Raw genomic sequence first — 113,615 nt, 5'->3', positions numbered from 1 at the left:
CATCGAGCTGCCTAAAACACTGTCTTCCGACAGTCTCACGGCGATGCTTGGGCTGACCGCCGCCGGGCTTGGGGTGACCTACCTTCCACTGGAATGCTTCAAGCCCCTGGTCGAGGAGGGCAAGCTGACCGTCATCCAGACAGACCCGGCGTTACCGCCGGTGCCGTACATGGCGATGTACCGGAATGATCGCCCCTTCGCATTCGTCGAGCAGGTGGCCGCCCGTGCCGTGGAGCTGTGCGACTTTTCCCGCCAACTGCAAAGCTGAACACATCAGGTTGCCGGGGTAAAAGTCGTCCGCCTCTTACGCTCCGGTCTCCACCGCATCGGCAGGCTCGGCGATTGTGAGCACGAACAGCAACGCGCCCAGCGAGCAGGCCCCGAGGAAAAGGAAAACCATCGTCCAACTGTAGGCATCGAGCAGCAAGCCAGTAATCAGTGGCGCCATTGCGCCGCCGGCCTGGCCTGCACTGTTCACCAGCGACGCAGCGACCGGATAGGTAGTGCGATTGGTAAGACCCATGGAGTAAACCGAGAACGATGAATAACCGATGTTCAGCAAAAAGCCCGTTCCAAACAGCAAGAGGCTTACCCATAGCAGGTCATTCGGCGCGTAAACCAAGGCGACCATCATCAGGCAGGTGGCCACAGCACTGATCACCATCGTGGGTTTTCTTCGCCGGGCCAGTACCTTGTCCGACAGCCAGCCACCAACGATATTGCCCAGCACACCCCCTGCGAACGGCAAGGCCGCCACGAACCCAATCTGCATCAGCTCAAAGTGCTTCACTTCTCCGAGGTATTTTGGAAGCCATGCCAGCAGCACATTGACGACCCCGGTCATCAGCAAGTAACCCAGCCCACAACCCCAAACATTCCATGAGCCGAACACGGCACGGGACGTCGACAACGGTTGGATGTGACGGTAACGCAGGGCCTTGTCCAACACCCCAAAGCTTTTCTGCGGTATGCCCGAGGTCTGCTGTGCCTCACTGGCATGCTCGATATAAGTGGCTTCAGCCTCATTCACCCGGGTGCTGGCGCGGGGGTCGTTGGGCACTAACCACCACCAAAGCAGAGCCAATAGCACACCAGGTATGGCAAAGGCGATGAACATGGTTCGCCAGCCGTCCAGCAAGATCAGCGCAGCGCCGATCGGGGGGGCTATCACAGCCCCCATCTTGGCTGCGGATAGAAACGCTCCGGTGGCCAAGCCTTTTTCGCTGGGAGGAAACCACCGATTGATGGTGCTGAGCATCGCCAGCGGCAGCGCTGCCTCGGCTATCCCGAGGGCCGAGCGGTAAAGCTTGAGCATGCCGAAGTTATGGGCGGTTCCGATGAGCAAGGTCACTGCCGACGTCAGCCCGATGGAGACAGGTGCCACCACGCGAACACTGATTTTGCTCAACAGAAAGCCTGCAGGGATTTGGCCCAGTGAGTAGAACAAAAAGAAGGCGCTGACGATCAGGCCCGCCTGCGCATTGCTGGCACCGAACTCCTTCTGAATGTACGGAAGCGCAATCCCGATATTGGCGCGATCGGCTGCGGCAAGCATGTACACGATCACAATGACCGTTAGCACCACCCACCTGTATCGGCTTCTGACTACCTTGGCAATCGTGTCCGAAAGGGCAACGACAGTCATAGGGCACTCCTTTTCTTATGTTTGTTGGATGCCTTCATAGTCAGCATTCACCGCCGATAGAAAAAGCGATAAATACGCAACTCAGTACATTCTTTCGAGGAATGTCAAAATAGCAGGCGAAAAAAAGCCCGCTTTCGCGGGCTCTATTGCTTCGCTAATGCAGAATCAGAAATCCAGATTCGACACTGCCAATGCGTTGCTTTCGATGAAGTCACGCCGCGGTTCTACGGCATCACCCATGAGCGTATTGAAGATTTGGTCCGCCGCGATGGCGTCTTCGATCGTCACTCGAAGCATGCGCCGAGTTGCCGGGTCCATCGTGGTTTCCCACAGCTGGTCAGGGTTCATCTCGCCCAGCCCTTTGTACCGCTGGATCGTATGGCGCTTGGTGCTTTCGTTCATGAGCCATTCCAGCGCTTCCTTGAACTCGGTCACCGGCTTCTTGCGCTCACCGCGTTGAACATACGCGCCTTCATCGAAAAGGCTACTGAGCTGCGCACCGAGCGCCGTTACGGTTTTGTAGTCATTACTGCCGAAGAAGTCGCGGTTGAAGGTGACGTAACTAGACAGGCCATGGGAGGTAATTTCCACCTCTGGCAGCCATACATTACGCTCACGATCTTCGCGCAGCGTCGCTTTGTAGGTCAGGCCGGATTTCTCCGAACGCTGCAGGCGCGCAGCGAATTGCCCCAGCCACTCATTCATGTATGCCTGCTCGCCAAGTTGCTCCAGCGACACCGCAGGTACGTAGACGAAGTGCTCGGTAATCTCCTGCGGGTACAGCCGGGAGACCCGCTTGAGGGTTTTCATCACGGTACGGAAGTCGTTCACCAGGCGTTCGAGCTGTTCGCCACCGATACCAGGAGCGCCTTCTCCCAAATGCAAGCTGGCGTCTTCGAGGGCCGACTGGGTCATGTAATCCTCCATGGCCTCGTCGTCCTTGATGTACTGCTCGTGCTTGCCCCGCTTGACCTTGTACAGCGGGGGCTGCGCGATATACACATAGCCACGCTCGACCAACTCGGGCAGCTGGCGGAAGAAGAAGGTCAGCAGCAGCGTGCGGATGTGCGAACCGTCCACATCGGCATCGGTCATGATGATGATGTTGTGGTAACGCAGCTTGTCGATGTTGTACTCCTCGCGCCCAATGCCGCAGCCCAGCGCGGTGATCAGGGTGCCGACTTCCTGGGAGGAGATCATCTTGTCGAAGCGCGCTTTCTCTACGTTCAGGATCTTGCCCTTGAGGGGCAGGATAGCCTGGGTCTTGCGGTTGCGGCCTTGCTTCGCGGAGCCGCCGGCTGAGTCACCCTCCACCAGGTAAAGCTCGGACAGGGCAGGGTCCTTTTCCTGACAGTCGGCGAGCTTGCCGGGCAACCCTGCGATGTCCAGGGCGCCTTTACGCCGGGTCATCTCGCGTGCCTTGCGAGCGGCTTCGCGGGCGCGGGCTGCATCGATCATCTTGCCAACAACCGCCTTGGCCTCGTTCGGGTTTTCCAGCAGGAAGTCGGAGAAGTATTTACCCATCTCCTGTTCGACAGCCGTTTTTACTTCGGAAGAAACGAGCTTGTCCTTCGTTTGCGAGCTGAATTTCGGGTCTGGAACCTTGACCGAAATGATTGCGGTCAGGCCTTCACGGGCATCGTCGCCCGTGGTCGATACCTTGTTCTTCTTCGCCAGGCCTTCCTGCTCGATGTAGGTGTTCAGGTTGCGAGTCAGTGCCGAGCGGAACCCCACCAAGTGTGTGCCACCGTCCCTTTGAGGGATGTTGTTGGTAAAGCACAACAGGTTTTCATTGAAACCGTCGTTCCACTGCAAGGCGATTTCGACGCCTACGCCGTCTTCACGCTGAACATTGAAATGGAATACTTGCTGATTGATCGAAGTCTTGTTCGTGTTCAAGTATTCCACGAATGCCCGCAGCCCGCCCTCGTAACGGAAGGTTTCTTCCTTACCGGACCGCTCATCCCTCAATACAATACCGACACCCGAGTTCAGGAACGACAGCTCGCGAATCCGCTTGGCAAGGATGTCCCAGCTGAAGTGGATATTTTTGAAGGTTTCAGCAGACGGCTTGAAGTGAATCTCGGTACCGCTGGTTTCGCTTTCCCCTACTGCTTCAATCGGTGCCTGTGGAACACCATGAACGTAGTGCTGTTCCCAGATCTTGCCGGCGCGGCGCACGGTCAGCCGCAGCGACTCGGAAAGGGCATTCACTACCGATACGCCTACACCGTGGAGGCCGCCCGACACCTTGTAGGAGTTGTCGTCGAATTTACCGCCAGCATGCAACACAGTCATGATGACTTCAGCGGCGGACACACCTTCTTCCTTGTGGATATCCACAGGAATGCCACGGCCGTTGTCGCGTACCGAAATCGACTCATCGGTGTGAATAGTTACGGTGATATCGTCACAGTGACCCGCCAACGCCTCGTCGATGGAGTTATCCACCACTTCGAAGACCATGTGGTGCAAGCCCGTGCCATCGTCGGTGTCCCCGATGTACATGCCAGGCCGTTTACGTACGGCATCAAGGCCTTTGAGAACCTTGATACTTGAGGAATCGTACGTTTGATTTTCGCTCATGCCTTACTCCCGAGGGTCGAGGTGCTGGGTGATCTCACCGTGTTCCACGTGGAACATCGATACCGGCGTATCTGTGTGCCAGTCCCCACTCAACAATTCATGATGTACGCAGGTGATGAACACCTGACACTTCAATTCTTCCAATAACCGACACAGCGCCCTACGGTGACGTTCGTCCAGTTCTGATGGGAGATCGTCGACCAAGTAGACACACTGGCCACGGCGCACCTGGCTGACCAGATGCCCCTGTGCAATTTTCAATGCGCATACCACCAGCTTCTGCTGGCCTCTCGACAATATGTCCGCCGCGTTATGCGCGCCTATCTTAAGGCGGAGGTCGGCCCTCTGTGGGCCAGCATGCGTATGACCGAGTTGCTGATCGCGGTGCAGCCCCGCGGCAAGCACCTCATTCAGTGAACGGTCCTTGTCCCAACCGCGGTAGTAGCTCAGGGTTAGCCCCTTCAGCTCTACCAGTTGAGCCAGAACCTCTTCAAATACAGGCTTCAATGCTTTGATGTAGGCACGCCTGAACTCATCGAGTTGGTCGCTCGCGCTACACAATTCGCGGTCCCAGGCCGCCTGAGAAATGGCATCAAGTGTACCATGGCGCAGCCATGAGTTCCGCTGCTTCAGCGCCTTCTGTAGACGTTGCCACGTGGCCATGAAGCGAGGTTCCACGTGGAACACTCCCCAGTCCAGAAACTGCCGACGCACTTTGGGTGCGCCTTCGAGCAGTCTGAAGCTGTCCGGGTTAATCAGCTGAAGGGGAAGGATCTCGGCCAACTGCGCAGTGCTTTTCGCATTCTGCCCATCGACCCTAATGGTGAAATCGCCTTGCCGTTCGCGCGAAACACCTAAGTTACTGAGCCGCCCTTCGCCGAGATCGACCTGGCCGAATACCGTGCAGGCATCTTGATCATGCTGGATGACCGGAAGCAGCCTAGCGCTGCGAAAGGATCGGGCCAGGCCGAGAACGTGCAGCGACTCGAGCAGGCTGGTCTTGCCACTGCCGTTTTCGCCGTAAAGAATGTTGATACGAGGGGAGGGGAGTAACGTCACCGCGCGCAAGTTGCGCAACGCGGTGACGGTGATGCGAGACAGTGCCATGTAGCAATCAAAGGCGCATAGGCATGACAACGTAAGCCGAGTCTTCGTTATCCGCTTCCTGAAGCAGCGCACTGCTGCTGGAATTGGACAGTACCAGGCGCACCTGCTCGGTGCCCATTACACCCAATACATCGAGAAGGTAGCTAACGTTGAAGCCAATCTCGAGCGAGTCGCCCTGATAGTCGACGCCGATTTCTTCTTCCGCTTCTTCCTGTTCCGGGTTGTTGGCCTGTATCTTCAGCAAACCGCTTTCCAGCAACAGCCGGATGCCGCGATACTTTTCATTGGACAGGATAGCGGTACGGCTGAAGGCTTCACGCAACGCCTGGCGGTCGCCTACCACGTGTTTGTCACCGCCCTTGGGCAGCACGCGTTCATAGTCTGGGAACTTGCCGTCAACAAGCTTGGAGGTGAATGTAAACTCACCTGTCGTCGCGCGAATATGGTGCTGGCCAAGTACGATGGCGACCTGGCCGTCGGGCTCGGTCAACAGCCGCGCCAGCTCCAGAATACCCTTACGCGGCACGATGACTTGATGCCGATCGGCCTGGCCAATATCCACGTGCATCGAGCACATCGCCAAACGATGGCCATCCGTAGCGACCGCACGGATCAGCCCTGCACTTACTTCGAGCAACATCCCGTTTAGGTAGTAACGGACGTCCTGCTGAGCCATCGCAAACCCAGTGCGATCGATCAGCCGCCGCAGCCGGCTCTGTTCCAGGGAACAGGTCAGCGAACCCGGCCCTTCTTCGACGGTTGGGAAATCCTTGGCGGGCAACGTCGACAGAGTGAAGCGGCTGCGGCCGGCTTTTACCAACAACTTCTGCTCATCAACGCGGACATCGATCAGGGCATCAGCAGGCAAGCTTTTGCAGATGTCCATCAGCTTGCGGGCAGGTACAGTGATCTCACCGGCTTCTGCAGGCTCGTCCAACTGCACGCGGCCTACCAGCTCGACTTCAAGGTCGGTGCCGGTCAAAGACAGCTGCTGGCCATCGACGATCAGCAGCACATTGGAAAGCACTGGGAGGGTCTGACGGCGCTCGACGACACCGGCAACCAGCTGCAGCGGCTTCAACAGGGCTTCGCGTTGAATAGTGAAATGCATGGTCTGGTCCTTGCCTTAAGGTTTTGCGTGCCGGGGCGTCATGTGGTCAACGTCCGCAGCAGGTTCTTGTAGTCCTCGCGAATGTCCGCGTCAGACTCTTTGAGCTCATTGATCTTTCTGCAGGCGTGCAGAACAGTGGTGTGATCCCGACCGCCAAATACGTCACCGATTTCAGGAAGGCTGTGGTTGGTCAGCTCCTTCGACAGCGCCATGGCAACCTGCCTGGGCCTGGCCACCGACCGCGACCGCCGCTTGGACAGCAAGTCGGAGATCTTGATCTTGTAATACTCGGCAACCGTACGCTGGATGTTATCCACACTCACCAACTTATCCTGGAGTGCCAGCAGGTCTTTCAGCGACTCACGAATCAGCTCGATCGTGATGTCTCGCCCCATGAAGTGAGAGTGCGCGATCACCCGCTTGAGAGCGCCTTCCAGCTCCCGCACATTGGACCTGATCCGCTGGGCGATGAAGAACGCTGCATCATGTGGCAAATCGACTTTTGCCTGGTCGGCCTTTTTCATCAGAATCGCCACGCGGGTCTCAAGCTCGGGGGGCTCCACCGCAACGGTGAGGCCCCAGCCAAAGCGAGATTTGAGACGTTCCTCAAGGCCTTCTATCTCCTTGGGGTAGCGGTCGCTGGTCAGGATGACCTGCTGCCCTCCCTCAAGCAGCGCATTGAAGGTGTGGAAAAACTCTTCCTGGGAGCGCTCTTTGCGGGCAAAAAACTGAATATCGTCGATAAGCAGCGCATCCACGGAACGGTAGAAGCGTTTGAACTCGTTGATCGCATTGAGCTGCAGGGCTTTGACCATGTCGGCGACAAAGCGCTCCGAATGCAGGTACACCACCTTGGCATTGGGATTTTTCTTGAGCAGGTGATTACCCACAGCGTGCATCAAGTGAGTTTTACCCAGGCCAACGCCACCATAGAGGAACAGCGGGTTGTATCCGTGCTTGGGATTGTCGGCGACCTGCCAGGCGGCGGCTCGCGCCAGCTGGTTGGATTTACCTTCGACGAAATTTTCGAAAGTGAAGGTGCGGTTCAGGTAACTGGTGTGCTTCAGCGCACCTTCTACCTGCACGTCACGTTTCTCAGCCTTGCTGGCCGGGGCCTCCTGAGCCTGCACCTCGGGTGGCTGTACAGCGGGCGCCACTTCGCGAGGCGCGGCCGGTTCAACCACAGGCGTAACCGCTGCCGGGGCAGGCGTTTGGGCGGGCACTGCAGCAGAGGCGGCGGGCAAGGGAGCACTGGGCGCCTGGCGGGCAGCCGGGCTGCGACGGCTGCCGATCAACAACGAAACCGCGGGTGCAGCGCCGCCGCTTTTGTCTGCCATTAATTCCAGCAGGCGGCCGAGGTATTTTTCATTCACCCAATCGAGCACGAAACGGTTGGGCGCGTAGACGCGCAGCTCGGCGCCTTCCATCTCCACCTGAAGCGGGCGGATCCAGGTATTGAACAATTGAGCAGGCAGTTCTTCGCGTAGCAGCTCTACGCACTGCTGCCAGATTTCCACTGACACGGACATCCCCTGAGAGAGAAACAGCGAGGGCAGGATCGACCGGCCATTGTACCGGGGTAGCACTCAGTTATCCACATCAGCACGCCGATCCTGCGAACAACGCCTAAAAGACAGCGACTGCCAGTGGAAAATATCCTTTGATAAGCTCTGTGCATAACTACCACCGAGCACAGGGGAGAAGTCCCCCTCGAACCCTGTGCATAAACCGGTCTGTGCATAAACCCTGTAGTTACTCACAGCTCTCACACCGTAAGCCCACCTTCTGGACACGGGTTGTGGGCAACTTTCCATTTCGCTCCAGCGCTCGTCAGCATTGACGTTGCGGGGTTTATCCACAGAAGGGTCGCTCACTAAGCTTAAAAACATCTTCTAAGAAGCTTTATATGCCTTTGTCTTTTTTTACTCATATCTTCGCTGGTCGACCGCCTGTCCGTATAAGGGCAAGGAGAAATTGGTCGGAAATTGACCTGCGTGCGGGCTTTCACTAGAATCGCCGGTCTCTTAAAAACAGGGGCCATCCCGGCCCTGGTTGACGAACCAGGTAACTACCCATGAAACGCACTTTCCAACCCAGCACCATCAAGCGCGCTCGCACCCACGGTTTCCGTGCCCGCATGGCCACCAAGAACGGCCGCACCGTTCTGTCGCGCCGCCGTGCCAAAGGCCGCAAGCGTCTGGCCATCTGATATAGCCGGCACAGGTAGGTGAGTCAGGACTTCAGCCGGGGCAAGCGACTGCTGGTACCCGGGCAATTCAAGGCGGTCTTTGACTCCCCGACCGGCAAGGTTCCGGGGAAGAACCTCCTGATCCTTGCGCGCGACAACGCGCTCGATCACCCACGCCTGGGTTTTGTGATCGGAAAGAAAAGCGTGAAGCTTTCAGTCCACCGCAATCGCCTGAAGCGTGTGATTCGCGAATCATTCCGCCATCACCAGCACCTGTTGGCCGGTTGGGATGTAGTCATCGTGGCCCGCAAAGGCCTGGGCGACACAGAAAACCCTGAGTTGCACCAGCACTTTGGCAAACTCTGGAAACGCCTGGCTCGGCTACGGGCAGCACAGCCTTGCGCTGAAACCGATTCAAAGGGGCAGCACAGTCAAGATGCGTAAACTGGTCCTGCTTCCGATCCAGTTTTACCGTTATGCCATTAGCCCGCTGATGGCCAGCCACTGTCGTTTCTACCCCTCTTGCTCAGCCTATGCCATTGAAGCCATCGAACAGCATGGCGTGTGGCGTGGTGGCTGGATGGCAACCCGACGCTTGTGCCGCTGCCACCCTTGGCATCCGGGCGGTGTCGATCCGGTTCCGCCTTCCTCTCCTTCTCGATCTTCTCCGATAGCCGAGTAATCATGGATATTAAACGCACAATCCTGATGGTCGCCCTGGCAGTCGTCGCCTATACCATGGTCCTGAAATGGAACCAGGATTACGGCCAGGCGCCACTGCCGGACGCCCAGGCCAACCATCAGGCCCAAGTGCCGAGCGATGTGCCACAAGTCCCGTCGGACAACACCACGGTGTCTGATGTCCCCAATACAGCACCTGCGGCGCCGGCCTCCGAACCCGCTTCGGCCACTGCTGCGCTGGTACATGTGCGCACCGATGTGCTGGACCTGGCCATCGACCCCAAAGGGGGTGATGTCGTGCAGCTCACGCTGCCTGAGTACCCACGCCAGCAAGGCCGCCCGGACGTACCATTCCAGTTGTTCGACAACGGCGGCGAGCGCCTCTACGTAGGCCAGAGCGGTCTGATCGGCGCTAATGGCCCTGACGCGCAGGCCTCCGGCCGCCCTCTGTACGCATCAGCGCAAAAGAGCTACCAGCTGGCCGACGGGCAAGAACAACTGACCGTCGACCTCACCTACAGCGCTGCCGGCGTGAACTACATCAAGCGCTTCACTCTCAAGCGCGGCGAATACGACGTGCACGTGAGCTACTTGATCGACAACCAGAGTGCACAGCCCTGGACGGGCAACCTGTTCGCTCAGCTCAAGCGCGACAGCAGTGCTGATCCATCTGCCAGTACCGCCACCAGCACCGCCACCTACCTGGGTGCAGCGGTATGGACTCCGTCGGAGCCCTACAAGAAAGTGGCGATGAAGGACATCGACAAGGGCAGCTTCAAGGAGACTGTTCAGGGAGGCTGGGTGGCCTGGCTGCAGCACTACTTCGTAACTGCCTGGATCCCCGCCAAGGATCAGAGCAACGTGGTGTCTACACGCAAGGACAGCCAAGGCAACTACATTGTCGGCTTCACCGGGTCCACCATTACTGCAGCACCGGGCGCAAAAGCCGAAGCTGACGTGACCCTGTACGCAGGCCCGAAGGTCCAGGACAAACTGAAGGCACTCTCGCCAGGCCTCGAACTGACGGTCGACTACGGTTTCCTCTGGTTCATCGCCCAACCGATCTTCTGGCTGCTTAAACATATCCACAGCCTGCTGGGCAACTGGGGCTGGTCGATCATCTGCCTGACCATTCTGATCAAGATGCTGTTCTTCCCACTCTCGGCAGCGAGCTATCGGTCGATGGCGCGCATGCGTGCCGTAGCGCCGCGCCTTGCTGCGTTGAAGGAACAGTTCGGCGACGACCGCCAGAAAATGTCCCAGGCCATGATGGAGCTCTACAAGAAAGAGCGTATCAACCCGTTAGGTGGCTGCCTGCCGATCGTAGTGCAGATGCCGGTATTCCTGGCTTTGTATTGGGTGCTGCTGGAAAGTGTCGAAGTCCGTCAGCAGCCCTGGATGTTCTGGATCAGTGACCTGTCGATCAAAGACCCGTTCTTCATTCTGCCGATCATCATGGGTGCCACCATGTTCATCCAGCAGCGGTTGAACCCGGCCCCGCCGGATCCGATGCAGGCCAAGGTCATGAAGCTGATGCCTATCATCTTCACTGCGTTCTTCCTGATGTTCCCGGCAGGCCTTGTGCTGTACTGGATCACCAACAACACGCTGTCGATTCTGCAGCAGTGGGTGATCACTCGTAACATCGAGGCGAAGAGCAAGAAAGCCGAAGCCTGATAGCGGCTGACGCTGTGGACAAAACGCCCCTTTACCCAGGGGCGTTTTGCTATCTGACATTTATTTTGTGGAGGTGCCGGCTGTGAATAAAGACACCATTGCCGCAGTCGCCACTGCCCAGGGCAGGGCGGGCGTTGGGATCGTGAGGGTCTCGGGGCCGTTGGCGCTGCAGGTCGCGCGCCTGGTTGCTCATTCTGACCCTAAGCCCCGCCATGCCCACTACGGCCCCCTCAAAGACGCGCAAGGCACTGTGATCGACCAAGGCCTGGCGCTTTATTTCCCGGGGCCGCATTCGTTTACAGGCGAGGATGTGCTGGAGTTGCAAGGGCACGGTGGCCCGGTAGTACTGGACCTGCTGCTCAATGCCTGCATTCGGGCAGGTTGCCGCCTGGCACGGCCAGGTGAGTTCAGTGAGCGTGCCTTTCTCAACGACAAGCTCGACCTGGCACAAGCCGAGGCAATCGCCGACCTGATCGAGGCGAGCTCGGAGCAAGCTGCGCGCAATGCGCTGCGTTCGCTCCAAGGTGAATTTTCGCGCCAGGTGCATGCATTGGTCGAAAAACTGATCGCGTTGCGCATCTACGTGGAGGCAGCGATAGATTTTCCAGAGGAGGAGATCGATTTTCTCGCCGATGGCCATGTGCTGAGCCAGCTTGAATCGGTTAGAGGCCAACTGGCACAAGTTGTACAGCAAGCGGCCCAAGGTGCATTACTGCGCGACGGCATGACCGTGGTGATCGCCGGGCGGCCCAACGCGGGGAAATCCAGCCTGCTCAACCTGTTGGCAGGCAAGGAAGCCGCCATCGTTACCGATATCGCCGGTACCACGCGAGACGTATTGCGCGAACATATCCACATCGACGGAATGCCGTTACATGTGATCGATACCGCCGGCCTGCGTGATACACAAGACCAGGTGGAGAAGATCGGCGTACAACGTGCGCTCGATGCCATCGCGGGAGCAGACCGTGTGTTGTTGGTCGTGGATTCCAGCGCGCCGGAAGCGGCCAACCCCTTTGCGCTCTGGCCTGAATTCCTGGACCAGGCTCCGCCCATGAGCAAGGTAACCCTCATACGTAACAAGGCGGACCTCTCCGGGGAGGCAGTACAGGCCGGCGTGGACGCCGATGGGCATACGACCCTCAGCCTAAGCGCCAATGGCCCCGGAGAAGGCCTACAGCTTCTCAGGGAACACCTCAAAGCCGTCATGGGTTATGAGCAGACCGCCGAAAGCGGCTTCAGCGCTCGCCGCCGTCACCTTGACGCATTGAACCGTGCGGGTGAGCAGCTTGAGCATGGCCATCGGCAACTCACTATCGCCGGTGCAGGCGAGCTGCTTGCCGAAGATTTGCGGCTCGCCCAGCAAGCGCTGGGGGAGATCACTGGCGCGTTCACCTCGGACGACCTCCTGGGGCGGATATTCACCAGCTTCTGCATCGGAAAATAACTCATCCCCACTTTTCAACAGCCGGCGTACTGCCGGCTTTTTTATGCCCGGTCTGGGCTAAGGTCTGTGGAAAACTCCACCTAAGGGGTATTGATAAGCACAGGGATAACCCTGAGGAAAACCCTGGCTGTGCGTAAGTGTCGATTTATGCACAGCCTATTCAAGGATGTCCAGAGGGCTCTGATGGGGATAAGCACAGTGTTTATTTTCTGTGTAACGCATACAAGTCGGTGCCTACAGAGATCTATCCACAGATAGGGGAGGCACTATACATAAACATAAAAACAAAGCTTTTATACATTTCTTCTTTTTATCTCTTTCTACTGATCGCCTGAAAACCGTTCGTCCACATCTGGCTATTTTTTGCTCAACAGCTTCATTCCGGAGGTCGCTTTCCCTATACTGCGCGGCTATCCCTATTTCCCATCTACTAACAGGCACGAGGTGCGTGGTGGATTTCCCTTCCCGTTTTGAAGTGATCGTCATCGGTGGCGGCCATGCCGGAACCGAGGCAGCACTGGCGTCGGCACGCATGGGCGCAAAAACCCTGTTGCTGACCCACAACGTGGAAACGCTTGGCCAGATGAGCTGCAATCCCGCAATTGGCGGGATCGGCAAAAGCCACTTGGTCAAGGAAATCGATGCGCTCGGTGGTGCAATGGCGTTGGCCACCGACAAGGGCGGCATCCAGTTTCGTGTTCTGAACAACCGAAAAGGGCCGGCAGTGCGCGCCACCCGTGCACAGGCGGATCGGATTCTCTACAAGGCTGCAGTACGCGAAATCCTGGAGAACCAGCCCAACCTGTGGATATTCCAGCAAGCATGCGATGACCTGATCGTCGAGCAGGACCAGGTCAAAGGCGTAGTGACGCAGATGGGCCTGCGCTTCCAGGCCGACGCGGTAGTCCTGACCACCGGTACGTTCCTTGGCGGGCTTATCCACATCGGAATGGAAAACTACTCTGGCGGTCGCGCCGGTGATCCGCCTTCGATCGCGCTGGCGCGCCGGCTTCGTGAATTACCGTTACGCGTAGGGCGGTTGAAAACCGGCACACCACCGCGGATCGACGGCAAGTCAGTGGATTTTTCGGTGATGACCGAACAACCCGGCGATACTCCGATCCCGGTCATGTCGTTCATGGGCAACGCGCAGATGCACCCACGGCAGGTGAGCTGCTGGATAACCCATACCAATGCGCGCACTCATGAAATCATCGCGGCAAACCTCGATCGTTCGCCTATGTATTCAGGCGTGATCGAGGGCGTAGGGCCGCGTTACTGCCCGTCGATCGAAGACAAGATCCACCGGTTCGCCGACAAGGAAAGCCATCAGGTATTCATCGAGCCGGAGGGGCTGACGACCCACGAGCTCTATCCCAACGGTATTTCCACCTCGTTACCTTTCGACGTGCAATTACAGGTAGTTCGTTCGATCCGCGGTATGGAAAATGCCCACATCATGCGGCCCGGCTACGCCATCGAGTACGACTACTTCGACCCGCGCGACCTGAAATACAGCTTGGAAACCAAAGTCATCGGCGGCCTTTTTTTCGCTGGCCAAATCAACGGCACCACTGGTTACGAAGAAGCCGGAGCGCAGGGTTTGCTTGCGGGTACCAATGCGGCCTTGCGCGCCAAGGGGCACGACAGCTGGTGCCCACGCCGGGACGAGGCCTACATCGGCGTATTGGTAGACGACCTGATAACACTCGGTACGCAAGAGCCCTATCGGATGTTCACCTCTCGCGCCGAGTACCGTTTGATCCTGCGCGAAGACAACGCTGATCTGCGCTTGACCGAACAAGGTCGCAAGCTGGGCCTGGTGGACGACGAACGCTGGGCGGCATTCAGCGCCAAGCGCGAAGCGATCGAGCTGGAGGAGCAGCGCCTGCGCAGCACCTGGGTTCGCCCCAATACCCCAGTGGGCGACGCGATCAGCGAGCGCTTCGGCACGCCGCTGGCTCACGAGTACAACCTGCTGGCATTGCTCACCCGGCCGGAAATTGACTACACCGCGCTGGCGCAGGTGACTCAAGGGCCTGAAATTGATCCACAGGTGGCCGAGCAGGTCGAAATCCGGACCAAATATGCTGGCTATATCGATCGCCAACAGGAAGAGATCGACCGTCTACGCGCCAGTGAAAATACGCGTTTGCCTGTGGATATCGATTATCTGACTATCTCCGGCCTTTCCCGGGAGATTCAGGGCAAGCTCGATAAGGCACGGCCTGAGACCTTGGGCCAAGCCTCGCGGATCCCGGGGGTGACACCGGCGGCCGTAAGCCTGTTGATGATTCACCTGAAAAAACGCGGCGCGGGCCGTGAGCTGGAGCACAGCGCGTGAGTGAAGTGGTGAATGGCAGGCACGCCGAAGAGTTGTCCACAGGTGCTCGGGCCTTGGGCATCGAGTTATCTGAAACCCAACGGGCCGGGCTGCTCGCCTACCTGGGGTTGCTGATCAAATGGAACAAGGCCTACAACCTGACTGCCGTGCGCGACCCGGACGAGATGGTGTCGCGGCATTTGCTCGACAGCTTGAGCATCCTGCCTTGGATTGACTCGCGCGCAGAGCGTTGGCTGGACGTAGGCAGCGGCGGCGGAATGCCTGGCATACCCCTGGCGATCATGTTTCCCGACAAGCAGATCACTACGCTCGACAGCAATGGCAAAAAGACCCGTTTTCAGACCCAGGTGAAGCTGGAGCTGGGCCTTGCCAACCTGCAGGTTGTCCACAGCCGTGTGGAGCAGCACCGCCCGGCCGAACCCTATCAGGGGATTGTCTCGCGCGCATTCAGCAGCCTGGCCGACTTCACGGGCTGGACTCGGCACTTGGGCGATATCCACACCCAGTGGCTTGCAATGAAAGGTCTGCATCCCGCCGATGAACTGGTAGCATTACCGCCGGATTTCGAAATGCAGAGCGAGCGGGCGCTGGCGGTCCCGGGTTGCCAGGGCCAACGCCATCTGCTGATACTGCGCCGCACGGCATGATTGGGAACACGGGCAACAATGGCTAAGGTATTCGCGATCGCGAACCAGAAAGGGGGTGTGGGTAAAACCACGACCTGCATCAACCTCGCAGCATCGCTGGTGGCGACCCGTCGCCGTGTGCTGTTGATCGACCTCGACCCCCAGGGTAATGCGACCATGGGCAGCGGTGTGGATAAGCACGCCCTCGAGCATTCGGTTTACGATGTGCTGATTGGCGAATGCGACCTCGCGCAGGCCATGCATTTCTCCGAGCACGGTGGTTACCAACTGTTGCCCGCCAACCGTGATCTCACCGCCGCCGAGGTGGTGTTGCTTGAAATGCAGATGAAAGAGAGCCGCCTGCGCACGGCGCTGGCACCGATCCGGGAAAACTACGATTACATCCTCATCGACTGCCCGCCGTCGCTTTCCATGCTTACGCTCAACGCGCTGGTGGCTTCCGACGGGGTGATTATCCCAATGCAGTGTGAGTATTACGCGCTGGAAGGCCTGAGCGACCTTGTGGATAACATCAAGCGCATCGGCACGTTGCTCAACCCTCAGTTGAAGATCGAAGGCCTGTTGAGGACCATGTATGATCCGCGCCTGAGCCTGATCAACGACGTATCGGCCCAGCTCCAGGAACATTTTGGCGATCAGTTGTACGACACGGTGATTCCTCGCAATGTGCGGCTGGCCGAGGCACCGAGCTTCGGTATGCCCGCACTGAGCTACGACAAACAGTCCCGCGGGGCGCAAGCCTATCTGGAACTGGCCAACGAACTGGTTCGCCGGCAGCGCCGCAAGGCCCGCGCCGCTACCGCCCTGTAAGGAATCACCATGGCTGTCAAGAAACGAGGGCTCGGCCGCGGGCTCGACGCACTGCTCAGTGGCCCCACCGCGACTGCGCTGGAGGAACAGGCGGCCTCCGTCGATCAGAACGAGCTGCAGCACCTGCCGCTGGACCTCATTCAGCGCGGCAAGTACCAGCCCCGCCGCGACATGGACCCGCAGGCCCTCGAGGAGCTCTCGCTGTCGATCAAGAGCCAAGGGGTGATGCAGCCCATCGTCGTGCGCCCGATTGGCCAGAACCGTTACGAGATCATTGCAGGGGAGCGGCGTTGGCGCGCCAGCCAGCAAGCTGGGCTGGACACCATCCCTGCAATGGTGCGCGAGGTGCCTGACGAGGCTGCCATCGCTATGGCGTTGATCGAGAACATTCAACGCGAAGACCTGAACCCCGTTGAGGAAGCCATCGCGCTGCAACGTCTACAACAAGAGTTTCAACTGACCCAGCAGCAGGTGGCCGATGCTGTGGGTAAGTCTCGAGTCAGTGTGGCGAATCTGATGCGCCTGATCGCATTGCCCGATGTCATCAAAACCATGCTTTCGCACGGCGACCTCGAAATGGGGCATGCCAGGGCGCTGCTCGGGCTGCCTGACGACCAGCAGGTCGAAGGGGCGCGACACGTTGTCGCACGGGGGCTGACCGTACGCCAGACCGAAGCCCTCGTTCGGCAGTGGCTCAATGGTAAGCCGGCCCCCGCGGAACCTGCCAAAGCCGACCCGGATATCGCGCGACTCGAACAGCGCCTGGCTGAGCGTTTAGGCTCTGCGGTGCAGATTCGCCATGGGCAGAAAGGCAAGGGCCAGTTGGTTATCCGTTACAACTCCCTGGATGAACTTCAGGGTGTTCTCGCGCACATTCGTTGAAACATATCTGATGCGGGCGCCCAGTCGGAAATGGCCCTGCGGCAGTTGAACGGGGGCTGAACCCCCCCTATACTCTGCGCGCATTTTGCCGGCACATTTTATGCCAAGTCCTTGATTCAGGGCACGCCGGCCAGGAGGAGCCAATTCGATGGAAACCCGCACGCCAAACCGCTTGCCTTTCCACCGTTGGCCAGTTTTCCCGGTTCTTCTTGCGCAAATGTTGGTTTCGTTGGCTGCCGCCGGTGTACTGTGGCGGGCCAACGGAGCGGTCAGCGGTTACTCCGGCCTGATTGGCGGCGTGATCGCTTGGCTACCGAATGTATATTTTGCTTATAAGGCGTTCAGGTATTCCGGCGCCAGGGCAGCCCAGGCCATCGTGCGGTCGTTCTACGCTGGCGAGGCGGGCAAATTGATTCTAACGGCAGTGCTGTTCGCACTGGCGTTCGCGGGGGTAAAGCCACTGGCGCCGTTGGCGCTGTTTGGCTGCTTTCTGCTGGCTCAGTCGGTCAGCTGGTTTGCGCCCCTGCTCATGAAAACAAGATTTTCGAGACCTTAGGGCGTTTGAGGCAACCATGGCAGCAGAAACCGCATCGGGCTATATACAGCACCACTTGCAGAACCTGACCTTCGGGAAACTTCCTGACGGCACCTGGGGCTTGGCGCATTCGGCCGCCGAAGCCAAGGCAATGGGCTTCTGGGCATTTCACGTCGACACCCTTGGCTGGTCGGTAGCACTGGGCCTGCTGTTCGTGCTGCTGTTTCGTATGGCTGCGCGCAAGGCGACTTCCGGCCAGCCGAGCGGCCTGCAGAATTTCGTTGAAGTGCTGGTCGAGTTCGTCGACACCAGCGTCAAGGACAGCTTCCATGGCCGCAGTGCCGTGATTGCCCCTCTGGCCCTGACGATCTTCGCCTGGGTATTCCTGATGAACGCCATCGACCTGATCCCGGTCGACTGGATTCCTCAGGTTGCCGCCAAGCTTTCCGGTAATCACGAAATCGCCTTCCGTGCCGTTTCCACCACCGACCCGAACGCCACTCTGGGCATGGCGCTGTCCGTGTTCGCCCTGATCATTTTCTACAGCATCAAGATCAAGGGTATCGGCGGCTTCCTGGGCGAGCTGACCCTTCACCCCTTCAGCAGCAAGAACATCGTGGTTCAGATCATCCTGATCCCGGTCAACTTCCTGCTCGAGTTCGTGACCCTGATCGCCAAGCCGGTTTCCCTGGCGCTGCGACTGTTCGGCAACATGTACGCCGGCGAGCTGGTGTTCATCCTCATTGCTGTGATGTTCGGCAGTGGCATCCTGTGGCTCAGCGGCCTGGGTATTGCACTGCAGTGGGCGTGGGCCGTGTTCCACATCCTGATCATCACGCTGCAAGCGTTCATCTTCATGATGCTGACCATCGTCTATCTGTCGATGGCTCACGAAGATAACCACTAAGGCTCGTCTGGCGCGTCTTATGTACCGCTTCCGCCTCCTGAGGTGGAAGCAGGGGCCGCGCCCCGGCATGGCCCTGTAACGACTTTGCTTTACCGTTAAAAACCTAAGAAACCTAACCAATACGACGTAAAAAGTCGGGAGGAAAGATGGAAACTGTAGTTGGTCTGACCGCTATCGCTGTTGCTCTGCTGATCGGCCTGGGCGCTCTGGGTACCGCTATCGGCTTCGGCCTGCTGGGCGGCAAGTTCCTGGAAGGCGCTGCTCGCCAACCGGAAATGGTCCCGATGCTGCAAGTCAAAATGTTCATCGTCGCCGGCCTGCTCGACGCCGTGACCATGATCGGTGTTGGTATCGCCCTGTTCTTCACCTTCGCAAACCCCTTCGTCGCTCAAGTCGCCGGCTAATCACTCGTTTTCGAGTGACCGGATGTGATGGACAAAGAACGAGCGAGGTGTTGGCGTGAACATTAATGCAACCCTGATAGGCCAGTCCGTTGCGTTCTTCATTTTTGTGTGGTTCTGCATGAAGTGCGTATGGCCTCCGGTCATCGCGGCATTGCAGGAACGCCAGAAGAAGATCGCCGATGGTCTGGATGCTGCCAGCCGTGCTGCTCGCGACCTGGAGCTGGCCCAAGATAAAGTGGGTCAGCAACTGCGCGAAGCGAAGGCTCAGGCTAGCGAAATCATCGAGCAGGCAAAGAAAAGCGGCAACCAGATCGTCGAGGAAGCTCGCGAGCAGGCTCGTGTCGAAGCCGACCGTCTGAAAGCTCAGGCGGCTGCTGAGATCGAGCAGGAGATCAACGGCGTCAAGGACGCCCTGCGTGCACAAGTTGGCAGCCTGGCTGTCGTTGGCGCGGAGAAGATCCTGGGTGCTTCGATCGATCAAAACGCACACGCGGATCTGGTCAATAAATTGGCCGCAGAGATCTAAGCGAGGGCGATCATGGCAGAACTGACCACGTTGGCCCGACCTTACGCTAAGGCAGCCTTTGAGCATGCCCAGGCCCACCAGCAGCTGGCCAATTGGTCAGCCATGCTCGGCCTGGCCGCTGCGGTGTCGAAAGACGACACCATCCAGCGCATGCTCAAGGCCCCGCGTCTGACGAACGACGAAAAGGCCGCCGCTTTCATTGAAGTGTGCGGCGACAAGTTTGACGCCCAGGCACAGAATTTCATTCATGTTGCCGCGGAAAACGAGCGCCTCCTGCTATTGCCGGAGATCTCGGCGCTGTTCGACCTGTACAAGGCCGAGCAGGAAAAATCCGTGGACGTGGAAGTCACTAGTGCTTTTGCGTTGAACCAAGAACAGCAAGACAAACTCGCCAAGGTTCTCAGTGCACGGCTCGGCCAGGAAGTTCGCCTGCACGCGTCGGAGGATGCCAGCCTGATCGGTGGCGTCGTTATCCGCGCCGGCGACCTGGTAATCGATGGCTCGGTTCGCGGCAAAATCGCGAAACTGGCCGAAGCATTGAAATCTTGAGTTTGAAGGGGCAGCAGAGCAATGCAGCAACTCAATCCTTCCGAAATTAGTGAAATCATCAAGGGGCGCATCGAGAAACTCGACGTGACCTCCCAAGCCCGCAACGAAGGTACCGTCGTCAGCGTTTCTGACGGTATCGTGCGGATCCACGGTCTGACCGACGTCATGTACGGCGAGATGATCGAATTCCCCGGCAGCGTTTTCGGCATGGCGCTGAACCTCGAGCAAGACTCGGTAGGTGCAGTGGTGCTGGGTGCCTACACCGACCTGGCCGAAGGCATGAGCGCCAAGTGCACCGGTCGCATTCTGGAAGTTCCGGTGGGCAAAGGCCTGCTGGGTCGTGTTGTCGACGCACTGGGTAACCCAGTCGACGGCAAGGGCCCGCTGACCACCACCGAAACCGACGCTGTCGAGAAAGTGGCCCCAGGCGTGATCTGGCGTAAGTCGGTCGACCAGCCTGTGCAAACCGGCTACAAGGCTGTCGACGCTATGATCCCGGTTGGCCGCGGCCAGCGTGAGCTGATCATCGGTGACCGTCAGATCGGCAAGACCGCTCTGGCCATCGACGCCATCATCAACCAGAAAGACAGCGGCATCTTCTGCGTCTACGTGGCCGTTGGCCAGAAGCAGTCGACCATTGCCAACGTCGTGCGCAAGCTTGAAGAAGCCGGCGCCCTGGCCAACACCATCATCGTTGCCGCCAGCGCATCGGAGTCGGCTGCACTGCAGTTCCTGGCCCCGTACTCCGGCTGCACCATGGGCGAATACTTCCGCGACCGCGGCGAAGACGCTCTGATCGTGTACGACGACCTGTCCAAACAGGCCGTTGCCTACCGCCAGATCTCGCTGCTGCTGCGCCGTCCACCGGGCCGTGAAGCCTACCCTGGCGACGTGTTCTATCTCCACTCCCGCCTGCTGGAGCGCGCTTCGCGTGTTTCGGAAGAGTACGTAGAGAAGTTCACCAATGGTCAAGTGACTGGCAAAACCGGTTCCCTGACCGCACTGCCGATCATCGAAACCCAGGCTGGTGACGTTTCCGCGTTCGTTCCGACCAACGTGATCTCGATCACCGACGGTCAGATCTTCCTGGAAACCGGCATGTTCAACTCGGGCATCCGCCCGGCTGTCAACGCCGGTGTGTCGGTATCCCGTGTAGGTGGTGCTGCCCAGACCAAGATCATCAAGAAGCTGTCCGGTGGTATTCGTACCGCTCTGGCTCAGTATCGTGAACTGGCTGCTTTCGCTCAGTTCGCTTCCGACCTCGACGAAGCGACCCGCAAGCAACTGGAGCACGGCCAGCGTGTTACCGAGCTGATGAAGCAGAAGCAATACGCGCCGATGTCCATCGCCGATATGTCCCTGTCGCTGTATGCCGCCGAGCGTGGCTTCCTGACCGACGTGGCCATCGACAAGGTGGGCAGCTTCGAGCAGGCCATGATTGCTTACTTCAAGCGTGATCACGCCGCACTGTTGGCGAAGATCAACGAGAAGGGTGACTTCAACGACGAAATCGACGCAGGCCTGAAAGCCGGTATCGAGAAGTTCAAGGCCACCCAGACCTGGTAAGCCGCAGCGGGGGCGCGAGCCCCCGCTTGCTAACCTGATAGGTGATACATGGCAGGCGCAAAAGAGATTCGCAGTAAGATTGCGAGCGTAAAAAGCACGCAAAAAATTACCAGCGCCATGGAAAAAGTGGCGGTCAGCAAGATGCGCAGGGCACAACTGCGCATGGCTGCCAGCCGTCCGTACGCGGAGCGTATCCGCCAGGTGATCGGTCATCTGGCCAACGCCAACCCGGAATACCGCCATCCCTTCATGATCGAGCGCGAAGTCAAGCGTGTCGGTTATGTAGTGGTGAGCAGTGACCGTGGCTTGTGCGGCGGCTTGAATACCAACCTGTTCAAGGCCCTGGTCAAGGACATGTCGGCCAACCGCGAGAAGGGTGTCGAGATCGACCTCTGCGTGGTGGGCAGCAAGGGCGCAGCCTTCTTCCGCAACTTCGGCGGCAACGTCGTAGCCGCGATCAGCCACCTGGGCGAAGAGCCGTCGATCAACGATCTGATCGGTAGCGTCAAGGTGATGCTCGATGCATATCTGGAAGGCCGTATCGACCGCCTGGCCGTGGTGTCCAACAAGTTCGTCAACACCATGGTGCAAAAGCCCACCATCGAGCAGTTGGTGCCGTTGGTTGCAACCCCGAATCAGGAACTCAAGCACCACTGGGACTACCTGTACGAACCCGACGCCAAGGAGCTGCTCGACGGCTTGATGGTGCGTTACGTGGAGTCGCAGGTTTACCAGGCGGTGGTCGAGAACAACGCGGCCGAGCAGGCTGCGCGGATGATCGCGATGAAAAACGCCACCGACAACGCAGGTTCCCTCATCAAGGAACTGCAGTTGGTCTACAACAAGGCGCGTCAGGCTGCGATCACCCAAGAGATCTCGGAAATCGTCGGCGGCGCTGCCGCGGTTTAACGGTTCAAATATTCAGAGGATCCAGCTATGAGTAGCGGACGTATCGTTCAAATCATCGGCGCCGTCATCGACGTGGAATTCCCGCGTGACAGCGTGCCGAACATCTACAACGCCCTGAAGGTCCAGGGCGCTGAAACCACCCTGGAAGTTCAGCAGCAGCTGGGCGACGGCGTGGTGCGTACCATTGCGATGGGTTCCACCGAGGGCCTCAAGCGTGGCCTGGACGTGGTCGACACCCAAGCCGCCATCGCCGTCCCGGTTGGCAAGGCCACCCTGGGCCGCATCATGGACGTCCTGGGCAACCCTATCGACGAAGCCGGCCCGATCGGTGAAGAAGAGCGCTGGGGCATTCACCGCCCTGCGCCTTCCTTCGCAGAACAAGCAGGCGGCAACGACCTCCTGGAAACCGGCATCAAGGTAATCGACCTGGTCTGCCCGTTCGCCAAGGGTGGTAAGGTCGGCCTGTTCGGTGGTGCCGGCGTCGGCAAGACCGTGAACATGATGGAGCTGATCCGTAACATCGCCATCGAGCACAGCGGTTATTCCGTGTTCGCAGGTGTGGGTGAGCGTACTCGTGAGGGTAACGACTTCTACCACGAGATGAAGGACTCCAACGTTCTCGACAAGGTTGCCCTGGTCTACGGCCAGATGAACGAGCCACCAGGAAACCGCCTGCGCGTGGCCCTGACCGGCCTGACCATGGCCGAGAAATTCCGTGACGAAGGTAACGACGTTCTGCTGTTCGTCGATAACATCTACCGTTACACCCTGGCCGGTACCGAAGTATCCGCACTGCTGGGCCGTATGCCTTCGGCAGTAGGTTACCAACCGACTCTGGCCGAAGAGATGGGCGTGCTGCAGGAGCGCATCACTTCGACCAAGCAAGGTTCGATCACTTCCATCCAGGCCGTTTACGTTCCTGCCGATGACTTGACCGACCCGTCGCCAGCGACCACCTTCGCCCACTTGGACGCAACCGTCGTACTGTCCCGTGACATCGCCTCGCTGGGTATCTACCCTGCGGTCGACCCACTGGATTCGACCTCGCGCCAGCTGGACCCACAAGTGGTTGGCCAGGAGCACTACGAAACCGCCCGTGGCGTTCAGTACGTGCTGCAGCGCTACAAAGAGCTGAAGGACATCATTGCGATCCTCGGTATGGACGAGCTGTCCGAAACCGACAAGCAGCTGGTATCCCGCGCTCGTAAGATCCAGCGCTTCCTGTCCCAGCCGTTCTTCGTGGCTGAAGTCTTCACCGGTGCTTCGGGCAAATACGTTTCGCTCAAGGACACCATCGCAGGCTTCAAAGGCATCCTCAACGGTGACTTCGATCACATGCCGGAACAAGCGTTCTACATGGTCGGTAGCATCGACGAAGCGATCGAGAAAGCCAAGAAACTGTAATCCCGGTGCCCCTTGTGGGCACCCCTCAGGTTGAGGCAAACAGATGGCTATGACTGTCCATTGCGATATCGTCAGTGCGGAAGGGGAGATCTTTTCCGGGCTGGTCGAAATGGTGATCGCGCACGGTAACCTGGGTGATCTCGGTATCGCTCCGGGCCACGCGCCCTTGCTGACCGACCTCAAGCCGGGCCCGATCCGTGTGATCAAGCAGGGTGGTGAAGCCGAGGTGTTCTACATCTCTGGCGGTTTCCTCGAGGTGCAGCCCAATATGGTGAAGGTTCTGGCCGACACCGTGCAGCGCGCTGCCGACCTGGATGAAGCTTCCGCTCAGGAGGCCGTGAAGGCCGCCGAGAAGGCGCTTAACGAGAAAGGTGCCGACTTCGACTACAGCGCAGCATCCGCGCGCTTGGCCGAAGCCGCTGCCCAGCTGCGTACCATCCAGCAGATCCGCAAGAAGTTCGGTGGTTGATTCCATCGGCGCCTTGCGTTGAGTAGAAAGGGTAGCTTCGGCTACCCTTTTTCTTTTTCTGACCGCCCGCGCCGTGGGGGGTCCAGCAGAAACGGATACTTCATCTCATGTCACTCGATATCGTCGTACTTGCCGCCGGCCAGGGCACCCGTATGCGCTCCGCCTTGCCCAAGGTTCTGCATCCGGTGGCCGGCCGCTCCATGCTGGGCCATGTTATCCACAGTGCTCGAGCACTTTCCCCTGTGGGTATTCATGTAGTGGTGGGCCACGGTGCGGACAAGGTCAGGGAGCAACTTCAGGCCCCTGACCTGGGTTTCGTTACTCAGGCCGAGCAGCTCGGCACGGGGCACGCGGTCGCGCAAGCGCTGCCCGTTCTGGCGGCTGATACCGTGCTCATCCTCTACGGCGATGTTCCCCTGATTCAAGTCGACACCTTGCAGCGCCTGCTCACTCGCGTAAGCGACACGCAGATTGCACTGCTCACGGTCACGTTGGACGACCCAACCGGCTATGGCCGGATAGTGCGCGATGACCAGGGCAAGGTCACCGCCATCGTCGAACAGAAAGATGCCAGTGTCGCGCAACAGGCGATTCGTGAAGGCAACACGGGCATTCTCGCGGTGCCGCGAGTGCGCTTGGCCCAGTGGCTGAGCCGCTTGTCCAACAACAATGCCCAGGGTGAGTACTACCTGACGGATGTCATCGCCATGGCTGTGGCCGATGGGCTTGTGGTCGCCACTGAACAACCCTTCGACGCGATGGAAGTACAAGGTGCGAACGATCGCCGCCAGCTCGCCGAACTGGAGCGCCACTTCCAACACCGTGAGGCGCTGCGCTTGATGGCCGCCGGGGTGACGCTGCGCGACCCCGCTCGGCTAGACGTCCGAGGCAGCGTGACGGCGGGCCGCGATGTGCTGATCGATGTAAACGTCATCTTCGAAGGTGAGGTTGTGATCGAAGACGATGTGCACATTGGCCCTCACTGCGTGATCAAGGACAGCACCTTGCGCAAGGGTGCGGTCATAAAAGCCTACAGCCATCTGGAAGGGGCGGTGGTAGGTGAGGGCGCTGACGCTGGGCCCTTCGCTCGCTTGCGGCCTGGCACCGAGCTTGGGCCGCGCGCCCATGTGGGTAACTTCGTCGAGCTGAAGAACGCCCATCTGGGCGAGGGCGCCAAGGCGGGGCACCTGAGCTATCTGGGCGACGCGCGGATAGGCGCCCGCACCAACATTGGCGCAGGCACGATCACCTGCAACTATGACGGTGCGAACAAACACCAAACGGTAATGGGCAACGACGTCTTCATTGGCTCCAACAGCGCGCTGGTGGCACCGGTAGCCCTGGGCGATGGTGCCACCACGGCAGCAGGCTCAACCATCACGCAGGACGTGCCTGCGGGGGAGCTGGGAGTTGCCCGGGGCCGCCAGCGCAACGTGCAAGGGTGGTCTCGGCCGGTCAAAAAGCCCAAGGCGTAGAGTTATACACAGGCCAGCAAAAAGCTGCGGGTGCTTGACCTGAGGCGCCATTTAGGTTTTGATTCGCCCACTTAACTTTCGAATCGAAACTTAATGGTCCCGAAACGTAACACGCCCCAACGCCGACACAGTATCCTCGCCCTGCTTGCCGAAGCGGGGGAGGTCTCTGTGGATGATTTGGCTCAACGTTTCCACACCTCCGAAGTTACGATCCGCAAAGACCTTGCCGCACTCGAAAGCAATGGGTTGTTGCTGCGTCGCTATGGCGGCGCGGTGCCAATGCCTCGCGAGCTGATCGACGAGCCTGTGCATAAGGTCTCTGCCCATAAGCAAGCCATCGCCCACGCCGCTGTGCAGCTGATTCGCGAACACGCTCGCATCATCCTCGACAGCGGCAGCACCACCGCTGCGATGATCCCGCAGCTGGGGCGCCAGCCGGGGCTGGTCGTGATGACCAACTCCCTGCAGGTCGCGACCTCCCTACGCGAGCTTGAACACGAGCCCGTACTGCTGATGACCGGCGGCACTTGGGACCCTCACTCCGAGTCGTTTCAGGGCCAGGTAGCCGAACAGGTACTGCGTTCCTACGATTTCGATCAGCTGTTCATCGGCGCCGATGGCATCGACCTGGCGCGTGGGACGACCACCTTCAACGAGTTGCTTGGGCTTAGCCGCGTGATGGCGCAGGTGTCCCGCGAGGTCATCGTGCTTGCCGAGTCAGACAAGATCGGCCGGCGCATACCTAATCTGGAGCTGCCGTGGAGCAGCATCCATGTCTTGATTACCGATGATCGCCTGGCGCCCGAAGCGCGCGATCATATCCAGGGGCTCGGCGTCACGCTGATCTGTGCCCCTCTCATCCAGGAGATTTGAGTCATGTGTGGAATCGTAGGTGCTGTCGCCGAACGCAATGTGATCCCGGTTCTGGTCGAAGGTCTCAAGCGCCTCGAGTACCGTGGCTACGACAGCGCGGGCGTGGCGCTGGTAACCCGCGAAGGCGAGCTGCAGCGCCGTCGCAGCACCGGCAAGGTCAGCGAACTGGCAGCCTCGCTTCAGGCGGCACCGCTCAATGGCGGGCTGGGGATTGCCCACACGCGCTGGGCCACCCACGGCGCACCTACCGAGGCTAACGCCCACCCACATTTCTCCAATGGCGAGCTGGCGGTGGTGCACAACGGCATCATCGAAAACCATGAGCAGCTGCGCGCCGAGCTGCAGGGGCTGGGCTATGTGTTCAGCTCGCAGACCGATACCGAGGTGATCGCTCACCTGCTGCACCACAAGCTCAAGGAGCAGGGCGAACTGGTCGCCGCGCTCAAGGCGACCGTCAAGCAGCTGCACGGTGCCTATGGCCTGGCCGCCATTCGCTTGAGCCAACCGGATCGGCTGGTAGCGGCGCGTAGCGGTAGCCCTCTGGTCATCGGCCTGGGCCTTGAAGAGAATTTCCTGGCTTCCGACCAGCTTGCCCTGCGGCAGGTAACCGACCGTTTCATGTACCTGGAAGAGGGCGACATCGCGCAGATCACCCGCGAATCGGTACAGATCTGGGCGGCCGATGGCCAGCCGGTTCACCGTGAAGTGGTGCAGTACCACGAAGGCGCGGAAGCCGCCGACAAGGGTGAGTACCGCCACTTCATGCTCAAGGAGATCCATGAGCAGCCCAGCGTGGTTCAGCGCACGCTCGAAGGCCGCCTGGGCCAGCAGCAGGTGCTGGTACCGTCCTTTGGCCCGCAGGCCCCTGCGCTGTTCGCCAAGGTCCGAAATGTGCAGATCGTGGCCTGTGGTACCAGCTACCACGCAGGCATGGTCGCGCGTTATTGGCTCGAAGGGCTGGCCGGTGTTCCCTGCCAGGTCGAAGTGGCTTCCGAATTCCGTTACCGCAAGGTGGTGGTACAACCCGGCACCTTGTTCGTCACCATCTCGCAATCGGGCGAAACGGCAGACACCCTCGCCGCGCTGCGCAATGCCAAGTCGCTGGGTTACCTGGGTAGCCTTGCGATCTGCAACGTCGGTATCAGCTCGCTGGTGCGCGAGTCCGACCTGACCCTGCTCACCCAGGCTGGCCCCGAAATCGGCGTGGCGTCGACCAAAGCGTTTACCACGCAGCTGGTGGCGCTGATGCTGTTGACCTTGGGCATCGGCCAGGTTCAGGGCACCCTGGCTCAGGGCGTGGAAGCCCACTTGGTCGAAGAGCTGCGCCGCTTGCCGGTGCGCCTTGGCGAAGCATTGGCCATGGACAGCACCGTCGAGCAGGTGGCCCAGCTGTTCGCCGAAAAACACCACACCCTGTTCCTGGGCCGCGGCGCGCAATTTCCTGTGGCGATGGAAGGGGCGCTCAAGCTCAAGGAAATCTCCTATATCCACGCCGAAGCCTACCCCGCAGGCGAGCTCAAGCACGGCCCGCTCGCGCTGGTGGATGCCGACATGCCAGTGGTAACGGTGGCGCCCAATAACGAGCTGCTGGAGAAGCTCAAGTCGAACCTGCAGGAAGTGCGCGCTCGTGGCGGCGAGCTGGTGGTATTCGCCGACGCCCAGGCCCAGCTGAGCAATGGCGAAGGCACTACCGTGGTGGCCATGCCCCACGTGGACGATGCGCTCGCGCCTATTCTCTACACCCTTCCGCTGCAGCTGCTTTCTTACTATGTCGCGGTGCTCAAGGGCACGGACGTTGACCAGCCGCGCAATCTGGCGAAGTCGGTGACGGTGGAGTAAGTCAGCTGGTGACAGCTCAAGCCGTGATCGTAAATATCAAAGTCGGTCTCTGAGTATTAAAGTCCGTCTTGCTTGGAGCCTTTGGGGGCTCCGAGCAGGAGGTCCCCTCTACGACCCCCTCTGGTGCCTCGAAATATGGGGTACTCCTCCTTGCTGCTCACCATCCAACCGCACGAGTCTCGCCGCTCCTTCGTCGACCCTGAACTGCCGCGCGAGGGGGTTGGGCGGTGCCACTGTTGGCTTTGCACCATAAACCCTGGGCGCCGCCGATAACCTGTTTGCAAACGCAGCCCCTCCGCCTGCATCAAGCGCCCGACTCGACTTCGCCGGCATGCCTCTCGTAGCTCACGTAGGTCATCGTGAATTTTGCGGTAGCCGTATACACCTGCGCTTTCCAGCCAAGCGTGTTTGATCAAGCCAAGCAGACGTTGATCTTCTTTCGGTCACTTGCTGACCGCTCCGATATTGAATTCTTCGGGGATTCATAGGACTGCTGCCGGTATAAAAGTTAACCAGCGCAACGATATATACGATCCGCACTATGTTGACGACCTCGGTCGTACTAATCTTCAAAGAATAAGAAAGGGTGAAGCCCCTATCGGCCAAGGCGGGTAAGAGGTTAACCTTCATCACCTTACCCGAGACGAGCCCGGGCCTAGGGCGGAGATCTTGAGCAGTTTCCACGCAAAACATGATAGGGTACTGCACATTTACTCTAATCAATGGGATAAGAGCTGGAGGGGGGTGATGGCTTGCGCAAGCCGTACAACAGCGCCCCTTAAAGCCTGAATCGAAATCCTTTGAATACTTGGAAGAGAGCTTACTGGAAGCTTCGTGCACTGGATTTTTAAGGAAATCGAAATGGCATACATTGATGAAATAGCTATAAAAATTAATGCTGCCGGTGAGGATCCTGCCTATGCAGGAGCTGCCGATGAGCAAACCATAAATGAATATGAAAAAGGTTTAGGAGTAAAATTTCCTAGCTCATACATATTGTTTCTGAAAAAATATGGAACGTTATCTTTCGCGGGAGACACCTACTACGGAATAACTAAGAGTGGTGTAAATGCAGTCGCTGTTCCAAATGTAGCCTTTGCGACGAAAAGTGCTAGGGCAGCTGGCGATGCCGATGAAAAAATGGTTGTCATAAAGGCTTCCGGGCATGGTCCAATATTTTCAATAGACACTTCTATTATTGGCGAGCGTGGCGAGGCTGTAGTAGTGGAGACAGAATTATCGTTTAAGCGAGATGGGGAGAAAAAAATTGCTTTCCAAAGTTTTGAGGATTTCTTTATTAGTACAATCCTGGAAGCAATAGAGGATATGTAGTTTGATATATGGCATCTATCGGTAGGAATGCAAAAACGGAGATTTGTACTGCTTAGGGGGGTGTCAGCTTCGGCTGAAGCGATCCTGACCAACCCCCGCACCGGCCCGCTTCAACCCCATCACGGTTCCCCTTTCGGCATCGTGCCTTCATGCCCCAGCGCGCTGGCGGCACGCCCTGGGTGGCCGATAAAGAAAAACACCGTAAAGGCCGACAACACAGTCAAGCCGCTCAGGATCAGCATCAAGGTGGCGAAGCCCTCCTGATACGCTGCCTGCAGCATCAAGGGATCGAGCCCCTGTACTTGGCTCAGATCGCCCATGACCAAGCGCTGCGCCAGCTCATGTGAGCGGTTCGGTGGAAAGGTGTGGGTTAGGCCAGCGCCCACTTGTGCAGTCAGCAGGGCAAGCGTGATCGCAAGGGCCACCCCTTCGCTGGCCACCCGGGTGGTATTGAAGATACCGGCGGCCATTCCCGCCTGTTCCTTGGCTATCACGCTAACGGCCAACCCGTCCATCAACCCCCAGGGCAAGCCGGTGCCGATGCCGATTATCAGCATCGCCAGCATCAGTTGCAGATGATCACCGATCGCGACGTGCGCAATGGCGTAGAGGCCTGCTGCCGCTACCAGGAAGCCGCCCGCTGAAAGGGTTGCGGCGCTGGCCCAGCGGTTCAGCCATGCGGCCAGAAGCGGTACTACCAGCATCGGCGCCGACAAGGCGAGCATGATCAAGCCGCTGTGCAGCGGCGTGGCGCCTTCCACACCGATCAAACGCAGCGGCAGCAGCACGATCAGCACGATGTAGCAGAAGCAGGTGCCGATGGGCAGTATCTGCACACCTACGAAGCGAGGGTACTTGAACAGGCTGAGCTCAAGCATGGGCTGCCGGCCCCGCCTGGATGCGCCCGCCTCGATGGCCACGAACGCCAGCAAGCTCAACAGGGCGCCAGCAAACAGCCCCAGCATCAAGGGTGATCGCCAGCCGGCGTGTGGCCCGAGGATGATCGCAGTGGTCAACAGCCCCAGCGTGGTCGAGAAGCTGAGCACACCGGGTAGGTCCAGGTACTGCGCCTGCGGGTTCCGGCTCTCGCTCATCCGCATGGCCGCGGCCAGCAATGAGACGGCAGCCAGTGCAGCGGTGCACAGGAAGATAGAGCGCCAACCGAAATGCTCTGTCAGCAGGCCACAGATCATCGGCCCGAATGCCAGGCCCAGGCCGAAGGTGGTGCCCAGCACGCTAAACGCCCGTGTGCGTGCGTGGCCTTCGAATGCCTGTGCCAAGGCTGCCGAACCGCTTGCCAGTACAGCGGCTGCGGCGACCCCTTGCACCGCGCGAAGCGCGTCGAGCCACGCGATGCTGCGAACGCTCGCCAGTAGCATGCTGGCGATGACCAACAGGACCAGGCCGAGCATAAACAGACGTTTGCGCCCATACAGGTCCGCTAGCGCCCCGGCTGCCATCAGCAAGCTGCCGAAACTGAGCATGAAGGCGTTGGTGATCCACGCCAGCGAAGAGGGGGCCGCGGCGAACGACGCTCCAATGGCCGGCGTGGCCACAGCGCCACCGGTAAAGCTCAGCGGCAATATCAGGGCTGCCATGCAAATGGCCACCAGCGCACAGTAACGGCCGCTGGCTGCGGTGTGATCCTCAGGTTCATCCATTGCGCGCCCTCTCATGCTGTTGCACTGTGGAGGCTGAATCTACAGGGGCCGCAATACGGGATAAACGGCCTTGAATTCCATTCATAGTGAACCTTAAGGATGCAATCGCATGGACAGCCTCAACGGTATTCAGTCCTTCGTGAAGACCGCCGAGTTGCTGAGCTTCGTGAAGGCAGCGCGTGCTCTGGGCATTTCTGCCTCGGCTGTGGGCAAGAATGTGGCTCGCCTGGAAGGCTCGCTGAAGGTGCGCCTGTTCCAGCGCAGCACGCGCAAGGTCAACCTCACAGCGGAGGGTGAACTGTTCTACCAGCGCTGCCGCCGCATTCTCGACGACCTGCAAGACGCCGAGGCCATGCTGTGCCATGCGGCTCAGGCACCTAGGGGGCGCCTGCGGGTCAGCCTGCCCACTATCGGCTACCGTTTTTTGCTGCCGCTGATGCCGGCCTTTCGTAACGCTTACCCTGAAGTCGAGCTGGAAATGGACTTCAACGACAACTTAGTGGATGTGATCGAAGAAGGCTTCGACGTGGTGATCCGCAGCGGCGGGCTCGCTGACTCTGGGCTCATGGCGCGCAAGCTCGGGGCGTTCCGTTTCGTATTGTGCGCAGCGCCTGGCTATCTCGCGCGCAAAGGGCGCCCCCTGGCACTGCCCGACCTCGAAAGCCACGAGTGCCTTCGCTACCGCTTCGTGACCACCGGCAAGCTTATGGACTGGAGCCTGAGCGCCAACCCGGAGATCACCCAGTTGCGGCTGCCCACGGTGCTGACTCTCAATAACATGGAGGCTGTGCGGATGGCCGCCGTCGATGGCCACGGGATTGCCTACATGCCGGATTTTCTGGTGCGCGAGGCCCTCGAAACCGGCGCACTGGAAACCGTGCTGGACGCCCATATGCAGGATCGGGGGCAGTTCTGGGCGCTGTGGCCGTCTAGCCGCCACCTGTCACCGAAAATCCGTGTGTTTGTGGATTTCATTGCCGAGCGGCTGTTCAAGTAGTAGCCCTACGCAATGCGTTGGCGGCCGGCTTGCATCACAAAAACCGGCGCCGGGGTTTTAACGACGAAGCCCTATCACTGCTCGGCAAAGTAGCGATGTGCGCGCTCGGCCAACAGCATTGCCATGCCCTGCCGGGTTTCATGGGTTACCGCGGCGGCGTGCGGTGAAAGGATGAGGTTGGGTGCCTTGATGATTCTGGCATCGATCGCAGGTTCGTTCTCGAAAACGTCCAAGGCTGCACCTTCAATGACCCCATTGCGCAGTGCGTCAATGAGATCGTCCTCGGCCACCACGGCCCCCCGCGACACATTGATCAGGGTGCCCGAGCTGCCCAAGGCGTGAAGTACCGCTGCATTGATCATCTTGTAGGTAGCCGCGTTAGCGGGGCAACACACCAGCAGGGCGTCACTCCACCGCGCCAGCTCTTCCAGATCACCAAAGTACTGATGCTCGACCTCGGGTTTGTGCTTGGGGGTGTGATAAGCCACCCGGATACCCAGAGCCGTCAAACGCACAGCGATTGCTGTACCGATCTTGCCTAGGCCGACGATGCCAACCTTGGCGGTACTCAGCCTGCGTGAAGGCGCCCACGGCCGGACGCCCCACTGGCCGTCGCGCACGTAGCGATCGGCTTCGACCACTTTGCGCCGGGCGGCCATCATCAAGGTTACGGCATAGTCGGCGGTGTCCTGTGTCACCGCATCTGCGGTATTGAACACTTCAATGCCCCGCCGCTCGGCTTCTTCCAGGTCGATACGGTCCAGGCCTGCGCCATTGCACAGGATCAATCTGAGCGCACCTAGCTGCGCCATCTGCTCGGCACTAGCCCCTGTCATGCTGGTCGTCACGGCGACCTCGATCGACATGAGACTCTCGGTGGTATTCAGAGGCACCAGCCGGTAGGGCCCGTTGAAGCGGCTGTGAAGGGCGTCGGGCAGGGGCCCGAGCATGACGATGGATGCGCAAGGCATGGGGGGTATCCTTTGCTCATGGTGCCCGAGGGCGTTTGGAGGCGGCCCAGCGCCTGCGGACTACACGGCCACACAGGCAAAGTACCCAGGCGTTATTTTCCGTTGGGAAGCGTGCCTATCCAGTCGGCGATCGCATCGGCTGTTTCCACGGGTTTCTCGGCTGGCAGCGCATGGCTCGCATTCGGTATCACCTTCACGGTCACACGGTCGCCGAACTCGTCCCTGGCTTCATTGCGTGAGGCTTGCGGCCGAAAAGGATCTGAGCCTGCCTGTAGATCCAGAATGGGGGCAGTGCCGCCTGCCCAGTAACTCTGCTTGGGGGTGTTGGCTCGGGCCGCCCGCTGGCTGGCTGTGACCGCCGGATGCCAGCCGGATAACCAGAGGGTGGGATCGTTACCTTCGGCAAAAAAAGCCAGCTTCAACCCCGCAAGCCTCTCTTCACGGGTCGAGTCGGGATCGTTGATTCGGGTGATGGCCTCGGAGAGTTCTGCAGGCCACTGACGCGCGCCGCCGGCGAGCAGGACGATGCCAGATACGAGAGAGGGATGATCGGTAGCGATGGTTTTGGCAATCCACTGGCCGTAGGCATGGCCGGCCACGATGGCCGGCCCTGAGCCCTCAGCCTGGATAACCGTTGCCATGTCATTTCCAAAATCATGGAATGTAACCCCGGCCATAGGGCCTTTCGAGCCGTCTACGCCTCTAGGATCAGGCAAGATGACTTTATAGCCGCGGGTTGCGAGCCGATCGGCCAGCGGCGCGAGCTCCTGGCTGCCTCGCCCGGTCGATGCCAGCACCATCACCAGCGGGCCCGAGCCCCGCACCGAATAGGAAATGACCCCATCGGCAATGCTTACGGTCTTGTGGGATACCTCAGTACTCGAATGAGCCAGGCACGAAAAGCCAATAAGGCTGGCTGCCATACCGCGCAGTAGCGTGTCAGCGATGTTCATAGGGCCCCCTTGTTGTTTTGGGCTACAGATTCAACAGTTGCGCGGCACTCGGCGGCGCAACCGCCATCCAGAGGTGAGCGTCCGCTCAGAACTTGAAGCTGTAATCCATGATGACCCGGTCCTGATCACTGTTACGTTGGTAATCGCTGCGCAACATCCCATGGCGCCAACGCAGGCCGAGGCCTTTGAGAGAGCCGCTCTGAACGACGTAACCCAGGTCTGTGTCGAGTTCACGTTCGCTGCGCTCGCCCTGGAAACCCTTGACCTGTGCGTCATCGCTTTTGACGTAGCGGGCTGTGAACCCCAGCCCGGGTATCCCGACAGCTGCAAAGTCAAAGTCATACCTGCCCAACCAGGACGCCTGGTTTTGCTTGGCAAAGTTGGTGATCATCATTTCCGTATGAAGATAGGTCGCGGTGCTGTCCAGTTGCGGATAGGCCCCTTCACCGTCGACCTTCTGGTAACCCGCCTGGAGGGTATGCCCTTGCCATTCGTAGCCGAACAGCCCGCTGTACACCTGGTTGCTGATGCGCCCGGCGTCATGGCTGCCGGCATCTTCGGACAGAAATACCCTTACGTCGCTGACGATACGACCAGGCCCTGCGGCCAACTTGCCCTTGAGCCCCAGAAAGTGCTGGCGATACACATCTTCAAGCTCTCCGAGGTTGTAGGTAAGCCTGAGGTTCTTGCTGAGGGCGTAGTCGGCAGCGAAGTACCTGAAGTCGCGGTCTTCGACATTCGGATATTGGCCATTGGAATAGGCAATGCCGACTCCGCGGTAGTCGGTCGAGTCACGCGCCCTGGCTTTGTCGAGCTTGCCAGCCTGGAGTGTCAGCCCTTCGATCGAAGTGTTGGTGATCTGAGTGCCGAAAAAGTCCTGGGGGAACAAGCGTGTGGTGCTGGGTTGTAGTACCCCTAGGTTCGGGCTCAAGGTGCCGTATAGCACTTCGGTGTTCTTGTAGAGCTGCATTTTCGCAGTCAGTGCAAGCTTGCTGTACTCATCCTGGGCTTTGCGCGCATAGCTTGGCCCGCCCCGTTGTGGCTCGGCGTCGCGCGGCAGCAGGCCAGAGCCACTTCGTTCCGGGCTTGAGTCCAGCTTGAAGCCCGCCATTAGCGCTGCGTTCAGGCCAAAGCCGATATCGCCCTCGGTGTAACCCGATAGAAACCGGAACGTCAGCCCTTGTGCGGCTTCCTCGACCCGGTTTTGCCCAGTCCCGTCGCGATAGTCGTTTTGAAAGTAGAACGTTTTCGAGTCAATCGAGCGCTTGCTGTCCTGCAGAAACGCCGCCTGGGCGCTCGCTGCGGCCAGCAGGTTGAGGGTGGCGAGCGTCAACAGCTGCCGGTTCAGGTTTATTGTCATTGTTACCTGTCCTGTGTGGGAGCATTCAAATCCGCCGGCATTGAGCCAGCGGGCCAATTACCATTGAGGGGGCTTGAAAAGTCAATAGGCTATAAAAATGACCTATTGACTTTTTTTCGCCCCCCGCGTCTCATGTCCACACAGCAAGAGCCCTGACCCTGGGCTTGGATTCTCAGTCTGAGCGTCGAAAAAAGGGCGGGCAGTCACCCATAACAACAACAGGGCAACCAACGATGATCACAGCACGCGACAGTGCAGATACCGGCATTCAGACCGTCACGGATGAACAGTTCGCTAACCGTACGTTCGCCCGGGTCAAATGGAAAATCCTGCCGCTCTTGATGATTTGCTATGTCCTGGCGCTCATCGACAGGAACGTCATCGGCTTTGCCAAGCTTGGGTTCATGAAAGACCTGGGCTTCGGCGAGACGGTTTTCGGCATCGGTGCCGGCGTGTTCTTCGTGGGTTATATCCTGTTCGAGATCCCGAGCAACCTCATGCTCCAGCGCATCGGTTTCCGCAAGACGGCGTTGCGCATCATGCTCATGTGGGGGCTCGCCTGCGCTGCATTTTCCCTGATGCACAACGAGATGGTGTTCTACGTGCTGCGCTTCATACTGGGCGTTGCCGAGGCGGGTTTCTTCCCAGGTGTGCTGTTGTTTCTGACCTTGTGGATACCACGCAATCGCCGGGCAAGCGTGACGGCGATGTTCATGGCGGCTATCCCTATTTCGGGCATGATCGGCGGCCCGTTGGCCGGTGGCATCATGCAGCATCTGGACGGGTTCTACGGTTTCAAGGGCTGGCAGATTCTCTTTCTGGTGGCCGGCCTTCCTGCCTGTGTGATGGGCGTGGTGACCTACCTGGTGCTCGACAACTCTCCGAAGGAAGCGAAGTGGCTTTCTGATCGCGAAAGGGCGGTCATTTCTGACGAGTTGGCCGCAGACGAGGGCAGTGGTGCCAGTGAGCACCATTCACTGCTGGGGGCGCTCAAAGACAAGCGGGTTTACATCCTGGCGTTCACTGCCCTTGCCGTGTTCAGCGGCGCCGTAGCGGCTGCCTTCTGGGTGCCGACCATCATCCGTAAAACAGGCGTAAGCGATCTGTTTCACGTGGGCTTGTTGTCTTCACTGCCGTTTCTGGTGGGCATGATCGCCCAGTATCTGGTTGGGCGTCATTCCGACAAGGTCATGGAGCGCCGCTGGCACGTGGCAATCTGCCTGGGCATCTCGGCCCTTGGTTGGCTGACGCTTGCTTTGCTGCAGCCCAGTACCACTGTTTCGGTCGTGCTTCTGGTTGTCGCCACCGCCTCCGTACTGGGTGCGACCGGGCCGTTCTGGACGCTCCCTGGCAGCCTGCTGACCGGTAAGGCGGCGGCCGGCAGCATTGCGCTCGTCACCACCCTGGCGGGCGTGGGCAATGTGTTCATGCCAGCGTTGGTTGGCGCATTGATCGACCTGACCGGGAGCATGGCAGCTTCGCAAGTGGCCTATGGCGTGCTGATGCTGGCCGGCGCCGCGGCGATCGTCATGGGCACGCCACCCGAAGCTGGCAGGCCTGTAGCCAGAGCCCAATGACCCGTTTCTACCCAGAGAGGAAAGCTACCCCCATGCGCGACGTCTTTATTTGCGATGCCGTTCGAACGCCGATTGGTCGATTTGCAGGTGCTCTTTCCAGCGTCAGGGCCGACGACCTGGCGGTGGTGCCGATCAAAGCACTGCTCGCGCGCAACCCGGGGGTGGATCCGGCGGCTATTGATGAGGTGTTCCTGGGGTGTGCGAACCAGGCTGGGGAAGACAACCGCAACGTGGCGCGTATGGCCGCGTTGCTCGCTGGCATACCGACATCGGTGGCGGGTGTGACGGTGAACAGGCTGTGCGCCTCTGGCCTGGATGCCGTAGGCACCGCTTTCCGGGCGATCGCCTGTGGGGAGATGGACTTGGCAATCGCCGGCGGGGTCGAGTCCATGTCGCGTGCTCCCTTCGTCATGGGTAAAGCGACGTCGGCGTTTTCTCGGCAGATGAGCATGGAAGACACGACCATCGGCTGGCGCTTCGTCAACCCTGAAATGGTGGCGTTGTATGGTGTGGACAGCATGCCGCAAACCGCAGATAACGTCGCCGCAGACTACGGTGTTTCGCGCGAAGACCAGGACGCGTTTGCCAGCCGAAGCCAGGGGCGCGCCGCGGCCGCACAGCAAAGTGGTTTTTTCGCGGAAGAAATCGTTCCGGTGGTCGTCAAGCAGCGCAAAGGCGAACACCTGGTGGACCAAGACGAGCACCCCCGGCCTGACACCACGGTGCAGACGCTCGCCGCACTCAAGCCAGTCAACGGCCCTGGAAATACCGTGACGGCCGGGAATGCCTCCGGGGTCAATGACGGCGCTGCGGCCATGTTTCTGGCCAGTGCCGAGGCGGTACAGCGCCATGGCCTGAACGCCCGCGCGAAAGTGCTCGGCATGGCCAGCGCGGGGGTGGCCCCGCGCGTAATGGGGATCGGCCCCGTGCCGGCCGCGCAGAAACTGCTGGCGCGCCTGAAGCTTGGCATAAATGACTTCGATGTCATCGAATTGAACGAAGCGTTCGCCAGCCAAAGCCTGGCTGTTGCCCGGGCATTGGGTATCTCCGATGACGCCGCGCAGCTCAACCCACACGGTGGCGCTATCGCCCTTGGCCATCCCCTTGGCATGAGCGGTGCGCGCTTGGTGATGACGGCGGTACATGCGCTGGAAAAACAAAACGGTCGACTGGGGCTGGCCATGCTCTGCGTAGGTGTCGGCCAGGGCCTGGCGTTGGCGCTCGAGCGCGTCTGAGCCGTGCGGCCGACACCAGTGGTCGGTTCCAAAACAACCGGACCTGATGAGGATTAACCGATGGGCACGATTTCGTCAGCATTATTGAGAAAGGTCACTGCCGAGTTATACGAGAGGTCACTGAAGAAGATCCCGGAAGACACCAAGCTCGCGCTCGCCAGGGCACGGTCGGTGGAGACCAACCAAACCGCAGGGCATACGCTGGACAACATGATTGCCAGCGCGCGTGCCGCCGAAGAGGAAAACCATTTCGTCTGTTCGGATTCCGGCATTCCCGTGTATTTCATGAAAGTCGGAACACAGGTCAATTTCGATGGGCCGGTCAAGCAGGCGATTACTGATGGCTTCAGCGATTTGGTGGCGTCGATCCAGCCGCCGATGCTTGCCCATGTCACCAACCCCCTGACTCTGGAGCGCGGGTACGCCGGCAAAGACATGCCGATCACCACGTTCGAGATGATCGACGACGCCGACTACGTCGAGATCACCTGCTCACCCAAGGCACTGGGTTCGGGGCGGTGGGCGGCGCTTGAGATCTTCACCTTTCCCACCCTGGACGTGATCGAGCGTTACGTCATGGACGTGGTGCTCAAGGCTGGGCCGCAACACTGCCCGCCAGTTGTTATAGGTGTGGGGATCGGTGGCACCTTCGACTACGCGGCCAAACTGGCCAAGCAGGCCATGCTTCGGCAGATCGGTACCCAGAACCCCGACCCGATCCTTGCGCAGATGGAAAGCCGGCTCTACACGGCGGTGAACGCTACAGGCTTTGGGCCAATGGGCACCGGCGGTGACGCCACGGCGATGGCGGTGCATGTCGATTATGCCTCGGGCCACGGCTTCACCCCGGTAGCGGTGTGTTTCAACTGCTGGATCAACCGCCGGCGTTCGGCCCGGATATACCCCAGCGGCCACGTGGAATATTTCGAATAAGGAGGCGTGAATGAAGCGGCTTCAAGCACCGTTTGATGAGCAGGCTATCCGCTCTCTGAAGGCAGGCGATCTGGTGGTGGTGGAGGGCGAGGTGATCATCACCGCCGGCCTTCCCACGCATCAACGCCTCATCGATTGCCTGGACACCGGCACCGAGCCTCCCGTTGATTTGCGAGGGCAAGCGCTGTTTCACCTGGGCGGCTACAGCCAGGGCGAAGGTGACGACTTCGAGATGCTTTACATCAACCCGACCACCAGTACACGTTTCAACCCGTACATGCCCAAACTGATCGAAGGGTTCGGGCTTCGCGTCACCGGTGGGAAAGGGGGGTTGGACGAGCATAGTGTGGCTGCGATGCAGAAAGTCGGCTGTGTGTACCTGTCCTTTCTGGGAGGGGGTTGCACGCTGCTGTCGCGGGCCATCCAGCGGGTGGTCCAAGTGGGCTGGCCCGAAATGCTGACCCACTATCGGCTTTCGAAAATCAGCGTCAGCGACCTTGGCCCCGTGGTCGTTGCGATCGATGCGCACGGCAACAGCCTTTACGCGCAGAATGCCGCCGCTGCGGCTGAGCATGCCAGCACAGCGTTGCAGGCGTTGCAGTCGCAACCGTATCGGCTGGGCTGAGTTTCAGGCCCTGACCCCGAGGCAATGAAGCCTCGGGGCTCTGCCCTGGCCTTTGAATGATCGACCCTTCACGTTATCCGTGGCGTTGGCGCACCCGCTGATAACGCTCAACGCCCCAGATAGCGCGGGGGGCGTTTCTCGAGAAACGCCCGCATGCCTTCTTTCTGATCATGGCTATCGAATAGCAGCGTGAACGCCTTTCGCTCCAGCGCCAGCATCGTTTGCAGAGGCGCGTCTTGGCCCAAGCGAATCATTTCCTTGATCGCGCTTACTGCCAGCGGGGGTTTGCTGGCGATGGTGCGAGCGATGGCCTGAGCGTGCTCGAGCGCCTGCCCGTCGTCGCACAACCGCGAAACCATGCCAATGGCCAAGGCTTGTTCGGCGGTCACCGAATCCCCGGTCAGCGCCAGCAGTGCCGTCTGATATTTGCCGATGGTACGCAGCAGGCGCTGCGTCCCCCCTGCACCCGGCATGATGCCCACATTGATCTCAGGCTGGCCCAGGCGCGAAGAGCGACCGGCAATGATGATGTCGCAAGCCAATGCCAGTTCGCATCCTCCCCCGAGGGCATACCCTTCTACCGCTGCGACCAGGGGTTTGCTGCAGGCGCTGACCACTTCGAACATACGGCCGGTCTGCAGCGCTTGATGCGTTGCGGGCGTCATCTCGAGCATTTCGGAGATGTCAGTGCCCGCGACAAAATAGCCGCCGGAGCCGGTAATGATGATCACCTTGACCGCAGGGTCGTTCTCCAGGCCGCTGACGGCCTCGGCAATCAACGCTTTGACCTGCAGGTTCAGTGCATTGCGCCGTTCGGGACGGGCCAGTGTGATGACCGCAATGCCGTCTGCATCGATGTGGGTGAAAACGGGGCCTTGGGTATTCATTGGTTCGCTCCTTCAGCGTGCCAGCGCTGCCTGGAAAGGGCCTTGCGGCGCAGCAGCGCGCTTGGGCGGTAACGTCCGTCTGGATAGGCGCTGGCAAGGTTTTCCAGCACAGAGACAACATTGTCGCTGCCATAGGCATCCGCCCAGGCTAGCGGGCCTATCGGGTAATTGACGCCTTTGATCATGGCCGTGTCGACGTCTGCGGGGCTTGCGATTCCATGGCACACCGCTTCAGCAGCTTCGTTGGCGAGCATGCACAACGTGCGCAGCACCAGCAGGCCAGGCACGTCATCGATGACCGTGACGCCCTTGCCCAGGGCCTGGAAGAAACCGGTAGCGCTGGCAAGCGCCTCGCGGGAGCATTGATCGGCCTTGGCGAGCACCACCAGGGAGGCTTTGCGATAGTCGGTCGATGCGTCGAACAGAACGATGTTGTCCGTACCGGCCTTCACCGCGAGGGAGGTCGCTGCCTCGCCTGTGCACGGCAGGATCTGCACGTCATCGAGCAGGATGGCGCCTGGGCCTGCGCGCCGTTCGATCTTCATACCGTGCTCGTTGGCGAGCTCGGCGAGCAGGCCGGCGCCGGTGAACTCTCCCTGCACAACGGCTTGCGCCGGTGGCTTTTCAGCAGGCGCCAGCTCTACCGCCGGGGCAGGTGCGTTTTCCGCGTACAGGTGAAAACCCCGACCGCTTTTGCGGCCGAGCCATCCGGCATCGACCAGCGCCTGTTGGATGAGCGAAGGCTTGTAGCGAGGGTCTTGGAAAAAACTGTTGTAGACCGAGCGGGTGACCGCAAAATTGGTGTCATGGCCAATGAGGTCCATCAGTTCCAACGGGCCCATTCGGAACCCCCCCGCATCGCGAAGAGCCGCATCCAGGGTGCCCTTGCTGCAAGCCTGTTCCTGAAGCGCCAGCATGGCTTCGGCATAAAAAGGCCTGGCCACCCGGTTCACGATGAAGCCGGGCGTCGAACGGCAATGGACGGGTGATTTTCCCCATGCTTTGGCCGTTGCCGCGATGAGGTCCGCTATTGCGGGCGCTGTCGCCTCGCCGCTGACGACCTCCACCAACGGGAGGACGGTCGCTGGATTGAAAAAATGCATGCCAACCAGGCGTTCGGGCTGTTGCAGGCCGGCACCGATCGCCGTGATCGAGATGGACGAGGTGTTGCTTGCCAGGATCGCATCGGCAGCGACGCAGTGTTCAAGCGATTTGAACAGCGCGGTCTTGATTTCCAGATCCTCGATAATGGCTTCGATCACCAAGCCGCAATCGTGCAAAGCTTGAACATCGGAAACCAGAACGAGCCGGGCCTGGTAGGCCGCTTGATCGGCAGGCGGGATATCGCCTTTCTTCACCCATCGGGCAGCGATGCTGGCGATAGCTTCAGCAGCTTTGGGCAAGGCTTCCTGGCGGGTGTCGTACAGCTTGACGGTATGGCCTGCGCGCAGCGCCACAGCGGCAATCCCATTGCCCATGGTGCCGGCCCCAACCACGCCGATCGTTGTGCCTGCAGCAAGGCCGGGAACGGCGTTGGTAGTGTTTTTCATACAGCCCTCACTGATTGATCCAGAAGCGCCTGGCGCTTGAAACTGGTGAAACCTTAGGAGCAACAGACTGTATAAGTCAATAGACTGACCTATAGGATAATTTGGGTTTCTCTGAAAAGGTCAATTCATCGGTATTTTGCGTTTTGTGAGATACTCCAGCGCTACGCGCGGCCGCCGTTGGGCGTGCTGCTCCACCGATCGAGGCAGGCAAAATGAGTGAGCTGGAGTTTCTGAATCGACCCGGGGTCGACTTCAGCAGAAGCGGCGTATCACGTTACATCCAACTGGCAACGCTCTTTCGCAGGCGTATCGAGCAGGGCATATGGCCCGTTGGTGCTCAGATTCCTACCGTTGACGACCTTGCGACCGAATGCAGCGTTGCACGGGCGACGGTCCGGCAGGCGCTGGATATCCTCGAAGACGACAAGCTGATCAAACGCTACCGCGCCAAAGGTACGTTCGTGATCCAGCAGCCACAGGAGCAAATGTGGTGTGAGGTGCCCACGGATTGGTCAGGCTTGCTGCTCTCCCCGGACGGCGCATCGATCGAAGTGCTCGACTACGACAGCAAGGCCCAGCCGGTCAACATCCAGCACAAGGTCGGTGAAAGAGCCACCGAATACCGCTGCTGGCGGCGCCGCCACCTGCGAAATGGCCGCCCCTATTACATCGGTAACGCCTACATCGATGAGTGTCTGATTCGCAAGATCCCGGCCGAGATGCTGGCCACCCACACCACATTGAGGATCCTCAAAGACCTGCCGGACCTCAAACTGATCGAAGTTCATCAGACCATCACGGTGGGCACCGCCGATCTGGAAACCGCCGAAGCGTTGGAAATCCCGCTCAATGCGCCCGTGGTGTATTGCTATCGCACGGCTGTCGATGACAAAGGCAAGGTCGTGTTTGTCGGCGATGGCGTTTATCGCGGGGATGTCGTGCGGCTGGACGTCAAGGTGTCGGTGAAATGACCGACATGACGCTGCACTGGTCACCCCTGTCGCCGTTCGTGCGCAAGGTTATGTGCTGTCTCCACGAGCGGGGGCTGGCCAGCAGGGTTCAGTGCATACGCACCAAGGTCTCCAGCCAGGCACCCAACCTCGGCCTGATCGGCGACAACCCGCTGATCAGGATTCCTACCCTGGTGCTGGGGGATGGCCAGGCGCTGTTCGATTCCGTTGTTATCTGCGAATACCTCGACAGCCTCGATGGCCCTCCCACGCTTTACCCCAGCAGCGGTGCGGCGCGATGGCAGGCGCTGCGGTGGCAGGCATTGGGCGATGGCCTGTGCGATACCTTGATTGGCTGGCGCCACGAGCGCGACCGCCCCAGTGATCAGCAAAATCCTGCCCTGCTCAACGCCGCGCAGGTGAAGGTGGATGCCACTCTGGACCGCCTCGAGGCGGAGGTGGGCGACCTGAACAGGGCTGAATTTGGAATCGGCCACATCGCTGTCGGTTGCGCCTTGGGCTATCTAGGCGTGCGTTTCACCGCCATGCCCTGGCGTGACGGCCGGCCAGGGCTTTCTCAATGGCATGCAGCATTCGAAGGTCGGCCCAGCGCGCTGATTACCCGGCCTCCATTGCCCGAGTGACTTTTATCCTTAAAACTTTCTGAGCCCGCGGGCTGGCGTAGCTACGAGAGACAGGCCTATACTGAAAAGGTCATAAAGTTAGTTGATAGGCATAAAATGAGCTCTACACAGAAATCCGGCTTGGGCGAAACCTCCCCTGTGATGAAGCTTCACTGGTCCCCCCGGTCTCCCTTTGTGCGCAAGGTCATGATCGTTCTGCACGAAACCGGGCAGCTGGATTTGGTCGAGTGCGTGCGCAACGTGGTGGGCATGGCGCAGCCTAACGAGCAGGTGATGCTCGACAACCCCCTCAACAAGATTCCCACGCTGGTGCTGCCTGACGGCCAGGCGCTCTACGACTCACGCGTCATCTGTGAATATCTGGACGGGCTGCACAGTGGGGATCGCCTGGTTCCTCGGGGTGGCAGCGGTTATTACCAGGCGATGACCTGGCAAGCACTTGGGGACGGCTTCCTGGACCTGCTGCTGTTGTGGCGCAACTGGGCCACTGATCGGGGCCTCGCTCACGATGCCCCCGACGACGCCTACATGAAAGCCTTTTCAAGCAAAACGGAGCGTGCTCTGAACGCCTTGGAAAGCCAAGCAGAGCAACTTCAGGCGGCTGCGCTCAACATCGGGCACATCGCGATCGCCTGCGCGTTGGGGCACTTGGACTTCCGCTGGGAATGCCTGCAGTGGCGCAACGGCCGGCCTCGGCTGGCTGCTTGGTTCAAAGCGTTCAACGAGCGCCCTTCGGCGCAGGCCACCTTGGTCAGAAACGACGAAGCGACTGCTGCCCACTAACCCCAGAGGAGCTCCCGGCATGGCTGGACCACTTTCTCATATCCGCGTTCTCGACCTCAGCCGCATCATGGCCGGCCCATGGTCTGGCCAGGTTCTGGCCGACCTCGGCGCCGATGTCATCAAGGTCGAGCGCCCCCAAGTCGGTGACGACACGCGCACATGGGGGCCGCCCTTTCTCAAGGATTTCGATGGCCAGGCAACCAAAGAGGCGGGCTATTACCTGGCAGTGAATCGAGGCAAACGCTCGGTCACTATCGACCTCTCGGACCCAGCTGGCCAAAAGATCGTGCGGGAGCTGGCCGCGCAATCGGACATCGTGCTCGAAAACTTCAAGTCGGGGACGCTCGAGCGCTATGGCCTGGGCTATGAAGATCTAAAGGCAGTCAAACCCGACATCATCTACTGCTCCATCACCGGCTTCGGGCAGACCGGGCCAAAGCGTGACCATGCCGCCTATGACTTCATGATCCAGGCCATGGGCGGGCTGATGAGCGTCACTGGCGAACGCGATGACGAGCCTGGTGGAGGCCCGCAGAAGGTGGGTATTCCGATCGTAGACATCATGACCGGGATGTATGCCACGGTCGGTGTGCTGGCGGCGTTGGCCAACCGCGACCGCACCGGCCAGGGTGAGTACGTCGATATCGCAATGCTCGATGTTCAGACAGCCATTCTGGCAAACCAGGCGATGAACTACCTGGTCTCCGGGAAAGAGCCTCGACGCGCAGGCAACCGGCATCCAAACATCCAGCCTCAGGATGTCTTCAAATGCGCCGACGGGCACATCGTTCTCGCGGTTGGCAATGACGGCCAGTTCGAGCGGTTCTGCAAAGTCATCGGCCGCCCCGAGTTGGCCCAGGAGACTCTCTATGCCACCAATCAGGCCCGGGTGCGCAATCTTCCCGGCTTGTTGAGCATCATCCGGGAACGCCTTGCAGAGCAGCCGTTGGCGTACTGGCTGGCAGAGCTTGAGCGCGAGTCCGTTCCCTGTGGCCCGATCAATACGATTCCAATGGTCTTTGCCGACGAGCAGGTGCAGTCACGCGAGATGCTCAGAGAGCTGGAGCATCCTCTGTCCGGAACGGTTCCTCAAGTGGTCAGCCCCATCCGTTTGAGCCAGGCACGGCTCGAGTTCAACCGCGCGCCGCCATTGCTGGGGCAGCACACCGATGAAGTCTTCCGCGAGCTGGGCATCACCCGCTGTACCTCGTAATTCATTCGTCGTTTCGTTGGCCATTAATACGTCATGGAGAAAGAGATGTCCCGGATACCCTTGTTTGAACCCGAGGGCATGACCGAACAGCAAGCCAAGGTGTATGCCGAGGTAGTGGGGGGCCCACGGGGTCGCCTGGTGGGGCCGTTGCGTGCTGCGATGCACAACCCTGTGTTGGCGGATCGCTGGCAGAAGTTTGGTGAGGTGCTGCGCTTCAATACTTCACTGCCCAAGAAGCTGACCGAGCTTGCGATCCTGGTAACGGCCCGGCGGTGGAATAGCCAGCTGGAGTGGCATATCCATGCCCAGGACGGCCTGAACGCAGGGCTGTCTGCCGAGGTCATCGAAGCACTGCGCAGCGGCGCATCTCCCGCCTTCGACGACCCACAGGAGGCAGATGTGTACGAGTTCGCCTGTGAGCTTCAGCTCACCGGCAACGTTGCGCAGCCGCTGTATGAGCGGCTGCATGATCGCTGGGGCACCGTGGCGATGGTCGATCTGACCTCCGTGATCGGCTACTACACGCTGGTTGCGATGACGCTGAACGTTCATGCCATCCCACTGCCCGATGGCGCGCAGAATCCTCTCGATGATCTTTCCTCGCCTCACGATCAGCCATGGTCGCTGTCGCAGCTGGCGCCTGTTGAACGCACCCCCCTCAAGACAGCGGAGCAACAGCTATGACCTCAACCCCCGATACAGTGCCCGCTCGCCTGCCATCGGCACCTGTGCGGAAACTTCCTGAAGGCGCGTGTGATGTTCATTGCCATGTTTTCGGGCCCCTGGATTCGTTTCCGACAGGGCCTGCAACATACGCGATTCCTCTTGCCGACCCACAGGTCTACCGAGCGATGCTCGACCGCGCCGGGCTAGACCGAGGCGTGCTGATCCAACCTGCTCCCTATGGTACGGACACCCGGGCCTTGATGAACGCCCTGCAGGCAATGGGCGATCGAGTTAGGGGTATCGCCGTCGCCAATGCCGACATCACCGATGAGCAACTGGCGGCGCTGAACCAGGCAGGCGTACGTGGCCTTCGCTTCATCGAAATGCTCGACCCCACCAGTGGTCGCCGATATGCAGGCAGCATTGGAATCGATGTACTTCAACAGCTGGCCCCCCGTATGAAACGCCTGGGTTGGCAAGCTCACCTCTGGGCCAAAGCCCAGGATTGCCCGCGTATCTTCGACGAAATCCATCACCTCGACCTACCTATCGTGTTCGATCACATGGGGCAATTCGACGTGAAGGCAGGCGTCGAGGGCGCGGCGTTCCAAGGGTTTTTGAAATTGCTCGAAACCGGGCAGGTATGGACCAAGCTGTCGCTGTGCAGGGTGTCAGCCAAGCCTGATGACTATGCCGATGTTCGGGCATTTCACGAGGCGCTGCTCGACACTCGCCCTGATCGCCTGCTGTGGGGATCTGACTGGCCATTCGTGCGAATGGGTGCTGCCTCCCCAGACGTCGGGATGCTGCTCGACACGTTTCAAGGCTGGGCAAAGAGCCCTGAGCGCATTAAGCAGATCCTTGTAGACAACCCAGCCGAGCTGTTCGGCTTCTGATCCCTTTGAAGAGAGCTCCGATGGAAGATATCCAACTCCAAATCACTGACGGCGTCGCAGTGGTTACCCTCAATCGCCCGCCGGTCAACGCCATTACGCTGGCTCACTACCAGGCGATCGGTGAACTGTTCGAAAGCCTAGGTAAAGACATGGGTGTCCACTGCGTCATCTTCACCGCAGCGGGGGAACGCGCATTTTGTGCAGGCCTGGATCTGCACGAGTTTCTGGCGGCTACCGTCGATGAAGACCCGGCACGTGCTGCGGTGGTCAGAAAGTGCTTCGCAGCCGTGCGCGCATGCGAAATTCCGGTGATCGCGGCAGTCAACGGCCCGGCGCTGGGCGCCGGAACGGTGCTGGCCGCCGTGTGTGATTTCCGCCTGGCGTCCGAGAAATCCAGCTTCAGCATGCCGGAGATCAACGTTGGCCGTTGCGGTGGTGGCGCGCACCTGGGGCGGCTGATCGGCCAGGGTAACCTGCGCAAGATGTTTTTCACCGGCCAACCCATCGATGCTCAGGAGGCCTTGCGCATCGGCCTTGTCGAAGAGGTGCTACCTGCTGCCAGGTTGATGGACAGAGCGTGGGAGCTGGCGCGTACCATCGCTTCGAAGAGCCCACTTGGCTTGCGGATGGGCAAGGCCTCGCTCAATGAGATCGAGTTCATGCAAGTTGAAGAGGGCTATCAGGTCGAGCAGGGCTACAGCACGCGCCTCATGGCTACCGAAGACGCCCGCGAAGCCACACGTGCTGTGGTGGAGAAGCGTAAGCCTGCCTTCGTCGGGCGGTAGCAGGCCCTGCTGCCGGCCTATATTGCATGCCGAGTGCACCGGCCTTTCACCCAGGCTTGCCTCGCTCAGGGCTTGGCCCCTGGTTCGGCCAGAAGGGTGTTGAATGGGTAGATCTCGCTCGGGTGAAAATTGATCTGCTTGCCCACGACCGTCACCAGCGTGCCGTCGCTGAAGACTTTGAGCCGATGCCCGTTGCGAAAGCTCAAGGTGTGCAGCACGCCGCCGTTGTCCTTTGTGATCTGATGATCGACCAGGTCCAGTAGGTTCATCAGCCCAATTTGCGCATCGGGTGTATTGATGCTCAAGCAGCTTTCGATTTCGTCGTTGACGGCCATGCTGATGGGTTCTGGGAACAGGTTGTGATTGTGCATCCTTATGCCCTCACGGAAGTGGTAGGGCATTAGAAGCCGCTTGCCCTTCGGGCCGATGCAGGACCGGTCTGCATTTAACGTCAGAAAACTCCGTAGTTGCGTTAAAGCACCGGTGCTATCAGGCGGGCGATACGCATGCTCATCTTTTGCAGGCGATGGGTGTCGGTGATGTCTGCAGCCGTTAGTTCTTGGGACTGGCTGAAGTCATGTTCGAGCATGGCCTGCACTTGCGAAGTGAAGGCGGCATCGACGGTCAACAGCATCACCTCGAAATTCAGGCGGAACGAGCGGTTGTCCATGTTGGCGCTGCCGATCGCACTGATTTCGTCATCGATGAGCACTACCTTCTGATGAAGGAAGCCAGGCTGGTAGCGGAAGATCCGCACGCCTGCGCGCACGGCTTCGAAAGCGTACAGGCTCGAAGCTGCGTACACGATCTTGTGATCTGGCCGCGACGGAATCAGGATTCGAACATCCACACCGCGCAACACTGCCAAGCGTAGCGCGGCACTGACAGCTTCATCGGGCACAAAGTAGGGGCTGGTGATCCAGACGCGCTGCCGGGCGCTGTGGATGGCCTCCATGAAGAATAGGGCGCAGGTTTCGTGCTCGTCCGCCGGCCCGCTGGCCAGCACCTGGCACAGCAAGCCGTCTTCGGGGTACTGGTCAGGCAGCAGCAGTGGCGGCAACTGGCGGGTGGCCCAATACCAATCTTCGGCGAACGACTCCTGCAGGCAGGCCACGACCGGGCCGATAACCCATACGTGAGTGTCACGCCAGGGCGAAAGAGGCGGGTGATCGCCTAGATATTCATCACCCACATTATGGCCACCCACAAACCCTTTCTCACCGTCGACCACGACGATCTTGCGGTGGTTGCGGAAGTTGACCTGGAACCGGTTGAACAGGCCTTTGCGGGTGGTGAACGCGCGCATTTGCACACCTGCCTCGGCCAAGGTATCGATGTAGCGCTTCGGTAAGGCGTGGCTGCCGACTTTGTCGTACAGCACGAATATCTCCACGCCCGCAGCTGCTTTTTCGATCAGCAGCGCCTGCAGGCGGCGGCCAATCAAGTCGTCATGGATGATGAAGAACTGGATCAATACCACCTGGCGTGCATTGCGGATCGCCGCGAAGATTTCACTGAACGTGGCTTCTCCGTCGATCAGCAAACCGACTTTGTTATTGGCCAGGCACGGCATTCTGCCTAGCTTGCGCATCGCACGTAGCGAACCGTAAGAGTCTGACGCCTTTGCTGCCAGGGCCTCCTCGATCCAGGGGCGCCAGTTCAGGTCTGCGATTGCAGTGTGCATTTCACGGTTAGCCAGGCGCCGGGCGTCGATGTAAGCGTCGAATGCCCGCCGACCAAACATCAGGTAAGGAATCAAGGTGAAGTAAGGAATGAAAAACAGCGACATCGCCCAGGCGATCGCACCCTGAGAGGTGCGCACAGTGAACAGTGCATGCACGGCGGCGATCACCCCCAAGGTGTGCACCAGGCCTAGCAGCAATCCGAAGAACAACGGGCTGTGGACGTCCATGAATAACCTATAAAGCGAAACGGTGCGTTCAGGTTGGACAAGCATAGTGGCCTGGAGTGGCATTGCCGTTGAGATTCGGGCAACGTATGAACCCATCGCTGGTCCATATCCCAAGACCTTCACTGGAGTTCGCTATGCGCTTCAAAGCCGCTACCCTGGCCGCCGTGCTGATTGCTTCACCTGTTGCCTACGGCCAGATGCTGCAGCCCGGCCTGTGGGAGCTGACCACCAGCAATATGCAGGTGGACGGTAAGCCATTGCCCGACATGCAATTCCTTCTGGGCCAGTTACGTAATCTGCCCCCAGAGCAGCGTGCGATGATGGAGCAAACCCTTAGCAACCAGGGCATCTCGGTTGGTGGTAACGGTATTCAGTCTTGCCTGACGGCAGAGCAGGTGAAAACCAACGACATTCCCCTTCAAGACCCGAAGTCCGGCTGTACGCAGCGCATCACTGAGCGCAATGGTAACGTCTGGAAATTCACCTTCAGCTGCCCTCGTGCCCAGGGTAATGGCGAAGCCCACTTCGCCAGCGACAAGGAATTCACGACGACCGTTAACGGCACGTTCAATGCTTCGGGCACCTCTCAAAAAGGCAGCATGAACACCCGTGCGGTCTGGCTAGGCCCTAATTGTGGAACGGTAAAGCCTCGTACCTAATGTTCCACGTGAAACACTACAATTTGTTATAACGTAACATTGATAGTATAGTCCTCGCTCCTGCGATTTAGCCGAGCGAGGCTTGCTCATGCCTGACACCCGCCTTCCCGTCACTGTCTTGTCCGGCTTCCTCGGTGCAGGCAAGACCACCGTGCTCAACCATGTGCTGCACAATCGCGACGGTTTGCGTGTTGCGGTGATCGTGAATGATATGAGTGAAATCAATATCGACGCTCAACAGGTGCGGCAGGAAGTGGCCCTGAATCGCACGCAGGAAAAGCTGGTGGAAATGAGCAATGGCTGCATTTGTTGCACCTTGCGCGAGGACCTGTTGGAAGAGGTGGCCAGGCTTGCCGACGCTGGCAGCTTCGATTACCTGCTCATCGAATCCACCGGTATATCGGAACCGATGCCGGTCGCTGAAACCTTCACGTTCGAAGACGAAGAAGGCCGCTCCCTGGCCGACCGGGCACGGCTCGACACCATGGTCACTGTGGTGGACGCGCGGACGTTCATGGCTCATTACACCGCAGCCGATGCATTGGCTGACGGCGACGAGCACTTGGACGAGGATGACCGCACCGTGGCCGATTTGCTGATTGAGCAGGTCGAGTTCGCTGACGTTATCATCGTCAACAAAACCGACCTGGTCAGCGAACAGGAGCTGGGTTCACTGTGCGCGGTGCTGGCAGCCCTGAACCCAAGGGCACGCCTGGAAACGGCCACCGAGGGCCGGGTCGATCCTGGCTGCATTCTCGGCACAGGGCTGTTCGACTTCGAGCAGGCCGCACAGGCGCCAGGATGGCTGGGGGTGATGCGCGGTGAGGAAATAAGCGAGGCCGACGAATATGGCGTGGGCGCATTCACTTATCGCGCAAGGCGGCCGTTTCACCCCCAGCGTTTTTTCGATTTCATCAACAGCCCACTGCGTGATGGAACGCTGCTTCGCTCTAAAGGTTTCTTCTGGTTGGCGACGCGCCTCGAAGAGGCTGCCTCTTGGTCCCAAGCAGGAGGCATCGGCCGCTTTGGCGCTGCCGGAAAATGGTGGAAGTATGTCCCAGCCGATCAATGGCCTGTGGATAACCACGAGCGTGAGCTCATTGGGCGGTCCTGGCAAGGTGACGCAGGGGACTGCCGGCAGGAACTGGTGTTCATAGGGCAACACCTGAGCCCCCAACAGCTGACCGCTGCGCTTGATGGCTGCTTGCTGACGGATGCTGAATGGGGCCTAGGCCCCGGCCATTGGGCGACCTGGCATGACCCGTTCGGGGAATGGCAGTGATCAGGGTGGAGTTATCCACACCCCTTGGCTCTTCTGTTCGCAAAAGGGTTTGAGAAACTGGGCATCGGACGCCACGCCGTAATAGTGGATATCTTGCTGGTAGGGCATGTTATCCACATGAGCTTGGCTACAAACGCCGAACGCCCCGGCGGGGCATTGGTCAGCGAAGCTGACCGACACTTTCTGCCCCGGCAGATTGGGCTGGCAAAAGCCATCGTGGAACAGGCCTTGAGGTATGTTACGGTTCTGCTGGCAGACCTTTACATCCAGCCGGTCTGCCGTACTGTGGACAACACAGGCCTGCCCCCAGGCAAGCCCAGCCACCGCCCAGATCATAAGCGCCCACACCACTCGCATCGTTATCCTCACCGATTGCCTCATATGCTCAGCCAGATTACCACCCATTTGATCGCAGGGCCCTTGGGGGCTGGGAAGACCAGCCTGATCCGGCAGCTGTTGGCCAACAAACCCGCGGCTGAACGCTGGGCGGTGTTGATCAACGAATTCGGCCAAGTTGGCCTGGACGCCGCACTACTGGCCACCGATGCTTCAGGCATAGGGATCGCCGAGGTCGCCGGAGGCTGCCTGTGCTGCGTCAATGGCTTGCCGTTCCAGGTCGGGCTAGGGCGCCTACTTCGCAAGGCGAAGCCGACGCGGTTGTTCATAGAGGCCTCCGGGCTTGGTCACCCCATCAGCTTGCTGGAGCAACTGCGCCGCGAGCCGTGGGCTGGGGTTTTGAATGTGCAGCCTCTGGTGCTGGTACTGGACGCTGCGGCGTTGGCGCGAGGCGAGCCGTTGCCCGATCACCTGCACGCCAGCCTTGCACAGGCAGGGAGAGTGTTTCTGAGCAAGGCCGATCAATTGCCCAGGCAGGCGCTTGCTCCGTTGGTGGAGCGTTTCGGCGTTGGGCTTGCGATGGCGTTGCGTTCTGATTCGGCGCAGTTGGCAGCATTGCCTGAGAACACGGCCCCACCCGCTGTGGATAACCCCACCGCGCCGCTGCCTTTTGGCCTGGCGTTGCCTAATACACGTGCGGATATGCAAACCCATGAAGCAGACGGGCACTTTTCGGTAGGAAAGACCTGGCCGCCTGAAGAGCAATTCGATCCCGAGACACTAACCGCTGCGTTGAACGAGTGGCCTTGGTTGCGGGCAAAAGGGGTTATCCACAGCCCGGCCGGGTGGGTCTCAGTCAATGCTGTGCAAGGTCAACCTTGGGCATGGTCGCCTAGCCTATGGAAACAGGACAATCGCCTGGAAGTGATATTCGACCACGCTCAAAACGTGGCGATGCTGGCCGCTGCGTTGGAGGCTTGCCGGCTCGCTCAGGGCTGACGCTTCTTGTGCTCCTGCCTCCACTGGCTGAGCTCGATGATTTCTGCGGTAGGCTGGGGCTTCTTGATCTCGAACGGGTAGGGCGCCAGTTCGATTTGCAGGGAGTGAGCACCGAACTGGGTGACGTTGCCAGGGTGGCGCTGCTCGCCGGTAACGGTGAATTCGAAGGTGTACAGGCGAGCAAAGCGCCGCTGGCCTTTGGCATCACGCACGAACGCGAAGCGCTTGAAGGCGACATTGTCGTCCAGGAGTTCGAGATCCAGCTGGGCGCAGTGAGCCTTCACCCGGGCCAGGGCTTTTTCACGAAGGCCGTGGTTGTGCCATAGCCAACCGCCTGCCGCAACGAACAGCAACAGCACCATCAGGTTCTCGAGGGTCAACATCGCGTCAGGCTCCGGCGGAATGCGGTCAGCTTACCTGTGTCCCAGGCCTGTCGTACAGGCCAGCTTGCCGCCATACTGAGCGGCTTCAATCATCGTTTCATCAGTCGTAACGGAACCACCATGGCACGCACCCCCCACCTGCTCGCGATTCAATCTCATGTGGTTTTCGGCCACGCCGGAAACAGCGCTGCCGTATTCGCGATGCAGCGGTCTGGGGTCAATGTCTGGCCCCTGAACACCGTGCAGTTCTCCAACCACACACAGTATGGTCGCTGGACGGGAGAAGTGCTCGACAGCGCGAAAATTCCGCAATTGGTCGACGGTATCGCCGCGATCGGCGAGTTGGGCAATTGCGATGCGGTGCTCAGCGGCTACCTGGGCAGCGCAGAGCAAGGCGAGGCCATCCTGCAGGTAGTCGAGCGCGTCAAAGCAGCCAACCCCAAGGCCATCTACCTATGCGACCCTGTGATGGGCCATCCGGAGAAGGGGTGTGTGGTTCCTGAGTCGGTGACGCGCTTTCTGCGTGACCATGCAGTGCCGCGTGCCGACCTGTTGTGCCCCAATCAGCTGGAGCTCAATACGTTCGCCGGGCGCGAGCCTGATTCTTTGGCCGACTGCGTGAGCATGGCCAGGGCCCTGCTGGCTCAGGGCCCTGAGGTGGTGATGGTCAAGCACTTGAACTACCCCGGCCGCTCGCCGGAAGATTTTGAAATGCTGCTGCTCACCGCGCAGGGCACCTGGTTGTTGCGCCGGCCGCTGTTGGCTTTTCCGAAACAGCCGGTTGGGGTAGGTGACCTCACCTCGGGCCTGTTTCTCTCTCGCCTGTTGCTGGGCGACACTCCTTTGGCTGCCTTCGAATCTGCTGCCGCAGCGGTGCACGAAGTATTGCTCGAAACCCAGGCCTGCGGCAGCTACGAGCTGGAGCTGGTGCGCGCACAGGATCGCATCGTGCACCCGCGGGTTCGCTTTGAAGCGCACGCGCTCTAGCTTGGCTCTTCGTTGCGAAGGTCTTGGTAGCGTTTTTCCAGCTCCTGGCGAATCAACCGCCGTTGCTGGGCCTGCGCGAACCGCCGCTTGCCGTCGGCCGTGTCTGGCTGCAACGGCGGCACGGGGGCGGGTTTACGCTGCTCGTCTACCGCGACCATGGTGAAGAAACAGCTGTTGGTATGGCGTACCGAGCGCTGCTGAATGTTCTCGGTCACCACCTTGATGCCGATTTCCATGGAGGTATTGCCGGTGTAGTTCACCGAGGCGAGAAAAGTGACCAGCTCACCCACATGAATGGGTTCACGGAAGATCACCTGGTCGACTGATAGCGTCACCACGTAGCGGCCGGCATACCGGCTGGCGCAAGCGTAGGCCACTTCATCAAGGTACTTGAGCAGGGTGCCACCGTGAACATTGCCGGAAAAATTGGCCATGTCGGGGGTCATCAGCACGGTCATTGTCAGCTGGGCGTTTCCAGGTTCCATAGAGAAGCTCACGGTTTTGGCTAAAGGGGCGCATTAGGCACCGCTTGGATGCACCCGCACCGCTCTACTGGCGGGCTTCGGTGCGTTAGAGATCTGTTTCCGTATATTGCACGAACCCTAGGAAAAGTGTGCCGGTGTTATCTTGGCTTCTATCGCGCCCGTGGCGGAAGAAAGGAGTTTTCACCATGCACGCAGTGGCTTTCATCCAGGATCTTGCAGTGATCATGCTTGTAGCGGGCGTGGTCACTGTACTGTTTCACCGCCTGCGTCAGCCAGTCGTGCTGGGCTACATTGTTTCCGGGTTTCTCATCGGGCCGTACACCCCGCCGTTCGGTCTCATTCATGACGAAAACACCATCAAGACGCTCGCTGAACTTGGGGTGATATTTCTGATGTTTTGCCTTGGGCTCGAGTTCAGCCTGCGCAAATTGTTCAAGGTCGGTGCCACCGCATTTATTGCCGCTTTTCTGGAAATCATGCTGATGATGTGGATCGGCTATGAAATCGGCCAGGCCTTCGGCTGGGGCTCGATGGATTCGCTGTTCTTGGGCGCAATCCTGGCAATTTCCTCCACCACCATCATCGTCAAGGCGCTCAACGACCTCAACATGAAGCACCAGCGCTTCGCCCAATTGATTTTCGGGGTGCTCATTGTCGAAGACATCCTCGGTATCGGTATCATTGCCCTGCTGTCCGGCATTGCGGTCAGCGGCAGCGTCAGTTCCGGTGAAGTGTTTTCCACGGTTGGCAAGCTCACGCTGTTCATGGTGGTCGCATTGGTCATCGGCATCTTGCTGGTGCCTCGGGTGTTGGCATACGTGGCTCGCTTCCAGAGCGACGAGATGCTGCTGATTACCGTACTGGGGCTGTGTTTTGGGTTCTGCCTGCTGGTGGTCAAGCTCGAATACAGCATGGTGCTGGGCGCCTTCCTGATCGGTGCCATCATGGCCGAGTCTCGCCAACTGCCCAAGATCGAACGCCTGATCGAGCCGGTGCGTGATCTGTTCAGCGCCATCTTCTTCGTGGCCATCGGCTTGCTGATTCAGCCGGCCATCCTGCTCGAATACGCATGGCCGATTGCCGTGATCACCTGTGCGGTCGTGCTGGGCAAGGTCATTTCCTGCAGCTTGGGCGCATTTATCGCTGGCAACGACGGGCGGACTTCATTGCGCGTGGGGATGGGGCTTTCTCAAATCGGCGAGTTCTCCTTCATCATCGCGGCGCTGGGGATCAGCCTGAAGGTCACCAGTGATTTTCTCTACCCCGTCGCGGTGGCGGTATCGGCTATCACAACGCTGCTGACGCCTTACCTGATCCGTGCCGCAGACCCTTTGGCCGGGATCCTTGGGCGCGCCGTACCTCAGCGTGCTGGCCGGGTTCTGGGGCTTTACGGTGAATGGCTTCGCAATATCCAGCCCAGCGGGGAGCGCGCGCAACTGGCCGCGCTGGTTCGCAAGATACTGTTGCAGGTGGGGGTCAACCTGGCCTTGGTCATTGCGTTGTGCCTTGCAGGTCGCTATTGCGCGCCCCGGCTCGGTGAATGGCTGGGTGGCTGGATCAGCGACGATGCCGGTCAGAAGGCTCTGCTGTGCGGAGCGCTCCTGGTGCTGGCGCTGCCGTTTCTCATCGCTGCCTATCGCAAGCTCAAGGCGTTGGCGATGTTGCTTGCCGAAATGAGCGTGGGGGATGACTTCGCCGGCAGGCACACTTACCGCGTGCGCAAGGTCATCGCCGAGGTGATCCCCGTCGCATCGCTGGCGTTGCTGTTCGTGGTGCTCGCAACGCTTTCGGCCAGCATGTTGCCCACCCTGGAGATGTTGCTGGTGATCGCGGTGGTGGTGATCGGCGTAGCAGCGCTGCTGTGGCGTTGGATGATCCGCCTGCACACTCGCATGCAGGTGGCGCTACTGGAGACGCTCAGCCACGCCCAGGAAGAGGGTGGCGAGCATAAGCATTAACGTTGCTCAGGACTCCAGCCACACATCACGCGCCCAGGTCCACACCGAGTCCCAGGTTTCCTCGGTGACGGCTTCTTCATCCCCGTCCCAGAGCAGAACGGTGCCGTCCTCTTCCACGGCGTAATAATTGTCGCCGTCCTGGCAGAGTGGCACGTATTCGCGTGGCATTCCGGCATCCCAGGCATTGGCCGCCACTTCGGGCAGATAAGTATGCGACTGGGGATCGGTGACGGTTACCGGTTCCAGGCTGCCGTAGACCACATCGCTGACCGTGAGCAAAAAGGCTTTCATGTCATCGGGGATGTGGATCAGGAGCAGCTCCTGAATCTCCACCAGAAGGTCTTCATCTGGCAATTCAAGCGCAACGGGCACGGGTTCATTGGCTTCACGGAGTTGTTCGATGACGTCTTCCACGGTTTGTCCTTCCATAAAACGGCTGAGCGACTGATGCGGCACCTGCTATGGGGCGAGCGCCGGCTGCTGTGTTGGACCGATAGTAGAGCAATTTGCACAAAGCAAAACCCCGGGCGTGATGCCCGGGGTTTTGTTGGAGCGCTCGGCCGCTGAGCGGCATCAGCTGTTTTGGCGGATACCCGCGATGATCCAGGGTTGGTTTTCGCCCTGGGCGCGTTCCATGTTCCAGCTTTCGCTGAAGGCCTCACCTTGGTCGAAGCGCGACTCTTTCGATACGCCGGTAAAGGTGAGCGTAGCGATGGTACGGTCGGCTCGATCATCCACACCATCGAGTTGAACCTGCAGGTTCTCGATGTGAGTGGCCTGGTAGCCATCGCCGAGGCTGGCACGTTCCTGCTTGAGGGCTTGAAGCAACTCGGGCGTCACGAACTCGCCGATCTTGTCCATCTCGTTGGCGTCCCAGTGCCGCTGCAGGGCACCGAAGTGCTCGCGGGCCGCACCCAGGAAGTTCTGCTCGTTGAACCATGCTGGGGCATTGGCGGCAGGATTATAGGCCGGCGCAGCCTGGCGCCCGAACATACCGCCAGGGGCCGGCTGCTCGTGGGCTTCACGCTGGAATGGCACCGGGCCGGCCGGGGTTGCCATATGCGCCTGCTGCTGTTGGCGGCGGCGAGCCGAGATGAAACGGAACACCAGGAAGGCGATCAAGCCGAAGATCAGGATGTCGAAGAACTGGAAACCCTCGAAGCCATCACCCATGAACATGGACGCCAACAGGCCACCTGCAGCGATACCGGCCAGCGGGCCGAGCCAGCGCGACGCGCCGCTGGCAGCCGGGCGGCCAGCTTGAGCAGGCGTGGTAGCGGCAGGCGAGCTGGGTGCAGCCTGTCGGGTTTGGTGGGTCGGTGCGGCGCCCATGCTCTTGCCGCCGCCGAAGCGCTTGGCGGCAGAAGCATCCAGGCTCATGGTCAAGCCTATGCACAGCGCCATGGCAATGCTGAGAAAACGTTTCATCGAGTAATTCCCATAGTGAACGGATATCACAAGCGCCATGGTGCCCCTGGCCATCATGGCTGGCTAGGAAGAGATTGTTTCGACGTTTGTCAAAAATGGCTTCCAGCGATGGCTGATCAGCCTTCCAAGGGGACCAACTTGGCGTAGCTCAGCATCAACCACTTGCTGCCCTCGTCGAAATTGACCTGGACCCTGGCCTGGGCCCCGGAGCCCTCGAAGTTCATGATGATCCCTTCGCCGAATACCGCATGTTGTACCCGCTGGCCCAGGTTGAAGCTGGTCTGCGGGATGCCGGCATTGCCGAACAGGCTGCTAGTGTTGGCCGCCGAAGTGGAAGAGCCGCTCCATGGCCGGCTGACGCTGCCGGACAACCGCACCTCGCGCAATACCTGCGGCGGGATTTCCCGCACGAAGCGCGACACTTTGTTGTACGTTTCGCTGCCATAGAGCCTGCGCGTTTCGGCGTAGGTCAGCACCAGGTGTTGCATGGCGCGGGTGATACCGACGTAGGCAAGCCGGCGCTCTTCTTCAAGCCGGCCGGGCTCTTCCATGCTCATCTTGTGAGGGAACAGCCCTTCCTCCAGGCCCACCAGGAACACATAAGGGAATTCCAACCCCTTGGCGCTGTGCAGCGTCATCAGCTGAATGCTGTCTTCATGCTCGTCTGCCTGGGTATCGCCGGCTTCCAGCGAAGCGTGGCCGAGGAAGGCGGCCAGCAGCGTCTGGTCGTCTTCGGGCTCTTCCTTTTCGAAGGCGCGGGCTGCACTGACCAGTTCTTCAAGGTTCTCGACGCGGGCCTGGCCTTTCTCGCCCTTTTCGGCCTCATGGTATTCGATCAGCCCGGACTGCGAGATGACCGTTTGGGTCATCTTGTGCAGCGGCATTTCTTCGGTCGTGGCCGCCAGTGTTTCGACCAGCTCGATGAAACCCTTGAGCGCGTTGGCTGCGCGGCCTTTGCCTTCAGCAGCGGTGACCGTCGCCTGCCACAGCGAAACGCCGGCCTGGCGCGCCATCACGCGGAGGTTCTCGATGGTTTTCTCACCGATACCGCGCGGTGGCAGGTTGATCACTCGCTCTAGTGCGGCATCGTTGCCCCGCCCGTCGAGCAGGCGCAGGTAGGCCATGGCATTCTTGATCTCGGCCCGCTCGAAAAAGCGCTGGCCGCCGTAGATGCGGTAGGGAATGCGCTCGCGCAACAGTGCCTCTTCGAGCACACGGGATTGCGCGTTGGAGCGGTACAGGATGGCGATCTCGCTTCTGGCCAGGCCCGTCTTGAGTGCGCTTTCGATGTTCTCGACCACGTAGCGCGCTTCATCATGCTCGTTGTAGGCCGCGTACAAGCTGATCGGCTCACCTTCGCCCACATCGCTCCACAACTCTTTGCCCAGCCGGCCACTGTTGTTGGCGATCACGGCGTTGGCGGCGTTGAGGATGCTGCCGGTGGAGCGGTAGTTCTGCTCCAGGCGAATCAGTTCGGCATCAGGAAAGTCGGTGCTGTATTGCTGGATGTTCTCGATCTTCGCTCCGCGCCAGCCATAGATGGACTGGTCGTCGTCGCCCACCACCATCAGGCTCTGGCCGCCGCGTGCCAACAGCTGCAGCCACGCGTATTGCACCGAGTTGGTGTCTTGGAACTCGTCGACCAGCACATGGCGAAAGCGCCGCTGGTAGTGCTCAAGCAGGGTGGGGTGGTCACGCCACAGGTCCAGCGCGCGCAGTAGCAGCTCGGAGAAGTCGATCACCCCGGCGCGCTCGCAAGCTTGTTCGTAGGCCTCGTAGATCGAACGCATGGTGGTGACGAACAGGTCGCCGTTGGGCTGCAGGTTGTGCGGTCGCAACCCTTCGTCTTTCTGGCCGTTGATGAACCACTGCGCCTGGCGTGCAGGCCATTTGTTGTCGTCCAGCCCCAGTTCGCGGATCACTCGCTTGACCAAGCGCTGCTGGTCGTCGCTGTCCAGGATCTGAAAGTTCTGCGACAGCCGTGCTTCCTGCCAGTGCGCGCGTAGCAGGCGGTGCGCCAGGCCGTGGAAGGTACCTACCCACATGCCTGCCGGGCTTACCCCGATCAACTGTTCGATGCGCTGGCGCATCTCGCTGGCAGCCTTGTTGGTGAAGGTCACCGACAAGATCGAGTGCGGCGATGCGCCTTCGATCTGCATTAGCCAGGCGATACGGTGCACCAGCACGCGGGTTTTGCCCGAGCCGGCACCGGCGAGCACCAGTTGGCGCCCAAGGCTGGCCGCTACCGCCTGGCGCTGGGCATCATTGAGGGAGTTGAGGAGAAGCGAGAGGTCATCGTGCATCGGCGCATTCTAGGGCTCGCCGCGGCGCGGGGCAAACCTTGCGCGCCCGGCTGCCGGGTAACCACTGTCGTAGACGCAATTGTTGTGTATGCTGCGTTGCCTCAAAGGCTCTAAAACAAGAACATGCCTATGAACGAAGCAACCGGTTCCTTCGAGCCGCTGCACCCCCTGCCGGGCGACTTCAGCGCCCAACTTGCGGCAGAGCGAACCCGCCTGCTGTACCAGGGCTCATTGCTGCCCACGCTGTTGATGCTATTGGTCGGGATGCTGTGCACCTGGCTCTCCTGGTTGCCGGGCAACCATTTGCTGGTCAGTGCCTGGCTGGTGTGGTTGATGGCGCTCATCGCACTGCGGGTGATCCTGATGGCCGCCTTCGATTCGGCGCTGCCATCGGACCAAGCCTCGCCTCGCTGGCTACGCCGCTTTCTCCTGGGGGCCTTCGCCAGTGGCCTGACGCTCGGTATCGCGGCTATCGCTTTGACCCCACAGGACAACTTCATCCAGCAAGCCTGGATTTTCGGCCTGCTGGGCGCGGCAGCGCTGTCGGCCAGCATCGCCTACGCAGTAAGTATCAATGCCTTCCTGGCGTTCGTGCTGCCTTGCCTCGGCCCGCCTATCGTTTACTTGCTGGCCTTCGGCGGCCTGCACGAGCGCGGCTGGGGCTGGTTGGGGCTGATGCTGCTGGTGTCGCTGTGCCTGGTGGCCTGGCAGGTGCACCGGCTGATCCGGCGCGGCCTGCTCCGGCGCTTTCAGAACCAGGCGCTGATCGAGTCGCTGCAGCAGGAGCAGGTGGCTATCTCCCGCCTGAACCAGGAGTTGGCGCTCGAAATGGAGCGGCGTAGCCAGACACAGGGGCAATTGCACCAGGCCCATGCCACGCTTGAGCAACGGGTTCAAGAACGCAGCCGCGCGCTAGACAGCGCTCACCAGGCCCTGAGCAAGAGCGAGGCACGCCTGGCCATGGCCTTGGAGGCCAGCGAGTTGGGGCTGTGGGACTGGAACCTGCGCACCGATGAGGTGCACCATACGCACCTGCAAGGCCTGTTCGGCCTGGCCGACGACACCAGTGCGCGAGTGCTGGAACACCTCAAGCCGCGTCTGCATCCGGATGACCTGCCGGTGCTGCGGCGCGCCCTGGTCAGCCATATGAAGGGGCGCACCGACGCCTATCGGGTCGAATACCGTATACGTCACAGCGACGGCCGCTGGTTGTGGATCGAAGACCGCGGGCGAGCCGTGGAGCGAGACTCCAACGGCCGCGTTGTTCGCATGCTTGGAACCCGCCGTGACGTCAGCGCCCGGCGCGAGCAGGAAGAACAGCAGCAGCTGGCGGCAAGCGTGTTCGGCGCCATCAGTGAAGGCATCGCTGTCTTGGGGCCTGACTTTCACCTTCAGGCTTTGAACCAGGCGTTCACCCGCATCACTGGCTACACCGCTCGGGATTGCGAGGGCGCCCCCTTCCACGATTGGCCCTGCAGCCACGACACTCGACGCCATTGGCCACAGATCGAGCAGGCCATGGCCAACTGCGGAAGCTGGCAAGGTGAAGTGGTGGAAGCTCGAGCGTCTGGCGAGCTCTACCCGCAATGGCTCCAGCTCAGTGCAGTGCGCGATGAGCGGGGCCATACCCGAAAGATCATCGCCTTCGTTTCTGACCTGTCTTCACGGCGAGCCTCCGAAGAGCGCCTCTATTACCTGACTCACCACGACGAGCTGACCGGGCTGGGAAACCGCAGCCTGTTTCGCCAGCGCCTCTACGAAGCGGTACAGGCGTTGCGACAGGGCGGGCGCAGCCTGGCTCTGCTGCATATTGACTTGGACCGTTTCAAATTGCTCAACGACAGCTTTGGCCACGACCAGGCAGACGAAGTGCTGCGCCAAATGGCCCGGCGCATCAGTGCTGCACTGCCGGAAGCCAACACCATCGCGCGGCTGGGTGCAGACGAGTTCGTGGTGCTGTTCGATGCCTACAGTCATCTCTCCAGCCTGATCCGCGTGACCACCCGCCTGTTGGCCAAGCTGCGTGCGCCACTGCTGCTCGGAGACCGCGAGGTCACGCTGGGCGCCTCGATCGGGATCAGCCTGCTACCTGACAACACCCGTGACCTCAATGAACTGATGAGCCAGGCGGAGCTGGCCATGCAGGCTGCCAAGCGCCTGGGCGGTGACAACCTGCAGTTCTATACCGAAAGCCTGCAGGCCGACGCCCACCAGCGGCTACAGCTGGAGCACCAGCTGCGCAAAGCCCTGCACGCAGGGCAGCTGGATGTGTACTACCAGCCCAAGGTACGGCTTGGCGACAGCCGGATCGTGGGCGTCGAGGCCTTGGTACGCTGGCGCCACCCCGAGCGGGGCCTGCTGCTGCCGGGCGCTTTCATCGATATTGCTGAAACCACGGGGCAAGTGGTGGCTATCGGCGAGTTCGTGCTGCGCCAGGCCTGCCGCCAACTGTGCGCCTGGGCCGGTGAGGGCATCACCGACGTGACGGTGGCGGTCAACCTCTCCAGCCAACAGCTGCGCCAGGGCAACCTGGTCAGCCTGGTACGCCAGGCGCTGGCCGAGCACGGGGTTTCGGCTAAGCTGCTGGAGCTGGAACTGACGGAAAGCCAGTGGCTGCAGAATCTTGACGATGTGCGTGCCACCTTCGAACAGCTTCGGGCGATGGGTGTCAAGGTCAGCATCGACGATTTCGGTACGGGTTATTCCTCGCTCAGCTACCTGAAGCGCTTGCCGGTCGACTACGTGAAAATCGACCGCTCATTCATCATGGAGCTGGGCCAGGACGGCCAGGACGCCGCGATCACGCAGGCGATCATTGACCTTGCCCATGCGCTGAAGCTGGAGGTAGTGGCCGAGGGCGTCGAAACCGCCGAACAGCGTGACATTCTGGCGCAGCAGGGTTGTGATCAGGTTCAGGGTTACCTGTACGGAAGGCCCGTGCCCGCGCCGGCTCTGGGTTTGCACCTCTAGCAGGTGCCGCTGTGGGTTGTGCTGGGCGCGCGAGCAGGCATGTAGTATAACTACAAAACTTGGCCCATAAGGCCAGCCAAATAAAAGTCGAGTCTCCCATTGAATCTTTTGCAGCACATCACCCAGTCACGCCACCTGCTTCGTAAATCGGAATTGAAGGTGGCCGATCATGTACTGCAGGACCCTGCTGCAGTCATGCACAGCTCAATGGCCGACCTGGCCCACCACGTGGGTATCAGCGAACCGACCATCGTGCGCTTTTGCCGGGCGATCGGCTGTGGTGGCTTCCAGGACCTCAAGCTCAAGCTTGCACAAAGCCTGGCCGCTGGGGCGAGCTTTGGGCAGTTCGCAATCCATGAAGACGACTCGGTCGAAGATTTCAGCCTGAAGATTTTCGATACTACCCTGCATACCTTGATGGAAGTGCGCGAGCAGCTCGACCCTCAGGCGCTGCAGCGCGCCGTGACCGCCATGGCCCAGGCCCAACGTGTGGAATTCTATGGCTTCGGCGCCTCTGGCGCAGTGGCCGCCGATGCCCAGCACAAGTTCTTCCGGCTGCTGCTCAGTGCTGCGGCCTATTCCGACCCGCACATGCAGGCGATGTCGGCCGTCACCCTCAAGCCAGGCGATGTGGCGGTGTGCATCTCGCAATCGGGCCGCTCCAAAGACCTGCTGATCACCGCCAACCTCGTGCGGGAGACCGGCGCCTCGCTGATTACCCTGTGCCCCAGCCAGACACCCTTGGCCGAACTGTCTACGGTGAACCTGGCCATCGATGTGCATGAAGACACCGAAATCTACACCCCGCTCACATCGCGCATTGCCCACCTGGTGGTCATCGACGTGCTGGCTATGGGGGTTGCCATGGCCCGCGGGCCTGCACTGGTGAATCACCTCAAGAGCGTCAAGCGCAGCCTGCGCAGCCTGCGCCTGTCGCCCAAGTCGCTGCACAAGGTTCACGAAGACTGATCCCCGGCACCGGTCATCGGCCGGTCACGCCATCGCCGTCAAACCGTCATCCTGGCCCGCCATGCTCAAGCTTCCCGTAACCCAACAGGATGCTTGTCATGGCTCGCTCCTTCGACGTTCAGGTCAACAGCAAGACCCGCCGCCAACAGGAAGACGCTCGGCGCATGGCTTTTCGCCGCGCCATCGAATGCCGCGAAGATGAACGCAGGCTCAACGACCTGCTCAGCGACTTTCCGGACTCGGCACTGTGGCAGGGGGTAGCGCTGAAGGATTGGCAAAGCGCTCAGCCAGCACACTGATCTGCTGGCGCTGCTCGCGAATGAACGTGAGAAAGGCCATGGACACCGGCGACTGACGCCTGAGCTTGGATTTGACGACGCACCAGCTGCGGTAGATCGGCAGTTCATCCACTGGCAGCTCTTGCAACACGCCGGTGCGCAGCTCCAGGCTCGCCGCATGGCGCGTCATCAGTGCGATGCCCAGCCCGGCGATCACGCATTCCTTCTGAGCTTCCTGAGAGGCGACTTCGAGGGTCTGGCTGAAATGTACGCGCTTTTCCTTGAAGAACTCCTCGCACGCCTGGCGTGTGCCTGAACCCTGTTCGCGCAGCAGCAGGGTTTCACTTTCGAGCTCACGCAGCTTCAACTGCTTGCGCCGGCACAGTGGGTGCTCGGGCGGGGCCAGTGCGACCAGGGGGTTGTTCAGGAACGGCAGGAAGTCCAGGCCCATGTCCTGAGGCACCATCGACATGATGATCAGGTCATCGCGGTTATCGGACAGGCGGCGGATCACCTGAGCGCGGTTGACCACGGTGAGGTTGAGGTTCACCTCCGGGTGCTGCCGCTTGAAGGCGGCAAACAAATGGGGCACGAAGTATTTAGCGCTCGACTCTACGGCCAGCTTCAATTGGCCTTGCAGCGCGCCCTGCATGTCGGCCAATTGCATGTCGAAGCTTTCGAGCCGCCCGAAGATGTCGCGGCTGGCCCGTTGCAAGGCTTCGGCCGCCTCGGTGAGGTAAAGCTTCTTGCCTACGTACTCGAACAACGGTTGCCCAACCACGTCTTCGAGCTGGCGAATCTGCAGGCTCACGGCGGGTTGCGTCAAAGACATTTCCTGAGCTGCACGGCTGTAGGAGCGCAGGTCGCAGACTTCATTGAAGACCTGAAGCTGGCGTAAGGTTATACGCATCAATGACTTACGCATGGCGGCAAGCTGCTGTTTGTTATAGGGAGCTGCGACTATAAGCCATTGCTTATGTGTAACCCAACAAAGATTGATTTTAGTTAATTGTTGCGCAGCGTTACTTTGGCGGTGCGACAGGTTACTGGCGTTCCGGTCGCGGGCCAGCGCTGCTGGCCCTTTTCGATTTCAGGTCGAGGTGAGCCCAAGTGATAAGAAAAATCCTCATCGCCAACCGTGGTGAAATTGCCGTGCGAATCGTGCGCGCTTGCGCCGAAATGGGTATCCGGTCCGTCGCTATCTATTCCGATGCTGACCGCCATGCCCTGCACGTCAAGCGCGCCGATGAGGCGCACAGCATCGGCGCCGAGCCGCTAGCGGGGTATCTGAACCCGCGCAAGCTGGTGAACTTGGCAGTCGAGACAGGCTGTGACGCGCTACACCCCGGTTATGGGTTCCTCTCCGAAAATGCCGAGCTGGCCGAAATCTGCGCTGAGCGCGGCGTGAAGTTCATCGGCCCCAGTGCCGAGGTCATTCGCCGGATGGGCGACAAGACCGAAGCTCGGCGCACTATGATGGCTGCCGGTGTGCCCTGCACCCCCGGCACCGAAGGTAACGTAGGTAGCCTCGACGAAGCTTTGAGCGAGGGCGACCGCATTGGTTACCCGGTGATGCTCAAGGCCACCTCCGGTGGCGGGGGCCGCGGCATCCGCCGCTGCAACAGCCGTGAAGAGCTGGAGCAGGCTTACCCTCGGGTGATCTCCGAAGCGACCAAGGCCTTCGGCTCAGCCGAGGTGTTTCTGGAAAAGTGCATCGTCAATCCCAAGCACATCGAAGCGCAGATCCTTGGCGACAGTTTCGGCAACGTTGTGCACCTGTTCGAGCGCGACTGCTCGATCCAGCGCCGCAACCAGAAGCTCATCGAGATTGCCCCCAGCCCCCAACTGACGCCTGAGCAGCGCGCTTACATTGGCGACTTGGCGGTGCGTGCTGCCAAGGCTGTGAACTACGAAAACGCAGGTACCGTGGAGTTTCTGCTCGCCGAGGGCGAGGTGTATTTCATGGAAATGAACACCCGCGTTCAGGTGGAGCACACCATCACCGAAGAAATCACCGGCATCGATATCGTTCGTGAGCAGATCAGAATCGCTTCGGGCCAGCCGCTGTCGGTCAAGCAGGAAGACATCATTCACCGGGGGTTCGCGTTGCAGTTTCGCATCAACGCCGAAGACCCCAAGAACAACTTCCTGCCCAGCTTCGGCAAGATCACCCGTTACTACGCCCCCGGTGGGCCCGGCGTACGCACAGACACGGCGATCTACACCGGCTACACCATCCCGCCTTACTACGATTCGATGTGCCTGAAGCTGGTGGTGTGGGCGCTCACGTGGGAGGAGGCCATGGACCGTGGCCTGCGCGCCCTGGACGACATGCGTGTGCAAGGCGTGAAGACCACCGCCGCGTACTACCAGGAAATCCTGCGCAATCCCGAATTTCGTAGTGGGCAGTTCAACACCAGCTTCGTGGAAAGCCACCCGGAGCTGACCAACTACTCGATCAAGCGCAAACCCGAAGAACTGGCCCTGGCCATCGCCGCTGCGATCGCCGCCCACGCAGGCCTGTGAATGAGTAGCTGAAAGCCTGAGCCCAACGGCCAGGCTTGCGGCTGATGAGGAGATACCAATGTCCAAGAAGATCTTCGTTACCGACACCATCCTGCGTGACGCCCACCAATCGCTGCTGGCCACCCGCATGCGCACCGAAGACATGCTGCCGATCTGCGACAAGCTCGACCGGGTAGGCTACTGGTCGCTGGAAGTCTGGGGAGGCGCAACCTTCGATGCCTGCGTGCGTTTTCTCAAGGAAGACCCCTGGGAGCGCCTGCGCCAGCTGCGCGCCGCACTGCCCAACACACGCCTGCAAATGCTGCTGCGAGGGCAGAACCTGCTGGGCTACCGGCATTACAGCGACGACGTAGTCCGCGCGTTCGTGGCCAAGGCCGCCGAAAGCGGTATCGACGTGTTCCGCATCTTCGATGCCATGAATGACGTGCGTAACCTGCAAGTGGCCATCGAGGCGGTCAAGGCCTCCGGCAAGCATGCCCAGGGCACCATTGCGTACACCACCAGCCCGGTACACACCATCGACGCCTTCGTTGCCCAGGCCAAGCAGATGGAAGCAATGGGTTGCGATTCGGTCGCGATCAAGGACATGGCCGGCCTGCTGACGCCCTTTGCTACCGGGGAGCTGGTCAAAGCGTTGAAGGCCGAGCAGTCGCTGCCGGTGTTCATCCATTCTCACGACACCGCAGGCCTTGCGGCCATGTGCCAGCTCAAGGCCGTGGAAAACGGCGCCGACCATATCGACACGGCCATTTCCAGCTTCGCCTGGGGCACCAGCCATCCCGGCACCGAGTCGATGGTCGCGGCCCTGAAGGGCAGCGAGTTCGACACCGGGCTTGACCTTGAGCTGCTGCAGGAAATTGGCCTGTACTTCTATGCCGTGCGCAAAAAGTACCACCAGTTCGAAAGCGAATTCACCGCGGTCGACACCCGCGTGCAGGTCAACCAGGTGCCGGGAGGGATGATTTCCAACCTTGCCAACCAGCTCAAGGAGCAGGGTGCGCTCAACCGCATGAACGAGGTGCTGGCCGAAATCCCGCGCGTGCGCGAGGACCTGGGCTTCCCGCCGCTGGTCACCCCGACTTCGCAGATCGTCGGCACCCAGGCGTTCTTCAACGTGCTGGCCGGCGAGCGCTACAAGACCATCACCAATGAGGTGAAGCTCTACCTGCAGGGTGGCTACGGCAGGGCGCCTGGCCAGATCAACCGGCAGTTGCAGCAACAGGCCATTGGCAGTGAAGAAATCATCGACGTACGCCCCGCCGATCTGCTCAAGCCAGAAATGGACAAACTGCGCGCCGACATCGGTGACCTGGCGCGCAGCGAGGAAGATGTGCTCACCTTTGCCATGTTCCCTGATATCGGCCGCAAATTCCTGGAGGAGCGCGCTTCAGGCACGCTGACGCCGGAAGTGTTGTTGCCGATCCCCGAGGCGGGCGCGCCCACCACGGCAGCGGGCAGCGGCGGCGTGCCGACCGAGTTCATCGTCGATGTGCACGGCGAAAGCTATCGCGTGGACATCACCGGCGTGGGCGTCAAAGCCGAAGGCAAGCGGCATTTCTATCTGTCCATCGACGGCGTGCCGGAAGAGGTCGTGTTCGAGCCGCTCAATGAGTTCATTGCCAGCGGCGCCACCGGCAAGCGCCAGCAGGCCAGTGCGCCCGGGCATGTGAGCACCACCATGCCGGGCAACATCGTCGATGTGCTGGTCAAGGAAGGGGACCAGGTCAAGGCCGGCCAGGCGGTGCTGATTACCGAAGCGATGAAGATGGAAACCGAGGTGCAGGCACCGATTGCCGGCAAGGTGGTGGGTATCCACGTAGCCAAGGGCGACCGGGTCAACCCTGGGGAGGTACTGGTCGAGATCGAAGGCTGATCCCGACCCTGCAGTTCACTGGTTCACCTCAGGGGGCTTCGGCCCCCTTTTTTTGCCCGGCAGGTGAGCTGCGCCGCACGCCACGCAAGGCTTGACCTACAACTGGCAACCCCTACGGCTTGACCTTGCCCAGCAAGCCGCCCAAGGTCTGCTGGATATCAGCCGGGAGTACCACGGTCTTGCTGTTGGTGCTGGTGGCCAGCGCCTGCATCGCGGTGATGTAGCGCTCACCCAGCAGGAACAGCGCCGGGGCCGTCTCTGTGCCTACGGCCTTCGAGACACGCTCGATCGCCACCGCCGAGGCCTCGGCCAGCTGCACGGTGGCTGCCGCATCACGCTCGGCCGCCTCTTTGCGTGCCTGGGCTGCCAGCACCGCTGCCTGGCGCTCACCTTCGGCGCGGGTCACCGCGGCCTTTCGCTCCCGCTCCGCGGCCGCCTGGCGCTCCATGGCCACTTGCATGGATTCAGAGGGTTTGATGTCCTGAATTTCCACCGAGCGCACGGCGATGCCCCAATCGTCGGTTTGCACCGTCATGGCCTCGGCCAGCCGAGCCTTGATGATTTCGCGGCTGGAAAGCGCTTCGTCCAGGTCCATGGTGCCGATGATCGCACGCAGTGCAGTCATGGTCAGGCTGGTCACCGCGAACTGGTAGTTCTCCACCCCGTACGCCGCTTTTTTAGGGTCAACCACCTTGGCAAAGCACAACGCGTTGGCGACGATCACGGCGTTGTCGCGGGTAATGATCTCCTGCTGTTGCACGTCCAGAATGATGTCTTTGGTCGGCAGGATGTAGCGCACGCGGTCGACGTAGGGGATGGTGAAATTAAGGCCGGGCTGGAGCGTCGTGTGGTATCGCCCCAGGCGCTCGACGATGCGTTCTTCGCCTTGGGGCACAATGCGTACCCCCTTGAGCAGCGATACGAAAACGAAGACGATCAACGCCAGGGTGAGAATCAGGCTACCGGTCATGAAATGAGTCCTTTGCTTGGGGCCGGGGAAAGAGGTTCGACACGCATGGTGCCGCCCAGAACGGCGGTTACGCGTACGCGCTCGCCAGCGCGGATAGCGGTATCGGCGATGCATGGCCATTGTTCGCTGCCCAGGATGGGCTTCTGAAAGCGTACGCGGCCTTTTTCGAACTCGTCGGCCGCCACGGTCAGCAGGCCGACTTCGCCCAAGGCTTCGTCTGCGGTCCAGCGTTTGTCGGCGGGCGTGTTGCGTGCTCGCCAGAGGAAACCGGCGAAGATCGGTGCGCTCAGCAGTAGCCAGGCGAGCAGGCAGGCCCACAGGGCGAGCGAAGGGATGAACAACAGCACCACACTGACCGCCACCGCGCCAATGCCGAAGCACAGCAGGGCGAAGGTCCCGGTGAAGATTTCCAGTACTGCCAGGGCCAGCCCGAAGACGAGCCAGTAATGCCAGGTGAGGTCCATGATCGCGCTCGTGAGCCGCCAGCCGGCCGTGATTCACGGCCATGCCGTCGGATGGATGGAGGAGCGCTCATTATAGGGAGTGGCAGCGGGGCAGCAATTGCGGGCAGGTCTGAAAGTATTGTGGGGAGGGCGCCCTCAGCGCCCGCGGATATCCTCAAGGGTACGCAGCTGCTTGCCCTCTTCGAAGTTGTCATCGCTCAGCCAAGCCTCGAACGCTCGTTCCAACGCCGGCCACTCGTTGTCGAGCATGCTGAACCAGGCGGTGTCGCGGTTGTGGCCCTTGACCACCATGTGCTGGCGAAAGGCACCTTCGAAGATAAAGCCACTGCGCTGAGCTGCTCGTCGAGAGCGCTCGTTGGCGTTGTCGCATTTCCATTCCACCCGCCGGTAGCCATGCTCGAATGCGAAGCGCGCCAGCCGATAGATCGCCTCGGTGCCCTTAGGGGTGCGCTGCATGGCTGAGGAAAACGCTACATGGCCGATCTCGATGCGCCCGTGAGCCGGTACGATCGACATCAGGCTCATGATGCCCTGAGCTTGCCCGGTGGTTTTATCCACGACGCAAAAGCCCCACGGGTCGGGGCTGACGGCGTAGCCATCGAGCCAGATGTCGAAGCGCTCGCGGTCGGCGAAAGGGCCGTAAGGAAGGTAATCCCAAAGCTTGGGGTCTGCGTCTTCGCCTTGCAGCAATGTCCACAGGTCGTCACCGTGCCTGGCCGGGTCGAGCTTTTCCAGGCGCATGAACCGCCCTTCGAGGGGCTGCGCTACCAAAGCCTTGGGCGGGCTCCACTGCAAGCTATCAGGCATAAGTGCCTCCTAGAGCGTTTTGCGAAATTGGATGAACCCAGGCCTGTCGGCCACGTATTCGTACAGACCAATCGCCTGTGCGTTGGTTTCCTGCGTCAGCCAATGCACGCGCGAGCAGCCCGCGGCCTTGGCCTGAGCATACACGTATTCGATCAACTGGCGGCCGATGCCCATGCCACGCTGGCTCTCGCTGACCAGCAGGTCCTGGAGGTAGCACGAGGGCTCTATGGTCCAGCAGGAGCGATGGAAGATGAAATGAACCATGCCTACTGCAGTGCCCTGATGCCAGGCCAGCGCTGCATGGATCGGCTCGTAGGCATCATGCATGCGCTGCCAGGTCGTTTCAGTGACCTGTGCCGGGATCTGTACTTGATAAAAGCGTTGGTAGGCCTGCCATAACGGCAGCCAGGCTGCATGGTCATCAGCGGTAACCGGGCGGATCTGGATCTGGGACATATGAAAGGCTCCTGTGGATAAGTGATCTACATCAGCGCTGCCAGCTCTCGATCTCGTGGCTCGTCACTGGCGGCCAGGTGTCGCCGAACACCGTCGATGTCAGCCTGGCTGCGGTTCTGGCTGAGCTTGCGTTTGCCTTCGATACGCTCGATGACCAGGCGCAGGCCGACGATGCCCTTGAGCATGCCGGCGATGTAGCCAGCCGGTGCATCGCCGACTGCCCAGGGCGTGGCCTGGCTGGCTTCGTGGCGTTCGCTCAGCTTCTGTACTACGGCCAACAGCTGTGTTGCGTCGTCGAATACCTCCGGGCGGGCCCAGGCATGCACTGCGGTGTAGTTCCAGGTGGGCACTACCTTGCCGTGCTCTGCCTTGCTGGCGTAGGCGCTTGGGCTGACGTAAGCATCAACCCCCGGAAATATCACCAAGGCGCTGTTGCCTCCGGCCAGGGCTTTCCATTGCTCGTTGGCTCGCGCCAAGTGGCCCAACAAGAGGCCATGGGGCTCACCTTCTTCAAACAGCAGGGGCAGATGGGTAGCGTGCAGGCCGTCTTGGCCCTGCGTCACGAGAATGGCCAGCCGTGAATCAAGCATGTGTTGGCGCAGGCTCGCAGCATCGGTGTCGCGAAAGGCAGCGGGGGTGTACATGGCGTTGCTCGCACAATGAGATGAGCCCATGCTAGGCAGCCGATTGGTACCGCGTAAGGTCCATTTTTAAGCAATCGAAGCAGGCCATTGCCATGTTGCCTCCCGTACTTCCTTTCGACCCAGCAGGGCTCAGCCTCGATCGGCAGGGTGGGCTGGGTCGCCAGCTCTATCAGCATTTGCGCGCCCGCATCCTTGACGGCCGGTTGGCCAGTGGCGTGCGCATGCCGGCCAGCAGAACGTTGGCCAAGGCGTTGGGGATCTCTCGCAACAGCGTGATGCGGGCCTATGACCAGCTGTACGCCGAAGGCTTCATCGAGGGGCATGTGGGTGACGGGACCTATGTTTCACGGCTAGCGCTGCGTGGCGTGAAACAATCCACAAAATCATCCACAGGGTTTAACCCTGGGTTATCTACAGGTTTGTCCACAGCCCAGGCCGCCGAAGCCCACTGCGCAGGCGCTATGGAGCGCGCGCAGGCGGTCACTTTGCCGCCCTTGGCCCATCCCAGGAGCGGGCCACCTTGGGCCTTCAGGGTGGGGGTTCCGGCCATGGATCTGTTCCCCTTTCACATCTGGAGCAAGCTCAGCGCGGCGTTTTGGCGGTCGCCAGCGCTGTTGCACTTGGGCTACCAGCACCCCGCAGGCGATGAAACCTTGCGCGAGCTGATCGCCGCCTATTTGCGCAGCTCCCGCGGCCTTAGCTGTTGCGCTGAACAAATCTTGCTCACCTGCGGCGCGCAGCACGGTATCGAGCTTTGTTCACAAGTGCTGCTGGGCCCGGCTGACCACGTGGCTGTGGAAAACCCGGGCTACCGGGCGGCGACCCTAGCACTGGCCAGCAGTGGCGCAACCGTCCATGGCGTGGCAGTGGACGCCGATGGCCTTCAGGTGGATCGACTGGCCCAGTTGCCCCAGTGCCGGCTCGCCTATGTGACCCCGGCCCACCAATACCCGAGCGGCGGCACCCTCAACCTGCCCCGGCGGCTAGCGCTGCTGGAATGGGCGCAGCGCCAGCAGGGTTGGATACTCGAGGATGACTATGACGGTGAATACCGTTACAGCGGCGCGCCCCTCGCGCCGCTGGCTGCATTGGATCGCGCAGGGCGGGTGATCTACATCGGTACCTTCGGCAAAGTCGCCTTTCCCGCGTTGCGGCTGGGCTACCTGGTACTGCCCCCGGCATTGGTAGAGGCCTTCGTGCAGCGCTCTGCCTGCTCGGTGCGGCACCACGAAGTCAGTGCTCAAAAGGTCATGGCGCAGTTCATTGCGCAAGGGCATTTCCACCGGCACATACGGCGAATGCGTAAGGCTGCGGCCAGCCGACGCGATGCACTGCTGGCGCACTGGCCGGTTGCAATACCTGGCTGCGCGCCCATGCCGGCGGTCGACGCCGGGCTGCATGTGGCGGTGAGGGTCGAGAGCCGGGCGCGTGAGGCTGAGCTCATCGCCCAGGCTGCAGCAGCAGGTGTGGAGATCAACCCATTGTCGGCCAATGCCTGGCCGCCCGAGGGTGCTGGGGCGGATAAGCTTGCCGGGCTGGTTTTGGGGTTCGCGGGGGTGAACGAAATGGCAATCGCCGATGCCTGCCGTCGCTTGAACAATGCCTGGCGTCGCTGAACCCTTCCAGCACTTTGCATTCGAAGCATGGAACCGTTCAAGGGAGAAACTTGATGGGCACAGGCCTCGAAAACAAATTCCGCCTCGGGCAAAAGATGCTTCGTTACGTGGGCTGGTCGCTGGTGTGGTTGTTGATATGGGACGTAATCGTCACGGTCGACTACATGTTTTTCCTCGATCGCAAGATCAAGCTACCGAACCTGCCATTAACCCTGCTGGGTTCCGCGTTGGTAGTGCTCACCAGCTTTCGCAACTCCAGTGCCTACGCACGCTGGTGGGAAGCCCGCACGCTGTGGGGAACCATGGTCAACAGCTCACGCAGCTTCGGCCGGCAGGTGCTCACGCTGATCGATGACGGAAATGGCCAGAACCCGCTCAAGGCCGTGCTATTGCGCCGGCATGTGGCCTATGTACGGTGTTTGGCAGCGCACCTGAGGGGCGAGCCGATGCCCGATAGCGTCGAAGCGCTGCTTACGCCGTCCGAGTTCGCTCGTCGCCAGCAGACCAAGAACTATCCCAACGACATTCTCAACTTCACCGCCGGGTTGATCGCACAGGAGTACAAGGCTGGTCGCCTTGACAGCATTCGGCTGGCACGGATCGAATCCACCCTTGTGGATATCTCCAATGCCCAAGGGGGCATGGAGCGAATCGCCAATACACCGTTGCCTTACCCCTATGTGGCGTTTCCGCGGCTGTTCATCACGCTGTTCTGCATGATCGTGCCGGTTGGCCTGGTGGAGACGCTGGAATGGTACACACCGCTGGCCTCTACCGTGGTGGGCTTCATGCTGCTGGCGATCGAGCGTATCGGCACCGACCTGCAGAGCCCGTTCCAGCCCAGCGAGCATCAGATCCGCACCGAAGAGCTGTGCAGCAATATCGAAGGCAACCTGCTGACCATGCTGCGCGACGCCCAGAGGGTTGGGGCCGCGCAGGGCGAGGGCGCTTAGGCCAGCTCGCCGCAGAGGTCCTGCTCGACCAGCGCGCGCACCTCGCGCTGGCTCAGGCCGATGCCCAGCAGCCCATGCAGCTTGCCGAAGGCCGCTTCACGGGTCATGCCGCCCCCGGAGAGCACGCCGGCCTCCCGCAGGCGGCTGCCGGCCTCATACACATCCAGCTCGACACCGCCCTCGTGGCACTGAGTGATCGCCACCACCACCACGCCTTGGCGTTGTGCATCCGCCAGGGCGTCGATGAAGGCCGGGTTGTCGCTGGGGCCGGTGCCACTGCCGTAGCACTCAAGCAGCAGGCCCTGGATGCCAGTGTCGAGCACTGCGCGCAGCAACTGCACGTCGAAGCCGGGAGTCAGGGGCAGGGCCGCGACCTTCGCCAGCTCCTTGTGCTGACGATAGTTCAACTGAGCGGGCAACTGCCCGGCCGGCATAACCCCACCGTTGCGCTGCAAGGCGGCGAACGGGCGGCGGCCGAAGCTGCGGATCTTCGCGCAGCGGCTGGGCGAGATCAGCTCACCATGGAAATACAGGCGCACGCCGGCGGGTTGGCCTTGGCCCAGGGCTGCGAGGGCGCCATTGACGTTCTCCCAGGCATCGCTGTCGCGCGCACCGGCCGGCAGCATGGAGCCGGTGAACAGTACCGGTGCCGGCAGGCCCAGCAGCTGAAAGCTCATGGCTGCCGCGCTGTAGGCCAGGGTATCGGTGCCGTGCAGCACCAGCACGGCATCGCAGCCGTCGTCGTCCACCGCTTCGACGATGGCCCGGCGCAGTTGCTGCCAGTAGGCCGGGGTCATGTTGGCGCTGTCGATCAGCGGCTGCATCTCGCGAAAGCTCCACTGAGGCACGTTCAGCCCGGGCTGGCCTGCCAACTGCTCTCGCATGCGTGCTTCGAAACCGGACGCTGGTGCCAGGCTGCCGTTGGCGTTTTGCAGCATACCGATGGTGCCGCCGGTGTAGAGCACGCGTACATGCGTGGCGGGGGTCGCGGTCATGGTCAATTCTCCGTGGCGATCACGCCGCTGCGGTCCAGCAGGGCCTGGGCCACCAGTTGGGTAACGTCCACCAACGCCTTGTCGGTGTTCAATGAAGTCAGCAGCGGCAACTCGGTGCACGCCAGCAATACGGTGCCGGCTTCGATTTGCGCGAGCAGCGCCTCGAAGCGCGCCTTCAGGCCCGGGTAGCCAGCCCCGTGAGCCTTGATGTCGTAGATCAGCTGGTGCAAGGCCTCGGCGTCGGGCACTGCCTCGCAGGCCACCACCTGCGGTAGATGGCGGTAAGGTGACCAACTCCCCAGCGCCGACACCTGGCGGCCGCCAAGCAGGCACAGCTGGCGGGTGCCGCTGCGGTGTATCCAGTGTTCGAGCACACCCTGGAACGAGACGAACTCACTCTGGAGTTGCAGGTCGAGGATGCGTTCGGAAAATAGGTTCAGGGTATTGCAGGCAATGGCGAATGCAGCCACCTGGCCGTCGAGCGCATAGATCGCGTCTCGCAGCGCCTGCCACACCTGTTCTTCGGTTTTTTCCAGTTCCATGGACAGGCCCAGTTCCGGTTCGGAAACCAGGCGCACTGCCGGGGCGTCGATGTCGCCCCGGAAGGCCGGGCCCAGCCGCCGGCGGTTTTCCACCAGCAACTTGGCCCACATGTCCATGCCCGCTTCGGGGCCGGAACCGGTGATGATTCCCAACCGTGGGCGCGCCTGGTAGCGCACGCCCGACAGGTCGGTGGTGCTCATCAGTGCTGCGCCTGCGGCGCGGCCTGAGCGTTGCCCTGGGCACTGGCCTCAGGGTTGGCAGGCCAGGCCTGGCGATCCAGGTCCAGGTCGGCGAACTTGCTGGCGTCGAACACCGGCACCTTGACGCCTGCCTTGCGCTGGCCGTCGTAGTCGGCGAGCAGGCGCAAGCCGATGTTGAACAGCAGGAACAGCGCGATCAGGTTCACGAAGGCCAGCAGGGTCATGGTGATGTCGGCGAACGCGAACACGGTCGTCAGGTCTTCCATGGCGCCCCATACCACCAGCGCAAGCACCAGCGCACGGTAGGCCCAGACGGCGTCCTTGCGCTCACCCACGATGAAGCGCAGGTTGTTTTCGCCCAGGTAGTAGTTGTAGAGCATCGAGGTGAACACGAACAGCGACAGTGCCACGCTGATGAAGATCTTGCCCCATGGGCCGACCACTGCCGCCAGGGCGTCCTGGGTGAGGACGATGCCGTTGATGGTCGAGCCGACGGTGTAGATGCCCGACAGCAGGATCAGCAGCGCGGTGCAGGTGCAGATCACGAAGGTGTCGAGAAACACGCTGAACGCCTGTACCACACCTTGGGCCACCGGGTGCTGGACCGAAGCCACGGCTGCAACGTTCGGCGCACTGCCCAAGCCCGCTTCGTTGGCGAACACGCCGCGCTTGACGCCCATCACGATGGCGCTGCCAACCAGGCCGCCGAACACCTGGTCCAGGCCCAGTGCGCTCTTGACGATGGTCATCAGCATCTCGGGGACCAGCGCATGTTGCAGCACGATCACGTAGAGGGTGACGCAGATGTAAGCGAGGGTCTTGACCGGTACCAGCAGGTCAGCCACCTTGGCGATGCGCTTGATGCCGCCGATGAATACCAGCGCCATCAGCACTGCCAGGGCGATGCCGGAGTAGCGGGTGTCGAAGGCAAAGGCGTCGTTGAGCGAGGTGGTGACGGCGTGCGATTGCAGGCCGTTGAAGGCGAAGCCGAAGGTCACCAGCAACAGGAACGCCATGACCATGCCCAACCAGCGTTTCTTGAGGCCGTGCTCAATGTAGTAGGAGGGGCCGCCGATGTACTGGCCGTCGGAGCCGCAGCGCTTGTACAGCTGCGCAAGGGAGCACTCGAAGAAGCTGCTGGCCATGCCCACCAGGGCGGTGACCCACATCCAGAACACTGCACCCGGGCCGCCGAGTGTCACGGCAACGCCTACACCTGCGATGTTGCCTGCGCCTACGCGGCCGGCCAGGCTGAGCATCAAGGCCTGGAACGACGACAACTGGGACGAGCTGTTGCGCAGGCTGTCGCGGAAGACCGCGAACATGTGACCGAAATGGCGCAATTGGACGAATCGCGAACGAATCGTGAAATAACTGCCCAGGCCGACGATGAGTACGATCAGTACCTTGCCGGAGAGGAAGTCGTTGAGGGCTTCCAGCATTGAATAAACCTCGCTGATGTTCTTTTTCTGATGGCGAACTCGGCCGGTGTGGGCTTGTGGCCTCAACCCCAGTCCGAGGGCGCAAATGGTTGGCGATTGTGCCGCCGCTAACAAGTTCGCGGGTTGTTAGAAAATGGCGCGGGTTGATGCTACCTTCGCACCACCAAGCGCCAATCCGACGAGCCGAATCATGCGCGAGCATTTTCCGACCAACCTGCAGTTGCTTTGCCGTCACTACCGGTCAATCGCTGAGGTTTGCCGGCAACTGGGCATCAACCGTGCCCAATTCAACAGATACCTCAGTGGCCAGACCCAACCCACCCCCTTCAACCTCAAGCGCATTTGCGACTTCTTCGGGGTCGAGGAGTATGAAATCGGCCTGCCGGAAGAACAGTTCTCCCGACTGATCGGTGTACGTCGGCGCCCGTCCAGCGTGAAGGCAGACAAATCCGCCCCACGTGGCATCCTGGAGCACCTGCGGCAGTGTTCGTCCCCTGAACTGAGAGCCCTGACGGGGTACTACTACGAGTACTACCACTCCATGTCCATGCCTGGGCACATCCTCTGCGCGCTGGTTCACCTGCGCGAAGAGGGCGGGCACTATACCTATGAACGCAGCGAACGTCTGCAAAGCCGGGCTGGGCCCAGCGAAGAGTTCGAGCGCTATCGCTACCTGGGCGTGGCCTATTACCTGCAGAACCGGCTGTTCTTCGTCGATTACGAGTCGCTGACCTCCAACGAGATATCCCAGACCGTACTGATCCCCAGCTACAAGTCCCGGATCACCCGGCTCAATGGCCTGAAAATCGGCGTTTCTTCCACTGACCACCGCGCGCCGGCCTGCAGCCGTGTGGTCTGGGAGTACCTGGGCCAGCAAATCAACCGCGTCAGCACCTACCGAAAGGTGCGCCTTTACACCCCGGACTCTCCCGAGATCGATGACGACATCAAGGCTAGGCTAGCCGATACCCGGCTGCACAATGGGCTGTTCCAGATCGGCAGCTGAACCCCATGCACCGTTCGTCGCCAGGCACCACAACAATAAGAAGGGGCTACTGATGAAACGCTTGAGACTGGCCGTCGCCGGCACTGGCTTGATGGGCCGCCGGCATATCGAATTGATCCGGCAGCGTGCTGATTGCGAACTGATTGGCGTGGCCGACCCTGTGCCGTTGCCGCCAGGCGATCTGAACGTGGCGCACTATTCCGAGCTGGCCCAGCTGCTGGCCCAGGGGCGGCCTGACGGTGTGATCCTGGCAACGCCGAATGCCTTGCACGCCCGCCAGGCCGGGCAATGCATCGAGGCCGGGGTAGCGGTGTTGGTGGAAAAACCGGTGGCCCATAGCGTTGAGGAAGGCCGCCAACTGCTGGCCGCTGCGCAAGCTTCGGCCACTCCCGTGCTGGTCGGCCACCACCGCGCCCATAGCCCGGTGCTGGCACGGGCGCGCGAGATCATCGCCACTGGCGTGCTGGGTGACCTGGTGGCAGTGCAGGGCAGTGCACTGTTCTACAAACCCGCCGACTACTTCGATGCAGCCCCCTGGCGCCAGCAGCCGGGCGGCGGGCCGGTGCTGATCAACATGATCCATGAGGTGGGCAACCTGCGTTCTCTGTGCGGCGAAATCATCGCGGTTCAGGCCATGCAGTCGAACGCTGCGCGAGGTTTTGCGGTAGAAGACACCGTCAGCGTCGGCCTGCGCTTCGCCAATGGTGCGCTGGGCAGTTTTTTGCTATCCGATTGCGCCAGCAGCGCGCGCAGCTGGGAGCAGACCTCCGGGGAAAACCCTGACTACCCTTGCTATGACGATGAAGACTGCTATGTGATCTGCGGCAAAGGCGGCTCACTGGCGATCCCGACCCTGCGCCTCAAATACCACGCCGAACCGGGTAACCGCTCATGGTGGCGGCCCATGCAGGTCACCGTGGAGCACTTTGAGCGGCAAGACCCGCTGGTGGCGCAGCTGGCGCACTTCTGCCAGGTGATTCAGGGCAAGGCCGCGCCCTTGGTCAGCGTGCATGATGGCCTGCGCAACCTGATCATCGTCGAGGCCATCGCGCAGGCCGCCCTGACCGGGCAGGTGGTTCCCACGCCGCTGGCATGAGTGCACAGGCATGAACCTTGCGTCCGCCAGGGCGCACTGATGCCGTGCGTGCTTATTGACGCCTGCCGACTCCGGACCGAGCAAGAGACTGCCCTATGGCCATACCGCTAAGCGTAAAGATGTCGTTTCTGGACTTTTTCAAGGGGCTTTTCAAAGGGCGGCTGTTGATCCAGCGGCGCCTGATGAAACACCTCAAAGCGCAGCGCGCGCATTGGCCCAAACAGAAGCAATATACCCAGGGTTATTACTACCAAGGGCTGGAAGAGCTGGGCATCACCGGCGCCAAGCCTACCGGCTTTCGCTTTCGCCAATACGATGTCGACCCCTTGCTGGCCAACGCCGACGTGTTGGACATAGGCAGCAACTGCGGGTTCGTCAGTGCCTATTGCGCCAAGCGGGCACGCTCGGTGACCGGCGTGGAGCTCAACCCCTACCTCAACCGTATCGCGGTCGACACGGCGCGTTACCTGAAGCTCAACAACGTCACCTTCGTCGAGGATGACTTCACCCGTTTCGCCTGCGACCGCACCTTCGACGTCGTGCTGTCGTTCTCCAACCACCACACCATCGATGGCAACCTGAACATGGGTTTTGCCAACTACATGGAGAAGATTGCCGGCCTGCTCAAACCGGGCGGCTACCTGCTGTTCGAAAGCCACAACGTCTACGGCCCCGGCAAGGGTGGCGAGGGCGATGATGGCGACATGGAGGAGAAAGTCCGAATCATGAACCGCTGGTTCACCCTGGAGCGCCACCGGATGGTGCACTGCTTTCTGGAACACAACGTGTATGACGTGAACAAACTCTTCATCGTCGCGCGCCGCGCAGAGCAGCCCGAGCCTGCCGTGTTCAGCCTGTCGGAAGCGATCACCCGCTTTCACTATTAGCTGGCCATTTTCCAGGCAAAAAAAAGCCCCAAGGGCAGGGCCTCCGGGGCTTGAAAGGTGAGAGGTGTCTAGTCCCTCGACCTGGTGAGACGGTTCGGCGATCAGGCCTTCAGCGGCACCAGCCGCGGCGCGATCATGTTTTCCGGGCGCAGGATGTCGGCCAGCATGGCCTCGTCCAGCAACCCCTCCTCGCGGACCAGTTCCAGCACGCCGCGGCCGGTTTCCAGCGCTGTGCGGGCGATACGGGTCGCGTTCTCGTAGCCGATGTAGGGGTTCAGCGCGGTTACCAGGCCGATGGAGTGCTCCACCAGCTCGCGGCAGCGCTGTTCGTTGGCAGTGATGCCGACGATGCAGTGTTCACGCAGCATGTCCATGGCGCGTTGCAACAGGCGAATCGAGTCGAAGATCTTGTAGGCGATCAGCGGCTCCATCACGTTTAGTTGCAGCTGGCCACCTTCGGCGGCCACCGTCAGCGCCAGGTCATTACCCATGATTTCAAAGGCAACCATGTTTACCGCTTCCGGGATGACCGGGTTGACCTTGCCAGGCATGATCGAGCTGCCCGGCTGGCGTGCCGGCAGGTTGATCTCGTTGATGCCGGTGCGCGGGCCGCTGGAGAGCAGGCGCAGGTCGTTGCAGATCTTCGACAGCTTGACTGCGGTGCGCTTGAGCATGCCGGAGAACAGCACGAAGGCGCCCATGTCGGAGGTCGCTTCGATCAGGTCGGCAGCCGGTACCAGCGGTTGGCCGCTGATGGTTGCCAGGCGTTGCACGGCCAGCGCCTGATAACGTGGGTCGGCGTTGATGCCGGTGCCGATCGCGGTACCGCCCAGGTTGACCTCGGTCAACAGCTCCGGTGCCAGGCTGCGCAGGCGGTTCAGGTCTTCGGTCAGGGTGGTGGCGAAGGCGTGGAATTCCTGGCCCAGGGTCATCGGCACGGCATCTTGCAGCTGGGTGCGGCCCATCTTCAGCACATGAGCGAATTCCTCGCCCTTGGCTGCGAAGGCCTGGATCAGGCTGTCGAGGCTGGCCAGCAGGGCGTCGTGGCCAAGGAGCAGGCCCAGGCGAATGGCGGTGGGGTAGGCGTCGTTGGTCGACTGCGCCATGTTCACGTCGTTGTTGGGGTGCAGGTGCTTGTAGTCACCCTTTTGCTTGCCCATCGCTTCCAGGGCGATGTTGGCAATCACCTCGTTGGCGTTCATGTTGGTCGAGGTACCCGCCCCGCCCTGAATCATGTCCACCACGAACTGATCGTGGAAATCGCCACGGATCAGGCGAGCACAGGCTTCGCTGATCGCTGCATGCTTGGCATCGCTCAAATGGCCCAGCTCGCGGTTGGCGTCGGCTGCAGCCTGCTTGACCATCGCCAGCCCGATCACCAGCTTGGGGTAGTGCGACAGGGGCACGCCGGTCAGGCGGAAGTTGGTGACCGCCCGCAGGGTCTGGATGCCGTAGTAGGCATCGGCTGGAACTTCCAGAACGCCGAGCAGATCTTTTTCGGTGCGAAAGGATGCAGCGGAGGACATGATAGAGGTAGTCTCTGTGTTGGCCCGGCAAGCGCCGGAATGCAGCCAATACTGCGTCCTGGGGCTAAAACTGGCCAATGCTGTTCCTCGCTGGCCTATGCACAAACGGCATAACGATACATGTGACCTGCGTTGGCATGCGAGCGTGTGCAACCAGGTGCAACCCTCTCCGAGCGATTGCCATGAACCTCGAAACCAAATGGCTGGAAGATTTCAGCGCCCTGGCCGCTACGCGCAGCTTTTCGCAGGCTGCAGAACGCCGCTTCGTCACGCAGCCGGCCTTCAGCCGGCGCATCCGCAGCCTGGAGGCAGCATTAGGCCTTACCTTGGTGAACCGCTCGCGAACCCCGGTCGAGCTGACCGAGGCTGGCCAGTTGTTCCTGGTCAGCGCACGAACCGTGGTCGACCAGCTGGCCGAGGTGCTGCGCCACCTGCATCACCTCGAGGGCGGCCAAGGCGAGGTCGTGCAAGTGGCGGCCGCGCATTCGCTGGCGTTGGGGTTCTTTCCCGGCTGGGTCGCGCAGTTGCGCAATGAAGGCCTGCCCATGGCTACCCGCCTGGTTGCCACCAACGTGGGCGATGCGGTACATGCGCTGCGGGAGGGCGGCTGCGACATCATGCTGGCCTTCTACGACCCGGATTCGGCGATGCAGATGGACCCGGAGATTTTCCCTTCGCTGCATTTGGGAACCACTGAAATGCTCCCGGTGTGTGCCGCCGACGGCGAGGGGCGCCCGCTGTATAACCTTGATGCCGATGCCAGCGTGCCGCTGCTGGCCTACAGCGCCGGGGCGTTCCTGGGTCGCTCGGTCAGCGGCCTGCTGCGCCAGCGCAACCTTCGGTACACCACGGTCTACGAGACCGCGATGGCTGACAGCCACAAGTCCATGGCGCTGGAGGGCATGGGGGTTGCCTGGGTGCCACGGCTGAGCGTGCGCTCGGAGCTGGCGCGCGGCGAGCTGGTGGTATGCGGCGAGCCCCATTGGCAGGTACCGCTGGAGATCCGCCTGTACCGTTGCGCTCTGGTACGCAAAGCCAACGTGCGCCTGCTCTGGCGCCGGCTCGAAGCCAAGGCGGGAGAGGGCACGGCGAGGGCCTGATGCGCGTATCCGCGGCAGGGTGCCGAACAGCCGACGATTGCTACGCGCACCGCACATGATTGCGATATACTGCGCGGCCTTCGGCCGGTCAGCGCACAGGCCGGCTCCTTTGCCCCAAGCCACGCCCTGATGCGTGGCTTGTTGTTTTTTGACGCGCCGCACGGCGCCACGATGAATGAGGCTCGACGATGAGTGCACTGGTTGGCGTGATCATGGGCTCCAAGTCCGATTGGTCCACCCTTAGCCACACCGCCGATATGCTGGAAAAGCTCGGTATCCCCTTCGAGGTGAAGGTGGTTTCGGCCCACCGGACTCCCGACCTGCTGTTCCAGTACGCCGAGCAGGCCGAAAGCCGTGGCATCGAGGTCATCATCGCTGGCGCCGGGGGCGCGGCCCACCTGCCGGGCATGTGCGCAGCCAAGACCCACCTGCCGGTGCTGGGCGTGCCGGTCCAGTCGTCGATGCTCTCAGGGGTCGATTCGCTGCTGTCGATCGTGCAGATGCCGGCCGGTGTGCCGGTCGCAACCCTGGCCATCGGCAAGGCCGGTGCAATCAATGCTGCCTTGCTGTCAGCCAGCATTCTGGGTGCCAAGCATCCCCAGTATCATCAGGCACTCAAGCAGTTCCGCGACGAGCAGACCCGCACGGTGCTCGACAACAGCGACCCACGCCAGGCTTGAGGTTCAGACCATGAAGATCGGTGTCATCGGTGGCGGCCAGTTGGGCCGCATGCTGGCCCTGGCGGGCACTCCGCTGGGCATGAATTTCGCGTTTCTCGACCCGGCGCCCGACGCATGCGCTGCTGCCTTGGGTGAGCACCTGCGTGCCGACTACGGCGACCAGGATCACCTGCGCCAGCTGGCTGACGAAGTCGATCTGGTGACGTTCGAGTTCGAGAGCGTGCCGGCCGAGACCGTGGCCTTTCTGTCGCAGTTCGTGCCTGTGTTCCCCAGCGCCGAGGCGCTGCGCATCGCTCGCGATCGCCTGTTCGAAAAGTCGATGTTCAAGGAGTTGGGCATCCCGACGCCTGCGTTCGCCGACATCCTTTCCCAGGCCGACCTCGAAGCGGCAGTCGCCAGCATCGGCCTGCCAGCAGTGCTCAAGACCCGTACCCTGGGCTATGACGGCAAGGGCCAGAAGGTACTGCGCAGTGCCGCCGACGTGGCCGGCACCTTCGCTGAACTGGGCAGCGTGCCGTGCCTGCTCGAAGGCTTCGTGCCCTTCACCGGTGAGGTTTCGCTGGTGGCGGTGCGTGGCCGCGACGGCGAGACGGCCTTCTATCCGCTGGTGCACAACACCCACGAGGCTGGCATCCTGCGCCTGTCGGTGGCCAGTGCCGACCACCCGTTGCAGGCGCTGGCCGAAGACTACGCCGGCCGAGTGTTGGACAAGCTGGGCTACGTCGGCGTGCTGGCGTTTGAGTTCTTCGAGGTCGACGGTGGCCTGAAGGCCAACGAGATCGCACCGCGGGTGCACAACTCCGGGCACTGGACCATCGAAGGCGCCGAATGCAGCCAGTTCGAGAACCATTTGCGGGCCGTGGCCGGCCTGCCGCTGGGCTCCACGGCCAAAGTGGGCGAAAGCGCCATGATCAACTTCATCGGCAGCGTTCCCGAAGTGCCAGCGGTGCTTGCGGTCGAGGATTGCCACTTGCACCACTATGGCAAGGCCTTCAAGGCCGGGCGCAAGGTGGGGCATGCGACGCTGCGCTGCAGCGACGCGGCGACCTTGGAAAAACGCATTGCACAGGTACAGGCTCTGGTTTGAGTCGGAACCAACGCCAGCCCAGGGGCCTCTGATGGCTGACGCCGCGTTATGCGGCACGCTATCAGGAGAGTGTCATGGGGATTATCGGAACGATCATCATCGGTTTCATCGTTGGCCTGCTGGCCCGGTTTCTGAAACCCGGCGACGACAGCATGGGCTTCATCATGACCGTGCTGCTGGGCATTGGCGGCTCGTTGCTGGCAACCTACGGCGGCCAGGCACTGGGCATCTACCAGGCCGGCCAGGCAGCGGGCTTTCTCGGAGCGCTGGTTGGCGCGATCGTATTGCTGGTGATCTACGGCATGATCAGCAAGAAAAGCTGAATGAAGGGCGCTAGAATGCGCCCTTTTTCATGCCTGCGAGGCTGCCGCCGATGCTGCGAGCACTGTTGTTTTCCCTGATACTGGCCAGCGCGGCGGCCATGGCCGCTGAACCGCCCGAGACCGACTGGCTCGCGCTGATGCCCAAGTCCGATCAGAAGGCCTTGGAGCAGATGCCGGAGATCGACCACAACTCGCCTGAATCGGCCGGGCAGTTCACCAACAAAGGCGGCCTGAAGAACCCCAAGGGCCTACCTGCGGTGATGTATTCGGCCAAGACGGTCTCGGGGATGGACGGCAAACGGATTCGCATCGGTGGCTACCCCGTCCCGTTGGAAACCGACGCCAAGGGCCGTAGCACGGTGTTTTTTCTGGTGCCCTACCCAGGAGCCTGCATCCATGTGCCGCCACCGCCCCCCAACCAGCTGATCCTGGTGCGTTACCCCAAGGGGCTCAAGCTGGCCGACATCTACACGCCGCTCTGGGCGATCGGCACGCTGAAGGTCGAGAAGGTGAGCAACGACATGGCCGACGCCGCCTATGCGATGGATGCGTCGACCGTGCGGGTGGTCAGGGAGCAAGACCTCTAGAGGGCTTCGGTGCTCAGGCGATAGCCCAGGCTGTGACGTTCGCCCGGTGCCAGGGCGACAACGTCACCAAGCACGTTGGCGGTTTCGATGCAGAACATGTGCTGCCAGCCATCGTCGGCCATGTCTACGAACGCCGCAGCCCGCTCGATCCAGGGGTTCCAGATCACAGCGGATGCCGAACCGTGAGTGTCGATGAGCACCCGACGCTTCCATTCGTGATCATTGATGGCCAGCCGCTGGGGCGTGGCCAGGTAGATGCGGTCGGTTTCACCGGCCACTTCCAGCGCGCCCTGCTGGGTGCGGGTTTCCCAGTTTTCGAGGGTTTCGATGTATTCGAGGCCTGCGACCTCGTCCACGCTGATCTGGCGCACATCGCTTACCGCGAAATAGGTGTGCAACGCCTGGCTCAGCGTGATCGGCTGCTGGCCGAGGTTGCGGGTGGTCAGGTCGATGAACAGGTCGTCACCCAGCTCGATCGTCAGGCGCAGCTCAGCCTGATGTGGCCAGCCAGGCAATTGGCCGTTGGCCTGGGGCAGGGTGAAAGTGGCACGCACCGGGCCCGCCGAGCTGTCGATACCTTCGAGCACCCAGTTCACTGCCCGCACCAAGCCGTGGGCCGGCGCAGTGTCATCCGCTTGGCGCATGGCCTGAACGGTGTCGGGGTTTTTCGCGAGGTTGCCGAACCACGGCCAGCACACCGGTACCCCCCCGCGGATGGGGGTGCCCGGCTTGAAGAGGGCGTGGTCATTCAGCCATATCAGTGGCTGCTCGCCGTGCCGGCGGTAGCTGACGACTTGCGCACCCTGCTCGGTGACCAGTAATTCGGCGCGGCCATCATCGATGCGCCAGCATTTGAGATCACCCAGGTTTACCGCTTCGACCTTCGGCGTTGGCATGCGAACTTCCTCGTTCTGAACGTTGCGTGGGCGATTGACCACGCAGGCGCCGCCAAGTTTAGCTGCGCCGGGGCACCGAGCGCGTGCGGCCGCGGCTGTCGATGGCCACGAACACGAAGGTGGCCTCGGTCACCTTGCGCCATTCACTCGACAGCGGGTCGTCGCTCCACACTTCGACCATCATGCGGATCGAGCTGCGACCGGTTTCAAGGGTGCGGGTATAGAAGGAGAGCTGTGCCCCGACTGAAACAGGAACCAGGAAGGCCATGCGATCGATGGCGACCGTGGCTACGCGGCCGCCGGCCAGCTTGCTGGCCATGGCGGTGCCGGCGAGGTCCATCTGCTGGACCAGCCAGCCACCGAAGATATCGCCGAAACCGTTGGTTTCGCGTGGCAGGGCTGTGATCTGCAAAGCGAGATCGCCTTGGGGTATCGGATCTTCCTGTTCGAGTTCGATCATGCGGGATGCCTCTGGCCCGGGCGTTGAACGATGATGAGCGGCTCAGTATATAGAGCTGCAATGGCGCGCATAACCGTTCAACCACAGATATATGTGCTTTTTCAAGCTATTTGCTATCTTCGCACGCCTGCCAGCCTTCACTTATAAGAGAAATCCCATGAGCAGTGTGCCTTCCGACGCCGTGCCCAACGCACGGCCGTTGACCCGCAGTGACTACAAGACGCTTTCCCTGGCCGCATTGGGCGGTGCGTTGGAGTTTTACGACTTCATCATCTTCGTGTTTTTCGCAACAGTCGTAGGGAACCTGTTCTTTCCCGCAGAAATGCCTGACTGGCTGCGGCAGGTGCAGACCTTCGGCATCTTTGCCGCCGGCTATCTGGCCCGGCCGCTGGGCGGGATCGTGATGGCGCACTTCGGTGATCTGCTGGGGCGCAAGAAGATGTTTACCCTGAGCATCTTCATGATGGCGCTGCCGACCCTGCTGATGGGCCTGCTGCCTACCTACGCGCAGATCGGCATGGCTGCGCCCATCCTGCTGCTGGTGCTGCGTGTGATCCAGGGTGCCGCTATCGGCGGCGAGGTGCCGGGTGCCTGGGTATTCGTCTCCGAGCACGTGCCCGGGCGCAACGTAGGGTTTGCCTGCGGAACGCTGACATGCGGCCTGACCTCGGGCATCCTGCTCGGCTCGCTGGTGGCCACGGCCATCAACAGCGTTTACGACGCTCAGCAACTGGCCGATTTCGCCTGGCGCATTCCTTTCCTGCTGGGCGGCGTGTTCGGTTTTTTTGCGGTGTACCTGCGCCGCTGGCTGCATGAAACGCCGGTATTCGCCGAGCTGCAACAACGCAAGGCCCTTGCTGCCGAGCTGCCGTTGCGCGCCGTGCTGCGCGATCACCCGGGTGCGGTGGTGGTTTCGATGCTGCTGACCTGGCTGCTGTCAGCAGCCATCGTGGTGGTGATCCTGATGACGCCCACGCTGTTGCAGAAGCTCTTCGGCTTCACCCCGCGCGAAGCCTTGCAGGCCAACAGCATCGCCATCGTGTTCCTGAGCCTGGGCTGCATCGGCGCGGGCTATTGGGCCGACCGTGCCGGGGCCGGGCGCGTGTTCGTGCTGGGTAGCCTGGGGTTGGGCATCTGCACCTGGCTGCTCTATCACACGCTGGGCACCCACCCAGGCTGGCTGTTCCCGCTTTATGCCCTGACCGGGCTAATGGTGGGTACCATCGGCGCAGTGCCTTATGTGATGGTCAAGGCGTTCCCGCCGGTGGTGCGCTTCAGTGGCCTGTCGTTTTCCTACAACTTGGCCTACGCCGTATTCGGGGGGCTTACGCCCATGGCGGTCAGCATCATGATGAAGACCGACCCCATGGGGCCTGCCGTTTACGTGGCGGGCGTTTGCGTGATCGGCGTGCTGGTGGGGCTGTATCTGCTGGCGAAAAAGCGTTGAGCCGGGTTGGCCCGGTGCCTGAGTGGCGCCGGGCCAGTCATATTAGTGTCATGCAATTTTCATAAAGTGGCGCCGCCGGATGCGTCTGATCCTGGCCCTTTCCCCCAAGCCTGCCAGGAGCGCTGGTATGACCTTCAAGCTGTACGCTGGCGTGCTTGCCCTCATGGCCTGCCTCAACGTGGCACAGGCCGAGGTCGACCCGGCGCTGGCGGTGTACCAGAAAACCAGCGGTATTGCGGGCAACCTCAACAGCGTCGGCTCCGACACGTTGGCCAACGTGATGACCCTCTGGGCCGAAGCCTTTCGCCGCGAATACCCCAGCGTGAACGTGCAGGTGCAAGCGGCCGGTTCATCGACCGCCCCCCCGGCGCTCATCGCCGGCACCTCCAACCTGGGGCCAATGAGCCGCAAAATGAAGGATGTCGAGCTGCAGGGCTTCGAGCAGAAGTATGGCTACAAGCCCACTGCGGTCCCGGTGGCGGTGGATGCGTTGGCGCTGTTCGTGCACAAGGACAACCCCATCGCCGGACTGACGCTGGCCCAGGCCGATGCGATCTTTTCCTCCACTCGCTTGTGCGGTGCACCGGCGCTGGTGAAGACCTGGGGCGATCTGGGCGTGAAGGGCGACCTGGCCGACAAACCGTTGCAGTTGTTCGGGCGTAACTCGGTGTCCGGTACCTATGGCTTCTTCAAGGAACAGGCGCTGTGCAAGGGCGACTTCAAGCCTACTGTGAACGAGCAGCCCGGCTCCGCAGCGGTGGTTCAGGCCATCAGCACTTCGCTCAACGGCATCGGTTATTCGGGCATCGGCTATCGCACTGCCAACGTACGCACTGTACCCTTGGCGCGCCAGGCCGGCGGGCCCTACATAGAAGACAACGAAACCAACGCGCTCAATGGCACCTATCCCTTGGCGCGCTATCTGTACGTCTACGTGAACAAGGCGCCCAATCAGCCGCTACCTGCGCTGGAAGGGGAGTTCATCAAGCTGATGCTGTCGCAGGCAGGGCAGCAGGTGGTGGTCAGGGATGGCTATATTCCTTTGCCGGCCAAGGTGGTGCAGCGCACCCTGGTCGAGCTGGGGCTCAACGCCGGAAAATCGCCTGCTGCACGTTAGTGGCAGGTGCCGCCCATCCCCCGTTTCGCTTAGCGCAGACGGGGTTTTGGCATGCCTGAGCGATGTAATCTTTCTGTCACATGACGCCGTTAGGGTGTGCGGATGAACGACCTGACCCCCCCACCGGTGGCGCCCGGCTACCCGGCGCACCGCATCGACTTCAATGCGCCTGCGTTTCGGCGCAAGCGGCGCCTGCGCGCGTGGGTCGATCGGCTCACCCGCGGCTATGTCCTGGTAGGCGGGTTGGGTGTGCTGGCAGCGGTTACCCTGATCTTCTTCTATCTCGCCTGGGTGGTGTTGCCCTTGTTCCAGGGCGCCAGCCTGAGCGCCCAGCCGATGGTGGCCCCTGCCTGGCTGCAAGAGGCGGGCAAGCCCCTGCTGCTCACGGTCGAAGAGCAGAACCTGGTGGGCCTGCGGGTTTCCAGCCAGGGCGAAGTGGTGTTCTTCAACACCCAAACTGGCGCGCCATTGCAGCGTATCGCATTGCCGATTCCGCCTGGTGTGCATCTGGTGTCGGTCGCCAAAAGCCAGCCTGGCACGCCTTGGTTGGTAGCAGGGCTGTCCAACGGGCAGGCGCTGGTGATGCGCACCAGCTACAAGCTGGAATACCCCGATAACGTCAAGGTCGTCAGCCCTGTGCTGGAGTTCCCCTACGGCAAGGCACCCCTGACCGTGGACACCCATGGCCAGCCGCTGGAGCAGGTCGCGATCACGGTGTCCGATACGACCCTGCTGATCGCCGGCTCGAGCGGCGCGGCGCTCAGTGTGCTGTCGGTGGTCGAACGTGACGACGCACCTGCAGGCACCCTTGCAGGGCAGAACCGCCGTGAACAGGCCAATATCCTGCTGCCGCAAATGACCGAACCGGTCAAGGCACTGTTTCTCGATCCGCGCCAGCAATGGCTGTACGTCATCAACGGCCGCGCCCAGGCCGATGTGTTCGACTTGCGCCAGCGCAGCCTCAATGGTCGTTACAAGCTACTTGAAGACGGCAAGGCCGAAGTCACCGCCAGCCGCCAGCTGGTCGGGGGCACCTCGCTGATGATCGGTACCTCCAAGGGGACAATCAGCCAATGGTTCATGGCGCGTGATGTCGACGGCGAGCCCCGGCTGAACCACATCCGTGATTTCAAGCTCGGTGACGCGCCGATCGAGTTCATCCGTGCCGAAGAGCGCCGCAAGGGCTTCATCGCCCTGGACCATGACGGCGTGTTGGGTGTGTTCCACAGTACCGCCCACCGCACCCTTTTGACCCAACAGGTGGTGCGCCGAGGCGATGCGCTGGCGCTGTCGCCTCGGGCCGACCATGTGCTGGTCGAGGAGCAGGGCCGCTGGTTTCCTTTCGGCTTGAGCAACCCGCACCCGGAAGTGTCCTGGAGCGCGCTGTGGGACAAGGTTTGGTATGAGAACTACGACAAGCCCGAGTACGTTTGGCAGTCCACTGCCGCCAATAGCGATTTCGAGCCTAAGCTGAGCCTGGCGCCGCTGACCTTCGGCACCCTCAAGGCAGCGCTCTACGCCATGTTGCTGGCCGCCCCGCTGGCGATCGCCGCCGCCATCTACACCGCCTACTTCATGGCAGCGCCCATGCGCCGCAAGGTCAAGCCGGTGATCGAGATGATGGAAGCCATGCCCACGGTGATTCTCGGCTTCATTGCCGGCCTGTTCCTGGCGCCCTATGTCGAAGGCCATTTGCCTGGCATCTTTGCGCTGCTGTTGTTCCTGCCAGTGGGCATCGTGCTGGCCGGCTGGTGCTGGAGCCGGTTGCCCGCTGACTGGCGGCTCAGCCTCGCCCCCGGCTGGGAAAGCGCCGTGCTGATCCCGGTGATACTGATGGTGGTGGCCCTTTCGCTGTGGTTGAGCCCGCGCCTGGAAACCCTGTTGTTCGGCGGTGACATGCGCCAGTGGGTCGGCACTTACCTGGGCCTGGGCTTCGACCAGCGCAACGCGCTGGTGGTGGGCCTGGCAATGGGCTTTGCGGTGATCCCGACCATTTATTCGATCGCTGAAGACGCCATTTTCAGCGTGCCCCGGGGCCTGACCCATGGCTCGCTGGCGCTGGGCGCCACGCCGTGGCAAACGCTCACTCGCGTAGTGATCCTCACCGCCAGCCCCGGTATTTTCTCGGCGCTGATGATTGGGCTGGGCCGCGCTGTGGGTGAAACCATGATCGTGCTGATGGCCACCGGCAACACGCCCATCATGGACATGAACCTGTTCGAGGGCATGCGTACCCTGGCGGCGAACGTGGCGGTGGAGATGCCGGAGGCTGAGGTGGGCTCCAGCCACTATCGTGTGCTGTTTCTGGCGGCGCTGGTGTTGCTGCTGTTCACCTTCGTGATGAATACCCTGGCCGAGGTGATCCGCCAGCGTCTTCGCAAGAAGTACTCGTCGCTGTGAGCAAGGTAGGCAGGGTGAAGAAACAAAAATTTGCCGGCTGGGTCGCAAGCGGCGCGCCAGCGGTGTGGCTCAGCGCGGGGGCGGTGTCGGCGGCGGTGATCATGACCGTGGGCCTGTTGCTGGTGATCGCTGTACGAGGGTTGGGGCATTTCTGGCCGGCAGACCTGCAGCAGGCCAGTTACCAGGTGCCTGGCCTGTCTGCTCAGATGCTGGTCGGCGAGGTGGTGCAGCGCGAAGACGTACCCCGTGAACGGCTGCATGCCAGCGGCCTGCCCGTAGGCACCGACGGGCCGCCGATGATGACCCGCGAGCTGCTGAAGGTGGGCAACCGCGACCTCTACGGTAGCGACTTCGTCTGGGTAATTGCCGACTGGTTGCACGCGACCCAGGCACCGGCCGAGCTGGTGGCCTTGGAGCGCCGCGAGTGGGGCAACTTCTACGGGCGGTTGATCGATGTGCGTGAAAACGGCGAGGTGGTCGCCCACGGGGCTGACGCCTGGGCAGCCCTGCAACCGCGCTTGCAGCGGGTGCAGCAACTGCAGGCTGAGCTTGAGCGTTTGCAGGGTAAAGACGTCAGTGCCATCAACTATCAGCTCGAGCGCCTGCGCCTGCAGGCACGCAAGGATGAGCTGAACGGTGTGCACAGTGCGGCGGCCCAGGCTGACCGGCAAGCCCGCGAAGCTGAGCTCAAGGCCGGTTACGAACAGGCCGAAATGCGCCTGAGTGCCCTGCACCGGCAGATCGAGCGCGACAGCATCACGATGGCAGAGGCCGGCGGCAAGGCCGTGGCAATCAACCTCGGCCAGGTCGTGCACGCTTACCAGCCCAACGCCATGAGCGTGGGCGACAAGGCCAGGTTCTACTTCATCAAGCTGTGGGAGTTCCTCAGCACCGGCCCGCGTGAGGCCAACACCGAAGGCGGGGTGTTCCCGGCGATCTTCGGTACGGTGATGATGACTTTGATCATGGCTATCGTGGTGACGCCGTTCGGTGTGCTGGCGGCGGTGTACCTGCGCGAATACGCACGGCAGAACCTGATGACCCGCTTGATCCGCATCGCCGTGAACAACCTCGCCGGTGTGCCATCGATCGTCTACGGTGTATTCGGCCTGGGCTTTTTCGTGTACGTGGTGGGTGGCTCGCTGGACCGCCTGTTCTTTCCCGAAGCCCTGCCTGCCCCGACCCTGGGTACTCCTGGCCTGTTATGGGCATCCCTGACGCTGGCGTTGCTGGCGGTGCCGGTGGTGATCGTGTCCACCGAGGAAGGCCTGGCGCGCATTCCGCGTAGCCTGCGCGAGGGTTCGCTGGCCCTCGGTGCCACGCAAGCCGAAACCCTCTGGAAGGTCGTGCTGCCAATGGCCAGCCCGGCGATGATGACCGGGATGATCCTTGCCATTGCGCGTGCTGCGGGGGAGGTCGCACCGTTGATGCTGGTGGGGGTGGTCAAGCTGGCACCTTCGCTGCCGGTCGATGGCAATTTCCCCTACGTGCACCTGGATCAGAAGATCATGCACCTGGGCTTTCATATTTACGACGTGGGCTTTCAGAGCCCGAACGTCGAAGCTGCGCGGCCATTGGTCTACGCCACCGCCTTGTTGCTGGTGCTGGTGATCGCGCTGCTCAACCTGTCTGCCGTGGCGATTCGAAACCGCTTGCGGGAAAAGTACAAGGCACTGGACAGCTGAAGCTGCCCGGGCATCGAAGAGAGTGGCCATGGAGCGTTATACCCAACCCTTACGCGGCCGCGCCGAACTGGCGGCCCAGCGGCGCAGCCGGAGCCAGGCGCTGGAGCCGCACAACATCGCCGTGCAGGTCAGCGGGCTGAACCTGCATTACGGCACGAGCCAGGCGTTGTTCGATATTTCGCTGAGCATCCCGCGCCAGCGCGTCACCGCGTTCATTGGGCCGTCGGGCTGTGGCAAGTCGACCTTGCTGCGCACCTTCAACCGCATGAACGACCTGGTCGACGACTGCCGTGTCGCCGGCGAGGTGTGCCTGGAAGGCCAGAACATCTATGCCAAGGGGCAGGACGTGGCCGAGCTGCGCCGTCGCGTGGGCATGGTGTTCCAGAAGCCCAACCCCTTTCCCAAAACCATCTACGAAAACGTCGTCTACGGCCTGCGCATTCAGGGCATCAACAAGAAGCGCGCGCTCGACGAATCGGTGGAGTGGGCATTGCGCGGCGCAGCCCTGTGGGACGAGGTCAAAGACCGCCTGCACGAGTCGGCCCTCGGCCTCTCGGGCGGCCAGCAGCAACGCTTGGTGATCGCCCGCACCATTGCCGTGGAGCCGCAGGTGCTGCTGCTCGACGAGCCCTGCTCGGCCCTCGACCCGATCTCTACGCTGAAAGTCGAGGAACTGATCTACGAGCTGAAATCCCGCTACACCATCGTGATCGTGACACACAACATGCAGCAGGCCGCGCGGGTATCGGACTACACCGCCTTCATGCACATGGGCCGGATGGTCGAGTTCGGTGACACCGACACCTTGTTCACCAACCCGGCCAAGAAGCACACCGAAGACTACATCACCGGCCGCTACGGCTGAGCACAACCACGTACGCTGTCTTATCCCTCCCACCGGACGCTCCAAAGGGTTTAGATCATGATTGACAAGCACAGCCTCACCCACCACATCTCCCAGCAGTACAACGCCGAGCTCGAAGAGGTTCGCAGCCACCTGCTGGCGATGGGCGGCCTGGTCGAGAAGCAGGTCAACGATGCCGTCACCGCGCTGATCGAGGCTGACTCGGGCCTGGCCCAGCAGGTGCGTGACATCGACGACGAGATCAACCAGATGGAGCGCACGATCGACGAGGAATGCCTGCGCATCCTGGCCCGCCGCCAGCCGGCCGCCTCAGACCTGCGCCTGATCATCAGCATTTCCAAGTCAGTGATCGACCTGGAGCGCATCGGGGATGAGTCGACCAAGATCGCCCGCCGCGCCATCCAGCTCTGCGAAGAAGGCGAGTCACCGCGCGGCTACGTGGAGGTGCGGCACATCAGCGGCCAGGTGCGGGCCATGGTGCGGGATGCTCTGGATGCGTTCGCCCGTTTCGATGCCGACCTTGCGTTGTCGGTGGCCCAATACGACAAGACCATCGACCGTGAATACAAGACGGCCTTGCGCGAGTTGGTGACCTTCATGATGGAAGACCCCCGCTCGATATCGCGGGTCCTGAACGTGATATGGGTGCTGCGTTCACTGGAGCGTATCGGCGATCATGCACGCAACATCGCCGAACTGGTGATCTACCTTGTGCAAGGGACCGACGTACGCCATCTGGGCCTGGACCGCATGCGTGAAGAAGTTCAGCGCGGCGGGGCCGAACGGGCTAATGTTTCCCCTAAGGCGGGCGATAACTGAGATTGCCTGTGTTCCCGCGCCCGGCTTCGGCCGGGCGTTTTTGTCTGGGTCAGACGCAGGCTGACGTTCCGCCGGCAAGCGGCATCCCGATGTTCCAGGTAATTGGCTTGGCGATTGGCAATAGGCCATCAGGCAGCGGTATGCTGGGCGGGTAATCTTCAGGAGTGGTCGATGGCTAAGGTCAGTGTTCTGGTTGTGGATGATGCGCCCTTCATCCGCGACCTGGTGAAGAAGTGTCTGCGCAATGCGTTTCCCGGTATTCATACCGAAGACGCGGTCAATGGCCGCAAGGCCCAGGCCATGCTGGCCAAGGAAAGTTTCGACCTGGTGCTGTGCGATTGGGAGATGCCGGAAATGTCCGGCCTCGAGTTGCTGACCTGGTTCCGCCAGCAGGAATGCGGCAAGGGTGTTCCGTTCATCATGGTGACCAGCCGCGGCGACAAGGAAAACGTCGTTCAGGCCATCCAGGCGGGCGTGTCCGATTACGTAGGCAAGCCGTTCACCAACGAGCAGTTGCTGACCAAGATCAAGAAAGCCATGCAGCGCGCCGGCAAGCTCGAGCTGCTGCTCGGCGGCGGTGCGCGCCCGGCACCTACCAGCGCGTTGAATGAATCGCTCAGCGCGCTCACCGGTGGGCGCCCCGAATCGGTCGCAACTCGCGCTGCGGCCCCCGCTGCACCCGCGCCTCGGCCTGCTGCCGCACCGGCGCAGCCGGCGCCGTCTGCAGCACCGGTGGGGCGTGGCCAGGCTCAATTGCGCCTGGCCAGCGGGGGCTCGATGCAGGCGGTGATCAAGGCACTGAGCCTCAAGGAGGCGCTGCTGGTGGTCAAGCGAAGCGAACAGCTGCCTCAGGTGCTTGAACACGCCGTGATCGACCTGGAGCAGGGCGATAATGCCGAAACCGCACGCCTCAACGGTTACCTGCACGCCATCATGGCCTTTGAGCCCAAGCCCGACAGTGACTGGTTGCAGCTGAGTTTCCGCTTCGTCGACCAGGATGCCCAGAAGCTCGACTACCTGTCGCGCCTGATCGCGCGCGGCACTGCGCAGAAGCATTTCGTCCCGGGTGCATGACTCGGCGGTAGCCCCCGGCTATGCTCCGGGGGCCTACTGCCGTGGTACTGTCATGTCGATTCGCCCAGCCCTGCTGTTGCTACTTCTCGCCTTGGTTGCCCCACCCGCCGGTGCGCGGCCGACCGTTTACAAGTTCGTCGATGCCAACGGCGTGACCAACTACACCGACAAGCCCACCAAAGGTGCGCAGGTGTTCGTATTCAACGACCGCATGGATGAGCACCTGGAACGCCAGGTCCATCTGGAGCAGGCCAAGTCCCGCGGCAAGGTCACTTTCATTGCACGCAACGATCTGTTCGCCCCGGTTCAGGTGCGGCTGAGCTTCAAGGGCCTGGGCAATGCCGCCGGGGCGCCCGCGAGCATCAGCCGGGTGGTTCCAGCACGCAGCCAGGTCACGTTGCTCACCCTGGCGGCTCGGGCCCCTGATCAGCCGCTGCGCTACACGCCGGTATTCAACTATTTCCTCGGCGACCCAGGCTCGGCTGTCGGTGGCTACCGCTATGCGTTGCCGTGGGTCGGCGGGCCCTTCTATATCAGCCAGGGTGCCAACGGCCAGTACAGCCACACCGGGCCCAAGAGCCGCTATGCCCTCGACATCGCCATGCCTGTGGGCACACCGATCATCGCCGCGCGCGCCGGTACTGTGGTGAAGGTGGAGAACGACCAGAGCGGGCGAGGGCGCAACCCCGCCGGCAATTTCGTGCGCATCCTGCACGACGACGGCAGCATGGGCGTGTACCTGCACCTGATGCAGGGCTCAGTGGTGGTGCATGAGGGCCAGCGCGTGGGCGTAGGCGCGGCGCTCGCCCAATCAGGCAATACCGGGAACAGCACCGGCCCGCACCTGCACTTCGTGGTGCAGCGCAATACTGGCCTGGCGCTTGAATCGATCCCGTATCAGTTCGACCGGCCGGTGGCGCCGCTGCCCAACTTCGCGTTGGGCAAGCGTTGATCAAGCGAGCTTGAGCACCTTGGCCAGCACGATCTTCGGGCCTTTCATCTTCTTGATGATGATGCGCAGCCCTTCGACTTCAAGCACTTCCTCATCTTCGGGCACGCGCTTGAGCGTGTCGTAGACCAGGCCGGCGAGGGTTTCCGCCTCGATGTGGTCCAGGTCTACACCCAGCAAGCGCTCGACCTTGAACAGCGGGGTGTCGCCCCTGACCAGCAGCTTGCCCGGCTGATAGGCCAACACGCCGCGCTCGGCCTTGCGGTGTTCGTCCTGAATGTCGCCCACCAGCACTTCGAGCACATCTTCCATGGTCAGGTAACCGATCACCTTGCCATCGGCTTCTTCGACCAGCGCAAAGTGCGCCGAGCCTTGGCGGAACTGCTCCAGCAGGGCCGATAGCGGCATGTGGCGCGAAACACGCTCCACGGGGCGCAACAGCTCGTCGAGTTCGAAGCCCTCGGGGGTGTAGTCTTTGGCGGCCAGCTCCAGCAGCAAGTCCTTGATGTGCAGCAGGCCGACGAACTCGCCCAATTCGCTGTTGTAGACCGGGAAGCGGCTGTACTTGTGGCGGCGAAACTTCTCGAGAATTTCCGGCAGGGAGGCTTTGTGGTCCAGGCTCACCAGGTCTTCGCGTGAGTTGGCCCAGTCCACTACCTCCAGCTCGCCCATTTCCACCGCCGAGGCGAGCACGCGCATGCCTTGGTCGGATGGGTCCTGGCCACGGCTTGAGTACAGGATCAGCTTGAGCTCGTCGCGGCTGTAATGGTGCTCGTGGTGCGGGCCCGGCTCGCCTTGGCCTGCAATGCGCAGGATGGCGTTGGCGCTGGCGTTCAGCAGCCAGATGGCGGGGTACATCAGCCAGTAGAACAGGTACAGCGGCACCGCCGTCCACAGCGAAAGCAGCTCGGGTTTGCGAATGGCCCAGGACTTGGGCGCCAGCTCGCCGACCACGATGTGCAGGTAGGAAATCACAAAGAACGCAGTGAAGAATGACGCGCCTTTGATCACTTCGGCCGACTGCACGCCGACTGCTTCCAGTGCAGGCTCCAGCAGGTGCGCGAAGGCGGGCTCGCCAACCCAGCCCAGGCCCAGCGAGGCCAGGGTGATACCCAGCTGGCAGGCGGAAAGGTAGGCATCGAGCTGGCTGTGCACGGTGCGCAGAATGCGCCCGCGCCAGCCGTGGCGCTCGGCGATGCTCTCGACCTTGGTGGCGCGCAGCTTGACCATGGCGAACTCGGCGGCCACGAAGAAGCCGTTGAGCAGCACCAGGACGAAAGCGAAGATGATCATGCCGAAATCGGCGAACAGGGCGTACAGCGATAAACCGGGGGAAGGGTCCATGATGGAGTGTTTGGTAGTCCGTAGAAAGCGTTAGAGAGGCTCGTTTGGGAAAAATCCCACGCGAACATTGCAATTTAGCGGCTGATGCCGGCCTTGCCTAGAACAAATATCAGCCTTGGGTTCCGTCGGCTTGTCCCGGATCAATGCTGCTGGCGGAACGCAGATTGCGCGCCAAGGGGATTTGCGCCGGCGCAAAATGGCAGGTGAAGGTGCTGCCATGGCCTGGCACGCTGGTGATTTCCAGGCGCCCGCGGTGGCGCATCAGCACGTGCTTGACGATTGCCAGGCCCAGCCCGGTGCCTCCGGTGTTGGAGCTGCGGCTGGAGTCGACACGATAAAAGCGTTCGGTGAGGCGGGGGATGTGCTGTGCCTCGATGCCGATACCCGAATCCTTCACGCTCAGATGCGCGCCTTGCCCATCCTGCCAGAAACGGGCGAGCACCCGGCCTTTGTCAGGGGTGTACTTCACCGCGTTGAACACCAGGTTCGAGAACGCGCTGCGCAGCTCCGGCTCACTGCCCTTGAGCCAGCAGTTGGCTTCTACTTCAAGGGTGATGTCGTGGCCCCGTGTACCGGAAAGCGCGCGGGCGTCGCTGACGATGCTCTTGAGTAAAGCCTGCACATCGACCGGCTGGTTTTCCGACGGGTAGTCGGTGGCCTCCAGGCGCGCCAGCAACAGCAGGTCGTTGAGCAAGGTCTGCATGCGCCCGCCTTGCTGCTGCATTTGCTGCAGGGCACGCAGCCAACGTGGGTTGATGCCGTCGCTGTTGTCGAGCAGGGTTTCGAGGTAGCCGGTGATCACCGTCAAAGGGGTGCGCAGCTCGTGGGAAACGTTGGCGATGAAATCCTTGCGCATTTGCTCCAGCTGGTGAACGCGGGTCACATCACGCACCACCAGCAGGTGCTCATTGTTGCCGTAGCGTGTAATCACCAGCTGGATACGCACCTGGTCTTGTATGGGCGAGGCCATTTCCATGGGCTCGGCGTAGTTGCCGGCGTGGAAGTATTCGAAAAACCTTGGGTTGCGCACCAGGTTGGTGATCGGCTGGCCGCTGTCGCCTGGCGACCGAAGCCCCAACAAGGTTTCGGCGGCGTTGTTCCACCATTCCAAGTTGCCATCGCTGTCGAGCATGATCACACCGTCGCGCAGGGCGGCCGTGGAGTCTTGCACGCGGTCGATCAAGGCTTGCAGCCGATCACGGGCGCGGATGTCACGACGCTGAACGGTGTAGATGCTGTCGAATACATCGCCCCAGAGCCCCCCGGCTTCAGGCGGCGGCTCGTCGGGCTTGTGATGCTTGAGCCAATGGTTCAGGTGCAACAGCTGCCTGAGCGTCGCGGCCAGGTACAGCCCCAGGCCTACCGCAAGGCTGGCGCCGTAATGGTTTGTGACCAGGCCCACCAGCAGGCATGCGGTTACCAGAAGCGCAAGTTGGCGGATCAGGATACCGAGCCAGTTCTGATTCAATTACCGCGCATCCCTTCGACAGAGCCTGGCCTGCTCAGCTCTTGGTGGAGAAACGGTAGCCTGTGCCACGCACGGTCTGCACCAGGTTCTCGTAGGCATCGCCCAATGCCTTGCGCAGGCGGCGGATATGCACATCGACCGTCCGCTCTTCCACATAGACGTTGCCGCCCCACACCTGGTCAAGCAACTGGCCCCGAGTATAGGCGCGTTCCTGGTGGGTCATGAAGAACTGCAGCAGGCGGTATTCGGTCGGGCCCATCTCGGCCGGGCGGCCATCGATGGTGACGCGGTGGCTGACTGGGTCCAGCAACAAACCACCGACCTCGATCGGGGTTTCGCCATCGCTGGCGCCGGCGCGGCGTAGCACAGCCTTCAAGCGGGCAACCAGTTCCCGCGGTGAGAAAGGCTTGGTGATGTAATCATCGGCACCTACCTCAAGGCCCTGGATCTTGTTGTCTTCCTCACCCTTGGCCGTAAGCATGATGATCGGAGTGCTGGCGGTGAGCTCATCACGTTTGAGGCGGCGCGCCAGCTCGATGCCGGAAGTGCCAGGCAGCATCCAGTCGAGCAGGATGAGGTCGGGCTTGCGATCGACGATGATGGCGTGGGCCTGAGGGGCGCTCTCGGCTTCGAGGCAATCATAGCCGGCCATTTCAAGGGCGACGGCGATCATCTCGCGGATGGGCGCTTCGTCGTCGACGATGAGAATGCTTCTGCCAACCATGCTTAACCTCGTGTCAATCTTCTGCAATGTGCAGCATTAGATAACGGAATTATTGCAGCGATGTGACAGATGTTCCTTGGGGCATTGCCTTAAATACGCGCAAGCGCGGGCTAGCGCAGGGCGTAGTCCAGGGCAAGCCCCACGAAAATCACCAGCCCCGCCCAATGGTTGTGCAGGAAGGCTTCAAAGCACGCCATGCGCTCACGGCGGCGGGTTTTCCACGATTGCCAAATGAAACAGCCCACCGCCACGGCAATGCCAAGGTGAAACCAGCCCCCGAGCCCGAAACGCACGCCTGCCAGCAGCAGGCATGCCACCATCAGCCCCTGCAGGATTGCGATGATCAAGCGGTCGGAGTTGCCGAACAGGATGGCCGTGGATTTCACGCCGATGCGCAGGTCATCGTCGCGGTCGGTCATGGCGTAGTAGGTGTCGTAGGCGACCGTCCAAGCCAGATTGGCCAGGTACAACAACCAGGCTGCGGCGGGCACGTGGCCGGTTTCGGCGGTGAAGGCCATGGGCATGCCCCACGAAAACGCTGCCCCCAGCACCACCTGCGGGTAATGGGTGTACCGCTTCATGAACGGGTAGCAGAAGGCGATCAGCAGGCCGCCGAACGATAGCCATACCGTAGTGGCGTTGGTGCATAGCACCAGCGCGAAACTGGCCGCGACCAGTACGGCGAAGAACACCAGCGCTTCGCGGCTACGCACTCGGCCGCTGACCAGCGGCCGCTGCTCGGTGCGCTTGACGTGACCATCGACCTTGCGGTCGGCGAAGTCGTTGATGACGCAGCCGGCTGCCCGCATCATGAACACGCCGAGCACGAAGATCACCACATTGCCCAGCGAAGGAGCACCATCGCCAGCGACCCACAGGGCCCAGAGCGTGGGCCACAGCAGCAGGTAAATGCCGATCGGCTTGTCGATCCGTGCCAGCTGGATGAAGTCCCAGGCTCGCGGGTGCAGGCGGTTGAGTGAGCGCAGCATCTGTTGGTAGAGCATCAGCAAGCCTCGTCGGGCAGCCCGGTGGCGCGCCACAGGGTTGGCAGAAACACCTCGGTCACCAGCACCGACAGCCCTTGCTGGCCAGGGGCCTGGCGGTCGAAGCGCGAGCGCCTGGCCCACAGGCCGTGTGCAGCCACTTCGCGAGGCAGCCATCGGTAGGGGTAGCGGCAGGTATCGAAGGGTTGTCGGATGAACGCCGGGTCGCTAAACAGGAACTGCCCCAGCGAGCGCGTGCCCAGTGCCTGCAGCGCGAAATCGCAGGCCTCCAGCGCCTGGCGGCCGGCGACACTGCGGGCGAATACCCAAGGCTCGCCGCGGCCGCGCAGGAACACCTCGCGCACCCAGCCTTCGCTGCCCTCGGCAAGCCCCAGCGCCTGGCATTCATCGGCCCTCAAGGGCTGCCAGCCCTCGTGTAGGGGCGTGACGGTGAAGCGGTGCTCGGAGGCAATGGTCAGGCGTTGGGTGAGCGAGCCTGCATCAAACAGCCATTGCCGGATACCGGCGCTGGCCTGGTCGGCGTCGGGCGCCCATGTGATGGTTTCATCTGGCGAAATAGGGGCTGGCACGGTGACGTTGGCAGGCGATGAAAGGGGCTTGGAGCTTAGCATGATTGCCCTTCCGGTTGCCCGGCCCAGAGCCTGCCTCGAACACAGGGTATGAAGCCCCTGGCGAATATGGCCTGCACTCCGTCCGAAACAGCATTGCTCGGGCGCAGCAAAGCGGCAAAGCCTACTGGCGCGCGGGGCGGTGCCGTGCCATTCTCACCGCTACCCGCCCCATGGCAGAGCCTGCGGCCGGGCCAGCCCCGCTGCGTGTGGGGCGCATAACAACAAAAACCGAAAAGAGGTTCTTACATGCGCAAACCTGAACTGGCCGCCGTTATCGCCGAGCGCGCCGATCTCACCAAAGACAAAGCCAACGAAGTGCTGAACGTGCTGCTGGACCAGATCACGCTAGGGGTCAGCAAGGGTCAGAACGTCACCCTGGTAGGTTTTGGTACGTTTGAAAAACGCCACCGAGGTGCGCGCCAGGGCAAGAACCCGCAAACTGGCGAGCCGGTGAAGATTCGCGCGAGCAATACCGTAGCCTTCAAACCGGGCAAGTTCCTCAAGGAATGCCTCGGTTCCTAAGCGGTTGGGAACCTGCAGCGCGGCGGCCGTGTCACTGCGGTGCACGGCCGCAATGCCGGGGGGTAGGCGCTGATGAGTAAGGTATTTCGCTGGGCTGCCCAACAAGGGCGGGGCCTTGAGCATTTGGCACTGACCTTCCGCGAAAGCCAGGTCATGGCAAATAGCGTGGTGGTGGGTGACGATTACGCCTTCATTTACACCTTGAGCGTTGATGCGCAGTGGCAAACCCGGCTGCTCGACATCGCCAGCCCTACCGGTAGCCCTTCGTTGCGCTTGTGGTCCGATGGCAACGGCCGCTGGCGCGATGTGGAAAGCGATGCTCCACTGCCCGCGCTCGACGGGTGCATCGATGTAGACATCGCCATCACCCCTTTCACCAATACGCTGCCCATTCGCCGCCTTCAGTGGCAGGCAGGGCAAAGCCGTACCTTGCGCATGGCCTATGTCAGCGTTCCCGGCCTGGAAGTCAGGGCGGCCAACCAGCGCTACACCTGCATCGAACCGCACAAATGGTTTCTCTACGAGAGCCTCGACACCCCGTTCAAGGCCCAGTTGGAGCTCGACAACGACGGTGTGGTGATCGACTACCCTGGGCTGTTCACGCGCATTCCCTGATCAGCCAAGCTGCGCCAGGCACGCCTCGATCGAGCGCCGCTCGGTGGCCTCGTAAAGCGCCATCTCGTCGATCACCGCTCGCCCCAGCGCCTGCTGGAACTGGGCCTGGTTAGCGTTCTGGCCATAATCGCTTTGGGCGCCGTCACCCAGGTTCGACTGGAAAATCCCCGCCGCGCTGACCGGCAGGAAGTCTTCGTAAACGATGGGCTCGAAGGCCACATGGCCTGCCGCGACCCAGTCCTGCAATGTACCTTGCAGCGGGCGCGCGCGCAGCCCGCTGGCGGTTGGCACATAGCGAAACCAGGCCAGGCCCTCTTCGCGCATCCGGCTGGCATCGTCGGGGAAGGCCGCAAAATGCTCGCCCAGCAAGCGCATGTACTGCTCGGCGTTACCTTCACTGGGTACGCCTGCCAGGGCATCGCGTGAAGTGGCCAGCAAGGTGTCGTACAGCGCACGGCCCTTGGGCGTAAGCGCTGCGCCGCGCTGTTCGATCTCGCCGAAGCGGGCGGTGTGGCTGCCCTCGGCGGCTACCTGGTCGGTGAACGCCACCCGCTCCTGCAGTGCCTTGAAACTGGTTTGGCGCAGCAGGATCGGCTCTTTGCGCGGGGGCGGGCCTTCGATCACGGCTTTGGGTGTGATGCCGCGCGCCGGCATGCTGGCCTGGACCTGGTCGATGTCCAGCGTGCGCGGCGTGAGGTGGTTGATGTGTGGGCCCTTGAAGGCCACTACGTCGGCGATCAGCCGGTGCTGGTCGTGCAACTGCTGATACTGCTGCGCGCTGACCGTCGCGCGTGGGTGCCAACGAAAGGTCTCCAACGCCTGCTCCACGAACTCCTCGGCTTGAGCCTCCTCCAGCCCGCCGGCCTGCTCGTGCTGCTCGATCAGCGCCAGCGCGCGCGGGGTGAAGATCTGCCGGCGCGCCAGGATGGCCGCCGCCTGCTCGCGTAGCTCGGCGTTGTCGACCAGCTCCAGGCGCAGCAACGAGGTGAACACGCGGAACGGGCTGACGGCCAGGGCCTGCTCGTGCACCGCCCGAAATGCGGTGGAATGCACCGGCACTCCGGCCGGTGTGAGGTCGTAGTAGCCCACCGGCTCCATCCCCATCACCGCGAACAGCCGAGCGAGGGTGGCCAGCTCCTGCGCGGTGCCCACGCGGATCGCGCCATGGCGCTCGGCATCAAGGCGCTCCAGCTCGCCGTTGTGCCGCAGCCGTTCGTGCAGCTCGGGGTTGGCCGCCAGCACCGCCGTATTGGTTTGCGCCACCAGCTCCAGCAGCGTGCCGTACAGCGGCACTTCCTGCTTGTACATCTCGGACATGGCACGCGAAAAGCGGGCGCGGATGTCATCGGGGTGGGCAAAACCTGAAGCGGGCATGGGCTGTCTCCGGCGGGTGGAATGGCTACCATCAAAGCGTTGAACCCACCGGCCCGCAAGCGAAAAAAAGGCGTGGGGTCATTCCTCAAAGTGGCGAAGTCGTCGCCTTCAGCCGGAATTTACCGGGGTTTTTGGATTCCACCAGGGAATGATGTGCTGCCTATTCCTCGCTTGTTGGCTTGCCTTGGCCAGCCGATACTCGCTGCCATGTTCCGTTTATTGACCGGTTTCACAGGAGAGTTCTCATGATCGACGGCCTGCTCAAGCGCCTGGGTGTTCCCGCCACTGCCTACCAGGGCGGTAGCCACCCAGTGTTCACCCCCATCGATGGCAGCCAGCTGGGTGCCGTTGCGCTGGCGGGCAAAGCCGAGGCCGAGCGCAGTATCGGCCTGGCCCACGATGCCTTCCTGGCCTGGCGCAGTGTGCCGGCGCCTCGCCGTGGCGAGCTGGTGCGGCTGTTTGGCGAGGTGCTGCGTGAGCACAAGGCCGACCTGGGCGAGCTGGTCAGCGTCGAAGCCGGCAAGATCACCCAGGAAGGCCTGGGGGAAGTGCAGGAGATGATCGATATCTGCGACTTCGCCGTCGGCCTTTCACGCCAGCTCTATGGCCTGACCATCGCCTCCGAGCGCCCCGGCCACCACATGCGTGAAACCTGGCATCCGGTCGGCGTGGTCGGGGTGATCAGCGCCTTCAATTTCCCGGTTGCGGTATGGGCCTGGAACACCGCCTTGGCACTGGTGTGCGGCAACTCTGTGGTATGGAAGCCTTCCGAGAAAACCCCGCTCACCGCCATCGCCTGCCAGGCCCTGTTTGCCAAGGCCCTGGCCCGCTTCGACGATGCCCCGGCCAACCTGGTGCAGGTGCTGATCGGTGACCGTGAAGCCGGCGAAGCGCTGGTGGACGACCCGCGCGTGCCGGTGGTCAGCGCCACCGGCAGCACCCGCATGGGCCGCGAGGTCGGCCCGCGTGTGGCGGCCCGCTTCGGTCGCAGCATCCTTGAGCTGGGCGGCAACAACGCCATGATCGTGGCCCCGAGCGCCGACCTGGACCTGGCCGTACGCGGCATTCTGTTCTCTGCCGTCGGCACCGCCGGCCAACGCTGCACCACCCTGCGCCGAGTGATCGTGCACAACTCGATCAAGGCCGAGCTGGTCGAACGCGTCAAGGCAGCCTATGGCAAGGTACGTATTGGCGACCCACGCGAAAACAACCTGGTAGGGCCGCTGATCGACAAGGCCTCGTTCCAGGCCATGCAGGACGCCCTGGCCCAGGCGCGTGACGAAGGCGGCGCAGTGTTCGGCGGCGAGCGCCAGCTGGCCGAGCGTTACCCCAACGGTTATTACGTGGCCCCTGCCATTGTCGAAATGCCTGGGCAGAGCGCTGTGGTACGCCACGAGACCTTCGCACCGATCCTCTATGTGCTGGGCTATGACGATTTCGAGCAGGCGCTGGCGCTGAACAACGAAGTGCCGCAAGGCCTGTCGTCGTGCATCTTCACCACCGACCTGCGCGAGGCTGAGCGCTTCCAGAGTGCTGCCGGCAGCGACTGCGGCATCGCCAACGTCAATATCGGTACCAGCGGCGCCGAGATCGGCGGGGCCTTTGGCGGGGAGAAGGAAACCGGCGGTGGCCGTGAATCCGGCTCCGACGCGTGGAAGGCCTACATGCGCCGCCAGACCAACACCATCAACTACTCTCGCGAGCTTCCGCTGGCGCAGGGTATCGTATTCGACTAACCCGCCCGACCTTGCCTGCACGTCGCGCGGCAAGCCGCCCTCCCACCCAGGTTCAGTGGCACATTTCAACGGGTGGGGGCCCGGTTTGCCCGGCGACGCAGCATTCAAGCCTTCCCCCAGGACTCCGACATCATGGCCACCACCGCGCTCTACCCCAAATGCCTGTGGGAACACGTACTTCCTGAACCAGGGCCCGCCCAATCGCTGCGCGGCGAGCACACCGCCGACGTCTGCGTCATAGGCGCCGGTATCACCGGCCTGTGCGCAGCGATCCACCTGTTGGAGCAGGGCAAGCGCGTCATGCTGGTCGACGCCCATCGCGTCGGCCATGGCGGCTCCGGCCGTAACGTCGGGCTGGTGAATGCCGGCACCTGGATCAAGCCCGACGACGTGGCCGCCAGCCTCGGCACTACCCAAGGCGAACGGCTCAACAGCGTCCTGGGCAATGCCCCGGCCGAAGTCTTCGAGATGATCCGCCGGCACGGCATCAGCTGCCAGGCGCGTAACGAAGGCACCCTGCACATGGCCCACAACGCCACCGGCGTTGCCGACCTGCGGGCGCGCCACGAGCAGTGGAGCCGGCGCGGCGCCCATGTGGAGCTGCTCACCGGCGCACGTTGCATCGACTACTGCGGCACCGACAAGGTCGACGCCGCGCTGCTCGACCACCGCGCCGGTACCATCAACCCGATGGCCTATACCCGGGGCCTGGCCGATGCGGTGAAACGCCTGGGTGGCGTGCTGTTCGAGGATTCACCCGTCACCGCGCTGGTGCGTGAAGGCTTCGCCTGGCGCGTCGAAACCGCCAACGGCAGCGTGCTGGCTGACCAAGTGGTGCTGTCGACCGGGGCCTACACCGAAGGTGAATGGAGCCAGATCCGCAATAACCACTTCCGCGGCTACTACTACCAAGTGGCGTCGCGCCCTTTGGAAGGCGCTGCAGCCGAGCGTGTTCTTCCTCACGGCCAAGGCTCCTGGGACACCCGCACCGTGCTCAGCAGCATTCGCCGCGACGACCAGGGCCGCCTGCTGCTGGGCAGCCTTGGGCGGGTGGACAACAAGCCCGGCTGGTTCATCAAGGGTTGGGCCGACCGCATCCAGCGCCACTACTTCCCCAGCCTGGGCAAGGTGGAGTGGGAAATGCACTGGACCGGCGTGATCGACTTCACCCCCGACCACCTGATGCGCCTTTATGAACCGGCCGCGGGCTTGGTGGCTGTGACCGGCTACAACGGCCGTGGCAACACCACCGGCACCGTGCTGGGGCGGGCGCTGGCGCAGTTTCTGCTCACACAGCGGGCCGATGAGCTACCCGTGCCGTTCTCGGCCAATACGCCAGTGAGCCTGCCTGCACTGCGTACGGCGTTCTACGAAACGGGGTTTTCGCTGTATCACGCAGGGCAGTGCTTGAGGGTGGTTTTATAATGTGAGTGCCTGGCATCGGTGGGGCTGCCCCACCCAGCGATGCCAAGCGACCCGGAGGTGCTCCTCCCCCAGCTTTGCCCTCACGGACTAAAGAAATACCGCGTCACATGAAAAAACACCGGCGCCGCGAAGCAGATCGAATCCATCCGATCCAGCATCCCGCCGTGGCCTTTGATCATCGTTCCCCAGTCCTTCGCACTCAGGCTGCGCTTCATTGCCGACATCACCAGCCCACCGAGAAAGCCCATGGTCACGATCAACAGGGCCATGGCCAGCGACTGAACGAAGTTGAATGGTGTCATCCAGAACAGCCCGCCGCCCACCAAGGTCGCTGCCAGGCCACCACCGACCAGGCCTTCGACCGTTTTGGACGGGCTCACCGACGGCGCCACCTTGTGCTTGCCGAAGAGCTTGCCGAACACGTACTGGAGCACGTCGCTGATCTGCACCACGAAGATCAGGTAGAACAGCAGCAGGGCGTTCTGGCCCTGGTAGCCGGGCAGGTCGAGCAGCAGCAGGGCGGGGGCGTGGCTGATGCAGTAGACGCTGATCATCACGCCCCACTGGATCTTCGCGGTGCGCTCCATGAATTGGCTGGTGTCGCCGCTGAGCACAGCAATGGCCGGCAGCAGCAGGAAGGCGTACACCGGGATCAGCAGTGTGAACATCGAGTACCAGTGGGTGCCGATCAGCCAGTACTGCGCCGGTATCAACACGAAGAACGCAGCGAACAGGGCGTAATGGTCAGCGGCCCGAGTCGGCGCCAGGGTGATGAATTCACGCAGCGCGAACAGCGAGATGAAGCCGAATAACACCAGCGTGGCGGTGGGGCCGATCCAGAACGACACCAGGAAGATGATGACCATCCACCACCAGGCATTGATGCGCTCGTTCAGGTTCACGAGGGTGGCAACCAGGCTTTCCCGCTTGAGGGTGCGCGCCAGCACCCAGCCGGTGGCCGAGGCGAGGGTCAGCAGCGCCAGCACGATGCCGACGAACCAGAGGAATTTGGACATCATGCTCATTGGGCCAACCTCACCACAGCCTCACGGGCGCGTTCGAGAAACACGGCTTTGTCTTCACCTGGCAGCGCCGGGATCGGGTCGCCGATGCGTATGTTGCACAGGATCGGCAGGGGTACGCGCTTACCCTTGGGCAGCGAGCGGTGAAAGTTCTGCAGGTACACCGGTACCAGCTCCACTTCTGGGAATTGCTGATGCAGGCGAAACAGCCCGCTCTTGAACGGGGCGGGCAGGGGCTGGTCACCGCGGGTGCCCTCGGGGAACAGGATGATCGAGTCGCCCTGTTCCAGCGCCTGCACCACCGGCGCCAGCGCATCGCGGCCAGGCGGGCCGTGGCGCTCGATCAGCACCGCACGCAGGCCTTGGCCCGAGATGAAGCGCAGAAAGGCGTTCTTGCCCCAGTAATCGGCAGCGGCCACCGGGCGGGTGTGCCGGCGCGCGGCCTTGGGCAGGGCGGAGATGATCGCCAGAGTATCCATGTGGCTGGAGTGGTTGGCGAAATAGATGCGCTGGCGGCCAAGCTGCGGCGGGCTCTGCCAGCGCGCAGTAACACCCAGCAACAGGCGCAGCAGCGCCACCAGCAATTCACTGAGCCACATGGCGGGCCTCCAGGTCGCGGCACAGCGCGCGGGTGCGGGTTACGCAGGTGAGCGCCGAGCCCAGCGCGATCAGCCAGAGCCCGGCCAACAGAGCGTAATGGCTGCCCCACAATGGGCTTTCAAAGGCGTTGAGCACCATTGCACCGGTCATGACCGCCATGCGCTGCTGCTTGGCGAAGGGGCCAAGAAAACGCTGTGCCAGCCCGAGCGAGCCACCGGACACGCGGATATAGGCCGTCAATGCCGCAGCCAATGCGGCAAACCAGCCCAAGGCTGGCCAGGCGCAGGCATAGCCCAGCGCGATCAGTAGTAGCGAGTCGGCCACCCGGTCAGGGAATTCATTGAACAGTGCACCCAGCGGCGATTGCTTGCCGCCGTCGATGGCCACCATGCCGTCGAACAAGTTGCAAAGCAGCCGGCCCTGGATGCCGATGATGCACAGCACCGAGCCTGCGATGCCTTGGTCGAGCACGATCGCCAACGCACCCAGCGCTGCGAAAGCGATGCTGATGAGGGAAATCTGATTGGGGGAGATGCCGGTGCGGATGAGAAAAGCGGTGATGCCGTTTGCCCAGCGCGAAGAACGTGCGCGAATAGGACGTCGATTGCTGTCCATGGTGATCCATCCTGGATGAGGTGAGCCATGATAGCCGGAGTTTCCGAGAATGGGAGGGGGGTAGCGCGAGCGTTTGCATGCTGTGCTTAGCCTGGGTGGGAGGCCGGTTGCGCGGGGCTAGGTGCATTTATTTGCGTCGCTCGGCACAGGCGGGCTCCCGCGGGTTGAACATTCTGGTCGTCGATTCAGATTTCCCAACCCTGAACCCTCCCTGAACCACCCTATTTTTCATCACGTGCTACACGACATTTTGACCCCCATCGTTATATCGTAACGCCACGTTGCAAAATGTTTCGGGGTGGGGATGGGGATTGATCTGCAAGCAGCAGCCACGGACGTGCGCGAGCTGCCCAGCGTGCTGAGCGCGGGAAGGCAGGCGCAGGTGCTGTTGCGCTATGGCCTGGCCTGCGCAGCGCTGGTGGGTGTGTTGCTGGCGCTGGCGACTTTCGCTGGCCTGTTCGCGGCCGCTACGCTGTGGCCAACGGTGCTGTGCAACCTGGCTGCGAGTTTTCTGCTGGCGGGTGCTGCCGTGCAGGCGGCTCGTGAGCCAGCGCGATGGCGGGCGGCGTTGTTGGCGCCTGCCCCGGCCAAGGCTGAGGTGGCCGCAGAGGCTAGTGGCTGGTACGAGCGCACGCTTGATCGCATCAGCCAAGGTTTGCTCGGCAACGCCCGGCGCCTAGGCCTGGCGTCGTTGTGGCTGTTGGGCTGGAGCCTGCTGGCGATGCTGTGCATCCGCCTGCCCTGGGACCTGGCGATACCCGGCGGCCAGGCCGGCCTGGCGGGTAACATTGCCGTCGCCCTGAGCCTGTTGCTGGCGTTCGGTTTGCTGGTTGCGGAGCGCCACCTGTCGCAGGCCAACCCGGCGCAATGGCCGGAAGCCAGGGCGCTTGCGCTGATCCTGCGGCTGGTGCTGGCCGAGCTTTTGCTCAACGCACTCTGCCTGCTGTTCTACAGCCCCGGCAGCCTCTGGCCTGCCCGGGTGGCGACCCTCGGCGGCCTGTTGCCGGCGGCGGTGGCGTTGGAGCTTGCGGTGCGCGCGGTGCTGTCGTGGTTCAGCCCGCGCCGGCCAAGCCTGGAGCCGCCGATGCTGGCCGACAGCTTCGTCGCCGGGCTGCTGCGCTGGCCGCCGCGCCCTTTGCAGGCCTTGCAACAGGAGCTCAAGGGCCGTTTCGGCATCGACCTGCGGCAGGTGTGGGCTTTCAATTACATGCGCCGCGCGGCGTTGCCGGTGTTTGCCGTAGTGGCACTGCTGGGCTGGGCCCTGAGCGGCGTGCACCAAGTGCCGCTGGACGGCCGGGGCGTCTACGAGCAGTTCGGCAACCCCCTGCGCGTGCTTGGCCCGGGCCTGCATGTGGGCCTGCCCTGGCCGCTTGGGCGAGTGATTGCGGTAGAGAACGGTACCGTTCACGAGCTGGCCACGGGGCTGGAGGGTGCTGCAGCGCCCAGCGCGGCCACCGCAGATGGGCCAGCCCCGGTGAGCGCCGACCGCCTGTGGGATGCCACCCACGCCCGTG

Annotated in this window: 110 protein-coding genes and 1 pseudogene (2 of these 111 only partly in view); 70 read left to right on the top strand and 41 right to left on the bottom strand. The window is 61.4% G+C overall.

The genetic code is table 11. The features are described from left to right. Window positions 1-268 carry the final stretch of a LysR family transcriptional regulator gene (locus tag F474_RS20600; protein ID WP_097088456.1) on the top strand. Its footprint begins 632 nt before the window's first position, so the window shows 268 of its 900 coding nt (coding positions 633-900); its start codon lies beyond the left edge, outside the window; its stop codon occupies window positions 266-268. A gap of 36 nt (window positions 269-304) precedes the next feature. Here F474_RS20600 and F474_RS20595 read toward each other — a convergent pair whose 3' ends face one another. The 5 genes from F474_RS20595 to dnaA form a co-directional block, all read right to left on the bottom strand. Then, a complete protein-coding gene (locus tag F474_RS20595) occupies window positions 305-1,645 on the bottom strand; it encodes an MFS transporter (RefSeq protein ID WP_097087870.1) in 1,341 nt (446 codons plus the stop codon). 165 nt (window positions 1,646-1,810) lie between these two features. Beyond that, window positions 1,811-4,231 (bottom strand): DNA topoisomerase (ATP-hydrolyzing) subunit B, encoded by a 2,421-nt coding sequence (gene gyrB, locus F474_RS20590; RefSeq protein WP_097087872.1) that lies wholly within the window; start codon window positions 4,229-4,231, stop codon window positions 1,811-1,813. Window positions 4,232-4,234: 3 nt separating this feature from the next. Next, window positions 4,235-5,338, bottom strand: coding sequence for a DNA replication/repair protein RecF (recF, locus tag F474_RS20585; RefSeq protein ID WP_097087874.1), 1,104 nt, complete (start codon window positions 5,336-5,338; stop codon window positions 4,235-4,237). Between the two features lie 7 nt (window positions 5,339-5,345). Further along, window positions 5,346-6,449 carry a DNA polymerase III subunit beta gene (gene dnaN, locus F474_RS20580; protein WP_097087876.1) on the bottom strand — a complete coding sequence of 368 codons (1,104 nt, stop codon included), beginning with the start codon at window positions 6,447-6,449 and terminating at the stop codon, window positions 5,346-5,348. A 38-nt stretch (window positions 6,450-6,487) separates the two neighbouring features. Then, window positions 6,488-7,972: a chromosomal replication initiator protein DnaA gene (gene dnaA, locus F474_RS20575; protein ID WP_097087878.1), complete on the bottom strand. Its 1,485-nt coding sequence runs from the start codon at window positions 7,970-7,972 to the stop codon at window positions 6,488-6,490. Window positions 7,973-8,523: 551 nt separating this feature from the next. On the opposite strand from dnaA, the gene rpmH reads away from it, so the two are divergent. The 21 genes from rpmH (at window position 8,524) to glmS (ending at window position 28,581) form a co-directional block, all read left to right on the top strand. Then, window positions 8,524-8,658 carry a 50S ribosomal protein L34 gene (gene rpmH, locus F474_RS20570; protein WP_080992799.1) on the top strand — a complete coding sequence of 45 codons (135 nt, stop codon included), beginning with the start codon at window positions 8,524-8,526 and terminating at the stop codon, window positions 8,656-8,658. Window positions 8,659-8,676: 18 nt separating this feature from the next. Further along, window positions 8,677-9,081 (top strand): ribonuclease P protein component, encoded by a 405-nt coding sequence (rnpA, locus tag F474_RS20565; protein ID WP_097087880.1) that lies wholly within the window; start codon window positions 8,677-8,679, stop codon window positions 9,079-9,081. Further along, on the top strand, window positions 9,074-9,319 hold the full coding sequence (yidD, locus tag F474_RS20560; protein ID WP_097087883.1) for a membrane protein insertion efficiency factor YidD: 246 nt from the start codon (window positions 9,074-9,076) through the stop codon (window positions 9,317-9,319). Before rnpA ends, yidD begins: the two co-directional genes overlap by 8 nt. Before the next feature lie 2 nt (window positions 9,320-9,321). Further along, on the top strand, window positions 9,322-10,995 hold the full coding sequence (yidC, locus tag F474_RS20555) for a membrane protein insertase YidC (RefSeq protein ID WP_097087885.1): 1,674 nt from the start codon (window positions 9,322-9,324) through the stop codon (window positions 10,993-10,995). Between the two features lie 82 nt (window positions 10,996-11,077). Further along, window positions 11,078-12,442 (top strand): tRNA uridine-5-carboxymethylaminomethyl(34) synthesis GTPase MnmE, encoded by a 1,365-nt coding sequence (gene mnmE / locus F474_RS20550; RefSeq protein WP_097087887.1) that lies wholly within the window; start codon window positions 11,078-11,080, stop codon window positions 12,440-12,442. 451 nt (window positions 12,443-12,893) lie between these two features. Then, on the top strand, window positions 12,894-14,786 hold the full coding sequence (gene mnmG, locus F474_RS20545) for a tRNA uridine-5-carboxymethylaminomethyl(34) synthesis enzyme MnmG (protein ID WP_097087889.1): 1,893 nt from the start codon (window positions 12,894-12,896) through the stop codon (window positions 14,784-14,786). Window positions 14,787-14,791: 5 nt separating this feature from the next. Then, entirely contained in the window at window positions 14,792-15,433 is a 642-nt protein-coding gene (gene rsmG, locus F474_RS20540) for a 16S rRNA (guanine(527)-N(7))-methyltransferase RsmG (protein WP_371916176.1), read from the top strand. Between the two features lie 18 nt (window positions 15,434-15,451). Then, a complete protein-coding gene (locus F474_RS20535) occupies window positions 15,452-16,243 on the top strand; it encodes a ParA family protein (RefSeq protein WP_097087894.1) in 792 nt (263 codons plus the stop codon). Between the two features lie 9 nt (window positions 16,244-16,252). After that, window positions 16,253-17,125, top strand: a complete 873-nt coding sequence (locus F474_RS20530; protein ID WP_097087897.1) for a ParB/RepB/Spo0J family partition protein — start codon at window positions 16,253-16,255, stop codon at window positions 17,123-17,125. A gap of 148 nt (window positions 17,126-17,273) precedes the next feature. Further along, window positions 17,274-17,681 carry a F0F1 ATP synthase subunit I gene (locus F474_RS20525; protein ID WP_097087899.1) on the top strand — a complete coding sequence of 136 codons (408 nt, stop codon included), beginning with the start codon at window positions 17,274-17,276 and terminating at the stop codon, window positions 17,679-17,681. Between the two features lie 16 nt (window positions 17,682-17,697). Further along, window positions 17,698-18,567, top strand: coding sequence for a F0F1 ATP synthase subunit A (gene atpB, locus F474_RS20520; protein ID WP_097087901.1), 870 nt, complete (start codon window positions 17,698-17,700; stop codon window positions 18,565-18,567). Window positions 18,568-18,713: 146 nt separating this feature from the next. Then, the gene (gene atpE, locus F474_RS20515) at window positions 18,714-18,971 is read left to right on the top strand and encodes a F0F1 ATP synthase subunit C (protein WP_009834415.1); all 258 of its coding nucleotides are present in this window, start codon (window positions 18,714-18,716) and stop codon (window positions 18,969-18,971) included. Window positions 18,972-19,026: 55 nt separating this feature from the next. Beyond that, entirely contained in the window at window positions 19,027-19,497 is a 471-nt protein-coding gene (locus F474_RS20510) for a F0F1 ATP synthase subunit B (protein WP_097087904.1), read from the top strand. Window positions 19,498-19,509: 12 nt separating this feature from the next. Continuing rightward, entirely contained in the window at window positions 19,510-20,046 is a 537-nt protein-coding gene (locus tag F474_RS20505) for a F0F1 ATP synthase subunit delta (protein WP_097087907.1), read from the top strand. Window positions 20,047-20,067: 21 nt separating this feature from the next. Next, window positions 20,068-21,612 carry a F0F1 ATP synthase subunit alpha gene (gene atpA, locus F474_RS20500; protein WP_097087909.1) on the top strand — a complete coding sequence of 515 codons (1,545 nt, stop codon included), beginning with the start codon at window positions 20,068-20,070 and terminating at the stop codon, window positions 21,610-21,612. A gap of 48 nt (window positions 21,613-21,660) precedes the next feature. Beyond that, window positions 21,661-22,521, top strand: coding sequence for a F0F1 ATP synthase subunit gamma (atpG, locus tag F474_RS20495; protein ID WP_097087911.1), 861 nt, complete (start codon window positions 21,661-21,663; stop codon window positions 22,519-22,521). Between the two features lie 27 nt (window positions 22,522-22,548). Then, a complete protein-coding gene (atpD, locus tag F474_RS20490; RefSeq protein WP_097087913.1) occupies window positions 22,549-23,925 on the top strand; it encodes a F0F1 ATP synthase subunit beta in 1,377 nt (458 codons plus the stop codon). 43 nt (window positions 23,926-23,968) lie between these two features. Continuing rightward, window positions 23,969-24,394 (top strand): F0F1 ATP synthase subunit epsilon, encoded by a 426-nt coding sequence (locus tag F474_RS20485; RefSeq protein ID WP_097087914.1) that lies wholly within the window; start codon window positions 23,969-23,971, stop codon window positions 24,392-24,394. Window positions 24,395-24,501: 107 nt separating this feature from the next. Further along, on the top strand, window positions 24,502-25,869 hold the full coding sequence (gene glmU, locus F474_RS20480; RefSeq protein ID WP_097087918.1) for a bifunctional UDP-N-acetylglucosamine diphosphorylase/glucosamine-1-phosphate N-acetyltransferase GlmU: 1,368 nt from the start codon (window positions 24,502-24,504) through the stop codon (window positions 25,867-25,869). A gap of 93 nt (window positions 25,870-25,962) precedes the next feature. After that, entirely contained in the window at window positions 25,963-26,742 is a 780-nt protein-coding gene (locus F474_RS20475) for a DeoR/GlpR family DNA-binding transcription regulator (protein WP_097087920.1), read from the top strand. A 3-nt stretch (window positions 26,743-26,745) separates the two neighbouring features. Then, complete coding sequence (gene glmS, locus F474_RS20470; RefSeq protein ID WP_097087922.1) at window positions 26,746-28,581, top strand: glutamine--fructose-6-phosphate transaminase (isomerizing); 1,836 nt, start codon at window positions 26,746-26,748, stop codon at window positions 28,579-28,581. 189 nt (window positions 28,582-28,770) lie between these two features. Here the strand turns inward: glmS and F474_RS20465 are convergent. After that, window positions 28,771-29,021: pseudogene (locus F474_RS20465) on the bottom strand (IS3 family transposase); the annotation flags it as partial. 226 nt (window positions 29,022-29,247) lie between these two features. Between F474_RS20465 and F474_RS23050 the strand changes: the two are divergent. Further along, window positions 29,248-29,370 (top strand): hypothetical protein, encoded by a 123-nt coding sequence (locus tag F474_RS23050; protein WP_256577829.1) that lies wholly within the window; start codon window positions 29,248-29,250, stop codon window positions 29,368-29,370. A 72-nt stretch (window positions 29,371-29,442) separates the two neighbouring features. Beyond that, window positions 29,443-29,913 (top strand): SMI1/KNR4 family protein, encoded by a 471-nt coding sequence (locus F474_RS20455; protein ID WP_097087924.1) that lies wholly within the window; start codon window positions 29,443-29,445, stop codon window positions 29,911-29,913. 119 nt (window positions 29,914-30,032) lie between these two features. Here the strand turns inward: F474_RS20455 and F474_RS20450 are convergent, their stop codons facing one another. Further along, window positions 30,033-31,574, bottom strand: a complete 1,542-nt coding sequence (locus F474_RS20450; protein ID WP_097087926.1) for an MFS transporter — start codon at window positions 31,572-31,574, stop codon at window positions 30,033-30,035. A gap of 109 nt (window positions 31,575-31,683) precedes the next feature. Here F474_RS20450 and F474_RS20445 point away from each other — a divergent pair, with 109 nt between their 5' ends. Beyond that, window positions 31,684-32,571, top strand: coding sequence for a LysR substrate-binding domain-containing protein (locus tag F474_RS20445; RefSeq protein WP_097087929.1), 888 nt, complete (start codon window positions 31,684-31,686; stop codon window positions 32,569-32,571). 74 nt (window positions 32,572-32,645) lie between these two features. On the opposite strand, the gene F474_RS20440 is transcribed toward F474_RS20445, so the two are convergent. From F474_RS20440 to F474_RS20430, 3 genes are all read right to left on the bottom strand, one after another. Beyond that, window positions 32,646-33,542 (bottom strand): 2-hydroxyacid dehydrogenase, encoded by an 897-nt coding sequence (locus F474_RS20440; protein WP_097087931.1) that lies wholly within the window; start codon window positions 33,540-33,542, stop codon window positions 32,646-32,648. A 92-nt stretch (window positions 33,543-33,634) separates the two neighbouring features. Next, window positions 33,635-34,495, bottom strand: a complete 861-nt coding sequence (locus tag F474_RS20435) for an alpha/beta fold hydrolase (protein WP_218191669.1) — start codon at window positions 34,493-34,495, stop codon at window positions 33,635-33,637. Window positions 34,496-34,580: 85 nt separating this feature from the next. Further along, window positions 34,581-35,855: an OprD family outer membrane porin gene (locus F474_RS20430; RefSeq protein ID WP_097087933.1), complete on the bottom strand. Its 1,275-nt coding sequence runs from the start codon at window positions 35,853-35,855 to the stop codon at window positions 34,581-34,583. Window positions 35,856-36,088: 233 nt separating this feature from the next. On the opposite strand from F474_RS20430, the gene F474_RS20425 reads away from it, so the two are divergent. From F474_RS20425 to F474_RS20410, 4 genes are read left to right on the top strand one after another with little or no spacing between them, the layout of a single operon-like run. Then, window positions 36,089-37,432, top strand: coding sequence for an MFS transporter (locus F474_RS20425; protein ID WP_097087935.1), 1,344 nt, complete (start codon window positions 36,089-36,091; stop codon window positions 37,430-37,432). A 32-nt stretch (window positions 37,433-37,464) separates the two neighbouring features. Beyond that, window positions 37,465-38,667 (top strand): 3-oxoadipyl-CoA thiolase, encoded by a 1,203-nt coding sequence (pcaF, locus tag F474_RS20420; RefSeq protein WP_097087939.1) that lies wholly within the window; start codon window positions 37,465-37,467, stop codon window positions 38,665-38,667. A gap of 60 nt (window positions 38,668-38,727) precedes the next feature. Then, window positions 38,728-39,600, top strand: coding sequence for a fumarate hydratase (locus tag F474_RS20415; protein ID WP_097087941.1), 873 nt, complete (start codon window positions 38,728-38,730; stop codon window positions 39,598-39,600). A 10-nt stretch (window positions 39,601-39,610) separates the two neighbouring features. Then, the gene (locus F474_RS20410; RefSeq protein ID WP_097087944.1) at window positions 39,611-40,225 is read left to right on the top strand and encodes a fumarate hydratase C-terminal domain-containing protein; all 615 of its coding nucleotides are present in this window, start codon (window positions 39,611-39,613) and stop codon (window positions 40,223-40,225) included. A gap of 107 nt (window positions 40,226-40,332) precedes the next feature. Here F474_RS20410 and F474_RS20405 read toward each other — a convergent pair whose 3' ends face one another. Continuing rightward, on the bottom strand, window positions 40,333-41,112 hold the full coding sequence (locus F474_RS20405) for an enoyl-CoA hydratase-related protein (RefSeq protein ID WP_097087947.1): 780 nt from the start codon (window positions 41,110-41,112) through the stop codon (window positions 40,333-40,335). Continuing rightward, window positions 41,109-42,662 carry a 3-hydroxyacyl-CoA dehydrogenase gene (locus tag F474_RS20400; protein ID WP_097087949.1) on the bottom strand — a complete coding sequence of 518 codons (1,554 nt, stop codon included), beginning with the start codon at window positions 42,660-42,662 and terminating at the stop codon, window positions 41,109-41,111. Before F474_RS20400 ends, F474_RS20405 begins: the two co-directional genes overlap by 4 nt. 212 nt (window positions 42,663-42,874) lie before the next feature. Here F474_RS20400 and F474_RS20395 point away from each other — a divergent pair, with 212 nt between their 5' ends. From F474_RS20395 to F474_RS20365, 7 genes are all read left to right on the top strand, one after another. Further along, the gene (locus F474_RS20395; protein WP_097087950.1) at window positions 42,875-43,633 is read left to right on the top strand and encodes a GntR family transcriptional regulator; all 759 of its coding nucleotides are present in this window, start codon (window positions 42,875-42,877) and stop codon (window positions 43,631-43,633) included. Continuing rightward, complete coding sequence (locus F474_RS20390) at window positions 43,630-44,256, top strand: glutathione S-transferase family protein (RefSeq protein ID WP_218191670.1); 627 nt, start codon at window positions 43,630-43,632, stop codon at window positions 44,254-44,256. The genes F474_RS20395 and F474_RS20390 overlap by 4 nt, the downstream gene beginning before the upstream one ends. 96 nt (window positions 44,257-44,352) lie before the next feature. After that, complete coding sequence (locus tag F474_RS20385; RefSeq protein WP_371919436.1) at window positions 44,353-45,039, top strand: glutathione S-transferase; 687 nt, start codon at window positions 44,353-44,355, stop codon at window positions 45,037-45,039. 19 nt (window positions 45,040-45,058) lie between these two features. After that, window positions 45,059-46,252 (top strand): CaiB/BaiF CoA-transferase family protein, encoded by a 1,194-nt coding sequence (locus F474_RS20380; protein WP_097087953.1) that lies wholly within the window; start codon window positions 45,059-45,061, stop codon window positions 46,250-46,252. A gap of 45 nt (window positions 46,253-46,297) precedes the next feature. Then, window positions 46,298-46,936 (top strand): carboxymuconolactone decarboxylase family protein, encoded by a 639-nt coding sequence (locus tag F474_RS20375; protein WP_097087955.1) that lies wholly within the window; start codon window positions 46,298-46,300, stop codon window positions 46,934-46,936. Further along, window positions 46,933-47,814 (top strand): amidohydrolase family protein, encoded by an 882-nt coding sequence (locus F474_RS20370; RefSeq protein ID WP_097087957.1) that lies wholly within the window; start codon window positions 46,933-46,935, stop codon window positions 47,812-47,814. The genes F474_RS20375 and F474_RS20370 overlap by 4 nt, the downstream gene beginning before the upstream one ends. Before the next feature lie 20 nt (window positions 47,815-47,834). Beyond that, window positions 47,835-48,599, top strand: a complete 765-nt coding sequence (locus F474_RS20365; protein WP_097087959.1) for an enoyl-CoA hydratase-related protein — start codon at window positions 47,835-47,837, stop codon at window positions 48,597-48,599. A 65-nt stretch (window positions 48,600-48,664) separates the two neighbouring features. On the opposite strand, the gene F474_RS20360 is transcribed toward F474_RS20365, so the two are convergent. Then, a complete protein-coding gene (locus F474_RS20360) occupies window positions 48,665-48,970 on the bottom strand; it encodes a hypothetical protein (protein ID WP_097087961.1) in 306 nt (101 codons plus the stop codon). A gap of 101 nt (window positions 48,971-49,071) precedes the next feature. Then, on the bottom strand, window positions 49,072-50,511 hold the full coding sequence (cls, locus tag F474_RS20355; protein WP_097087963.1) for a cardiolipin synthase: 1,440 nt from the start codon (window positions 50,509-50,511) through the stop codon (window positions 49,072-49,074). 134 nt (window positions 50,512-50,645) lie between these two features. On the opposite strand from cls, the gene F474_RS20350 reads away from it, so the two are divergent. Further along, entirely contained in the window at window positions 50,646-51,170 is a 525-nt protein-coding gene (locus F474_RS20350; RefSeq protein ID WP_097087966.1) for a DUF3617 domain-containing protein, read from the top strand. 88 nt (window positions 51,171-51,258) lie between these two features. Further along, window positions 51,259-52,452, top strand: coding sequence for a zinc metallochaperone GTPase ZigA (gene zigA, locus F474_RS20345; RefSeq protein ID WP_097087968.1), 1,194 nt, complete (start codon window positions 51,259-51,261; stop codon window positions 52,450-52,452). On the opposite strand, the gene F474_RS20340 is transcribed toward zigA, so the two are convergent. Then, the gene (locus tag F474_RS20340) at window positions 52,453-52,788 is read right to left on the bottom strand and encodes an NADH:ubiquinone oxidoreductase (protein ID WP_371919435.1); all 336 of its coding nucleotides are present in this window, start codon (window positions 52,786-52,788) and stop codon (window positions 52,453-52,455) included. Between the two features lie 45 nt (window positions 52,789-52,833). On the opposite strand from F474_RS20340, the gene F474_RS20335 reads away from it, so the two are divergent. After that, window positions 52,834-53,787, top strand: coding sequence for a GTP-binding protein (locus tag F474_RS20335; protein WP_097087971.1), 954 nt, complete (start codon window positions 52,834-52,836; stop codon window positions 53,785-53,787). Here the strand turns inward: F474_RS20335 and F474_RS20330 are convergent. Then, the gene (locus F474_RS20330) at window positions 53,778-54,170 is read right to left on the bottom strand and encodes a DUF3301 domain-containing protein (protein WP_097087973.1); all 393 of its coding nucleotides are present in this window, start codon (window positions 54,168-54,170) and stop codon (window positions 53,778-53,780) included. The two genes, F474_RS20335 and F474_RS20330, sit on opposite strands and share 10 nt — an antisense overlap. A gap of 120 nt (window positions 54,171-54,290) precedes the next feature. Between F474_RS20330 and pdxY the strand changes: the two genes are divergently transcribed. Next, a complete protein-coding gene (pdxY, locus tag F474_RS20325; protein ID WP_097087976.1) occupies window positions 54,291-55,157 on the top strand; it encodes a pyridoxal kinase PdxY in 867 nt (288 codons plus the stop codon). Here pdxY and F474_RS20320 read toward each other — a convergent pair. Further along, a complete protein-coding gene (locus F474_RS20320; protein ID WP_097087978.1) occupies window positions 55,154-55,642 on the bottom strand; it encodes an acyl-CoA thioesterase in 489 nt (162 codons plus the stop codon). The two genes, pdxY and F474_RS20320, sit on opposite strands and share 4 nt — an antisense overlap. A 185-nt stretch (window positions 55,643-55,827) precedes the next feature. Between F474_RS20320 and F474_RS20315 the strand changes: the two genes are divergently transcribed. Further along, window positions 55,828-57,600 (top strand): cation:proton antiporter, encoded by a 1,773-nt coding sequence (locus tag F474_RS20315; RefSeq protein ID WP_097087980.1) that lies wholly within the window; start codon window positions 55,828-55,830, stop codon window positions 57,598-57,600. A 6-nt stretch (window positions 57,601-57,606) separates the two neighbouring features. Here the strand turns inward: F474_RS20315 and F474_RS20310 are convergent, their stop codons facing one another. From F474_RS20310 to uvrD, 3 genes are all read right to left on the bottom strand, one after another. Next, the gene (locus F474_RS20310) at window positions 57,607-58,014 is read right to left on the bottom strand and encodes an SMI1/KNR4 family protein (protein WP_097087981.1); all 408 of its coding nucleotides are present in this window, start codon (window positions 58,012-58,014) and stop codon (window positions 57,607-57,609) included. A 159-nt stretch (window positions 58,015-58,173) separates the two neighbouring features. After that, window positions 58,174-59,028: a Tim44 domain-containing protein gene (locus F474_RS20305; protein WP_097087983.1), complete on the bottom strand. Its 855-nt coding sequence runs from the start codon at window positions 59,026-59,028 to the stop codon at window positions 58,174-58,176. A gap of 116 nt (window positions 59,029-59,144) precedes the next feature. Further along, window positions 59,145-61,331: a DNA helicase II gene (gene uvrD, locus F474_RS20300; RefSeq protein ID WP_097087986.1), complete on the bottom strand. Its 2,187-nt coding sequence runs from the start codon at window positions 61,329-61,331 to the stop codon at window positions 59,145-59,147. A 129-nt stretch (window positions 61,332-61,460) separates the two neighbouring features. Here uvrD and F474_RS20295 point away from each other — a divergent pair, with 129 nt between their 5' ends. The 3 genes from F474_RS20295 to F474_RS20285 all read left to right on the top strand — a co-directional run bounded on the left by F474_RS20295 (window position 61,461) and on the right by F474_RS20285 (window position 65,569). Further along, the gene (locus F474_RS20295) at window positions 61,461-64,301 is read left to right on the top strand and encodes an EAL domain-containing protein (RefSeq protein ID WP_371916173.1); all 2,841 of its coding nucleotides are present in this window, start codon (window positions 61,461-61,463) and stop codon (window positions 64,299-64,301) included. A gap of 99 nt (window positions 64,302-64,400) precedes the next feature. Next, complete coding sequence (gene hexR, locus F474_RS20290; RefSeq protein ID WP_097087991.1) at window positions 64,401-65,270, top strand: transcriptional regulator HexR; 870 nt, start codon at window positions 64,401-64,403, stop codon at window positions 65,268-65,270. A gap of 98 nt (window positions 65,271-65,368) precedes the next feature. Then, window positions 65,369-65,569, top strand: coding sequence for a PA3496 family putative envelope integrity protein (locus F474_RS20285; protein ID WP_097087993.1), 201 nt, complete (start codon window positions 65,369-65,371; stop codon window positions 65,567-65,569). Here F474_RS20285 and F474_RS20280 read toward each other — a convergent pair. Beyond that, window positions 65,493-66,473, bottom strand: coding sequence for a LysR family transcriptional regulator (locus F474_RS20280; RefSeq protein ID WP_097087995.1), 981 nt, complete (start codon window positions 66,471-66,473; stop codon window positions 65,493-65,495). The two genes, F474_RS20285 and F474_RS20280, sit on opposite strands and share 77 nt — an antisense overlap. 185 nt (window positions 66,474-66,658) lie before the next feature. Here F474_RS20280 and F474_RS20275 point away from each other — a divergent pair, with 185 nt between their 5' ends. Both F474_RS20275 and oadA read left to right on the top strand, forming a co-directional pair. Then, window positions 66,659-68,074, top strand: a complete 1,416-nt coding sequence (locus F474_RS20275) for an acetyl-CoA carboxylase biotin carboxylase subunit (RefSeq protein ID WP_097087996.1) — start codon at window positions 66,659-66,661, stop codon at window positions 68,072-68,074. A 58-nt stretch (window positions 68,075-68,132) separates the two neighbouring features. Further along, window positions 68,133-69,947 (top strand): sodium-extruding oxaloacetate decarboxylase subunit alpha, encoded by a 1,815-nt coding sequence (oadA, locus tag F474_RS20270; protein WP_097087998.1) that lies wholly within the window; start codon window positions 68,133-68,135, stop codon window positions 69,945-69,947. Window positions 69,948-70,059: 112 nt separating this feature from the next. Here the strand turns inward: oadA and F474_RS20265 are convergent, their stop codons facing one another. From F474_RS20265 to F474_RS20245, 5 genes are all read right to left on the bottom strand, one after another. Further along, window positions 70,060-70,917, bottom strand: a complete 858-nt coding sequence (locus tag F474_RS20265; RefSeq protein WP_097088001.1) for an SPFH domain-containing protein — start codon at window positions 70,915-70,917, stop codon at window positions 70,060-70,062. Beyond that, window positions 70,914-71,381, bottom strand: a complete 468-nt coding sequence (locus F474_RS20260; RefSeq protein WP_097088003.1) for an NfeD family protein — start codon at window positions 71,379-71,381, stop codon at window positions 70,914-70,916. The genes F474_RS20265 and F474_RS20260 overlap by 4 nt, the downstream gene beginning before the upstream one ends. Window positions 71,382-71,516: 135 nt before the next feature. Beyond that, the gene (locus tag F474_RS20255; RefSeq protein ID WP_097088005.1) at window positions 71,517-72,188 is read right to left on the bottom strand and encodes a GNAT family N-acetyltransferase; all 672 of its coding nucleotides are present in this window, start codon (window positions 72,186-72,188) and stop codon (window positions 71,517-71,519) included. Window positions 72,189-72,197: 9 nt separating this feature from the next. Then, on the bottom strand, window positions 72,198-72,644 hold the full coding sequence (locus F474_RS20250; RefSeq protein ID WP_097088007.1) for a GNAT family N-acetyltransferase: 447 nt from the start codon (window positions 72,642-72,644) through the stop codon (window positions 72,198-72,200). Window positions 72,645-72,670: 26 nt separating this feature from the next. Continuing rightward, entirely contained in the window at window positions 72,671-73,288 is a 618-nt protein-coding gene (locus F474_RS20245; RefSeq protein WP_097088009.1) for an FMN-binding negative transcriptional regulator, read from the bottom strand. Between the two features lie 92 nt (window positions 73,289-73,380). Here F474_RS20245 and F474_RS20240 point away from each other — a divergent pair, with 92 nt between their 5' ends. Both F474_RS20240 and F474_RS20235 read left to right on the top strand, forming a co-directional pair. After that, entirely contained in the window at window positions 73,381-74,904 is a 1,524-nt protein-coding gene (locus F474_RS20240; RefSeq protein ID WP_097088011.1) for a PLP-dependent aminotransferase family protein, read from the top strand. 53 nt (window positions 74,905-74,957) lie between these two features. Then, window positions 74,958-75,857, top strand: a complete 900-nt coding sequence (locus F474_RS20235) for a bestrophin family protein (protein ID WP_097088014.1) — start codon at window positions 74,958-74,960, stop codon at window positions 75,855-75,857. Here the strand turns inward: F474_RS20235 and F474_RS20230 are convergent. From F474_RS20230 to F474_RS20220, 3 genes are read right to left on the bottom strand one after another with little or no spacing between them, the layout of a single operon-like run. Further along, a complete protein-coding gene (locus F474_RS20230; protein WP_097088016.1) occupies window positions 75,854-76,852 on the bottom strand; it encodes an asparaginase in 999 nt (332 codons plus the stop codon). The two genes, F474_RS20235 and F474_RS20230, sit on opposite strands and share 4 nt — an antisense overlap. Window positions 76,853-76,854: 2 nt before the next feature. Further along, window positions 76,855-77,595 (bottom strand): aspartate/glutamate racemase family protein, encoded by a 741-nt coding sequence (locus tag F474_RS20225; protein WP_097088019.1) that lies wholly within the window; start codon window positions 77,593-77,595, stop codon window positions 76,855-76,857. Further along, window positions 77,595-79,037, bottom strand: a complete 1,443-nt coding sequence (locus F474_RS20220; protein ID WP_097088021.1) for a sodium:alanine symporter family protein — start codon at window positions 79,035-79,037, stop codon at window positions 77,595-77,597. Before F474_RS20220 ends, F474_RS20225 begins: the two co-directional genes overlap by 1 nt. A 190-nt stretch (window positions 79,038-79,227) precedes the next feature. On the opposite strand from F474_RS20220, the gene F474_RS20215 reads away from it, so the two are divergent. The 3 genes from F474_RS20215 (at window position 79,228) to F474_RS20205 (ending at window position 82,026) form a co-directional block, all read left to right on the top strand. Further along, complete coding sequence (locus F474_RS20215; RefSeq protein WP_097088023.1) at window positions 79,228-80,043, top strand: helix-turn-helix transcriptional regulator; 816 nt, start codon at window positions 79,228-79,230, stop codon at window positions 80,041-80,043. 52 nt (window positions 80,044-80,095) lie between these two features. Then, on the top strand, window positions 80,096-81,139 hold the full coding sequence (locus F474_RS20210) for a Gfo/Idh/MocA family protein (protein WP_097088024.1): 1,044 nt from the start codon (window positions 80,096-80,098) through the stop codon (window positions 81,137-81,139). Window positions 81,140-81,234: 95 nt separating this feature from the next. Beyond that, a complete protein-coding gene (locus tag F474_RS20205; RefSeq protein ID WP_097088026.1) occupies window positions 81,235-82,026 on the top strand; it encodes a bifunctional 2-polyprenyl-6-hydroxyphenol methylase/3-demethylubiquinol 3-O-methyltransferase UbiG in 792 nt (263 codons plus the stop codon). Window positions 82,027-82,127: 101 nt separating this feature from the next. Here the strand turns inward: F474_RS20205 and F474_RS20200 are convergent, their stop codons facing one another. Then, a complete protein-coding gene (locus F474_RS20200; RefSeq protein ID WP_097088028.1) occupies window positions 82,128-83,552 on the bottom strand; it encodes an aspartate ammonia-lyase in 1,425 nt (474 codons plus the stop codon). A 182-nt stretch (window positions 83,553-83,734) separates the two neighbouring features. Here F474_RS20200 and F474_RS20195 point away from each other — a divergent pair, with 182 nt between their 5' ends. From F474_RS20195 to F474_RS20175, 5 genes are all read left to right on the top strand, one after another. Further along, window positions 83,735-84,652 (top strand): LysR substrate-binding domain-containing protein, encoded by a 918-nt coding sequence (locus tag F474_RS20195; RefSeq protein ID WP_097088031.1) that lies wholly within the window; start codon window positions 83,735-83,737, stop codon window positions 84,650-84,652. A gap of 188 nt (window positions 84,653-84,840) precedes the next feature. Next, complete coding sequence (purE, locus tag F474_RS20190; RefSeq protein ID WP_097088033.1) at window positions 84,841-85,332, top strand: 5-(carboxyamino)imidazole ribonucleotide mutase; 492 nt, start codon at window positions 84,841-84,843, stop codon at window positions 85,330-85,332. 10 nt (window positions 85,333-85,342) lie between these two features. Next, window positions 85,343-86,419 carry a 5-(carboxyamino)imidazole ribonucleotide synthase gene (locus F474_RS20185; RefSeq protein WP_097088035.1) on the top strand — a complete coding sequence of 359 codons (1,077 nt, stop codon included), beginning with the start codon at window positions 85,343-85,345 and terminating at the stop codon, window positions 86,417-86,419. A gap of 74 nt (window positions 86,420-86,493) precedes the next feature. Further along, entirely contained in the window at window positions 86,494-86,742 is a 249-nt protein-coding gene (locus tag F474_RS20180; RefSeq protein ID WP_097088038.1) for a GlsB/YeaQ/YmgE family stress response membrane protein, read from the top strand. Window positions 86,743-86,792: 50 nt separating this feature from the next. After that, a complete protein-coding gene (locus tag F474_RS20175; RefSeq protein ID WP_097088466.1) occupies window positions 86,793-87,329 on the top strand; it encodes a DUF3299 domain-containing protein in 537 nt (178 codons plus the stop codon). On the opposite strand, the gene F474_RS20170 is transcribed toward F474_RS20175, so the two are convergent. Together F474_RS20170 and F474_RS20165 are read right to left on the bottom strand one after the other, a co-directional pair. Continuing rightward, a complete protein-coding gene (locus F474_RS20170) occupies window positions 87,326-88,225 on the bottom strand; it encodes a D-hexose-6-phosphate mutarotase (protein WP_097088040.1) in 900 nt (299 codons plus the stop codon). The genes F474_RS20175 and F474_RS20170 overlap by 4 nt on opposite strands. A gap of 58 nt (window positions 88,226-88,283) precedes the next feature. Beyond that, on the bottom strand, window positions 88,284-88,685 hold the full coding sequence (locus F474_RS20165; protein WP_097088042.1) for an acyl-CoA thioesterase: 402 nt from the start codon (window positions 88,683-88,685) through the stop codon (window positions 88,284-88,286). Window positions 88,686-88,842: 157 nt separating this feature from the next. Between F474_RS20165 and F474_RS20160 the strand changes: the two genes are divergently transcribed. The 8 genes from F474_RS20160 (at window position 88,843) to F474_RS20125 (ending at window position 99,044) form a co-directional block, all read left to right on the top strand. Beyond that, on the top strand, window positions 88,843-90,132 hold the full coding sequence (locus F474_RS20160; protein WP_097088044.1) for an MFS transporter: 1,290 nt from the start codon (window positions 88,843-88,845) through the stop codon (window positions 90,130-90,132). Between the two features lie 79 nt (window positions 90,133-90,211). After that, a complete protein-coding gene (locus F474_RS20155) occupies window positions 90,212-91,249 on the top strand; it encodes a phosphate ABC transporter substrate-binding protein PstS family protein (RefSeq protein WP_371919434.1) in 1,038 nt (345 codons plus the stop codon). A 102-nt stretch (window positions 91,250-91,351) separates the two neighbouring features. Then, on the top strand, window positions 91,352-93,649 hold the full coding sequence (locus F474_RS20150) for an ABC transporter permease subunit (protein WP_097088049.1): 2,298 nt from the start codon (window positions 91,352-91,354) through the stop codon (window positions 93,647-93,649). Between the two features lie 14 nt (window positions 93,650-93,663). Next, a complete protein-coding gene (gene pstA / locus F474_RS20145) occupies window positions 93,664-95,334 on the top strand; it encodes a phosphate ABC transporter permease PstA (RefSeq protein ID WP_256577823.1) in 1,671 nt (556 codons plus the stop codon). A gap of 28 nt (window positions 95,335-95,362) precedes the next feature. Beyond that, window positions 95,363-96,199 (top strand): phosphate ABC transporter ATP-binding protein PstB, encoded by an 837-nt coding sequence (pstB, locus tag F474_RS20140; protein ID WP_097088051.1) that lies wholly within the window; start codon window positions 95,363-95,365, stop codon window positions 96,197-96,199. Between the two features lie 57 nt (window positions 96,200-96,256). Further along, entirely contained in the window at window positions 96,257-97,018 is a 762-nt protein-coding gene (phoU, locus tag F474_RS20135) for a phosphate signaling complex protein PhoU (protein ID WP_097088053.1), read from the top strand. A gap of 171 nt (window positions 97,019-97,189) precedes the next feature. Continuing rightward, window positions 97,190-98,092, top strand: coding sequence for a response regulator (locus F474_RS20130; protein WP_097088056.1), 903 nt, complete (start codon window positions 97,190-97,192; stop codon window positions 98,090-98,092). Between the two features lie 52 nt (window positions 98,093-98,144). Beyond that, a complete protein-coding gene (locus F474_RS20125) occupies window positions 98,145-99,044 on the top strand; it encodes a M23 family metallopeptidase (RefSeq protein ID WP_097088059.1) in 900 nt (299 codons plus the stop codon). On the opposite strand, the gene F474_RS20120 is transcribed toward F474_RS20125, so the two are convergent. The 5 genes from F474_RS20120 to F474_RS20100 all read right to left on the bottom strand — a co-directional run bounded on the left by F474_RS20120 (window position 99,045) and on the right by F474_RS20100 (window position 104,150). Continuing rightward, window positions 99,045-100,385, bottom strand: coding sequence for a hemolysin family protein (locus F474_RS20120; protein WP_097088062.1), 1,341 nt, complete (start codon window positions 100,383-100,385; stop codon window positions 99,045-99,047). It lies immediately after the preceding gene. 109 nt (window positions 100,386-100,494) lie between these two features. Beyond that, window positions 100,495-101,853, bottom strand: coding sequence for a phosphate regulon sensor histidine kinase PhoR (gene phoR, locus F474_RS20115; RefSeq protein WP_097088065.1), 1,359 nt, complete (start codon window positions 101,851-101,853; stop codon window positions 100,495-100,497). 34 nt (window positions 101,854-101,887) lie between these two features. Then, on the bottom strand, window positions 101,888-102,577 hold the full coding sequence (gene phoB / locus F474_RS20110) for a phosphate regulon transcriptional regulator PhoB (protein WP_097088067.1): 690 nt from the start codon (window positions 102,575-102,577) through the stop codon (window positions 101,888-101,890). A gap of 110 nt (window positions 102,578-102,687) precedes the next feature. After that, window positions 102,688-103,581 carry a 4-hydroxybenzoate octaprenyltransferase gene (ubiA, locus tag F474_RS20105; RefSeq protein ID WP_097088069.1) on the bottom strand — a complete coding sequence of 298 codons (894 nt, stop codon included), beginning with the start codon at window positions 103,579-103,581 and terminating at the stop codon, window positions 102,688-102,690. Continuing rightward, the gene (locus tag F474_RS20100) at window positions 103,581-104,150 is read right to left on the bottom strand and encodes a chorismate lyase (RefSeq protein WP_371916177.1); all 570 of its coding nucleotides are present in this window, start codon (window positions 104,148-104,150) and stop codon (window positions 103,581-103,583) included. Before F474_RS20100 ends, ubiA begins: the two co-directional genes overlap by 1 nt. A gap of 288 nt (window positions 104,151-104,438) precedes the next feature. Between F474_RS20100 and F474_RS20095 the strand changes: the two genes are divergently transcribed. Together F474_RS20095 and F474_RS20090 are read left to right on the top strand one after the other, a co-directional pair. Beyond that, window positions 104,439-104,714, top strand: a complete 276-nt coding sequence (locus tag F474_RS20095; RefSeq protein ID WP_097088074.1) for an HU family DNA-binding protein — start codon at window positions 104,439-104,441, stop codon at window positions 104,712-104,714. A gap of 72 nt (window positions 104,715-104,786) precedes the next feature. Further along, window positions 104,787-105,329: a putative glycolipid-binding domain-containing protein gene (locus tag F474_RS20090; protein ID WP_097088077.1), complete on the top strand. Its 543-nt coding sequence runs from the start codon at window positions 104,787-104,789 to the stop codon at window positions 105,327-105,329. Here the strand turns inward: F474_RS20090 and F474_RS20085 are convergent, their stop codons facing one another. Further along, a complete protein-coding gene (locus F474_RS20085) occupies window positions 105,330-106,703 on the bottom strand; it encodes a VOC family protein (RefSeq protein ID WP_097088079.1) in 1,374 nt (457 codons plus the stop codon). 21 nt (window positions 106,704-106,724) lie between these two features. Between F474_RS20085 and F474_RS22580 the strand changes: the two genes are divergently transcribed. The 3 genes from F474_RS22580 (at window position 106,725) to F474_RS20075 (ending at window position 109,864) form a co-directional block, all read left to right on the top strand. Further along, window positions 106,725-106,952 (top strand): hypothetical protein, encoded by a 228-nt coding sequence (locus F474_RS22580; RefSeq protein WP_125483393.1) that lies wholly within the window; start codon window positions 106,725-106,727, stop codon window positions 106,950-106,952. Beyond that, window positions 106,949-108,439: an aldehyde dehydrogenase family protein gene (locus F474_RS20080; RefSeq protein WP_097088080.1), complete on the top strand. Its 1,491-nt coding sequence runs from the start codon at window positions 106,949-106,951 to the stop codon at window positions 108,437-108,439. The genes F474_RS22580 and F474_RS20080 overlap by 4 nt, the downstream gene beginning before the upstream one ends. Window positions 108,440-108,571: 132 nt before the next feature. Then, a complete protein-coding gene (locus tag F474_RS20075; RefSeq protein ID WP_097088082.1) occupies window positions 108,572-109,864 on the top strand; it encodes an FAD-binding oxidoreductase in 1,293 nt (430 codons plus the stop codon). An 80-nt stretch (window positions 109,865-109,944) separates the two neighbouring features. Here F474_RS20075 and F474_RS20070 read toward each other — a convergent pair whose 3' ends face one another. The 3 genes from F474_RS20070 to F474_RS20060 are packed head-to-tail and all read right to left on the bottom strand — an operon-like array spanning window position 109,945 to window position 112,101. Then, a complete protein-coding gene (locus F474_RS20070; RefSeq protein ID WP_097088084.1) occupies window positions 109,945-110,889 on the bottom strand; it encodes a phosphatidate cytidylyltransferase in 945 nt (314 codons plus the stop codon). Further along, window positions 110,886-111,485: a lysophospholipid acyltransferase family protein gene (locus tag F474_RS20065; RefSeq protein WP_097088086.1), complete on the bottom strand. Its 600-nt coding sequence runs from the start codon at window positions 111,483-111,485 to the stop codon at window positions 110,886-110,888. The genes F474_RS20070 and F474_RS20065 overlap by 4 nt, the downstream gene beginning before the upstream one ends. Next, the gene (locus F474_RS20060) at window positions 111,472-112,101 is read right to left on the bottom strand and encodes a CDP-alcohol phosphatidyltransferase family protein (protein WP_097088088.1); all 630 of its coding nucleotides are present in this window, start codon (window positions 112,099-112,101) and stop codon (window positions 111,472-111,474) included. Before F474_RS20060 ends, F474_RS20065 begins: the two co-directional genes overlap by 14 nt. A gap of 304 nt (window positions 112,102-112,405) precedes the next feature. Between F474_RS20060 and hflK the strand changes: the two genes are divergently transcribed. Then, on the top strand, window positions 112,406-113,615 hold the 5' portion of the coding sequence (gene hflK / locus F474_RS20055; RefSeq protein WP_097088090.1) for a protease modulator HflK. It continues 719 nt past the right edge of the window; the window shows 1,210 of its 1,929 coding nt (coding positions 1-1,210); its start codon is at window positions 112,406-112,408; its stop codon lies beyond the right edge, outside the window.

The organism is Pseudomonas sp. URIL14HWK12:I12, from assembly GCF_003097135.1.
GTDB lineage: Bacteria > Pseudomonadota > Gammaproteobacteria > Pseudomonadales > Pseudomonadaceae > Aquipseudomonas.
This window is presented reverse-complemented; position numbering and strand designations above follow the sequence as displayed.

Bases quoted from the DNA above. Each gene is read 5' to 3' on its own strand.
- zigA (WP_097087968.1), top strand. From the start codon at position 51,259: ATGCCTGACACCCGCCTTCCCGTCACTGTCTTGTCCGGCTTCCTCGGT.
- ubiA (WP_097088069.1), bottom strand. From the start codon at position 103,581: ATGCTCTACCAACAGATGCTGCGCTCACTCAACCGCCTGCACCCGCGA.
- F474_RS20125 (WP_097088059.1), top strand. From the start codon at position 98,145: ATGTCGATTCGCCCAGCCCTGCTGTTGCTACTTCTCGCCTTGGTTGCC.
- F474_RS20370 (WP_097087957.1), top strand. From the start codon at position 46,933: ATGACCTCAACCCCCGATACAGTGCCCGCTCGCCTGCCATCGGCACCT.
- F474_RS20230 (WP_097088016.1), bottom strand. From the start codon at position 76,852: ATGACCGCGACCCCCGCCACGCATGTACGCGTGCTCTACACCGGCGGC.
- uvrD (WP_097087986.1), bottom strand. From the start codon at position 61,331: ATGCACGATGACCTCTCGCTTCTCCTCAACTCCCTCAATGATGCCCAG.
- F474_RS20450 (WP_097087926.1), bottom strand. From the start codon at position 31,574: ATGGATGAACCTGAGGATCACACCGCAGCCAGCGGCCGTTACTGTGCG.
- F474_RS20330 (WP_097087973.1), bottom strand. From the start codon at position 54,170: ATGTTGACCCTCGAGAACCTGATGGTGCTGTTGCTGTTCGTTGCGGCA.
- F474_RS20320 (WP_097087978.1), bottom strand. From the start codon at position 55,642: ATGGAACCTGGAAACGCCCAGCTGACAATGACCGTGCTGATGACCCCC.
- pstB (WP_097088051.1), top strand. From the start codon at position 95,363: ATGGAGCGTTATACCCAACCCTTACGCGGCCGCGCCGAACTGGCGGCC.
- F474_RS20430 (WP_097087933.1), bottom strand. From the start codon at position 35,855: ATGACAATAAACCTGAACCGGCAGCTGTTGACGCTCGCCACCCTCAAC.
- dnaN (WP_097087876.1), bottom strand. From the start codon at position 6,449: ATGCATTTCACTATTCAACGCGAAGCCCTGTTGAAGCCGCTGCAGCTG.
- F474_RS20195 (WP_097088031.1), top strand. From the start codon at position 83,735: ATGAACCTCGAAACCAAATGGCTGGAAGATTTCAGCGCCCTGGCCGCT.
- phoU (WP_097088053.1), top strand. From the start codon at position 96,257: ATGATTGACAAGCACAGCCTCACCCACCACATCTCCCAGCAGTACAAC.
- pcaF (WP_097087939.1), top strand. From the start codon at position 37,465: ATGCGCGACGTCTTTATTTGCGATGCCGTTCGAACGCCGATTGGTCGA.
- F474_RS20360 (WP_097087961.1), bottom strand. From the start codon at position 48,970: ATGCACAATCACAACCTGTTCCCAGAACCCATCAGCATGGCCGTCAAC.
- F474_RS20185 (WP_097088035.1), top strand. From the start codon at position 85,343: ATGAAGATCGGTGTCATCGGTGGCGGCCAGTTGGGCCGCATGCTGGCC.
- F474_RS20525 (WP_097087899.1), top strand. From the start codon at position 17,274: ATGGAAACCCGCACGCCAAACCGCTTGCCTTTCCACCGTTGGCCAGTT.
- F474_RS20455 (WP_097087924.1), top strand. From the start codon at position 29,443: ATGGCATACATTGATGAAATAGCTATAAAAATTAATGCTGCCGGTGAG.
- yidC (WP_097087885.1), top strand. From the start codon at position 9,322: ATGGATATTAAACGCACAATCCTGATGGTCGCCCTGGCAGTCGTCGCC.
- F474_RS20085 (WP_097088079.1), bottom strand. From the start codon at position 106,703: ATGCCCGCTTCAGGTTTTGCCCACCCCGATGACATCCGCGCCCGCTTT.
- F474_RS20240 (WP_097088011.1), top strand. From the start codon at position 73,381: ATGTTGCCTCCCGTACTTCCTTTCGACCCAGCAGGGCTCAGCCTCGAT.
- atpA (WP_097087909.1), top strand. From the start codon at position 20,068: ATGCAGCAACTCAATCCTTCCGAAATTAGTGAAATCATCAAGGGGCGC.
- glmU (WP_097087918.1), top strand. From the start codon at position 24,502: ATGTCACTCGATATCGTCGTACTTGCCGCCGGCCAGGGCACCCGTATG.
- F474_RS20425 (WP_097087935.1), top strand. From the start codon at position 36,089: ATGATCACAGCACGCGACAGTGCAGATACCGGCATTCAGACCGTCACG.
- atpD (WP_097087913.1), top strand. From the start codon at position 22,549: ATGAGTAGCGGACGTATCGTTCAAATCATCGGCGCCGTCATCGACGTG.
- F474_RS20065 (WP_097088086.1), bottom strand. From the start codon at position 111,485: ATGTGGCTCAGTGAATTGCTGGTGGCGCTGCTGCGCCTGTTGCTGGGT.
- F474_RS20265 (WP_097088001.1), bottom strand. From the start codon at position 70,917: ATGACCGGTAGCCTGATTCTCACCCTGGCGTTGATCGTCTTCGTTTTC.
- F474_RS20220 (WP_097088021.1), bottom strand. From the start codon at position 79,037: ATGCTGGAAGCCCTCAACGACTTCCTCTCCGGCAAGGTACTGATCGTA.
- purE (WP_097088033.1), top strand. From the start codon at position 84,841: ATGAGTGCACTGGTTGGCGTGATCATGGGCTCCAAGTCCGATTGGTCC.
- F474_RS20155 (WP_371919434.1), top strand. From the start codon at position 90,212: ATGCGTCTGATCCTGGCCCTTTCCCCCAAGCCTGCCAGGAGCGCTGGT.
- F474_RS20245 (WP_097088009.1), bottom strand. From the start codon at position 73,288: ATGTACACCCCCGCTGCCTTTCGCGACACCGATGCTGCGAGCCTGCGC.
- F474_RS20170 (WP_097088040.1), bottom strand. From the start codon at position 88,225: ATGCCAACGCCGAAGGTCGAAGCGGTAAACCTGGGTGATCTCAAATGC.
- F474_RS20235 (WP_097088014.1), top strand. From the start codon at position 74,958: ATGGGCACAGGCCTCGAAAACAAATTCCGCCTCGGGCAAAAGATGCTT.
- F474_RS20365 (WP_097087959.1), top strand. From the start codon at position 47,835: ATGGAAGATATCCAACTCCAAATCACTGACGGCGTCGCAGTGGTTACC.
- F474_RS20415 (WP_097087941.1), top strand. From the start codon at position 38,728: ATGGGCACGATTTCGTCAGCATTATTGAGAAAGGTCACTGCCGAGTTA.
- F474_RS20305 (WP_097087983.1), bottom strand. From the start codon at position 59,028: ATGAAACGTTTTCTCAGCATTGCCATGGCGCTGTGCATAGGCTTGACC.
- F474_RS20440 (WP_097087931.1), bottom strand. From the start codon at position 33,542: ATGCCTTGCGCATCCATCGTCATGCTCGGGCCCCTGCCCGACGCCCTT.
- F474_RS20350 (WP_097087966.1), top strand. From the start codon at position 50,646: ATGCGCTTCAAAGCCGCTACCCTGGCCGCCGTGCTGATTGCTTCACCT.
- atpG (WP_097087911.1), top strand. From the start codon at position 21,661: ATGGCAGGCGCAAAAGAGATTCGCAGTAAGATTGCGAGCGTAAAAAGC.
- phoB (WP_097088067.1), bottom strand. From the start codon at position 102,577: ATGGTTGGCAGAAGCATTCTCATCGTCGACGACGAAGCGCCCATCCGC.
- F474_RS20205 (WP_097088026.1), top strand. From the start codon at position 81,235: ATGGCCATACCGCTAAGCGTAAAGATGTCGTTTCTGGACTTTTTCAAG.
- atpB (WP_097087901.1), top strand. From the start codon at position 17,698: ATGGCAGCAGAAACCGCATCGGGCTATATACAGCACCACTTGCAGAAC.
- F474_RS20175 (WP_097088466.1), top strand. From the start codon at position 86,793: ATGCTGCGAGCACTGTTGTTTTCCCTGATACTGGCCAGCGCGGCGGCC.
- F474_RS20595 (WP_097087870.1), bottom strand. From the start codon at position 1,645: ATGACTGTCGTTGCCCTTTCGGACACGATTGCCAAGGTAGTCAGAAGC.
- F474_RS20530 (WP_097087897.1), top strand. From the start codon at position 16,253: ATGGCTGTCAAGAAACGAGGGCTCGGCCGCGGGCTCGACGCACTGCTC.
- F474_RS20225 (WP_097088019.1), bottom strand. From the start codon at position 77,595: ATGAGCACCACCGACCTGTCGGGCGTGCGCTACCAGGCGCGCCCACGG.
- cls (WP_097087963.1), bottom strand. From the start codon at position 50,511: ATGGACGTCCACAGCCCGTTGTTCTTCGGATTGCTGCTAGGCCTGGTG.
- F474_RS20385 (WP_371919436.1), top strand. From the start codon at position 44,353: ATGAGCTCTACACAGAAATCCGGCTTGGGCGAAACCTCCCCTGTGATG.
- pdxY (WP_097087976.1), top strand. From the start codon at position 54,291: ATGGCACGCACCCCCCACCTGCTCGCGATTCAATCTCATGTGGTTTTC.
- F474_RS20280 (WP_097087995.1), bottom strand. From the start codon at position 66,473: ATGCGTAAGTCATTGATGCGTATAACCTTACGCCAGCTTCAGGTCTTC.
- F474_RS20445 (WP_097087929.1), top strand. From the start codon at position 31,684: ATGGACAGCCTCAACGGTATTCAGTCCTTCGTGAAGACCGCCGAGTTG.
- F474_RS20075 (WP_097088082.1), top strand. From the start codon at position 108,572: ATGGCCACCACCGCGCTCTACCCCAAATGCCTGTGGGAACACGTACTT.
- atpE (WP_009834415.1), top strand. From the start codon at position 18,714: ATGGAAACTGTAGTTGGTCTGACCGCTATCGCTGTTGCTCTGCTGATC.
- F474_RS20260 (WP_097088003.1), bottom strand. From the start codon at position 71,381: ATGGACCTCACCTGGCATTACTGGCTCGTCTTCGGGCTGGCCCTGGCA.
- F474_RS20535 (WP_097087894.1), top strand. From the start codon at position 15,452: ATGGCTAAGGTATTCGCGATCGCGAACCAGAAAGGGGGTGTGGGTAAA.
- F474_RS20475 (WP_097087920.1), top strand. From the start codon at position 25,963: ATGGTCCCGAAACGTAACACGCCCCAACGCCGACACAGTATCCTCGCC.
- F474_RS20315 (WP_097087980.1), top strand. From the start codon at position 55,828: ATGCACGCAGTGGCTTTCATCCAGGATCTTGCAGTGATCATGCTTGTA.
- F474_RS20335 (WP_097087971.1), top strand. From the start codon at position 52,834: ATGCTCAGCCAGATTACCACCCATTTGATCGCAGGGCCCTTGGGGGCT.
- F474_RS20435 (WP_218191669.1), bottom strand. From the start codon at position 34,495: ATGAACATCGCTGACACGCTACTGCGCGGTATGGCAGCCAGCCTTATT.
- F474_RS20165 (WP_097088042.1), bottom strand. From the start codon at position 88,685: ATGATCGAACTCGAACAGGAAGATCCGATACCCCAAGGCGATCTCGCT.
- F474_RS20090 (WP_097088077.1), top strand. From the start codon at position 104,787: ATGAGTAAGGTATTTCGCTGGGCTGCCCAACAAGGGCGGGGCCTTGAG.
- F474_RS20285 (WP_097087993.1), top strand. From the start codon at position 65,369: ATGGCTCGCTCCTTCGACGTTCAGGTCAACAGCAAGACCCGCCGCCAA.
- F474_RS20080 (WP_097088080.1), top strand. From the start codon at position 106,949: ATGATCGACGGCCTGCTCAAGCGCCTGGGTGTTCCCGCCACTGCCTAC.
- F474_RS20120 (WP_097088062.1), bottom strand. From the start codon at position 100,385: ATGGACCCTTCCCCCGGTTTATCGCTGTACGCCCTGTTCGCCGATTTC.
- F474_RS20070 (WP_097088084.1), bottom strand. From the start codon at position 110,889: ATGAGCATGATGTCCAAATTCCTCTGGTTCGTCGGCATCGTGCTGGCG.
- F474_RS20295 (WP_371916173.1), top strand. From the start codon at position 61,461: ATGAACGAAGCAACCGGTTCCTTCGAGCCGCTGCACCCCCTGCCGGGC.
- F474_RS20150 (WP_097088049.1), top strand. From the start codon at position 91,352: ATGAACGACCTGACCCCCCCACCGGTGGCGCCCGGCTACCCGGCGCAC.
- F474_RS22580 (WP_125483393.1), top strand. From the start codon at position 106,725: ATGGCTACCATCAAAGCGTTGAACCCACCGGCCCGCAAGCGAAAAAAA.
- F474_RS20505 (WP_097087907.1), top strand. From the start codon at position 19,510: ATGGCAGAACTGACCACGTTGGCCCGACCTTACGCTAAGGCAGCCTTT.
- F474_RS20130 (WP_097088056.1), top strand. From the start codon at position 97,190: ATGGCTAAGGTCAGTGTTCTGGTTGTGGATGATGCGCCCTTCATCCGC.
- rpmH (WP_080992799.1), top strand. From the start codon at position 8,524: ATGAAACGCACTTTCCAACCCAGCACCATCAAGCGCGCTCGCACCCAC.
- gyrB (WP_097087872.1), bottom strand. From the start codon at position 4,231: ATGAGCGAAAATCAAACGTACGATTCCTCAAGTATCAAGGTTCTCAAA.
- F474_RS20095 (WP_097088074.1), top strand. From the start codon at position 104,439: ATGCGCAAACCTGAACTGGCCGCCGTTATCGCCGAGCGCGCCGATCTC.
- F474_RS20405 (WP_097087947.1), bottom strand. From the start codon at position 41,112: ATGAATACCCAAGGCCCCGTTTTCACCCACATCGATGCAGACGGCATT.
- F474_RS20410 (WP_097087944.1), top strand. From the start codon at position 39,611: ATGAAGCGGCTTCAAGCACCGTTTGATGAGCAGGCTATCCGCTCTCTG.
- F474_RS20485 (WP_097087914.1), top strand. From the start codon at position 23,969: ATGGCTATGACTGTCCATTGCGATATCGTCAGTGCGGAAGGGGAGATC.
- yidD (WP_097087883.1), top strand. From the start codon at position 9,074: ATGCGTAAACTGGTCCTGCTTCCGATCCAGTTTTACCGTTATGCCATT.
- recF (WP_097087874.1), bottom strand. From the start codon at position 5,338: ATGGCACTGTCTCGCATCACCGTCACCGCGTTGCGCAACTTGCGCGCG.
- F474_RS20210 (WP_097088024.1), top strand. From the start codon at position 80,096: ATGAAACGCTTGAGACTGGCCGTCGCCGGCACTGGCTTGATGGGCCGC.
- F474_RS20395 (WP_097087950.1), top strand. From the start codon at position 42,875: ATGAGTGAGCTGGAGTTTCTGAATCGACCCGGGGTCGACTTCAGCAGA.
- F474_RS20390 (WP_218191670.1), top strand. From the start codon at position 43,630: ATGACCGACATGACGCTGCACTGGTCACCCCTGTCGCCGTTCGTGCGC.
- F474_RS20255 (WP_097088005.1), bottom strand. From the start codon at position 72,188: ATGCCTGATAGCTTGCAGTGGAGCCCGCCCAAGGCTTTGGTAGCGCAG.
- F474_RS20380 (WP_097087953.1), top strand. From the start codon at position 45,059: ATGGCTGGACCACTTTCTCATATCCGCGTTCTCGACCTCAGCCGCATC.
- oadA (WP_097087998.1), top strand. From the start codon at position 68,133: ATGTCCAAGAAGATCTTCGTTACCGACACCATCCTGCGTGACGCCCAC.
- glmS (WP_097087922.1), top strand. From the start codon at position 26,746: ATGTGTGGAATCGTAGGTGCTGTCGCCGAACGCAATGTGATCCCGGTT.
- F474_RS20215 (WP_097088023.1), top strand. From the start codon at position 79,228: ATGCGCGAGCATTTTCCGACCAACCTGCAGTTGCTTTGCCGTCACTAC.
- F474_RS20160 (WP_097088044.1), top strand. From the start codon at position 88,843: ATGAGCAGTGTGCCTTCCGACGCCGTGCCCAACGCACGGCCGTTGACC.
- F474_RS20060 (WP_097088088.1), bottom strand. From the start codon at position 112,101: ATGGACAGCAATCGACGTCCTATTCGCGCACGTTCTTCGCGCTGGGCA.
- F474_RS20400 (WP_097087949.1), bottom strand. From the start codon at position 42,662: ATGAAAAACACTACCAACGCCGTTCCCGGCCTTGCTGCAGGCACAACG.
- F474_RS20340 (WP_371919435.1), bottom strand. From the start codon at position 52,788: ATGATCTGGGCGGTGGCTGGGCTTGCCTGGGGGCAGGCCTGTGTTGTC.
- F474_RS20180 (WP_097088038.1), top strand. From the start codon at position 86,494: ATGGGGATTATCGGAACGATCATCATCGGTTTCATCGTTGGCCTGCTG.
- F474_RS20375 (WP_097087955.1), top strand. From the start codon at position 46,298: ATGTCCCGGATACCCTTGTTTGAACCCGAGGGCATGACCGAACAGCAA.
- F474_RS20250 (WP_097088007.1), bottom strand. From the start codon at position 72,644: ATGTCCCAGATCCAGATCCGCCCGGTTACCGCTGATGACCATGCAGCC.
- F474_RS20200 (WP_097088028.1), bottom strand. From the start codon at position 83,552: ATGTCCTCCGCTGCATCCTTTCGCACCGAAAAAGATCTGCTCGGCGTT.